The organism is Bacillus paranthracis (assembly GCF_024296885.1).
Taxonomy (GTDB): Bacteria; Bacillota; Bacilli; order Bacillales; family Bacillaceae_G; genus Bacillus_A; species Bacillus_A paranthracis.
On sequence record NZ_CP101135.1, the window covers coordinates 2,565,923 to 2,681,265 of the forward strand.

131 protein-coding genes and 6 pseudogenes (2 of these 137 running past the window's edge) are annotated in these 115,343 nt (G+C 33.3%); 36 read left to right on the forward strand and 101 right to left on the reverse strand.

Translation table 11 applies throughout. The features are described 5' to 3' along the window. Together NLJ82_RS13185 and NLJ82_RS13190 are read left to right on the forward strand one after the other, a co-directional pair. On the forward strand, window positions 1-374 hold the final stretch of the coding sequence (locus NLJ82_RS13185) for an S-layer homology domain-containing protein (RefSeq protein WP_000714656.1). Its footprint begins 1,012 nt before the window's first position; only the last 374 of its 1,386 coding nucleotides appear in the window; its start codon lies beyond the left edge, outside the window; its stop codon occupies window positions 372-374. 2 nt (window positions 375-376) lie between these two features. Continuing rightward, the gene (locus NLJ82_RS13190; protein WP_000820166.1) at window positions 377-589 is read left to right on the forward strand and encodes a DUF3006 domain-containing protein; all 213 of its coding nucleotides are present in this window, start codon (window positions 377-379) and stop codon (window positions 587-589) included. A 141-nt stretch (window positions 590-730) separates the two neighbouring features. Here NLJ82_RS13190 and NLJ82_RS13195 read toward each other — a convergent pair whose 3' ends face one another. The 8 genes and pseudogenes from NLJ82_RS13195 to NLJ82_RS13225 form a co-directional block, all read right to left on the reverse strand. Further along, the gene (locus NLJ82_RS13195; protein ID WP_000680408.1) at window positions 731-1,147 is read right to left on the reverse strand and encodes a GNAT family N-acetyltransferase; all 417 of its coding nucleotides are present in this window, start codon (window positions 1,145-1,147) and stop codon (window positions 731-733) included. 26 nt (window positions 1,148-1,173) lie between these two features. Next, the gene (locus NLJ82_RS13200; RefSeq protein WP_000828005.1) at window positions 1,174-1,551 is read right to left on the reverse strand and encodes a hypothetical protein; all 378 of its coding nucleotides are present in this window, start codon (window positions 1,549-1,551) and stop codon (window positions 1,174-1,176) included. Beyond that, window positions 1,548-1,703: pseudogene (locus tag NLJ82_RS28900) on the reverse strand (serine hydrolase); the annotation flags it as partial. The pseudogene NLJ82_RS28900 and the gene NLJ82_RS13200, both read right to left, overlap by 4 nt. Window positions 1,704-1,927: 224 nt before the next feature. Next, a complete protein-coding gene (locus tag NLJ82_RS13205) occupies window positions 1,928-2,440 on the reverse strand; it encodes a GNAT family N-acetyltransferase (RefSeq protein WP_000617501.1) in 513 nt (170 codons plus the stop codon). A 34-nt stretch (window positions 2,441-2,474) separates the two neighbouring features. Then, window positions 2,475-3,485: an HAAS signaling domain-containing protein gene (locus NLJ82_RS13210; protein ID WP_001049123.1), complete on the reverse strand. Its 1,011-nt coding sequence runs from the start codon at window positions 3,483-3,485 to the stop codon at window positions 2,475-2,477. Then, on the reverse strand, window positions 3,472-3,819 hold the full coding sequence (locus tag NLJ82_RS13215) for a PadR family transcriptional regulator (protein ID WP_000339349.1): 348 nt from the start codon (window positions 3,817-3,819) through the stop codon (window positions 3,472-3,474). The genes NLJ82_RS13210 and NLJ82_RS13215 overlap by 14 nt, the downstream gene beginning before the upstream one ends. 181 nt (window positions 3,820-4,000) lie before the next feature. Continuing rightward, window positions 4,001-4,321, reverse strand: coding sequence for a DUF952 domain-containing protein (locus NLJ82_RS13220; RefSeq protein WP_000629062.1), 321 nt, complete (start codon window positions 4,319-4,321; stop codon window positions 4,001-4,003). Window positions 4,322-4,392: 71 nt separating this feature from the next. Next, window positions 4,393-6,462 (reverse strand): HelD family protein, encoded by a 2,070-nt coding sequence (locus tag NLJ82_RS13225; protein WP_001059520.1) that lies wholly within the window; start codon window positions 6,460-6,462, stop codon window positions 4,393-4,395. Window positions 6,463-6,827: 365 nt separating this feature from the next. Between NLJ82_RS13225 and NLJ82_RS13230 the strand changes: the two genes are divergently transcribed. Next, window positions 6,828-7,682, forward strand: a complete 855-nt coding sequence (locus NLJ82_RS13230) for a CPBP family glutamic-type intramembrane protease (protein WP_000127499.1) — start codon at window positions 6,828-6,830, stop codon at window positions 7,680-7,682. A 39-nt stretch (window positions 7,683-7,721) separates the two neighbouring features. Here the strand turns inward: NLJ82_RS13230 and NLJ82_RS13235 are convergent, their stop codons facing one another. The 3 genes from NLJ82_RS13235 to recQ form a co-directional block, all read right to left on the reverse strand. Continuing rightward, entirely contained in the window at window positions 7,722-8,459 is a 738-nt protein-coding gene (locus NLJ82_RS13235) for a class I SAM-dependent methyltransferase (protein WP_001004310.1), read from the reverse strand. Between the two features lie 184 nt (window positions 8,460-8,643). Continuing rightward, a complete protein-coding gene (locus tag NLJ82_RS13240) occupies window positions 8,644-9,027 on the reverse strand; it encodes a gamma-glutamylcyclotransferase family protein (protein ID WP_000546574.1) in 384 nt (127 codons plus the stop codon). 25 nt (window positions 9,028-9,052) lie between these two features. After that, complete coding sequence (gene recQ / locus NLJ82_RS13245; protein WP_000494287.1) at window positions 9,053-11,170, reverse strand: DNA helicase RecQ; 2,118 nt, start codon at window positions 11,168-11,170, stop codon at window positions 9,053-9,055. A 1,056-nt stretch (window positions 11,171-12,226) separates the two neighbouring features. Between recQ and NLJ82_RS13250 the strand changes: the two genes are divergently transcribed. From NLJ82_RS13250 to NLJ82_RS13260, 3 genes are all read left to right on the forward strand, one after another. Then, a complete protein-coding gene (locus tag NLJ82_RS13250; RefSeq protein ID WP_000283732.1) occupies window positions 12,227-12,850 on the forward strand; it encodes a hypothetical protein in 624 nt (207 codons plus the stop codon). 128 nt (window positions 12,851-12,978) lie between these two features. Then, complete coding sequence (locus NLJ82_RS13255) at window positions 12,979-13,335, forward strand: hypothetical protein (protein WP_000606237.1); 357 nt, start codon at window positions 12,979-12,981, stop codon at window positions 13,333-13,335. Window positions 13,336-13,468: 133 nt separating this feature from the next. Continuing rightward, window positions 13,469-13,921: a hypothetical protein gene (locus NLJ82_RS13260; RefSeq protein WP_000877602.1), complete on the forward strand. Its 453-nt coding sequence runs from the start codon at window positions 13,469-13,471 to the stop codon at window positions 13,919-13,921. A gap of 152 nt (window positions 13,922-14,073) precedes the next feature. Here the strand turns inward: NLJ82_RS13260 and NLJ82_RS13265 are convergent, their stop codons facing one another. The 3 genes from NLJ82_RS13265 to NLJ82_RS13275 all read right to left on the reverse strand — a co-directional run bounded on the left by NLJ82_RS13265 (window position 14,074) and on the right by NLJ82_RS13275 (window position 16,732). Continuing rightward, the gene (locus NLJ82_RS13265; protein WP_000540609.1) at window positions 14,074-14,904 is read right to left on the reverse strand and encodes a GH25 family lysozyme; all 831 of its coding nucleotides are present in this window, start codon (window positions 14,902-14,904) and stop codon (window positions 14,074-14,076) included. Window positions 14,905-15,308: 404 nt separating this feature from the next. Next, on the reverse strand, window positions 15,309-16,043 hold the full coding sequence (locus NLJ82_RS13270; RefSeq protein WP_000135297.1) for an N-acetylmuramoyl-L-alanine amidase: 735 nt from the start codon (window positions 16,041-16,043) through the stop codon (window positions 15,309-15,311). A gap of 239 nt (window positions 16,044-16,282) precedes the next feature. Beyond that, window positions 16,283-16,732 carry a DUF6884 domain-containing protein gene (locus tag NLJ82_RS13275; RefSeq protein WP_001253260.1) on the reverse strand — a complete coding sequence of 150 codons (450 nt, stop codon included), beginning with the start codon at window positions 16,730-16,732 and terminating at the stop codon, window positions 16,283-16,285. A 293-nt stretch (window positions 16,733-17,025) separates the two neighbouring features. Here NLJ82_RS13275 and NLJ82_RS13280 point away from each other — a divergent pair, with 293 nt between their 5' ends. Continuing rightward, window positions 17,026-17,223 (forward strand): DUF4017 family protein, encoded by a 198-nt coding sequence (locus NLJ82_RS13280; RefSeq protein WP_000789869.1) that lies wholly within the window; start codon window positions 17,026-17,028, stop codon window positions 17,221-17,223. Window positions 17,224-17,241: 18 nt separating this feature from the next. On the opposite strand, the gene NLJ82_RS13285 is transcribed toward NLJ82_RS13280, so the two are convergent. From NLJ82_RS13285 to NLJ82_RS13300, 4 genes are all read right to left on the reverse strand, one after another. After that, entirely contained in the window at window positions 17,242-18,888 is a 1,647-nt protein-coding gene (locus NLJ82_RS13285) for a M3 family oligoendopeptidase (RefSeq protein ID WP_000481355.1), read from the reverse strand. A gap of 105 nt (window positions 18,889-18,993) precedes the next feature. Continuing rightward, window positions 18,994-19,923, reverse strand: coding sequence for a manganese-dependent inorganic pyrophosphatase (gene ppaC / locus NLJ82_RS13290; protein ID WP_000416855.1), 930 nt, complete (start codon window positions 19,921-19,923; stop codon window positions 18,994-18,996). A 161-nt stretch (window positions 19,924-20,084) separates the two neighbouring features. Further along, complete coding sequence (locus NLJ82_RS13295; protein WP_000850065.1) at window positions 20,085-20,750, reverse strand: lytic polysaccharide monooxygenase; 666 nt, start codon at window positions 20,748-20,750, stop codon at window positions 20,085-20,087. A gap of 224 nt (window positions 20,751-20,974) precedes the next feature. Beyond that, window positions 20,975-21,478: a GNAT family N-acetyltransferase gene (locus NLJ82_RS13300; protein ID WP_001180578.1), complete on the reverse strand. Its 504-nt coding sequence runs from the start codon at window positions 21,476-21,478 to the stop codon at window positions 20,975-20,977. Window positions 21,479-21,583: 105 nt separating this feature from the next. Here NLJ82_RS13300 and NLJ82_RS13305 point away from each other — a divergent pair, with 105 nt between their 5' ends. Next, window positions 21,584-22,225: an HD domain-containing protein gene (locus NLJ82_RS13305; protein WP_000875264.1), complete on the forward strand. Its 642-nt coding sequence runs from the start codon at window positions 21,584-21,586 to the stop codon at window positions 22,223-22,225. A gap of 67 nt (window positions 22,226-22,292) precedes the next feature. Here the strand turns inward: NLJ82_RS13305 and NLJ82_RS13310 are convergent, their stop codons facing one another. From NLJ82_RS13310 to NLJ82_RS13340, 7 genes are all read right to left on the reverse strand, one after another. Next, window positions 22,293-22,733 carry a carboxymuconolactone decarboxylase gene (locus NLJ82_RS13310; protein WP_162837244.1) on the reverse strand — a complete coding sequence of 147 codons (441 nt, stop codon included), beginning with the start codon at window positions 22,731-22,733 and terminating at the stop codon, window positions 22,293-22,295. A gap of 30 nt (window positions 22,734-22,763) precedes the next feature. Continuing rightward, a complete protein-coding gene (locus tag NLJ82_RS13315; protein WP_000437012.1) occupies window positions 22,764-24,254 on the reverse strand; it encodes an alanine/glycine:cation symporter family protein in 1,491 nt (496 codons plus the stop codon). Between the two features lie 107 nt (window positions 24,255-24,361). After that, window positions 24,362-25,846 (reverse strand): aldehyde dehydrogenase family protein, encoded by a 1,485-nt coding sequence (locus NLJ82_RS13320; RefSeq protein ID WP_000956376.1) that lies wholly within the window; start codon window positions 25,844-25,846, stop codon window positions 24,362-24,364. An 18-nt stretch (window positions 25,847-25,864) separates the two neighbouring features. Then, complete coding sequence (gene dapA / locus NLJ82_RS13325; RefSeq protein WP_000789616.1) at window positions 25,865-26,761, reverse strand: 4-hydroxy-tetrahydrodipicolinate synthase; 897 nt, start codon at window positions 26,759-26,761, stop codon at window positions 25,865-25,867. 22 nt (window positions 26,762-26,783) lie between these two features. Beyond that, window positions 26,784-27,725, reverse strand: a complete 942-nt coding sequence (locus NLJ82_RS13330; RefSeq protein WP_001025541.1) for a proline racemase family protein — start codon at window positions 27,723-27,725, stop codon at window positions 26,784-26,786. Further along, the gene (locus NLJ82_RS13335; RefSeq protein ID WP_001257550.1) at window positions 27,722-28,759 is read right to left on the reverse strand and encodes a proline racemase family protein; all 1,038 of its coding nucleotides are present in this window, start codon (window positions 28,757-28,759) and stop codon (window positions 27,722-27,724) included. The genes NLJ82_RS13330 and NLJ82_RS13335 overlap by 4 nt, the downstream gene beginning before the upstream one ends. Then, window positions 28,756-29,931 (reverse strand): NAD(P)/FAD-dependent oxidoreductase, encoded by a 1,176-nt coding sequence (locus NLJ82_RS13340; protein WP_001215253.1) that lies wholly within the window; start codon window positions 29,929-29,931, stop codon window positions 28,756-28,758. The genes NLJ82_RS13335 and NLJ82_RS13340 overlap by 4 nt, the downstream gene beginning before the upstream one ends. A gap of 180 nt (window positions 29,932-30,111) precedes the next feature. Between NLJ82_RS13340 and NLJ82_RS13345 the strand changes: the two genes are divergently transcribed. From NLJ82_RS13345 to NLJ82_RS13360, 4 genes are all read left to right on the forward strand, one after another. Continuing rightward, entirely contained in the window at window positions 30,112-31,773 is a 1,662-nt protein-coding gene (locus NLJ82_RS13345) for a sigma-54 interaction domain-containing protein (RefSeq protein ID WP_000885707.1), read from the forward strand. A gap of 74 nt (window positions 31,774-31,847) precedes the next feature. Beyond that, window positions 31,848-32,120 (forward strand): (2Fe-2S)-binding protein, encoded by a 273-nt coding sequence (locus NLJ82_RS13350; protein ID WP_000182238.1) that lies wholly within the window; start codon window positions 31,848-31,850, stop codon window positions 32,118-32,120. Beyond that, window positions 32,117-32,449 carry a (2Fe-2S)-binding protein gene (locus tag NLJ82_RS13355; RefSeq protein ID WP_000087061.1) on the forward strand — a complete coding sequence of 111 codons (333 nt, stop codon included), beginning with the start codon at window positions 32,117-32,119 and terminating at the stop codon, window positions 32,447-32,449. The genes NLJ82_RS13350 and NLJ82_RS13355 overlap by 4 nt, the downstream gene beginning before the upstream one ends. After that, window positions 32,446-33,681, forward strand: a complete 1,236-nt coding sequence (locus tag NLJ82_RS13360; protein WP_001000596.1) for an NAD(P)/FAD-dependent oxidoreductase — start codon at window positions 32,446-32,448, stop codon at window positions 33,679-33,681. Before NLJ82_RS13355 ends, NLJ82_RS13360 begins: the two co-directional genes overlap by 4 nt. Window positions 33,682-33,705: 24 nt before the next feature. Here NLJ82_RS13360 and NLJ82_RS13365 read toward each other — a convergent pair whose 3' ends face one another. After that, the gene (locus NLJ82_RS13365) at window positions 33,706-34,014 is read right to left on the reverse strand and encodes a YxcD family protein (protein WP_000447759.1); all 309 of its coding nucleotides are present in this window, start codon (window positions 34,012-34,014) and stop codon (window positions 33,706-33,708) included. Further along, window positions 34,002-34,451 carry a hypothetical protein gene (locus NLJ82_RS13370; RefSeq protein WP_000914485.1) on the reverse strand — a complete coding sequence of 150 codons (450 nt, stop codon included), beginning with the start codon at window positions 34,449-34,451 and terminating at the stop codon, window positions 34,002-34,004. The genes NLJ82_RS13365 and NLJ82_RS13370 overlap by 13 nt, the downstream gene beginning before the upstream one ends. Before the next feature lie 259 nt (window positions 34,452-34,710). Here NLJ82_RS13370 and NLJ82_RS13375 point away from each other — a divergent pair, with 259 nt between their 5' ends. Both NLJ82_RS13375 and uptA read left to right on the forward strand, forming a co-directional pair. Continuing rightward, window positions 34,711-35,475 carry a DUF1836 domain-containing protein gene (locus tag NLJ82_RS13375; RefSeq protein ID WP_000447224.1) on the forward strand — a complete coding sequence of 255 codons (765 nt, stop codon included), beginning with the start codon at window positions 34,711-34,713 and terminating at the stop codon, window positions 35,473-35,475. A 233-nt stretch (window positions 35,476-35,708) separates the two neighbouring features. Further along, on the forward strand, window positions 35,709-36,314 hold the full coding sequence (gene uptA, locus NLJ82_RS13380) for an undecaprenyl phosphate transporter UptA (protein ID WP_000254822.1): 606 nt from the start codon (window positions 35,709-35,711) through the stop codon (window positions 36,312-36,314). A 65-nt stretch (window positions 36,315-36,379) separates the two neighbouring features. Here uptA and dltD read toward each other — a convergent pair whose 3' ends face one another. From dltD to NLJ82_RS13425, 9 genes and pseudogenes are all read right to left on the reverse strand, one after another. Further along, window positions 36,380-37,561 carry a D-alanyl-lipoteichoic acid biosynthesis protein DltD gene (gene dltD, locus NLJ82_RS13385; protein WP_000782319.1) on the reverse strand — a complete coding sequence of 394 codons (1,182 nt, stop codon included), beginning with the start codon at window positions 37,559-37,561 and terminating at the stop codon, window positions 36,380-36,382. Between the two features lie 266 nt (window positions 37,562-37,827). Next, window positions 37,828-38,355 (reverse strand): GNAT family N-acetyltransferase, encoded by a 528-nt coding sequence (locus NLJ82_RS13390; protein ID WP_000461338.1) that lies wholly within the window; start codon window positions 38,353-38,355, stop codon window positions 37,828-37,830. 116 nt (window positions 38,356-38,471) lie between these two features. Continuing rightward, window positions 38,472-40,094, reverse strand: a complete 1,623-nt coding sequence (locus NLJ82_RS13395) for a peptide ABC transporter substrate-binding protein (RefSeq protein WP_000758242.1) — start codon at window positions 40,092-40,094, stop codon at window positions 38,472-38,474. A 20-nt stretch (window positions 40,095-40,114) separates the two neighbouring features. Further along, window positions 40,115-41,116, reverse strand: coding sequence for a C40 family peptidase (locus tag NLJ82_RS13400; RefSeq protein ID WP_000755454.1), 1,002 nt, complete (start codon window positions 41,114-41,116; stop codon window positions 40,115-40,117). A gap of 39 nt (window positions 41,117-41,155) precedes the next feature. After that, on the reverse strand, window positions 41,156-42,217 hold the full coding sequence (locus NLJ82_RS13405; protein ID WP_002021647.1) for a dipeptide epimerase: 1,062 nt from the start codon (window positions 42,215-42,217) through the stop codon (window positions 41,156-41,158). A gap of 142 nt (window positions 42,218-42,359) precedes the next feature. Next, on the reverse strand, window positions 42,360-42,686 hold the full coding sequence (locus NLJ82_RS13410) for a DUF3870 domain-containing protein (protein WP_000271328.1): 327 nt from the start codon (window positions 42,684-42,686) through the stop codon (window positions 42,360-42,362). Window positions 42,687-42,945: 259 nt separating this feature from the next. After that, on the reverse strand, window positions 42,946-43,302 hold the full coding sequence (locus NLJ82_RS13415) for an FtsB family cell division protein (protein WP_001228720.1): 357 nt from the start codon (window positions 43,300-43,302) through the stop codon (window positions 42,946-42,948). A 387-nt stretch (window positions 43,303-43,689) separates the two neighbouring features. After that, window positions 43,690-44,286, reverse strand: coding sequence for a DJ-1/PfpI family protein (locus NLJ82_RS13420; protein WP_000981417.1), 597 nt, complete (start codon window positions 44,284-44,286; stop codon window positions 43,690-43,692). Further along, window positions 44,283-44,369 (reverse strand): annotated as a pseudogene (locus NLJ82_RS13425) (ankyrin repeat domain-containing protein); the annotation flags it as partial. The pseudogene NLJ82_RS13425 and the gene NLJ82_RS13420, both read right to left, overlap by 4 nt. Before the next feature lie 152 nt (window positions 44,370-44,521). On the opposite strand from NLJ82_RS13425, the gene NLJ82_RS13430 reads away from it, so the two are divergent. Continuing rightward, window positions 44,522-44,953, forward strand: a complete 432-nt coding sequence (locus NLJ82_RS13430; RefSeq protein ID WP_000903440.1) for a cytidine deaminase — start codon at window positions 44,522-44,524, stop codon at window positions 44,951-44,953. 256 nt (window positions 44,954-45,209) lie between these two features. Here NLJ82_RS13430 and NLJ82_RS13435 read toward each other — a convergent pair whose 3' ends face one another. From NLJ82_RS13435 to NLJ82_RS13445, 3 genes are all read right to left on the reverse strand, one after another. Beyond that, window positions 45,210-45,440 carry a hypothetical protein gene (locus NLJ82_RS13435; RefSeq protein WP_000789031.1) on the reverse strand — a complete coding sequence of 77 codons (231 nt, stop codon included), beginning with the start codon at window positions 45,438-45,440 and terminating at the stop codon, window positions 45,210-45,212. 312 nt (window positions 45,441-45,752) lie between these two features. Continuing rightward, window positions 45,753-46,016: a hypothetical protein gene (locus tag NLJ82_RS13440; protein ID WP_001262613.1), complete on the reverse strand. Its 264-nt coding sequence runs from the start codon at window positions 46,014-46,016 to the stop codon at window positions 45,753-45,755. A 201-nt stretch (window positions 46,017-46,217) separates the two neighbouring features. Then, window positions 46,218-46,982, reverse strand: coding sequence for a class I SAM-dependent methyltransferase (locus NLJ82_RS13445; RefSeq protein ID WP_000490899.1), 765 nt, complete (start codon window positions 46,980-46,982; stop codon window positions 46,218-46,220). A 205-nt stretch (window positions 46,983-47,187) separates the two neighbouring features. Between NLJ82_RS13445 and NLJ82_RS13450 the strand changes: the two genes are divergently transcribed. Beyond that, window positions 47,188-47,469, forward strand: coding sequence for a hypothetical protein (locus NLJ82_RS13450; RefSeq protein WP_001083943.1), 282 nt, complete (start codon window positions 47,188-47,190; stop codon window positions 47,467-47,469). 169 nt (window positions 47,470-47,638) lie between these two features. On the opposite strand, the gene NLJ82_RS13455 is transcribed toward NLJ82_RS13450, so the two are convergent. The 3 genes from NLJ82_RS13455 to NLJ82_RS13465 all read right to left on the reverse strand — a co-directional run bounded on the left by NLJ82_RS13455 (window position 47,639) and on the right by NLJ82_RS13465 (window position 51,650). Then, the gene (locus tag NLJ82_RS13455) at window positions 47,639-49,432 is read right to left on the reverse strand and encodes a Xaa-Pro dipeptidyl-peptidase (RefSeq protein WP_000516716.1); all 1,794 of its coding nucleotides are present in this window, start codon (window positions 49,430-49,432) and stop codon (window positions 47,639-47,641) included. Window positions 49,433-49,633: 201 nt separating this feature from the next. Beyond that, window positions 49,634-51,010 (reverse strand): sensor histidine kinase, encoded by a 1,377-nt coding sequence (locus NLJ82_RS13460; RefSeq protein WP_001037247.1) that lies wholly within the window; start codon window positions 51,008-51,010, stop codon window positions 49,634-49,636. After that, window positions 51,003-51,650: a response regulator transcription factor gene (locus tag NLJ82_RS13465; protein WP_000865964.1), complete on the reverse strand. Its 648-nt coding sequence runs from the start codon at window positions 51,648-51,650 to the stop codon at window positions 51,003-51,005. Before NLJ82_RS13465 ends, NLJ82_RS13460 begins: the two co-directional genes overlap by 8 nt. A 121-nt stretch (window positions 51,651-51,771) precedes the next feature. On the opposite strand from NLJ82_RS13465, the gene NLJ82_RS13470 reads away from it, so the two are divergent. Next, entirely contained in the window at window positions 51,772-52,191 is a 420-nt protein-coding gene (locus tag NLJ82_RS13470; protein ID WP_000976094.1) for a hypothetical protein, read from the forward strand. A 55-nt stretch (window positions 52,192-52,246) separates the two neighbouring features. Here NLJ82_RS13470 and NLJ82_RS13475 read toward each other — a convergent pair whose 3' ends face one another. From NLJ82_RS13475 to NLJ82_RS13525, 10 genes and pseudogenes are all read right to left on the reverse strand, one after another. Next, window positions 52,247-52,696 carry a GNAT family N-acetyltransferase gene (locus tag NLJ82_RS13475; protein ID WP_000651662.1) on the reverse strand — a complete coding sequence of 150 codons (450 nt, stop codon included), beginning with the start codon at window positions 52,694-52,696 and terminating at the stop codon, window positions 52,247-52,249. A 268-nt stretch (window positions 52,697-52,964) separates the two neighbouring features. After that, complete coding sequence (locus NLJ82_RS13480) at window positions 52,965-53,669, reverse strand: alpha/beta hydrolase (RefSeq protein ID WP_000910323.1); 705 nt, start codon at window positions 53,667-53,669, stop codon at window positions 52,965-52,967. Between the two features lie 281 nt (window positions 53,670-53,950). Then, a pseudogene (locus NLJ82_RS28775) lies at window positions 53,951-55,331 on the reverse strand (5'-methylthioadenosine/adenosylhomocysteine nucleosidase). 17 nt (window positions 55,332-55,348) lie between these two features. Further along, window positions 55,349-56,098 carry a WecB/TagA/CpsF family glycosyltransferase gene (locus tag NLJ82_RS13495; protein WP_001016403.1) on the reverse strand — a complete coding sequence of 250 codons (750 nt, stop codon included), beginning with the start codon at window positions 56,096-56,098 and terminating at the stop codon, window positions 55,349-55,351. A 12-nt stretch (window positions 56,099-56,110) separates the two neighbouring features. Further along, window positions 56,111-57,694: a M3 family metallopeptidase gene (locus NLJ82_RS13500; protein ID WP_000544328.1), complete on the reverse strand. Its 1,584-nt coding sequence runs from the start codon at window positions 57,692-57,694 to the stop codon at window positions 56,111-56,113. A gap of 211 nt (window positions 57,695-57,905) precedes the next feature. Beyond that, window positions 57,906-58,010, reverse strand: a pseudogene (locus NLJ82_RS13505) (SHOCT domain-containing protein); the annotation flags it as partial. Between the two features lie 47 nt (window positions 58,011-58,057). Then, entirely contained in the window at window positions 58,058-58,918 is an 861-nt protein-coding gene (locus NLJ82_RS13510) for a DegV family protein (protein WP_000538272.1), read from the reverse strand. A gap of 474 nt (window positions 58,919-59,392) precedes the next feature. After that, complete coding sequence (locus tag NLJ82_RS13515; RefSeq protein ID WP_000415812.1) at window positions 59,393-59,845, reverse strand: spore coat protein; 453 nt, start codon at window positions 59,843-59,845, stop codon at window positions 59,393-59,395. Window positions 59,846-59,859: 14 nt separating this feature from the next. Further along, the gene (locus tag NLJ82_RS13520) at window positions 59,860-60,060 is read right to left on the reverse strand and encodes a spore coat protein W (RefSeq protein ID WP_000342253.1); all 201 of its coding nucleotides are present in this window, start codon (window positions 60,058-60,060) and stop codon (window positions 59,860-59,862) included. A 370-nt stretch (window positions 60,061-60,430) separates the two neighbouring features. Beyond that, entirely contained in the window at window positions 60,431-61,063 is a 633-nt protein-coding gene (locus NLJ82_RS13525; protein ID WP_000333020.1) for a spore coat protein, read from the reverse strand. A gap of 847 nt (window positions 61,064-61,910) precedes the next feature. Here NLJ82_RS13525 and NLJ82_RS13530 point away from each other — a divergent pair. Further along, entirely contained in the window at window positions 61,911-62,342 is a 432-nt protein-coding gene (locus NLJ82_RS13530) for a GNAT family N-acetyltransferase (RefSeq protein ID WP_000027224.1), read from the forward strand. Between the two features lie 502 nt (window positions 62,343-62,844). Here NLJ82_RS13530 and NLJ82_RS13535 read toward each other — a convergent pair. Both NLJ82_RS13535 and NLJ82_RS13540 read right to left on the reverse strand, forming a co-directional pair. Further along, window positions 62,845-63,642, reverse strand: coding sequence for a GNAT family N-acetyltransferase (locus NLJ82_RS13535; protein ID WP_000638718.1), 798 nt, complete (start codon window positions 63,640-63,642; stop codon window positions 62,845-62,847). A 242-nt stretch (window positions 63,643-63,884) separates the two neighbouring features. After that, window positions 63,885-64,664, reverse strand: a complete 780-nt coding sequence (locus NLJ82_RS13540; RefSeq protein WP_000501716.1) for a BC_2878 family exosporium-associated protein — start codon at window positions 64,662-64,664, stop codon at window positions 63,885-63,887. Window positions 64,665-64,901: 237 nt separating this feature from the next. On the opposite strand from NLJ82_RS13540, the gene NLJ82_RS13545 reads away from it, so the two are divergent. Continuing rightward, on the forward strand, window positions 64,902-65,222 hold the full coding sequence (locus NLJ82_RS13545; RefSeq protein WP_001062738.1) for a hypothetical protein: 321 nt from the start codon (window positions 64,902-64,904) through the stop codon (window positions 65,220-65,222). Between the two features lie 54 nt (window positions 65,223-65,276). Here NLJ82_RS13545 and NLJ82_RS13550 read toward each other — a convergent pair whose 3' ends face one another. From NLJ82_RS13550 to NLJ82_RS13570, 5 genes are all read right to left on the reverse strand, one after another. Further along, the gene (locus NLJ82_RS13550; RefSeq protein ID WP_000229602.1) at window positions 65,277-66,812 is read right to left on the reverse strand and encodes an MDR family MFS transporter; all 1,536 of its coding nucleotides are present in this window, start codon (window positions 66,810-66,812) and stop codon (window positions 65,277-65,279) included. Between the two features lie 23 nt (window positions 66,813-66,835). Then, window positions 66,836-67,543 (reverse strand): hypothetical protein, encoded by a 708-nt coding sequence (locus NLJ82_RS13555; RefSeq protein ID WP_000400894.1) that lies wholly within the window; start codon window positions 67,541-67,543, stop codon window positions 66,836-66,838. 18 nt (window positions 67,544-67,561) lie between these two features. Continuing rightward, window positions 67,562-68,272 (reverse strand): bactofilin family protein, encoded by a 711-nt coding sequence (locus tag NLJ82_RS13560; protein ID WP_001258369.1) that lies wholly within the window; start codon window positions 68,270-68,272, stop codon window positions 67,562-67,564. A gap of 13 nt (window positions 68,273-68,285) precedes the next feature. Beyond that, window positions 68,286-68,909: a YhbD family protein gene (locus tag NLJ82_RS13565; protein WP_000102250.1), complete on the reverse strand. Its 624-nt coding sequence runs from the start codon at window positions 68,907-68,909 to the stop codon at window positions 68,286-68,288. Window positions 68,910-69,067: 158 nt separating this feature from the next. Beyond that, window positions 69,068-70,804 carry an ABC transporter substrate-binding protein gene (locus tag NLJ82_RS13570; RefSeq protein ID WP_000470164.1) on the reverse strand — a complete coding sequence of 579 codons (1,737 nt, stop codon included), beginning with the start codon at window positions 70,802-70,804 and terminating at the stop codon, window positions 69,068-69,070. A gap of 101 nt (window positions 70,805-70,905) precedes the next feature. Here NLJ82_RS13570 and NLJ82_RS13575 point away from each other — a divergent pair, with 101 nt between their 5' ends. Next, window positions 70,906-72,144, forward strand: a complete 1,239-nt coding sequence (locus NLJ82_RS13575; RefSeq protein ID WP_001016152.1) for an MDR family MFS transporter — start codon at window positions 70,906-70,908, stop codon at window positions 72,142-72,144. An 81-nt stretch (window positions 72,145-72,225) separates the two neighbouring features. Here the strand turns inward: NLJ82_RS13575 and NLJ82_RS13580 are convergent, their stop codons facing one another. From NLJ82_RS13580 to NLJ82_RS13620, 9 genes are all read right to left on the reverse strand, one after another. Continuing rightward, on the reverse strand, window positions 72,226-72,894 hold the full coding sequence (locus NLJ82_RS13580) for a YjgB family protein (RefSeq protein ID WP_001267133.1): 669 nt from the start codon (window positions 72,892-72,894) through the stop codon (window positions 72,226-72,228). A 28-nt stretch (window positions 72,895-72,922) separates the two neighbouring features. Then, on the reverse strand, window positions 72,923-73,768 hold the full coding sequence (locus NLJ82_RS13585) for a DUF5700 domain-containing putative Zn-dependent protease (RefSeq protein WP_000609538.1): 846 nt from the start codon (window positions 73,766-73,768) through the stop codon (window positions 72,923-72,925). A 108-nt stretch (window positions 73,769-73,876) separates the two neighbouring features. Then, window positions 73,877-74,374 (reverse strand): hypothetical protein, encoded by a 498-nt coding sequence (locus NLJ82_RS13590; protein ID WP_000494145.1) that lies wholly within the window; start codon window positions 74,372-74,374, stop codon window positions 73,877-73,879. 123 nt (window positions 74,375-74,497) lie between these two features. Then, on the reverse strand, window positions 74,498-74,893 hold the full coding sequence (locus tag NLJ82_RS13595; protein WP_000847587.1) for a hypothetical protein: 396 nt from the start codon (window positions 74,891-74,893) through the stop codon (window positions 74,498-74,500). Between the two features lie 77 nt (window positions 74,894-74,970). Continuing rightward, window positions 74,971-75,213 carry a GlsB/YeaQ/YmgE family stress response membrane protein gene (locus NLJ82_RS13600; protein WP_000638307.1) on the reverse strand — a complete coding sequence of 81 codons (243 nt, stop codon included), beginning with the start codon at window positions 75,211-75,213 and terminating at the stop codon, window positions 74,971-74,973. Window positions 75,214-75,392: 179 nt separating this feature from the next. Next, window positions 75,393-76,358: a nucleoside hydrolase gene (locus NLJ82_RS13605; protein ID WP_000029504.1), complete on the reverse strand. Its 966-nt coding sequence runs from the start codon at window positions 76,356-76,358 to the stop codon at window positions 75,393-75,395. Between the two features lie 77 nt (window positions 76,359-76,435). Beyond that, window positions 76,436-76,624: a YvzF family protein gene (locus NLJ82_RS13610; RefSeq protein ID WP_000621882.1), complete on the reverse strand. Its 189-nt coding sequence runs from the start codon at window positions 76,622-76,624 to the stop codon at window positions 76,436-76,438. A gap of 70 nt (window positions 76,625-76,694) precedes the next feature. Continuing rightward, entirely contained in the window at window positions 76,695-77,480 is a 786-nt protein-coding gene (locus NLJ82_RS13615; protein WP_000031332.1) for a class I SAM-dependent methyltransferase, read from the reverse strand. A gap of 196 nt (window positions 77,481-77,676) precedes the next feature. Further along, on the reverse strand, window positions 77,677-78,045 hold the full coding sequence (locus tag NLJ82_RS13620; protein WP_000067099.1) for a hypothetical protein: 369 nt from the start codon (window positions 78,043-78,045) through the stop codon (window positions 77,677-77,679). 478 nt (window positions 78,046-78,523) lie between these two features. Between NLJ82_RS13620 and NLJ82_RS13625 the strand changes: the two genes are divergently transcribed. The 7 genes from NLJ82_RS13625 to coaW all read left to right on the forward strand — a co-directional run bounded on the left by NLJ82_RS13625 (window position 78,524) and on the right by coaW (window position 83,918). Further along, window positions 78,524-78,676 (forward strand): YqbF domain-containing protein, encoded by a 153-nt coding sequence (locus NLJ82_RS13625; RefSeq protein WP_073541767.1) that lies wholly within the window; start codon window positions 78,524-78,526, stop codon window positions 78,674-78,676. Between the two features lie 288 nt (window positions 78,677-78,964). After that, the gene (locus tag NLJ82_RS13630; RefSeq protein WP_000269242.1) at window positions 78,965-80,167 is read left to right on the forward strand and encodes an MFS transporter; all 1,203 of its coding nucleotides are present in this window, start codon (window positions 78,965-78,967) and stop codon (window positions 80,165-80,167) included. A gap of 161 nt (window positions 80,168-80,328) precedes the next feature. Then, window positions 80,329-80,628, forward strand: coding sequence for a hypothetical protein (locus NLJ82_RS13635; RefSeq protein WP_001279504.1), 300 nt, complete (start codon window positions 80,329-80,331; stop codon window positions 80,626-80,628). Between the two features lie 169 nt (window positions 80,629-80,797). After that, the gene (locus NLJ82_RS13640; protein ID WP_000756891.1) at window positions 80,798-81,160 is read left to right on the forward strand and encodes a hypothetical protein; all 363 of its coding nucleotides are present in this window, start codon (window positions 80,798-80,800) and stop codon (window positions 81,158-81,160) included. A gap of 180 nt (window positions 81,161-81,340) precedes the next feature. Beyond that, window positions 81,341-82,540 carry an LL-diaminopimelate aminotransferase gene (locus tag NLJ82_RS13645; protein ID WP_000222664.1) on the forward strand — a complete coding sequence of 400 codons (1,200 nt, stop codon included), beginning with the start codon at window positions 81,341-81,343 and terminating at the stop codon, window positions 82,538-82,540. 56 nt (window positions 82,541-82,596) lie between these two features. After that, on the forward strand, window positions 82,597-82,995 hold the full coding sequence (locus NLJ82_RS13650; RefSeq protein ID WP_000547653.1) for a 3-hydroxyacyl-ACP dehydratase FabZ family protein: 399 nt from the start codon (window positions 82,597-82,599) through the stop codon (window positions 82,993-82,995). Between the two features lie 92 nt (window positions 82,996-83,087). Continuing rightward, complete coding sequence (coaW, locus tag NLJ82_RS13655) at window positions 83,088-83,918, forward strand: type II pantothenate kinase (RefSeq protein WP_000446259.1); 831 nt, start codon at window positions 83,088-83,090, stop codon at window positions 83,916-83,918. A 6-nt stretch (window positions 83,919-83,924) separates the two neighbouring features. Here coaW and NLJ82_RS13660 read toward each other — a convergent pair whose 3' ends face one another. The 5 genes and pseudogenes from NLJ82_RS13660 to NLJ82_RS13680 form a co-directional block, all read right to left on the reverse strand. Next, entirely contained in the window at window positions 83,925-84,434 is a 510-nt protein-coding gene (locus tag NLJ82_RS13660; RefSeq protein ID WP_000556930.1) for a 2'-5' RNA ligase family protein, read from the reverse strand. Window positions 84,435-84,551: 117 nt separating this feature from the next. Further along, window positions 84,552-85,031, reverse strand: a complete 480-nt coding sequence (locus NLJ82_RS13665; protein WP_000502986.1) for a CcdC family protein — start codon at window positions 85,029-85,031, stop codon at window positions 84,552-84,554. 36 nt (window positions 85,032-85,067) lie between these two features. Further along, on the reverse strand, window positions 85,068-85,739 hold the full coding sequence (locus NLJ82_RS13670) for a DUF4052 family protein (protein WP_000972990.1): 672 nt from the start codon (window positions 85,737-85,739) through the stop codon (window positions 85,068-85,070). Further along, window positions 85,736-85,885, reverse strand: a pseudogene (locus tag NLJ82_RS13675) (ABC transporter ATP-binding protein); the annotation flags it as partial. The pseudogene NLJ82_RS13675 and the gene NLJ82_RS13670, both read right to left, overlap by 4 nt. A gap of 99 nt (window positions 85,886-85,984) precedes the next feature. Continuing rightward, a complete protein-coding gene (locus tag NLJ82_RS13680; protein ID WP_000876553.1) occupies window positions 85,985-86,578 on the reverse strand; it encodes a DUF4825 domain-containing protein in 594 nt (197 codons plus the stop codon). A gap of 440 nt (window positions 86,579-87,018) precedes the next feature. On the opposite strand from NLJ82_RS13680, the gene NLJ82_RS13685 reads away from it, so the two are divergent. The 6 genes and pseudogenes from NLJ82_RS13685 to NLJ82_RS13710 all read left to right on the forward strand — a co-directional run bounded on the left by NLJ82_RS13685 (window position 87,019) and on the right by NLJ82_RS13710 (window position 88,002). Next, window positions 87,019-87,159 carry a YrzI family small protein gene (locus tag NLJ82_RS13685; RefSeq protein ID WP_000156199.1) on the forward strand — a complete coding sequence of 47 codons (141 nt, stop codon included), beginning with the start codon at window positions 87,019-87,021 and terminating at the stop codon, window positions 87,157-87,159. A 27-nt stretch (window positions 87,160-87,186) separates the two neighbouring features. Beyond that, window positions 87,187-87,330 (forward strand): YrzI family small protein, encoded by a 144-nt coding sequence (locus NLJ82_RS13690; RefSeq protein WP_000142724.1) that lies wholly within the window; start codon window positions 87,187-87,189, stop codon window positions 87,328-87,330. A gap of 28 nt (window positions 87,331-87,358) precedes the next feature. Next, window positions 87,359-87,501, forward strand: a pseudogene (locus NLJ82_RS13695) (YrzI family small protein). A 25-nt stretch (window positions 87,502-87,526) separates the two neighbouring features. Then, complete coding sequence (locus NLJ82_RS13700; protein ID WP_000668966.1) at window positions 87,527-87,670, forward strand: YrzI family small protein; 144 nt, start codon at window positions 87,527-87,529, stop codon at window positions 87,668-87,670. A 25-nt stretch (window positions 87,671-87,695) separates the two neighbouring features. Further along, window positions 87,696-87,836: a YrzI family small protein gene (locus NLJ82_RS13705; protein ID WP_000669812.1), complete on the forward strand. Its 141-nt coding sequence runs from the start codon at window positions 87,696-87,698 to the stop codon at window positions 87,834-87,836. 25 nt (window positions 87,837-87,861) lie between these two features. Further along, window positions 87,862-88,002, forward strand: a complete 141-nt coding sequence (locus tag NLJ82_RS13710; RefSeq protein WP_000668487.1) for a YrzI family small protein — start codon at window positions 87,862-87,864, stop codon at window positions 88,000-88,002. Window positions 88,003-88,243: 241 nt separating this feature from the next. On the opposite strand, the gene NLJ82_RS13715 is transcribed toward NLJ82_RS13710, so the two are convergent. Beyond that, on the reverse strand, window positions 88,244-89,329 hold the full coding sequence (locus NLJ82_RS13715; protein WP_000837884.1) for an AI-2E family transporter: 1,086 nt from the start codon (window positions 89,327-89,329) through the stop codon (window positions 88,244-88,246). Between the two features lie 149 nt (window positions 89,330-89,478). Between NLJ82_RS13715 and NLJ82_RS13720 the strand changes: the two genes are divergently transcribed. Then, complete coding sequence (locus tag NLJ82_RS13720) at window positions 89,479-90,300, forward strand: HNH endonuclease (RefSeq protein ID WP_000189703.1); 822 nt, start codon at window positions 89,479-89,481, stop codon at window positions 90,298-90,300. A gap of 228 nt (window positions 90,301-90,528) precedes the next feature. Here the strand turns inward: NLJ82_RS13720 and NLJ82_RS13725 are convergent, their stop codons facing one another. The 22 genes from NLJ82_RS13725 to NLJ82_RS13830 form a co-directional block, all read right to left on the reverse strand. After that, a complete protein-coding gene (locus NLJ82_RS13725) occupies window positions 90,529-90,621 on the reverse strand; it encodes a putative holin-like toxin (RefSeq protein WP_001289320.1) in 93 nt (30 codons plus the stop codon). A gap of 139 nt (window positions 90,622-90,760) precedes the next feature. Then, on the reverse strand, window positions 90,761-91,873 hold the full coding sequence (ssuD, locus tag NLJ82_RS13730) for an FMNH2-dependent alkanesulfonate monooxygenase (RefSeq protein ID WP_088296474.1): 1,113 nt from the start codon (window positions 91,871-91,873) through the stop codon (window positions 90,761-90,763). Between the two features lie 76 nt (window positions 91,874-91,949). Continuing rightward, complete coding sequence (locus NLJ82_RS13735; RefSeq protein ID WP_000432115.1) at window positions 91,950-92,798, reverse strand: ABC transporter permease; 849 nt, start codon at window positions 92,796-92,798, stop codon at window positions 91,950-91,952. 16 nt (window positions 92,799-92,814) lie between these two features. Beyond that, entirely contained in the window at window positions 92,815-93,801 is a 987-nt protein-coding gene (locus NLJ82_RS13740; protein WP_000276921.1) for an aliphatic sulfonate ABC transporter substrate-binding protein, read from the reverse strand. Window positions 93,802-93,818: 17 nt separating this feature from the next. After that, window positions 93,819-94,574 (reverse strand): ABC transporter ATP-binding protein, encoded by a 756-nt coding sequence (locus NLJ82_RS13745; protein WP_000218625.1) that lies wholly within the window; start codon window positions 94,572-94,574, stop codon window positions 93,819-93,821. 227 nt (window positions 94,575-94,801) lie between these two features. Continuing rightward, the gene (locus tag NLJ82_RS13750; protein ID WP_000699947.1) at window positions 94,802-95,530 is read right to left on the reverse strand and encodes a hypothetical protein; all 729 of its coding nucleotides are present in this window, start codon (window positions 95,528-95,530) and stop codon (window positions 94,802-94,804) included. Next, window positions 95,527-96,117, reverse strand: a complete 591-nt coding sequence (locus tag NLJ82_RS13755; RefSeq protein WP_000822635.1) for a TetR/AcrR family transcriptional regulator — start codon at window positions 96,115-96,117, stop codon at window positions 95,527-95,529. Before NLJ82_RS13755 ends, NLJ82_RS13750 begins: the two co-directional genes overlap by 4 nt. A 203-nt stretch (window positions 96,118-96,320) precedes the next feature. Beyond that, complete coding sequence (locus tag NLJ82_RS13760) at window positions 96,321-96,830, reverse strand: ribonuclease FAU-1 family protein (RefSeq protein ID WP_001037864.1); 510 nt, start codon at window positions 96,828-96,830, stop codon at window positions 96,321-96,323. A gap of 102 nt (window positions 96,831-96,932) precedes the next feature. Next, a complete protein-coding gene (locus NLJ82_RS13765; RefSeq protein WP_000525962.1) occupies window positions 96,933-97,427 on the reverse strand; it encodes an NUDIX hydrolase in 495 nt (164 codons plus the stop codon). After that, window positions 97,420-98,469, reverse strand: coding sequence for a hypothetical protein (locus tag NLJ82_RS13770; protein ID WP_000117467.1), 1,050 nt, complete (start codon window positions 98,467-98,469; stop codon window positions 97,420-97,422). The genes NLJ82_RS13765 and NLJ82_RS13770 overlap by 8 nt, the downstream gene beginning before the upstream one ends. 12 nt (window positions 98,470-98,481) lie before the next feature. Further along, window positions 98,482-98,955, reverse strand: a complete 474-nt coding sequence (locus NLJ82_RS13775; RefSeq protein ID WP_000400626.1) for a tetratricopeptide repeat protein — start codon at window positions 98,953-98,955, stop codon at window positions 98,482-98,484. 123 nt (window positions 98,956-99,078) lie between these two features. Continuing rightward, window positions 99,079-99,768 (reverse strand): phosphopantothenoylcysteine decarboxylase domain-containing protein, encoded by a 690-nt coding sequence (locus NLJ82_RS13780; protein WP_000676715.1) that lies wholly within the window; start codon window positions 99,766-99,768, stop codon window positions 99,079-99,081. A 15-nt stretch (window positions 99,769-99,783) separates the two neighbouring features. Continuing rightward, entirely contained in the window at window positions 99,784-100,581 is a 798-nt protein-coding gene (gene aacC / locus NLJ82_RS13785) for a BA2930 family N-acetyltransferase (protein ID WP_012644449.1), read from the reverse strand. 176 nt (window positions 100,582-100,757) lie between these two features. Further along, window positions 100,758-102,005 (reverse strand): glutathionylspermidine synthase family protein, encoded by a 1,248-nt coding sequence (locus NLJ82_RS13790; protein ID WP_000287868.1) that lies wholly within the window; start codon window positions 102,003-102,005, stop codon window positions 100,758-100,760. A gap of 20 nt (window positions 102,006-102,025) precedes the next feature. After that, complete coding sequence (locus NLJ82_RS13795; protein WP_001242159.1) at window positions 102,026-102,637, reverse strand: hypothetical protein; 612 nt, start codon at window positions 102,635-102,637, stop codon at window positions 102,026-102,028. A gap of 110 nt (window positions 102,638-102,747) precedes the next feature. Continuing rightward, window positions 102,748-103,149, reverse strand: coding sequence for a GNAT family N-acetyltransferase (locus NLJ82_RS13800; protein ID WP_001053117.1), 402 nt, complete (start codon window positions 103,147-103,149; stop codon window positions 102,748-102,750). 56 nt (window positions 103,150-103,205) lie between these two features. Beyond that, entirely contained in the window at window positions 103,206-104,144 is a 939-nt protein-coding gene (locus NLJ82_RS13805) for a DMT family transporter (RefSeq protein WP_000643664.1), read from the reverse strand. A 54-nt stretch (window positions 104,145-104,198) separates the two neighbouring features. After that, window positions 104,199-104,735 carry a DinB family protein gene (locus NLJ82_RS13810; RefSeq protein ID WP_000653991.1) on the reverse strand — a complete coding sequence of 179 codons (537 nt, stop codon included), beginning with the start codon at window positions 104,733-104,735 and terminating at the stop codon, window positions 104,199-104,201. Between the two features lie 14 nt (window positions 104,736-104,749). Continuing rightward, a complete protein-coding gene (locus NLJ82_RS13815; RefSeq protein ID WP_000620338.1) occupies window positions 104,750-105,250 on the reverse strand; it encodes a GNAT family N-acetyltransferase in 501 nt (166 codons plus the stop codon). A gap of 34 nt (window positions 105,251-105,284) precedes the next feature. After that, window positions 105,285-105,830 (reverse strand): GNAT family N-acetyltransferase, encoded by a 546-nt coding sequence (locus NLJ82_RS13820; RefSeq protein WP_001025001.1) that lies wholly within the window; start codon window positions 105,828-105,830, stop codon window positions 105,285-105,287. A 15-nt stretch (window positions 105,831-105,845) separates the two neighbouring features. Further along, a complete protein-coding gene (locus NLJ82_RS13825; protein WP_000646303.1) occupies window positions 105,846-106,547 on the reverse strand; it encodes a nucleotidyltransferase domain-containing protein in 702 nt (233 codons plus the stop codon). 16 nt (window positions 106,548-106,563) lie between these two features. Further along, window positions 106,564-107,247 (reverse strand): DNA alkylation repair protein, encoded by a 684-nt coding sequence (locus NLJ82_RS13830; protein ID WP_000923432.1) that lies wholly within the window; start codon window positions 107,245-107,247, stop codon window positions 106,564-106,566. Between the two features lie 370 nt (window positions 107,248-107,617). Here NLJ82_RS13830 and NLJ82_RS13835 point away from each other — a divergent pair, with 370 nt between their 5' ends. Beyond that, window positions 107,618-108,445 carry a peptidoglycan-N-acetylglucosamine deacetylase gene (locus NLJ82_RS13835; RefSeq protein ID WP_000551433.1) on the forward strand — a complete coding sequence of 276 codons (828 nt, stop codon included), beginning with the start codon at window positions 107,618-107,620 and terminating at the stop codon, window positions 108,443-108,445. Between the two features lie 39 nt (window positions 108,446-108,484). Here NLJ82_RS13835 and NLJ82_RS13840 read toward each other — a convergent pair whose 3' ends face one another. The 4 genes from NLJ82_RS13840 to NLJ82_RS13855 form a co-directional block, all read right to left on the reverse strand. Further along, entirely contained in the window at window positions 108,485-108,910 is a 426-nt protein-coding gene (locus tag NLJ82_RS13840; RefSeq protein ID WP_000577200.1) for a WapI family immunity protein, read from the reverse strand. Window positions 108,911-109,080: 170 nt separating this feature from the next. Then, a complete protein-coding gene (gene ulaA / locus NLJ82_RS13845) occupies window positions 109,081-110,352 on the reverse strand; it encodes a PTS ascorbate transporter subunit IIC (RefSeq protein WP_000459662.1) in 1,272 nt (423 codons plus the stop codon). Between the two features lie 24 nt (window positions 110,353-110,376). Then, the gene (locus NLJ82_RS13850; protein ID WP_000757315.1) at window positions 110,377-110,646 is read right to left on the reverse strand and encodes a PTS sugar transporter subunit IIB; all 270 of its coding nucleotides are present in this window, start codon (window positions 110,644-110,646) and stop codon (window positions 110,377-110,379) included. 13 nt (window positions 110,647-110,659) lie between these two features. Beyond that, complete coding sequence (locus tag NLJ82_RS13855) at window positions 110,660-112,765, reverse strand: BglG family transcription antiterminator (RefSeq protein ID WP_000599625.1); 2,106 nt, start codon at window positions 112,763-112,765, stop codon at window positions 110,660-110,662. Between the two features lie 306 nt (window positions 112,766-113,071). On the opposite strand from NLJ82_RS13855, the gene NLJ82_RS13860 reads away from it, so the two are divergent. Next, entirely contained in the window at window positions 113,072-113,743 is a 672-nt protein-coding gene (locus tag NLJ82_RS13860) for a TerC family protein (RefSeq protein ID WP_000346939.1), read from the forward strand. 58 nt (window positions 113,744-113,801) lie between these two features. On the opposite strand, the gene ltaS is transcribed toward NLJ82_RS13860, so the two are convergent. Further along, window positions 113,802-115,343, reverse strand: the 3' portion of a protein-coding gene (gene ltaS, locus NLJ82_RS13865; protein WP_000808747.1) for a lipoteichoic acid synthase. 432 nt of this gene lie beyond the right edge of the window; only the last 1,542 of its 1,974 coding nucleotides appear in the window; its start codon lies beyond the right edge, outside the window; its stop codon occupies window positions 113,802-113,804.

Here is a 115,343-nt window from a genome sequence, read left to right on the forward strand (position 1 = left end):
ACGGTAACGATCTAAATGAGTGGAGTGCTGTATTAAAAGTAACACATGGCAGCAAATCTTTCTTATTTACTGGTGATGCTGAATCTAAAAGTGAAAAAGATATGCTTGCAACGTACGGTTCCGGCCTAAAATCCGATGTATTAAAACCTGGCCACCATGGAAGTAAGACATCTTCTTCTCAGCCATTTTTAGATGCAGTGAAACCAAGTATCGCTGTGATCAGTGCAGGTGCAGGTAACCGCTATGGTCATCCTACACAGGAAACTTTAGCAAAGTTAAATGCAATGTCTGTTAAAGTATATAGAACTGATTTAAATGGAACTGTAATTATTACGAGTGATGGTTCTAACATTTCTGTAAGAACGGAGAGATAATTGTGAAAAGAGGTATTATTGACCGTTTTGAAGGCGAACTAGCAGTTATTGAAGTGAATAACGTAACAATGGATGTACCTAAATCAAAACTCCCTTCCACTGCAAAAGAGGGTGATGTTCTTATAATAGAGGATGATACGTATACAATTGATAAGGATGAAACAGATAAAAGAAGACGTGAAATACAAGATTTAATGAATAAGCTATTTGAATAGTAAAAAAAGAAAATCCTTGTAATACGAATCGAAATATTTCTTCGCATAATTGCATCAGATTGATTAATTTCTATAAACTAAAAAAAGCATCGCCTTATTGGCGATGCTTTTAAAATCCACTTTTCTTGCAAAACACGAATACTATAACCTCTTCTCTAAAAAGTGTTGACTATGCCCTTTAGGATGATCTTCAACAACACCATATTCTCGGTAGCCATGCTTTTTATAAAACTCTGGCGCTTGAAAACTAAATGAATCTAATAATATTAATCTACAACCTTTTTCCTTCGCAATATCTTCAATTTTATGTAATAGTTGACTACCATAACCATCATGACGAACTGAATCATCAACCCATAAAAAATCTATATGAAGATGATAAAAATACATCGTTCCTGTTACCCCGCCAAAGATTTTTCCAGCCTCATCTTTCAGAACAAAACTTACTTGTTCCATCGGCTGTTTTGCTTCATCTGTTAAAATAGACATGTTATATTGAATGACTTTATTCTTTATATATTCTCCTTCTATGCGAGTACCATTCTCTATATGTTTCATATATTTCTTCCTTTCAGCTTAGTAAGCTACCTCTCATTTTTACTTTTCCTTTTTAAAATACTAATAAATACGAAACCACCATAAGTAACAAAGCATGAAAAACCAATTATGCCTGGTACAGAGACATAACCTGTTCTTATATAACTAATAACCGCAAAGCAAGCGATAGACAATAAAATAGATGGCCAAAATATAAGAGCTGTTTTTCTTCGTCTCTCTTTCGATGTACTTTCTTTCTCTTCAGAAACACGTGTGCCAAAAAGCAATACAATACAAATAAGGATTGCTGCAAAGTAAATCGTATCTAATGACAGAGTATGATCGTAAATTGTGATTCCAACTTCCAAGGCAATAATTATTACTATTAATATAATGATTGTTGATGTCTTTAAGTTTCTTTTCAATTACTCACTCCTAGCGTACTTTCACTATATTCTTTGTATATGTACTTCAAAGCTACTACAAAAGCTTCATCTACCTCTTTATTTTCACGTCGATTCGGTAAATCTTTTCCCCCAATAACATAAAGAAACGGGAATTCGTTAAATATTCCTAACGATTATTTTTTGTAGAATAAATAGCTATCCCAACATGATCAGAATGTATCTCTTTCATTTTTTGAATGACAGTTTCCATTTCCCAGCCTCTTTTCCAAACGTTATATTATTTTTTAATAATTCAATATATAATATAAAATCCCTTTTTTAGAAAAGCATTCTTATGATTACAATAAGAAAAAGGTAGCATGAATAACTCCATGCTACCTAAGATACTAAATTTCTATTCTTCTAAAGGATTTTTAGGACCACAAAGCTCCAATTGATAAAAAGCTAAATCTAGCCACTTATTAAACTTATAACCAGCTTTTTTTATTGTCCCTGCATGAACAAATCCATAGTTTTCATGTAAGGCAATACTTTTCTCATTTTCTGCGTCAATTCCAGCAATTAAAGTCATATATTCTCTTTCTTTTGCAATTGTGATCAATGCTCTCATCAAAGAAGTTCCAATCCCACATTTTCTATATTCCTTATCAACATACACAGAATGCTCAATTGAATATTTGTAGGCAGGCCAAGCTCTAAACGGACCGAATGTCGCAAATCCTACTACTTTATTATCTAGTTCGTATACAAAAATCGGATAACCATCAGCCTTTTTTTGTTCATACCAATCTATTCTATTTTCAAGGGTTACGGGTTTATACGTATATACAGCAGTTGTATTCAGTATCGCATCATTATAAATATCTAAAATGTATATTACATCTTTTTCCGTTGCTTCCCTTATCATCCTTTTCTTCCTTTCATATACGTTCTCTTTTTAACTACCTATTTGTTACACGAACACTAGCTTTTCGAAAGCCATCATAAATGTTTAATGCAGCAGATAAAACGTAAATGAGAATACCCCCACCAATTAGCCACTTTTTAAGTTCTTCCGGAGAAATAGTGAACACATTTGCCACAAACGTAATAAATCCATCGGTAAATATGTGCGGATTTACTACAATTATAATGAATACTATCGTTCCAGCTATTTGGAGAATAGTATTCCCGATTGCCAATCTTTTCGTCCATTGTCCCTGTACTAACTTATAAAGAGATATCGCTATTTCAAAAACAATTATCATCACAACGATTGGCCAATACTGAAGTAACACATCTTGATTAAACGTTGGCGCGACAAACTTCAATCCACTTCCCGTACCACTGTATACACCAACGAGATGATTCGCATAAAAATAAAGTGTAGCCCATATTGCCGTCCACATTAACCCTCCAAAAACTTCAAACTTGGAGATTGCTTTTTTCTTCGGAATATACGAAATGTTTTTCAAATCATCTGGCGTCCACTTTTTTAAACTTGTCGTCAACGGCTCGGTATCTTTGTTTTTATCCGTTCTTTCTAAAATAGCAAATACGAGTGTTAACCAGAAAAATACATGGAGGGCTACTTCAAAAATTTCTCCAATGCCTTTACCTATTACTTGTAAAATAACATTTAATACTGCTTGATCACCAGTATAACTTAAAAAATTTTCTGCAACCATTGCAATGAGTGCAATAACAACTGCAATTGGAATGATCATTTTTAATAATGTCGTATATACATCAAAATAACGTGGTCCAATTAAATGCATCGGTCTATCCAAATATCCATTAGCTAATGAAACCGGACTCCCCAATTTTTCAAGAACCCTTTTTTCATCATCTTCATTATAATCATCAGGCAACATATCCTCAATTGTTGACCGTAGCTCAAGAATAATATCTTCACGATTTTTTTCAGGTAATCTCTTCGCTACTTCCTCGACATAAATATTAATCAAATTCATTCTTGTCCTCCTCCTTTAATAAGTTATAAAGTTCTTTCGAATCCTTTATCCATTCCTTTCTCAACTGCTGGAATATCTCTAATCCGTATTCAGTTAAAACATAATATTTACGAGGTCTACTCTCTGTTTTATCCCAACTACTCGTCACTAGCTCTTGCTTTTCTAACCGGCGAAGTAGTGGATATAAAGTACTTTGATCGATTACGATTCCTGATTTCTCTAATAATTGGACAAGTGAATATCCATACTGCGGCGTTCTTAATTGGCTTAAAACTGCTAATGTTAATGTACCTCTTCTTAGCTCAGTAATTAATGAATTTAATAAAGCATCCATATATTCACCTCATTTTCATTACTATATGTCATACAGTATATGTTTTATACTATGTATCGTACAGTATTATGGTGACAAAAACAATAATTATTTACTAAAAAATGGATAATAAAAAGCACAAACTATATGATTTGTGCTTTTCTAGCTAAATTATAAGTTTATAACATTCTTATCTTTGTACCTATAGTAAGATAAACTCTCCGTTTTCTTTAGGTAATGTAACAACATCTACAATCGCATCAACATTAATTACTCCATATACGTGCGGATATTCTTGACCGTTAGAAGCAGGTTCATATTTTGTTTCTGCTGTTAACAGAGTTGGATCAATTGTTAGTAATAAAACATCTTCTTCATAAACGAAATGTTTTTGAGCAACGTTTAAAGCTTGTTCTAAAGATGAACAGTGTATAAACCCCTCTTCTTTTAGTGAAACTTCATTAATCTCTCCATTTATCTTTGCGATTTCCCAATTTCTCTTTGTTATGACTTTTGTAATCATTATCATTTCTCCTATTTCTTTATAAAAACAAGAGGCTCTTCTATTCATTATTAGAAAAGCCTCTTGAATTTTTATTTCTTAATTAACGGAGATGCTTCCCCACTATGGAAAATCCATAAATCATGAAGTGATCTCGTACATCCGACATATAGTAACTTTGCATCGTGTTTTGTATTTTTGTAATGTTCTTCATCAACATCAATTAGTAGAACAGCGTCAAATTCTAGCCCTTTTGCCAAGTATACAGGTACAACTGAAATACCACCTTCATATTTACTTTGATCTGCTTCAATGACGTTTACAGCTACTCCTGCCTTTGTTAATTTCTCATATATATCGCGACATTCATCGTCTGTTCTTCCTATTACCGCAATTGTTTTCACATCATCATTTTGTAAATGTTTTAACGTCTTCATAATCTCATTAAATTGATCTTCTGCTTGAATTACTTTGACCTCTTCACCACTACGAAAAACTGGTGTCGCAAGCCCTACTGGAATCTCGGCATTTTTAATTATTTCGTTCGCAAATTCAATAATTTCTTTTGTAGAACGATAGCTTCTCGTCAGTTCATAATAGCCTGTTTCTTGGAATACTTCCTTAAAAGCACTCCAATCTTCAATCCCTTGGTAATCATAAATCGCTTGAGATAAATCACCTAATATAGTGAAAGAATTACCTAATGTAATTTCTTTTAATACATAAACTTGGAATGGTGAGAAATCTTGCGCTTCATCAATAACGACGTGATGAAACTTTTGTCCAATTTCAATACCTGTGATGCGATGATGTATGTATATTAAAGCGGGTAAATCTTCTACATACACTTCTTTTTTACGACAACTCTTTTCGGTTTCTTTCACAAGTTCTTCAGGTAATACTTCGAGTATTTCTTTACTTTTCAATATTGAACTATATATTGAAAGTGAGCTCATTTTCGGCCAAAACTTCATATAACTGTTCAATCTCTTTGTCGCTTCTTTTTTTAATAATTTCTTCTCGTTTGTTTCTCCATACTTTTTCAGTTCAATTTCAATCCAGCGTTTCATACGGCCAACTAAACGTTCTCTTCTTTTCTTTAATGGATAATGTTTATACTCAACTTGCATCCATTTTTTTATCTCTTCCAATGGAATAACAGCGTTATCCCATGCCTCAAAATTACTTGTTGGTACTAGTTCTTTTTCGAATTGAACCATTTGCTCTTCAATAAAGGACTTAAATTTTAGCGTACCTTTCAATTTACCAAGCATAACCTTTCTTTCATCACGATTAATAGAAAAGGCTTCTTTCAATTTTTCATCTGTCTGCTTTAGTTTCACCGAATCATCTAACGTACGTAATGCCCAGTCCGGAAATGTTGTTTGACTAATATTCCCGACACCTAATTCAGGAAGCACACTCGAAATATAGTCTAAAAACAGACTATTCGGAGCGAATACAATCATTCTTTCAGCTTCTAGCTGCTCACGATATTCATAAATTAAAAAAGCAAGGCGATGTAAAGCGATCGTTGTCTTTCCGCTCCCTGCAACCCCTTGAATTAATAATGGCAAGTTTCTTTCCGCACGAATAATATCATTTTGCTCCGATTGAATCGTCGAAACAATATCCTTTAGTTTATTATCTTTATTCTCACCTAATCGATATAGAAGAAAATCATCGGCATGCGAGACATCTTCATTTCCTTTTACATATGTATCAACAACACGTTCTAATTCTCTTTTTCGAATAGAGATATTTCGCTTTAAATAAACATCACCTTCTACTAATCCATCCGGTGATTGATAAAACGCTAATTCTTCACCGCCGGTAAATGAATAAAACATACTTGCGACAGGTGCCCGCCAATCAATTACAATTGGCTTCATCGTATCTTTATGTGAAACACCAACTTTACCGATGTAAATCGGCATAACTTCTTCCTTGCCATCCTCTTGAAAATCTAATCTACCAAAGTACGGTTCTTGTACCCCAATACGTAAGTTTTGTCTATTAGACTCCCTCATACTTTCAAGAATTTGCTCTTTAAAATCATCGCCGTAATAAACTGGAATTTTTTCAAGCTGTTCTAATTGATCATCCATCGTACGTAATGTATCTTTCATTTTTTGTAACTCTTCTTCAAAAATGTTGTTCATTTGATGATTCCCTCCTGTCCGTTCTAATTTTTCAGTCGAAATATAATTGTATTAAAAATCCAATTATAAAGTCAAGGACTTAGTTTGTTTTTTCTGAAAAAACTTACTTTTCACCTTTCTAATATTGAAATTCCAATGAGATTTTTACATGATAAGAATAGATAACATCTAAATCATACAACTACACATATAATAAAGTGATTTATACAAAAGCCGCTATTTTCTATTGATTAAAAGGACTTTATACTATCTAACTAAGTTTCCCTTACATACTCTCCAGCTTCTTTTCTAGTTATCTATTATTTCATTGATAAAATACCCAAGGTCACAAAAGTCAAAAATAAGAGTAAAGGAGTCTATTGAAAATGACTGCTACCAAAAGAAAAACCCTTAAGTTACATTTACTTATTTTTGTGTTCATTGTATTGGCAAGTGGCTGGATTGGCGTAATTCTAGATTCTTTTCTAACAGATCAGCCTGAAGGAAACTCTTTAGGCATGGGACTGTGGCTAATATTACCTTTCCTCTCATGTATTTTCCTTAGAGTTATTAGCCGAGATTGGAATGATTTTGGTATAAAACTAAATTTGAAGGCAAACTTTAAATGGTACTTCGTTGCGATACTAATTTACCCGTTCGTTACAGTAATAACGATAAGTTTAGCACTTATTTTTGGAGTAGCAAACATAACTAGTTTTGAAATATATTCGTTATTGTCACTCATATTCATGTCTACTATTGGTAACTTTATTAAAAATATTTTTGAAGAGTTTTCATGGCGCGGTTATTTAACTCCTAAGCTCATTGAACTAAAGTTAAACGATTGGTTTATTTATATTATTTCTGGTTTAGTTTGGTCTCTTTGGCATGCCGCTTATTATTTAGTTTTTTTACCAAATGAATATTTCGAATCTATTTCAAGGTTAAATATGCTTTTATCCGGCTGTCTACTTATGGTTTCTTGGTCTATTATGTATGTTGAAATATATAGACTTACAAAGTCAGTATGGCCATGCGTTATCATGCATGCAATTGAAGATGCCGTTCCTACTGTTTTAGTTACAATAACAGGGATCATTACACTTACTAACAGCAGTGATTTTTGGTTAAACCCTATTAGCGGAGTCGTTGCTACTATTATATTTCTTGGAATTGGGATTGTACTAAGATCTATAAGAATTAAAAAAGAACGACAATTAAATACGAAAAACAGTCAATGATTCACACTATAAAAGCACAAAAGAGTAAGGAATTAATCCCTACTCTTTTTTTATTTTTATTCGATATGATAAACATTCATTTAAAGACGCTTGCTCTTTATATTTCCTCTCTTCAAAGTCATACGCTCCTCCTGGGAAAATCCCAACTATACTGAAACCAGCCTCTGCACATAAATTACTAATCTCATCTATCGTATAGCAACGTAAAGATTGTGTCACGATATCATTTGAAGAATCTGTTTCCCACCAGTGGTCCAGCATCCTAGCATTTTCACTATCATATTCATATTTTCGCATTGCAGAATAAATCGGCATTTCTTGTCCATTTGCTTTTTCCCAATATAATGGTTGATAAATATCAATAAGTGCACACCCATCATCTTTCAACCAATTATGGATTCGTTTTAATAAAACCAATTGTTCTTCATCTGTCCCTACACCAAATCCATCTAAATAACTAACAACATCAAACTTTTCTTCAAAGTTAATTTTATAAAAATCAGCGCAATGAATCTCAATATCACTAGTAGAATGTTCTTTAGCAAACATAACTAACTCTGGTACAAGCTCAACAGTAGTCATTTTTACATCCAAATTAGACATCGCTCTTGCAAAACCACCATTTCCAGCTCCTAGTTCTAACATCGTTTGAAATGGATATCCAATTTGTTCTTGGACTTCTTTCGCAACTTCCTGCAACCAATTTTCATTTTTTATATTATAGCTTAGTAATTCAAATTGTTTTTTATAAAATTCTTTTACATTTAATTCGTTCATTATTATTCTCCTCCTGTACGTTATTTTTCTACTACAGGTGAGAAACTAAATTTCTGATACCCATGAAAAATCCTCCTTTTGATTTCCCTATATTTACATTTTATCTAAATAATAAGAATTTTTAAAGTGCCAAAAATAAAAGAGCAGATAATGGACAATTCCACTATCTGCTCTATGGCTGCTATTATTTCCCTTGTTGATACTTCAACCAATCACCAGAAATGATAACTTTCTTTAGCATATTTTTATCTTGAGCGAGATACACATATGCCTCTATTTCCCTATCAGCAACATATACTGTTTGCGTGATTCTATCATATAAATCAGTCTCCGCATTACCTGTATATTCTTCTAGTTCATCTAACTTACTCAATATGTCATCATTTACTTCATAAACTTCACCATAAACCTTTTCTTCACTCGAATAAGTCATGGCTGGATAGCCTTCGTTTGTATCAAATAATTTGCCATACGTCCATGCTTTGTCTGCAATGCATATTGCACTTTGCATATAATGAGCATTCGTTTGCTCTTTTCTTAGCGTGCCATACACAAAAACGTGATGCATAAATCCCTATCTCCTTTACATGTCACTACTTTCTAATTTGTAAATAAGCACGAATCATAAAGTAACTCACTTCATTCGGAAGTTGTTCCTTAATCGATTTCAGACCACCATCAGCATTTTGCACAGCAGTTTCAATCAGTTGTTCGTATTCTGCAGGAACAAAACTGTTCCAGTCTACTTCCATTCCATCTTCAAAACAACGAATTAAATGATTTTCAATCGTTTGTCTTGATAATCCACGTTCTTTCGCAATTTCATCTAGATTAATACCTTGTTTATACATTTCATACGTTTCCAAATGAGAATTTGCTGAAGCTTTCCCTGATTTCTTCCGTTCTGTCACCACTTCTGTTTTAATAGTTTCAGCATAGTTTGGGTTTTCCTCAATAAAGTGCTGAACTGCTTGTAAGAAGTGCGAACCATACTTCACAAGCTTGTGTTCACCAATCCCTTTCACAGTTAAAAGTTCAGAATCGCTTTGCGGCATTTTTGCGCACATATCTTTCAACGTTTGGTCAGAGAAAATAACGAATGGAGGTACCCCTTCTCCTTGCGCAATTTCTTTACGTACTTCGCGAAGTACTTCAAATAAAGGATGATCTTGAACGATTTGTCTTGTCTCTACTCGTTCTTTACGTAAAACATTCTCTTTACCAAGTAACACCTCTTTCCCTTTTTCCGTTACTTTTAGTGTCGGGTAAGTACCATGTTCAACTGCAATTAGCTCGTCTGAAATTAAAAACTCAATAAATTCACTCACTTCTTTTACACTACGATTTGATAAAAGTCCGTAAGTTGGCAAAGTATGAAAATTAAATTCAATGACTTTCTTATTTTTAGATCCAGTTAGCACTTGTGCAATCATTTGTTTACCAAATCGTTGGTTCGTCCTAATCATACAAGATAAAACCATTTGCGATTCTCTCGTCACATCGATACTTTCTCGGTCGTCTGTACAATTACCGCAGCGGCCACAATCTTCTTTCGGTTCTTCTCCAAAGTATTGCAAAATAAATGATTGTAAACATTGTTCTGTATGACAGTAGTCAGTCATATTTTGCAGTTTTTCAAGTTCATTTGAAAAACGAGACTCTCCTGTCGATTGATCAATTAAAAAGCGTTGTACTTGTACATCTTGAGAAGAATAAAGCAATATACATGCACTATCTAATCCGTCACGGCCAGCACGTCCTGCTTCTTGGTAATAACTTTCCATATTTTTTGGAAGTTGATAATGGATAACGTAACGAATATTCGATTTATCAATACCCATCCCAAACGCAGATGTGGCTACCATTACACTTACTTCATCACGTAAAAAGAGTTCTTGTTGCTCATTTCGATCGTTATCACTCATACCGGCATGATATTTTGATACAGAAACTCCCGCTTTCATTAAATCCTCATACAACTGATCAACTACTTTTCTAGTAGCTGCATATATAATCCCAGATTCCTTTTGATTTTGACGAATATAATCCGCTAAATATGCATTACGATCTTGTCCTTTAATAACAGAAAATGATAAGTTCTCGCGCTCAAACGTTGTCATAATCGTGTTTTCTTGATTAATTCCAAGCGTGTTGCAAATATCATCACGAACTTGTGGTGTTGCCGTAGCAGTTAATGCTAATACAAGCGGCTTTTCTGGAAGATAATCTAATATACGGTGTATATGTAAATAACTCGGACGGAAATCATGTCCCCACTGCGAAATACAGTGCGCCTCATCAATGGCAATCATCGGGATTTTCATATCGATCAGTTGGTCAACAAACTCCATTGAATCAAGTCGCTCTGGCGCTACATAAAGTAACTTATAATGGCCCTGTTTCGCTAATTGAATTCGTTGATTCGCTTCTGTAATCGAAATAGAACTATTAATATATGTAGCTGAAATACCATTTTGTACTAATGTATCTACTTGGTCTTTCATAAGTGATATTAAAGGCGATATAACTAACGTTGTTCCTTCAAATACTAATGCGGGAATTTGATAACAAATTGACTTACCACCACCTGTAGGCATAATACAGACAGTATCTTTCCCATCTAATACATTTTTAATTGTTTCATCTTGTCCTCTTCGGAATGACGAATAACCGAAATAAGACGCTAAAAGTTCTTGTGCTTTTGTAAACAAAAAAGAGTCACCTGCTTTTCTTTATCTTTCATCTACTCCTATTATATCATCTCTTATGCATCATGAAAGTGATGAATACATGACTATCAGCCTGCTTTTTCATTATTTATGCTTCTTTACGTTTTTGAGAATGATTAGCAATTATAACGAATTTCAAAATAAATACACATTTTATTAATTCTCCTTGAATACTACTAATCTTATACATATGAATTCAGGAGGTTACTATATGAAGCACCATAATATTAGTTTCATCAAACAGAAAAGCGTATCGAACCAACCCCAATTCTCAAATAATGAAGCATGGAAATATGAATCATACTATAAGTACCAACCATTATTTTCTTATAGAAAGCTTTTTCATTTTCTTTCTCAACTTTTTAAACGTTAATACACGTGCGAAATAAATCGTTCATAATCATTTTCTCAATATGAACCTTATAGACTTAATACAATACAGTTGTTAACATATGAAATATTCTGTTTGATAACCCCCTTAAGTTGACCTGCTTATATAAGTGGGTCTTTTATTATTATTATATATTTCATAACACTACTAGATGTAATTATAAATCTTATCGCCATTTTATAATCTTAATCCACTCACTACAAATGGTGATAATCACAAAAGGTAAAATATAAATGCTTAACATTTAATTATCTAATTCTTTTTTCTCAATACACAAAACGAATTTCACTTGTTACTATAAAGGTACTCCAGATGAGTTTTTGCTCATCGACATTATCTAGTGAAAGGGATCTGCCGCGGGAAGCAGGTCCCTTTCACTTTATTAAAGACTCACTTTCATTTGGACACATTTACCAGGTTTTTTTAAGCGAATTTTATGATAATATTACGTAGTCGAGTCCGACATCTCGGCAATACCCTTTTGATGCTCTGCAACTTCCCTTGCAGAGCATCTTTTACTTTATATTCGTTTTATCTGTATATCACAATTAAAACACTCTTTTTTTAAAAATAAGCGAGGACACGTAACTAAATATAAAATCCCATCATACTTTGAGTTATACATGTTCAAAGGAGTGTTACCGTTTATGTATCCTTATTGGCAATCGTATTACTCCCCCTATCATAACCCTTATGTACAGTTTGATACATCTGTACGTAATTACCGAATTAGTAAAAACGAGAATTTTTTAAAAGGTTATATGCGTTCCTTATGGGAACAACACGTTGCTTGGACGAGATTAGCTATTATAAGTATTGTTTTTAATTTACCTGACGTAAACATTACAGTTGGGCGGCTTCTTCAAAATGCAACACATATGGGACTGTCACTTGAACCATTCTATGGTGAGGATGCAGTGAAAAAATATAGTACACTAATTAAAGACCACTTAGTAATTGCAGCGGATCTTGTTAAAGCAGCAAAAGCTGGTGATCAAAATTCAGCTACTGCTATCGAGAAAAAATGGTACGCTAACGGAGATGAAATTGTTGCGTTTCTTACTAGCATTAACCCCTATATTGATAAAGAAGCATTTAGAAACATGTTTTATGAACATTTAGCACTAACTAAGGCAGAAGCACTGGCATTCCTAAATAAAGATTATGAAGCAGGCGTAAAACTGTACGATAAAATTGAAAAAGAAGCTTTAGAAATGGCCGACATGATAACAAAGGCAATCGTACAGCAATTCCCGCAAGTATTTCAATAACAATAAGCCGATTTGAAAACCAAATCGGCTTATCGAACTTTCTAGCAATGATATTTCACCTGTCCTCTTTACATTTAACGTATATCGATATATTTTATTAATATCCGTTTTTTATAGGAGGAAATAGTTTGATTAACGCCATTGGTCTCGTATTTATACTTACAAATAAACATGAGAAAAAGAAGAAAGTTTATCTAAATGAAAAATTCGCATTAATAGACATTATTGATTCTAAAGAAGTAATTGATGATGAAGGAAACTCACTAGTAGAACTAACATGTAAATACAGTATATATTTAGATGAAAAATACTACTGTAAATCTCTTGATGATTATACTGGACAAGTCTTTCCTTTCTTAAGTGCTAAAATAGGAAAAGGAATTCTCAGAAACTTAAATTATTATTTTTCTTACGTTGATGTATACGATAAAAAACCACCGGTTAAAGAAATTAGACCACTTATGAAACAAGTAACGAACAGATAGCAAAAAATACAAAAAAGAAAGCATCTAACTCTGGATGTTTTCTTTTTTATTGAAAACTCATCAAATTTCATCCTCTTCTAAAAGTATGTATCCAAGCATATTTTAAATTAAAAACATTGGAGGATTAGACTGAATGAAATACTCAGAAACTATTGTAAGTAAACGACTACGAACGCTTAAAATGACGGGTATATTTTTCATGCTAGTATTAATAGCATGGATTGGATATACAAAATTACTTTATGAAAACGGATTTCTTCAAGAAAAAAAGAGTTCAGTAGAAGTAATGAATACTAGCATTACAGGAGAAATAGAGCAGCTTTTTCATATCAACTTACAAGGCTATCGAAAAACAAGCCTTGATGCTGTTATAGAAGCAAGTAAAACAGATCCAAGCGAACTCTCCCTAATTGAACTAGTCAACAAATCCTGCTCGCGAGATTGCATAGGCGAACCAGTCACATATGTAAACTCAAACAATGGATATATCTTTTATAAGGAATCTAATGGAACTAATGTAGCTATAACGATTAAAAAGAAAGACACATGGTTAGTTGTAAAGCAATCTGTTCAAGATGGAATATAATCACCCAAAAAAAGAGTACGTATCGTACTCCTTTTTATTATTAATACCTTTCCTCTTCATGCCTACAATGGCATTTCGCTTTTGTTTTACATAGAGTTAAAAGATTACATAAAAATAAAAAACCGTCACATGACGGCTTTTTATTTAGCAAACTACTCTTTTGTATAAAAATATTTAAGTCCTTTAGCATCTAACCACGCTGTCGCTCGATCTAATTCATTCCCTTGGCGATATGCTGTTTCAAATCTAACTAATCCTTGTTTATCTCCATATGAGATAATACGAGATTCATACCCCAGAGCATCCATCATTCCTAACATTTCTACTACTAACGCTGTACCAAATTCATACGTAACAACTTTACTAAATTTATTCACTATAATTCCAACTCCTTCTTGTTTTGTCGATTGTTCAATAGTTTGATTAGTAAACCAAACTAACGGCTTATTTCCCATTAACTTATTTAAATCACATTTTCCTATGCCAGCTACATTCCCTGTTTCTGTGTATTGCCAAATATCACATGGGTAGGCTGGTTTGTTACCACCATAACGAGGAATCCATACAAAATCACAATTGACATTTGCCATTCCAAATGGATCATACATATGATGAGCAATATATAAACCAACCTTCTTAGCTCCTAATCTGCGTAATTCATCAATAAAAGCTTGTGCACCCGCTCTCATATCGTTCATTGTTTTTACTTCTACGTCAGCTACCCAAACTGTTGCATTTTTATCACCACGGTTCCAAAAGTCTCTCGCCTCTATCCGTGCATCCTCTACTGAAACGAAACGACAGAACGCATAATTACCAAACGGAATATTTCTTGCTTTCATTGCTTGCACATAATTTTTATATAAAGGATCTACATAATTTGAACCATCTTGCACACGTGCAATTACAAAATCTAATTGTGGTGCTGCGATATCCCAGTTAATGTCGCCATTCCATTTCGAAATATCTACAATATAACCCATTATTTCACATCTCCTTTTTCATTATTATATTCAAAGCTTGTTTTTTTGCTATTATCAACTAATAAATAGTATGAAAGGTAGTGTATTATTGCGTAATATTTTAAAATTCGGCTTATGTATTGAGAAAATAAAATATTATTACAGGTTTAATAAGTAAAGACTTACAAAGCTCTAAACTATAATCAGTAGGAGGCCACAAGCAGTGCAATTCCCAGCTAATTTCTTAACTTCATCCGAATTTTGAGGTATGAATTTTACTCCCATTAAAGCGTGATACACAAAACCACCTTTCTGACAGGTGGTTTTGTGTACTAATTTACATATACATTGTTCATATTTTTATAGTTACATAATTATTAGTTACTTAATATACTTGTTAACTAAAAATAAGACAATTTTTCGTTTTATCTCACGTACTCATAGTACCATTTACGTGCATCTAACCAAGCTGTAAATTTATCGATATTTCCGGACGGATAGCCATTCGTTATAGCATAACCAATGCCATCTTTCTGAACGACAATTTGTCCATCAATACCCGCATCTACCATAGCTTGAGCCAAATCTTGTAAATTACTAAATGCTACACCGCCAGTTTTTACTTTGAGCAAGTCCGTTGCACCTCCTCCAGTTTGTCCTGTAAGAGCAAATACAATAGAATTAGCGATTTTATCAACATTCCATTTTGCCATGTCGGATTCATTATCAATAAATCCTAATTCAATAAGAATAGCCGGTGCTTTCGTTCCATTTAATACTGCTAAATCTGTACGTTGTTTCGCACCTCGATCACGCCATCCAATATCTTTTGCTAGTTGAGCTGAGATTTTAGCCGCCAAATCTTTCTGATCATAATACAAAACCTCAACACCCTGTCCATTTCCATCACTTGCATTAAGATGAAAAGAAATAACTAAATCCACAGCATGGGAATTGCTATTCCGAATGATATTATTTAAATTTTGTGATTGAGTTGTCCCTACCTCGTCCGTATCGTCATAAACCGTGTGTCCTAGGGACCTTAACTTAGTCGCCACAGCATCTTTAACTTGCCTATCTAGAACATGTTCTTTCCGATTCCCGAAATTAGCACCTTGAACAATACTATTGTGTCCTCCGTGCAAACTATATCTGGCCATTATTTATCAACATCTCCTTTCTTAATATCATATTCAAAACTTGTCTTATTGCTATTCCCACTTACAATCTTAACTGTACCCATACATCCTACATTTTCTAAAAGTGAAGGCAATTCGTTTTCGTTATAAAAAGTGGTGACACGAACAAAAAGCATCACCTTTTTGGCGATGCTTAAAAACTCTATTTTACGTTTTAATTCCCTAAAAACAGTTTAAGCTCATAGTGACCGAAACTATACTTATATTTCCTCCTCTTCCTTCACTGCCTCTTTCAACCTCTGCAACATATATCCAATTCCTTTACATCCTTCTAACGGATATGTAATCATTTCTTCTGGATATAGCTTTGTTACTACTTTTTTATGCTTTTTCCCTGCAAGTAAGACGATTTCGTCAAACTGTAGTAAACTTTTATCTACCATCTGTTTTTGTAATTGCTCTATACTTATTACCTTATCGCTCTTTGAATCAAACGCAAGATCATAGTTTTCTAGTACAATATCATTTGGCCTTAAAAATCCATGCTTCGCTGATAATATAACCCAATTCTCGAAAAACATAGTTGCATACGATTGACATGCTTTTCCGAACGGGCTAATATATACATCTTTTGCTTCCATTGGTCCATAACCTGGATACTTATCCCAAATTTTCTTCTTTCCGCATGGAATTATGCATAACCTTCTCATATATTTCTTACCTCTTCTCCTGCATAAGTAAAGTTAATTATTTTATACATTTTGCCCTCAACATGCTATATAATGATATTAAATATAAAAATTACATCTTTTACCATATAGCCATCTTTTTTACTAATAATTCACTTTTTTAAGATTTGAACCCCCATTACCCTATTTAAACATAGTACCCCTTGTAAATATTATAATACTATAAACAATAGTATATTTACTTTTCAAAGCCCTTAATAATAATTAAAGTATATAAATAACCAAATAGGATATCTTTAGAAGGAGGTGAACAAATGAAAAATATACTCCCTGCACTAGTACTCTATATTATTGTTTGCGTAATCGCTATGATTGCTCCAGCATCTCAAAGTTATAATCATGCGGGCTGGAAGTTGTTTGTTGGGCAAGCGTATGCTATACCTATTTTTCTCATTACAGCTATTATTACATTTTATATAAACAAGAAAAAATCTACGAATAAACAGTTATAAGGATAGCGAATGCTATCCTTATTTTAATTCATTGATCACATCCAAAATAACACTTGCAGTACTTTCTATCCTTTCTTCCGAAAAATCAAACGTGACACCTGTTTTTTCATATATTTCTTGTATAGATAAATTCCAATCTGCACTCGCACCTTCTTTAAAGAAAGCAATCGCTTTTTCTGGGTCTTCCCAGTAAATTTGAAACAATTGCATTGCTCCTATTTGTGCAATTGCATATTCAATTTTGTAAAAAGGAAACTGAACATAGTGAAAGGACTCTATCCAACTTGCACCGATTTCATCCTCTAATCCTGCAAGGTCGACTGTTGAATATTGATATCTTTTGCATAGTTCGGCGTATTTCTTATCACGTTCTTCTGGTGTATGGTTTGGATTCGCATAGATCCAGTGCTGGAATACATCTCCTGCAATTGACGACATTAATAAAGACAAAGCACGATATATTTGTACGCGTTGCACTTCTTTATATTCATCCTCTTGCTTATAAAAAACATTCAGCTTATCCATTACTAATAACTCAAGACTGAGGGAATAAAGTTCAGCCACCTCTTCGCGCAGATATCTTTCCTGCATACTACTATCGTTTTTAAATTGTTTATAAAAATGAAATGCATGCCCCACTTCATGTATAAGTGCATTAATTGCATAAAATGAAGGACTAAAATTAGAATACACAAAAACCTCTTTACTATGAGGCAAGGTAAAACAAATAGCTCCTGGTGCTTTATTTTCACGTTCTTCTACGTCAATGCATCCAGCTTTCCTTATATGAATAAATTTCTCATAAAAATATAAATCTGTCTTTCGAAATATTTCTTCCACACCATTTAATAAATCAATCACATTTTGGAATGGGACTTTTGGTAAATTACATGGAGAAAGATCCCAAGGGCGATACGTTTTTACACCGAGATTCTTTTTAGAAATACTTCCTAACTGTTTCCAAATTGGTACAACATACTTTTCTATAGATTCATGGAGCTTATAGCAATCATCAATACTGTAATCTCTGTTTTTTTGTTTAAAGGCATATTCACTATAATTATGAAATCCTGCATTTAAAGCGATCTCATTCCGCAATTGTATAAGTTCATTCATAATACGATCCACTTCTGGTTTCACTGCACTCCTTGCTTCACATAAAGCGTACCAAGCTTTTTCGCGAATAGCTCTATTTGGGTTATCTAGCTTTGCTTTAACGTGTGCATACGTCTTTTGCTCGCCTTCCCAATTAATTGTTATGTTAGACATTATTTCTCTATACTTCGTAATGCACTCTTGCTCTTTAATAGAAAGAGCAATGTTTTTTTCATTAAACATTTTACTCTTTACAAATCTTGCTTTTTTCATAAATGCATATTTTCGCTCGTCTAATAAGTTAGAAAACGGACACTCTATAAATTTTTGGTCAAACTTTGCATTGTATCTTTTTAAAAGTGGTTGAATTGTATTTTGATTATACATATGTAAATTACGTTTATTTCTGTCATTTGTATCTCTATACGTGGCGATTAAACTACTTGTTATCTTCTCTTCTATTTCAGCGTTTACACGCAATTCATCGAAAAGCCAATTTTCTAATTCTAAAACAGAAGTAATATTTCGCTCTAAAAGTGACTGTAATTTACTCTCCAAATCATTAAACATACACAACTCTCCTTTTAAAAATCTAATTTTCTGTTTTTTAGAGAAAGAAAAAGACAAGTAGCCAATCTGACTACTTGTCTTTTTGTTAAATCATACTCAATAATATTACGCTTGGAATGCTTCTGTTAATACTGGTACGATTTGTTTTTTACGAGATACTACACCTTTTAATGTAGCAGTATTGTTTTCTAGGGATACGTTGTATGCTTTCTCAACAACGTTTGCTGCTTTACCGATCGCAAGACCGACAGAATCGTTAGTTAAGATATCAGTTACAACGAATAAGAATAGGTCTAAACCTTTTTCTTCTACTACTGCAGAGATAACTTTTTCAAGTTCAGCTTGGTGTACAAGAACGTCATTTGTATCAACAGCGTTTACTTGTGCGATTTCAACTTTCGCATTACCCATTTGGAATTCTTTAGCGTCAAGAGAGATTAATTGCTCCATTGTTTTTCCGCTTAAGTCAGCACCAGCTTTTAACATTTCTAAGCCGTATTTATCAGCATCTACACCAGCGATTTCCGCTAATTCACGAGCTGCTGCTACGTCTTGCTCTGTGCAAGTTGGAGATTTGAATAGTAAAGAATCTGAAATGATTGCAGATAACATTAAACCTGCAACTTCTTTACGAATTGTAATGCCGTTTTCTTTGTACATTTTGTTTAAAATTGTAGCTGTACAACCAACTGGCTCACAACGGTAGTAAATAGGATCGCTTGTTTCAAAGTTAGCAATACGGTGATGGTCAATAACTTCTAACACACGAACTGATTCGATATCGTTAGCACTTTGTTGACGCTCGTTATGGTCAACTAAAATAACGTTGTCCACTTCGCTTGCAACTGTTTCAACAAAACGCGGTCCTTCTACTTTAAAATAGTCTAACGCAAATTGAGTTTCACCGCTGATTTCGCCTAAACGTACAGGCTCAGCATTCATTCCTAATTCTTTTTTCAATTCTGCATAAGCAATTGCAGAACAAATTGCATCTGTATCTGGGTTTTTATGCCCGAAAACTAGTACTTTTTCCATGTTTTCCACCTCTTCATGAAAAGGATATCTTAAAGAAGCAAATATGACAATATTTAAAGCATAATTTTTTATAAATAATTGCACTTTCTTCTATATTTTTCATCGTTTTTCGTAAAAAAGATCATCTAAAATGAATTAGATGATCGAAATGTATACTTTATTTAAAATAAAGTAGGAACTTGCGCTACATGATTTAGCACGTTATTTGATGGTAAACCGTTATTTACAAGGTTAACATCTATAACTTGATAAAATGCATTTCCAGTATCTGCGATTTCCCACACAGCTAAAATAAGGTGATATCCATTTCTATCAGTTGGCACATTTGCTTCATGTGTTACGGAAGTTCCAGGTCTAGCTCCTCCATCATTTTTTACATAGAAAGGCACTAAATCTAAATCAGACCTCGTTAAAGGCTTATTTGGATTCCAATCTTTCTTCGTAATATAATATTTCCACTCTTTCGTACTATGAGGAGCCGTTAGTTTCCACTTAAATGTATTCGTCCCACCGTTTAACGTAACTTTCTTCCACCTATCTACAGTCTGTACATCTAAAGCAGGGAAATGGCCAGCTCCTGCGATTTGACCATCCGAAGGTCCTAATTGCGGGAATCCACCTATTCCTTCTACACTTTGCGGCTCATATTGAATTGGACCGCAATTTACATTTACCCCTTGCTTACATAAATAAGAACGGCTCGCTGGTGATTCTACGTATCCATGAGCTGAAGCTTTTTCTGAAAAACCGAAAGTTAACAATCCTGTAAGTAATATCCCACCACTTAATATAACTTTCTTCACCTTCTGTAAACCTTTCGTTTTCATCTCGTCATCCCCTTTCCCATAATAAAGCGAAAATAACTATAGTTGCCTAGTCATCTTCTCTACATCCATTATAAGTCGAGGAACATTACGAAAAGAACCCTCTAAAAACTTTCTCAAATTCAATTAGCACATTAATTAAATTCAAATAACACCGCTAGAGAAATATAGACGGTGTTAAAAATCAAACTTTATTATTTTAAGCATGACAGCATTTTAATCATCACTTATAAAAATTTATAATAAATAACTGTTGCATCTAAATTACCATTTGGAGAAATTGCGTATTCTGGTATTTTTCCAGCTTCTTGATAATCTAATGATTTATATAATTTATTCGAAGGATCTCCTTCTCTAGTATCTAGCACTAAAAGAGTCCTGTTTTCTTGCTTCGCTCGTTCCTCTGCTTTGTGCATAAGTGAACGTCCAATGCCATTACGTCTAAAGTTTGGATGAGTCATTAACTTACAAATTTCAGCTCTATGAATCCCATTAGGCTTTGTAACTAAATGTAATTGAATACTCCCTGCCACTTCATTATTTATTTTAGCAACATATAAGATCACTTCTGGTGCTAAAACAGTTTCCCAATATTTCGCTGATTCTTTTTGATCCAGTGAAGGTAAAAAACCAATTGACGCCCCATCATTTACAACCGTTTTCAAAAGTTCAGAAAGCTCTTCCATATCATCATTTATTTTCTTAATCTCTTCAATTACTAAATTTTGCATTACTAATCCCCCTTTTGTTTCATTGTACCAATTTTTAAAGCAGGAATAATGATATACTAAGATGAAATTCTTTAAAACATGATTTTTTAGGGAAAGGATAACGATATGAAATATATAGTAGATAGAACATATGCAAAAGAATTACTCGAATGGGCATATGAACAAAACCCCGGTCCTTGGTTTGAACATTCAATAAATGTTGCTCAGGCAACTGAAAACATAATTATAGAACTTATTAAAAATGGGTATAACCTAGATGCTGATATAGCATATAATGCTGCCCTTTTGCATGATATCGGAAGATACAAATGTTTTACCAAATCGGTCATTCATTCCTATGATGGTTATATGTATATGAATGATTTAGGGTATACAGGAAACGCTGTTATTTGTGTTACACACTCCTTCCCATGCAAAAATGAACATATAGATATCGCAGCGGAGTGGAGTCTCGTTCCTGATCATATGAGAATCCAGTTAGTTGAAATATTGAATGAACATTGTAAATACGATTTATACAATAAAGTAATTACTCTTTGTGATGCTCTTGCTGACGCGGATGGTTTTACTACGCTGGAAAGAAGATTGATTTCCGTTGGTTTACGTCACGGTACAACGTCTCATACATCATTACATTGGAAAGGGTTTTATGCAATTAAGAAAGAATTAGAAGCTTTAATCGGTAAAAGCATATACACAGTTCTTCCTGATGTAGAGAATTCGATTTATGAAGATATAAAATATTAAAGTGAATACAAATTTAATTTCACATAAAAAACGTTTTAAACATAAAGTTTAAAACGTTTTTTTCTATTCAATGCTTATGATTTTTCAGTTCTGTTAAACACTCTTGCACTAAAGTTACTGCTTGACTCATGGCAGCTCCGCCAGCAAATGCGGCTGATACACCACACGCTTCCAGAATCTCTTTATCTGAACACCCTTGATCAAGACAACCCTTTGTATGATAAACGGTACAATATTCATCTTGCGTTGCTAGACTAATTCCTAATGCGATAAGTTGTTTTTCCCTTTTTGTTAAAGAACCCTCTTGAAAACAAGCTTGCGTGAATGCATTATATGTCTCAGCAATTTCAGGAATTTGGTTTGTAAAACTACCGATTCCTTCTTTATAATGATGTAGAACGTCATTTACTGAACTATGATGTTGTTCGTGTTCCATCTTATTATTACCCCCATTCAAATTATCTGTACCTACTGTAGTATGTGATGAAAAGAAGGCAATATACCTCATTTAATAGAACGAATATTCAGTTTATTTAAACTACAGTTTCAGACTATCATCCACTACCGCTTGTTCTTTAGAGTTTTTTCTTTGAACCTCTTTACTTCTCTCTTCCCAAAATGTTAAACCTTCAATCCCTACATTTTTAGGATCAAATACTGGATCTTTCCCTACTTTTTTCTGCGCTTCATAATCTTTTAACACTTTTAATGCGATTTTACTTAATAATAGAATCGCGATTAAGTTTAACCATGCCATACTACCAATTCCTAAATCTCCAAGATTCCATAAAAGCGACGCTGATTCTACGCTACCGATATAAACCATAATTAAAAACCCAATTTTTAATACTGATTTTAACCAGCTATATTTAACCTCACGATCTAAATAAGTAAGTGTCGTTTCAGCGATATAGTAGTAAGCGAGTAAAGTTGTAAATGCGAAGAAGAAAATTGCGATTGAAATGAATAATGGACCAAACCCAGTCATAACAGTTTCAACAGCTTGTTGTGTATAGATTGGACCAGCATCTACATTCCCCATATTCTTTACAATAGCGCTTTTCCCTTCAGGTATAACATTGTACATACCTGTTATTAAAATCATAAGAGCTGTCGCTGTACATACGACAATTGTATCAATGTATACGGAAAACGCTTGAACTAACCCTTGTTTTGCTGGGTGAGATACTTCAGCCGCAGCGGAACTATACGTCGCTTCTCCAACGCCAGCAACATTTGAAAATACAGCCCGCTTCACGCCCCATGCAATTGCTGCACCAACGATTCCGCCAAACATTTCATTTACACCGAAAGCACTTGAGAAAATTAAAGCAAACATACTTGGAATTTCCGTTACATTCGCAATTAATACGATACATGTAACAATTACATATCCAATTGCCATAAATGGAACGAGCATTTGAGAAACGCCGGCAATTCTCTTTACGCCACCAAAAATGATTGCTGCTAATAATACAACTAACAATATACCAGTTATATACTTGCTAATCCCATTAGAGTTTTCGAATCCAACTGCGATACTACTAGATTGAATACCTGGTAATAAAACACCATATGAAAGTGTTACAACGACTGCTACAATGATTGCAAACCATTTCATGTTTAAGCCTTTTTCAATGAAATACGGTGTACCACCGCGATATTCATTTCCAACTTTACTTTTATATACTTGAGATAATGTTGATTCAACAAATGCACTAGCTGCTCCTAATAGAGCCATTACCCACATCCAAAATACAGCTCCCGGCCCGCCAAAAGCGATAGCTGTCGCGACCCCTGCAATATTACCTATTCCAACCCTACCTGATAAAGCTAAACAAAATGCTTGAAAGGATGATATTCCCGTTTCTGAGCTCTTCCCTTCAAATAATAGTTTAATCATCTCTTTAAAATAACGAATTTGAAGAAAACGAGTTGCAATTGTAAAATACACACCTGCTCCTAACGCGAAAACAACTAAACCAATACTCCACACTTGCCCTACTAACCACTCTACTAATTGCTCCATCCAAATCCCCCTTATCATTCTTTAGAAAACTATTTTATATATAAGAAAACGGACAACTATTATGAAAACTTCCAGTTGTCCGTCTATCTCATTATTTCATCTCTCTATTACTTTATATTTACCCAAACACTTTTCACTTCTGTGTAATTATCAAGCGCATATGAACCTAACTCACGACCGATTCCAGATTGTTTAAATCCACCAAATGGTGCCGCTGCATTTTCTAAGTTATAATCATTAATCCATACCGTTCCTGCCTTTAATTTATTGGCAACTTGATGTCCTGTTTTAATATTTTGTGTCCATACGCCTGCAGCGAGTCCGTAAGAAGAGCGATTTGCTCTTTCGATTACTTCTTCCGTTGAATCAAATGGAAGTACAACGACAACTGGACCGAAGATTTCTTCCTTAACTATCGTCATATCGTCAGTAACATCTATGAATACGGTTGGCTGTACAAAATAACCTTTTTTAAATGCACGTTCACCACCAGCAGCAACAGTCGCGCCTTCAGCTTTTCCTTGTTCAATGTAATGTAGTACACGCTCTTGTTGCTTTTTAGATACGAGAGGACCCATTTCCGTTTCCTTCTCCATACCTGCTCCAAGTTTCACGTTATTCGCCATTTTTACTAGTTCATTTACGACTGTTTCGTAATGTTTTCGGTGAACGAACACGCGAGATCCAGCACTACAATTTTGGCCGTGATTATACATAATACCTTGGAATGCACCGTTAATCGCTTCTTCTAAATCAGCATCTTCTAAAATGATATTTGGTGATTTACCACCAAGTTCTAACGTTACATGTTTAATTGTTTCTGCAGATTGACGCATAATATATTTTCCTGTAACTGTTGAACCTGTGAAGGCTACTTTATCAATATCATGATGGTTTACAATTGCAGCTCCCGCTTCAGGGCCGAAACCTGGCACAAAGTTTACAACACCATCTGGAAAACCTGCTTCTTTAAAAAGTTTCGCTGTATATAATAACGATAAAGGAGTTTGCTCTGCTGGTTTTAATACGATCGTACAACCTGTTGCTAGTGCAGCTCCCATTTTCCAAGAAGACATAACGAGCGGAAAATTCCAAGGAATAATTTGACCTACAACGCCAACAGGTTCATGGCGTGTGTAATTTAAGTAATCTTTTGAAATCGGAATGGTTTGTCCGATAATTTTCGTAGCCCATCCCGCATAATAGCGATAATTTTCTACAGTCGCTGCAATATCATCATCCAGTGCTACTTGATATGGTTTCCCGTTATCTAAAGCTTCTAACTGCGCCAATTCTTCTCCATGCTCTTCAATTAAGTCTGCTAATTTATAAATAAGATGTGCTCTTTCAGCAGTAGTCATTTCTGCCCAAGGTCCTGATTCAAATGCAGATCTTGCCGCTTTTACTGCGACATCGATATCCTCTTCTTGTGCTTCGCATACGACCGCTAAAATATCTTCTGTTGCTGGATTGTATGTTTCAAACGTCTTCCCGCTAATTGAAGGAACAAATTCACCATTAATAAACATTTTAATTTCTTCATTTAAAAACGCTTTCACTTTTGGTTTTAGTTCAATGTTTTTCGTTAACATTTATGCTCTCCTCCTTATTTAAACAGCTGCATGAGCTGCAATTTTTGAAATAATCGTTTGAAGTTTTTGATCTTCTTCTTCAGTTAATCCGAGTCTCGGATAACGTGAAGGTCCTCCAGCTTGCCCGTGTAATTCCATTGATCGTTTCACAATTTGCACATACTTTCCTGATCCTTCAAGAAACTCGCAAAGAGGTAAAATAGCGTCGTTTATTTCCCAAGCTTTTTCTAATTCACCATTATGAAAATGCTCATACATTTTCGTAACAAGTCCCGGTACGATATTACCTGCTACTGAAACCCAGCCCGTCGCACCAACTAAATAAGATTCCATAACTAAATCTTCAGATCCACAGAATACTTGAAACGCACCTTCGCCTTGTCTTACTAAATCTCTCGCTTTTCGAATATCTCCGCTAGATTCTTTAATATGTGTAACATTTTCACACTCTTTTCCAATACGTAGCATGAGTTCTGTACTCATATCAACACCAGATGTAAACGGGTTATTGTATAACATAATTGGAATATTTACAGCGTTTGAGATTTCTTTAAAATGAAAATATATTTCCTCTTCTTTCGGTTTACAATAATACGAATTTATAATTAATGCACAATCCGCTCCATGCGCTTCTGCATGTTTCGTATATTCAATCGTCTCTTTCGTCGTCTCCGCAGCAGTTCCAACAATAACTGGTATACGACCATCAACTTCTTTTAATACTGTTTCTACCATTTTAAATCGTTCTTCTTTTGATAAACTCACAAACTCTCCTGTGCTTCCATTAATAATAATGCCAGCCACTTTTTGCTCAATAAAGTAGTTTACGTTTTGTTTTACACCGTTCCAATTAATCCCTTGCAACTCATCCATCGGTGTGATTAATACTGGAAATGCCCCTTTAATATTTTTCATATTTATCTCTCCCTTTACTATTTTATTTTAATAAAAATCCTGTCGGAAACGGATCTGTAGGATCTAATAGAAACGTCTGCATCCCTGTAATAAATCCTCTACTTTCAAAACGGAAAATGTAACCTATTTCTTCCTTCTTCACTTTTTCAACAGTTATAAAGCTATTACATATACTTTCATTTATAAAAGGTTTATCCGCTATATAATTATTTTTAAATAACGCGTGAACATAAGACACAATAGTAGAAATAAAACCTGGCGATCGTACGATAAAGTTATCTTCCTGAAAGGTAATCGACTTTATATGGTTCTTTTCTTTTTGCGAAGAATCTACTAAAATAAGCCTTTGTATTAACGACTGTTTTTGTATAGCTTGTAGTGTACTTTCTCCCCATTTTTTCAATTCAGAAATGTTTTCAATATGAATTTCTGGTGAATACGCATCTTTTTCTACAACTGCATATACTTTATCTGCCTGTATGAGAGAGTAACTTATATGTTCAACTTGTAAATTTTTCTCAATCATATAACATACTTTACTTTCAAACGAAACAGATACAACTTCATCATTCTCTACATACGCATGAACTAAAAATATGCCAGATAACGTTTCGATTTTGTATTGATTCGTCTCTCTCTTTTTTAAATATCCGCTTTCTAGTAACATCGTTATGACTGCGACAATACCTCCGTAATGAAGAGGTATTGACCCTTCGTGATTAAAAAATAATACAGCTGCATCAACTTCCGGATGAATAGAAGGAACGACGATACATCCGTTTAAACCGATAAAACCACGCGGTTCATTTAATAAAAGTTGCATTTCTTCTGCTAATTCACCTGAAAATTGTTCGTTTAATTGCTCTAAATTGTAGTAGTACTTGCATGGTACATCTTTTATTACACGGAATGCCTCGCCATTTACGTGTACGTCTACTGCTGTATACATTTTTTGAATGTTCATTTTACATCCTCCGTTTCATGTTCCATCGGCGGAATTAGCAAAAATCCTTCTTTCAGTGGATCCTTTTCATTGTAAAAAAATCTATGCATCCCCATAAGCCAAGCTGAACCTGTAATTTTCGTTACGACAGCTTCCATATTTGCAACATTTGTCGTATTTATAACGCACCCTTTAAATAAAGAACCAACAATACTCTCATGAACAAACTCTTCATTCATTTCAATTTTTTGGTTTGCGTATAATACAGCTAACTTCGCTGATGTTCCTGTACCACATGGAGATCGATCAATTCCTCCAGGCGGAACGACAACTGTGTTTTTCACATGCGCACTTTCATGGGTAGGATCTGTATAAAACTCCACGTGGGTTAATCCTCTAATAAACGAATGCTCTGGATGAATGATTTCAAATTTCTCATTAATGATATTTCTTATATGAATTGCCTTATCTATGATTGTAGATGCGTTTTCTGGTACTAACTCTAACCCTACTGATTTCGCATCGATAATGGCATAAAAATTCCCTCCATACGCAATATCCGCCTCTACAGTTCCAATGTCTTCGACGTCTACAGTAATGTGTTTCAGTAAAAAAGCTGGTATGTTACAAAAGGAGACTTCTTTCGCTTTTCCATCTTGAACAAAGATATCCACTTCAACTAAGCCGGCTGGCGTGTCTAACTTTAACGAGGTAATCGGTTCAACTACCGGAATTAAACCTGATTCAATTAAAGCTGTACATACACCAATTGTATCGTGACCACACATCGGTAAATATCCACCTGTCTCTATGTAAATAACACCAATATCTGCTTCAGGATGACACGGATCTGTTAATAGTGCTCCTGACATTACATCATGACCACGCGGTTCATTCATTAACAATTTGCGAATCCAGTCATACTCCTTTTTCATATATAACATCTTCTCTGCCATCGTCTCGCCTATTAACTTAGGCAGGCCGCTAATCAATGTTCTCGTTGGATTCCCACCCGTATGTGTATCAATCGTCGTAAAGACTCTTTGTGACCTCATCCGTTTAACACCCTTTCTGTAAAACGACTCAAACGAAGTGGTTCAATAGGAATGATTGTTTCTTTTTCATTTAATAACTCTTCAATCACTTTTCCTGTAACTGCGGCAAGACTAATGCCATCCCCCTCATGCCCTGCTGCTATAAAGTAATTTGGGATATGTTCCACACGTGAAATAATCGGCAAATGATCCTCTGTCCACGGGCGTAATCCAGCATAGGAACGAATCACCATCATATCCGCCATTTTCGGATAAAAACGTATTGCTCTGTTCGCAATACATTTAATAACCTCGTTATTTATCTTCGTATGAAACCCTACAAACTCTCTACTACTACCAATTAAAAAATTTTGGCTTTCTGTCGGCTCAAACACAAGAGCTACCCCATATTTTTCAGTTAAAGCATCCACTTTTCGTTGTCCGCCAAATTTAGAAATTAAATAACCAAATTCCATTACTTTACGGCAACCAACGTGTTGTTGCCTTGAAGCTACAATAATATGCCCTTTTCTCGGTTCAATTGGGATATTTACATCCAACATTTGTCCGATTTTCGGAGCCCACACACCCGCTGCGTTCACCACTTGCTTCGCAGTAAACGTCCCATTTGTCGTTTCTACAATAAAGGAACCTTCTTTATCTCTTCTCATTTCTTTTACTTCCGTATGATTAAAAGCCTTCGTACCATATTTCTTCGATTCTGCAAGAAGTGAAAAAGCAAGAAGATATGGATTTACAGTCGAATCTGTTGCGCATTCTAACCCGCCTAATAAATCATCTGCAAAAAATGGCGATTCTGCTCTTATATCTTGCCTATCAAGCATTCGAAACGGTAAACCCGCTTCTTTTTGACGATTCACCCATTGCTGCGCTGCTTCCATCTCTTCATCCGACTCACATACGAGAATACTTCCTGGTGCCCTATATTCAAATGAGTGCTCTAACTCTTCACTTAAATCCGTTACTAATTTTTGACTTACTAACGACATTTGACTATCAAATCCTGGGTCTTTATCAATAGCCAAAATATTTCCGTCACACCGTGAAGACGTCCCGCTGACAAATTCTCCTTTTTCAATGATTGTTACGTCTCTTCCGTATTTTGAAGTGTAATAAGCGATCGAGCAGCCAATAATACCGCCGCCAATTATTAAAACGTCGCAGTGCCTCACAAAATACTCCTCCTTCCCCTAAAGCTCTCACTTTCTTTTATGCAATTGACGTGCCAACTGTACATATATACAATTTTTATAAATAATATTTTTATTTGTAAAAATATTTTAAATTTATCGCAAATAAGTGTATTATTTTTTTATCACTGTCAAAATTTTTATACATAATAGGAGGACAATATGGCATTCTCATTTCCCACAATAAAAGAATTTCTAAAAATTTTATCCATTGATCATACATACTGCTTGCAACATATTGAGCAAATTAACGGAAAGTATTATTACCGCCCTTCTACTACAGAAAAATATAACTGCGCAGTAATATATAAAGATGAATCATTCACCGCTTTAATTGACGCGTTTTCCAATGAAATAGTCGTTATCATAATGAACGAAAATAAAGAGCCTATATGCTGTATAACAGCTCAGCAAATCATTCCGTTTCTTGTTAAGTCATACAATGAACTCCATTCTTTTTATAACACCGTAATACAAACAACGGATTCTTCCGTTACAGTCATCGATGATAAAGAACGCGTTTGCACCTGGACAGATGGCGCCGAGAAGATCTTTTCAGTCAAGCATAATGAGATTATTGGGCAACCTATCACTCGTTTTTTTGACTATAAAGATTTGGAAATTTTGCAATCATTACATGACGGAAAAAGTATAATCGCTCAGTTCCATCAACCTCGTCCAGATTTGTTCGTATTAATTAACTCAAATCCAGTTTATTGTAACGGTGAAATTATAGGAGCAGTCGTTTCAGAAACTGACGTTACAAATCAAGTCGCATTAAATGAAAAACTATTCAATATGTCACATGAAATGCACCGTTTAGAACAAGAAGTAGCAAAGTATAAAGATGAATCAGATCCTTTTCTTGCGATGAATGGAAAGAGCCCTGTTATACAAAGAACAATACAATTAGCTAGAAAAGTTTGTTCGGTGAAATCAACTGTTTTAATACTCGGTGAAAGTGGTGTTGGAAAAGAAGTATTTGCGAAAGCAATTCATGAAGCTAGTGAGGCAGCGAAGGCACCTTTTATTTCGATTAACTGTGGTGCCATTCCAGAGGCGTTATTTGAAAGCGAATTATTCGGGTATGAGCGCGGGGCGTTTTCTGGTGCAAATAGTAAAGGTAAGAAAGGTAAAATAGAGCTCGCCCAAGGCGGCACATTATTTCTTGATGAAATAGGAGAAATGCCGCTCGATATGCAAGTGAAGCTTTTGCGCGTACTACAAGAACGAAAATATTACCGAGTTGGTGGAGAAAAAGAGATTCATATTGACTTCCGTATTATCGCTGCTACCAATCGTGATTTACAAGAAGAAATGAGAAAAGGCACGTTCCGAGAAGATTTATACTATCGCCTAAATGTAGTTAGTTTGCATATTCCACCGCTGCGCGAAAGACGCGAAGATATTATTGAATTAACCTATTCTTTCCTAAACGATTTTTCAATCAACTATAACAGACCCATTCGCGACTTACCTTCAAGCATTATGCATGAACTGCTTCATTACAATTGGCCAGGTAATATTCGCGAGCTCCGTAACGTTATTGAAAGACTTGTCGTATTTGCGACTGACGGTATTATAAAGCAAGAATATTTACCATTTCATACAACCGAAACTTTAGATAATCATGCGGCTCATTCCTTATTACTCAGCAACAATAATACAATCCTCTCTTTACAAGAAGAGATGGAGGAACATGAGAAAAAGGTCATTGAGAGGGCTTTACGCATTTTGAATGGAAATAAATTAGAATGTGCGAAACAACTTGGTGTTACGAGAGCCACTTTATATAACCGTTTAAAAAAGCTCGGGTTACAATAAACCTTACCTCCTCTATATTGGCATAGTTTTTGCATTATATAATTTGTGCAAACCGAACTAGAGGAGGAATACATATGACGAATAAAGACCACTTAATTGTTTGTCGATGTGAAGAAGTTACATACGGTCAACTTCAATCGACAATTGCTGAATATAAATGCTCGGCAAGAGAATTAAAACTAAGAACACGTGCTGGCATGGGATTTTGCGGTGGCCGCACATGTAGAATGATGATAGATCGAATGATTGAACATGCTAATCCAGGCGTAACTACAAATGATATTCCATTGAAATATCAACCACCGGTACGAGCAGTTACTTTTGGATCGGTAGGTGAAAGTAAATGAGTAGAATTACACATCACCCTATTTTAGGAAGTTTAAATAATAGTAATCGCATTACTTTTCAATTTAATGGTCAACAATATGAAGCATATGAACATGAAACAATTGCGGCCGCTTTACTTGCAAACGGAATAAGAACATTAAGAGTGCACGAAGATAACGGGACACCGCGAGGTATTTACTGTAATATCGGACATTGTTCTGAATGCCGCGTCACAGTAAATAATCAAACGAACGTACGAGCATGCTTAACTGTTGTTGAAAAAGATATGGTTGTTGCTAGTGGTAAACAGCATCCAAATATCGTTAGAGAGATGGTGAAAAAGCGATGAATGATGTCATAATTATCGGAGCTGGCCCAGCGGGTTTATCAGCCTCTATCTCTTGCGCTCGATTTGGACTGAATGTACTTGTTATTGATGAATTTATGAAGCCTGGCGGAAGATTGTTAGGACAATTACATCAAGAACCTACTGGAGAATGGTGGAACGGGATAAAAGAATCAAAACGCCTTCACGAAGAAGCACAATCTCTTTCAGTTAATATTCAATGTGGTATTTCCGTCTATAATTTAGATAAAGATGAAAGTTCTTGGTTCGTCCATACGAATATCGGTACGTTAGAAGCACCTTTCGTTTTACTTGCTACTGGCGCTGCTGAGTACTCTATCCCTCTTCCTGGTTGGACACTCCCTGGGGTGATGTCAATTGGCGCTGCTCAAGTTATGACGAATGTACATCGTGTTCAAGTTGGGAAAAAAGGAATCATTATTGGTGCTAACATATTGTCATTTGCTATTTTGAATGAATTACAATTGGCAGGAATTAAAGTGGAACATATCGTCCTTCCTGAAAAAAGTGAATTAAGTCAACCGGCTGGTGAACCAGAAGAAGTTTTAAATTCTCTTTTAAATGCGGCTCATCTCGCTCCTTCTGCTTTTCTACGCATAGGTAGCCATTTTATGAAATATGACTGGATTCGAAAAGCCGGATTAACCTTCTATCCAAACAGCGGAATGAAAATAAACGGTACACCTCTTCACCTTCGAAAAGCAGCTCTTGAAATTATCGGAACAAATCAAGTTGAAGGTGTACGCGTTGCTAATATTGATACGAAAGGAAATATCGTAACCGGATCGGAACAAATATATGAAGCAGACTTCGTTTGTATTGCCGGTGGCTTATATCCTCTCGCTGAACTAGCCGCTGTAGCTGGCTGTCCGTTCCGTTACATTCCGGAATTAGGCGGGCATGTTCCTCTCCATTCCGAAACAATGGAAACCCCTCTTGCTGGTTTATTTGTAGCCGGGAATATAACTGGCATTGAAAGCGGGAAAATCGCCATGGCACAAGGAACTGTTGCTGGATATTCAATTGTAAAACAAGCAAATAAAAAATCCCATTCGGTGGAACAACAATTGCAACAAGCAATCCAACATGTACATGCGGTACGTCAACAAGCTGCCATTCAATTTAACCAAGGTGTTGATGTCGGTAGACGGAAAATGAATGAAATTTGGCGTGATTATTCCCTTGCATTTGCACATGCTAAAAAGAGCTGCTGAGAATACTCTCAACAGCTCTTTTTCCTACTCATCTGAGTTATTAAATTTCGCTAACGCGTAAATACCTTCTTCATCATCTAATTCAAGTTGTAATCTCGCCGCAAATGAATTGACATTATATTCTCTGTCAAGTAATAAGCGTAGTGCTTCGATTAAGTTCGCTTGAATTAAAATTTGTTGGCGACCATTTACCTCTACTTCAGCAGAAAAACCATAGTCATCGTCGTACATAAGTTCAACTAAAACTTCTTCTGGACCAACTTGTCTTTTTTCAGCGATATATACGCAAAGGGCATTGATCAGTTCTTGTTCAGAAATTTTTATCGTTTCCATGCTACTTCATCTTCCTTTTTCTTACGTTGATCTTTGAAGTATTTAAATGCACGAATTGCTAACATTACGATACCAGCCATTACTAACATATTTACCATAAACGCTAATACAGAACCAAGAGCTCCCATATTTGCAAATAAGCTACCCATTAGTAAACCACCAAGACCACCTAGTAATAAACCTTTCATAAAGCTTCCTTTATTACTTTTTGGTGCTGTGTTCGTTGCTTTTGTTTTTGAATCTGTTGTTGTTTTTTGTGAATTCACGTTACTATCTTTTTTGTTCAAATCAACTTTTGACTTTTGACCAGAACTTGGTGTGTATGATTTTTTACCAGATTTGTAACTCTTCGCTGCTGCGTGATCTACAAACATGAAGCTACTAGCTCCAAAGATAACCATGAATGCTGTCATGACTGCTACAAGTTTTTTCAACATATTATATCCATTCTCCTTTTATATAGATATATGTGAAATCTACCTTTCTAGTAAATTCAGAATGATAGATTTGTTTTTAAAAACATTTTAAAGGTTCTTATGAACTTATTATATGAACTTTTGTCGAAATATGCAAGCATTATTTACTTCCGACAGTTTGGTGACAAAGGAAAAATTAAGCAAAACAGAATTGACTTTAAATGAAACAAAACATATTATAGGTTCATAAGAACTTTTTATTATTTATGGAGGTGAAAAGATGGAAACATTTCATCTCACACGAAACGAAATGGCTACCCTTCTTCTATCATTAAGAGGATGGAATACGAAAAAGCCTCTCGGTATTTTACAAGAAGCTTGGGCAAAGTCACATAAAAAAGATATTGAAAGCGGACAAAGCGTAACTGCTTTTATTACTACCGCACTTTCACCTATTTTTGAAAAACTGATAAAAATTGACGATACAGACGTCGGTTTCTCTTTAAATGAAATAGTCGCGCTTGGCAATCAGATCGAAAACACAAGTTTCTCTGTAACTGCCATGCAAAACTGGGTGAAACGAGATATAAAAGAAATGATTGGCTCTCCTCAAAAAGGAAAAAAATATTCAATTGAACAAGCAGCCTTACTATTCATTGTTGAAGATTTAAAAACAGCACTTGATTTTGAATCCATTCGTAAGCTATTACGCCTTATCGTAAATGACCCAGCCGATCGAAGTGATGACTTAATCAATCCTGTTCATTTATATGGAGCATACTCTTCTCTATTTGAAGAACTCAATCAAGGGAATTGCTTACAATTAAATGCAACAGATACAATCCATACAATTGAAAACATCGTAAAAGAAAGAGCTGATAAAATTGCAAGCAAGTTCGATCAGGTTAATAACGAACAACGTGAAGCAATCCGTAACGCCATTATTATCGCCACACTTTCTGTACATACCGCTTATGTACAAATGTTAGCGAAACGTTACGTAACAGCAACTTTATTTTTACAGAACTTAGATGTGAAGCCGTAAAAAATAGGAGCAGAAATGCTCCTATTTTTTATGAGAAATTTTTAATAATCTTTTCATTCTCTCTTCATGAAAATTGAACTTATATACTTTACTATAATCCTTATAAAGGACATAAAAGAATTGAAATAGCAATCCCCTATACAAATAAGGTATAATCTACACATAGTGAATCTTTTATGTTATTAAGTATAAGGTTCACCTATTCAAAAATACATAAACTAGAAGGTGCAACAATGGTAAGTAGTTTTATTCATTCAGTATTAACGTTTTTTGAAGGATTAGGTTATTGGGGCATTATGCTTGGACTTATGATTGAGATTATCCCAAGTGAGATTGTCCTTGCTTATGCGGGATACTTAGTATTCAATGGTAGTATCTCATTTTTAGGCGCAGTTGTATTTGGTACAATTGGCGGTGTTATTGCTCAAATTTTTATTTATTGGCTTGGACGATACGGTGGACGACCTATATTAGAACGATACGGAAAATATATTTTCATTCATAAAAAACAAATAGACGCTGCTGAAGATTGGTTTAATCGTTACGGAACTGGCGTCATTTTTACAGCACGCTTCATTCCAGTAGTGCGTCATGCGATTTCAATTCCTGCTGGTATTACAAAAATGTCATTCCTACGTTTCACTACGTTAACAGCACTTGCAATCATCCCTTGGTCTATCATTTTCATTTATTTAGGTGAAAAACTAGGTGAGAATTGGGAAAATATTAACGATGTTGCAGGACCATATGTGAAATCATTCGCAATTGGTGGCGTCATACTTATTCTTTTATACTTCGTTATAAAAAAATGGGCAAAAAAGCGTAAAAATCTTGCGTAAAAATATAAATAAAAACCGCTATACTAAAAAAGGAACAGCTTATAGCCGTTCCTTTTTCTCCACACTTATTTCTCAGTATAAAAGTTTTGCACTGCTTCATCAAAGTAAATCCAGCCTTTCCAACCTAAATGAATTGTATCTTTTAAGAAATACTTATCATATTCATGGCCAGAGAAATCGACTACTGGATACCCAGCTTTCTCAACTTGTTCCCTAACTTTTTTATAATACACTTCACGGCGCTCTTTAGGGAAACCAGCGTAATCATACCACGGTCCATTTACAGGTACAGAAATAAAGAGCGGCTTGACATTTTTCTCTTTAAAAATATTTAAAACAATTTGTAAGTCATCATATTCTGGTGATTCTTCATACGATTCATTTGCTCTAAAGTTTTTTAAACCTTTTAACTTTTTCTTCAAATTATGTTTATAGTAATATGGATTTTCAATTCCGAATGTGTTTGTAGTAGATTCCGCTTTCCCTTCTTCTTCCGCATGTTTACGTGCATCTACCCAAGAAATTGAACGTAGTCCCACATTTGTTTTTTCTTTCATCGGCTCAATCTTAAATATGGAGTTAAATAAATCTCTATGATCTAAAATATTTCGATGCATATAAGCAAGTGGTTTAACTAAACCCGCTTTTACGTTATGTTTCGTATCATTAAATACAATACCTTCTAAGGAATTTTTTAATATATCATCTTCTTGAACAACTTTATAATCTAAAAGTCGTTTCGCAATTTGCTTCTTCATTTCTACATTTATTTTATCATTAAAAATAAAATGATATGCTTGTTGTTTAGAGAAATTGTTCGTAAAATCCCCCTGCGATACACCAGTCTTTGTAAACCATTGTGGTGATAAAACAAAGACTACTTTTTTACCTTCTAACTCATCCATTGTAGATGTCATATTTAATATATGAGCTAAACTTTGTGTACCGCCAATCCCAATTAAATATGGCGTAAAACCAGCGGGATTTACTTTGAAATAATTAGACGGATGATATGCATCCATTCGTAAAAATTCAGATGAACCGTACATCGGTAAATACTGCGAATTCTCTAACATTTTCTGTTGCAAGAATACACTTTGTAATTTTTCTTTTTGTAAGGAAGTTGCCGCATCTTCTACCTTCTTATCACTAATCAGTGATACTAAACTTTTCGATGGGATGAGTATGATAATAAAAAAAAGCACACACGCTAAAATTATGGGACCAAAGGCATGCTTCATTTTCATTTTTTATTCCTCTTCCTATCGCAATTAAATTGTAACCCTTGTCTTTGACACGTCATCATTTCTCTCCTTTTTCTCTATACATGTTCCATTCTATTTATCTATTATATACATGTATGTATTTCTTTCCTTGTTCTATTAAGACCTATATATAGCGCAAGAAAATGTTTCCATAGAAACACGTTAATTATACAAGATTCTACATACATTTCACACTGAAATTTTAGTAATAATTTTATTTTTTAACAATGAAAAAACATATGAAATGTCTAGAATTCTTCGGATGATGTATTGAGTTCAAAATATGATAATAAGCGCCCGCTATAATCAACTTCATGAGTATATATAAACCCTAGATTTCGTAAAAGTTTTTTCGAGTTCTCATTTGCTACTTTTACTCTAGCAATTATTCTTTTTACATTCATCATCTCTTTTGCATATTGAATGGAAGCCTTTGCTGCTTCTGACGCATATCCATTTCCCCAATATTCCGGATCAAGTAAATACATAATTTCTATTTCACCTGTTGCATCTATTTTTCTTAAACCACAATGTCCTAAAAGCTCTCCTGTATTTCTATTAACTAACAACCATACCCCGAAACCATACTGTTCCCAATGTGATATTAGTTGCATAATATAGTCCTTTGCTTCTTCCTTTGACATTCCCTTTGATTTAGCAAGCCATTTGCCAACAGCCTCTTCTTTTACTATGCTATAAAATTGATCAACATCTTCTATAATGGGCTTTCTCATGAATAACCTTTTTGTATGTATTACTTTCTTTTCTTCAAACATAAAACTTCATTCCCCTCCAAAATTTTATACATAATGGTAAATTATACCATGTACTATTTACCCGACTTTAACTAAAAAACAGACTACCACAAACGTGGAGTCTGTTTTCTCATCCTTTATTTTTGTACATCTGCCCACTTTAAACTTGTTGCTGGTCCAAATTGATGTACGTATAAATCTTTCACATACGGCTTTTGTAAGTAAGATAATCCGCGCTGGAATACTGGAGCAATTACCGCATCATCCAGCAACATCTTCTCAGCATCTTGCAATGCTTTCCAACGGTTTTTTTCATCATTACCTAATTCTGTTTTAATCTTCTTAATTAACGCATCATATTCTGGATTTGCATATTCAGTATTGTTTACACTGCTTCCAGAAAGGAATACTTCTAAGTAAGTCATTGGATCTGGATAATCTGGTAACCAGCGTGATAACGACATTTCATATTCTTTCTTCTTCTCTAGCGCTAATTTTTGCGTGTGTGGTTGTAATTTCACATTTACCTTTAAGCCAGGTAAGTTTTTCTCAAGCTGCTCTTTAATATATTCTCCTACTTTTTTGAAGTTTTCTAAATCATAGTTTAATAACTCAAGCGTTACTTCATTTGTACCTGTTTCTTGCTTCGCCTTTTCCCAATATTCTTTCGCCTGTTTTACATCCGTTTTATTAAACTCACCTGCTGTACTTCTAAAATCTTTTTTATCTGGACCTTTTAAAAATCCTTTTGGCACGTAATAGTTTGCAGCAACCGATCCATCATTTAAAAATGAAGTCGCAAGTCCTTTCTTATCAAACACTGTACTTAGTGCAAGACGTGCATTTTTATTTTTAAGAATCGGCACATTTTCATTAAATCGGAAGAAGTACATAACTGGATCTGTATATTGTTTTAGCTCTTTATTATTTTTATATTTATCTACGAATTCTGTAGAAATGACAGCTCTATCAACTTTATCTGTTTCATATAAATTTACCGCAGTTGAAATTTCTTTAACAATTTGATAGTTTACTTCATCTAGCTTCACTTCTTTTTTATCCCAATACTTATCGTTTTTCTTCATCGTAAAACTAGCTTCATGCTTCCAATCAGATAATGTAAATGGCCCATTATATACCGTTTTATTTGCTTCTAATCCATATTTATCGCCTTGCTCTTTCGCATATTTCTCGTTAATTGGATAGAAGGACGGTAAAATAAGTAGTTTCGTAAAATACGGTACAGGATGTTCCAACTCTACAACGAACGTTTTATCATCCTTCGCTTTTACTCCTAATTCCTCTAACCCTAGTTGTTTCTTATTTATTTTCTCCGCATTTTTCACATCGTACGCAATGTATGCATATTGAGAAGCAGTATCCGGATTAATAAGCTGCTTCCAAGCATATACGTAATCTTGCGCTGTTACTGGATCTCCGTTAGACCACTTCGCATCACGCAAGTGGAATGTATATGTTTTCCCATCTTTACTCACTTCATATTTTTGTGCTCCAGCCTCAATCACTTCATCGTTTTTCGATAAGCGGAATAATCCTTCCATGACGTTATTTAAAACGTTAAATGATACTGCATCTGTTACTTTCCCTGAATTTAATGACGGAATTTCACCCGTTTCTAGTAACTGTAATACTTTCTTCTCATCTTTCGGCTTTGTCGTTGTTTTTTCTTTTGCGCAGCCAACTAAAATTGAAGAAACGAATAGAGTACTAACTAATGAGTAACGAACAACTTTTTTCATTTGAAAACCCCCTCTATTTTTTAAGGTAAGTAACGACGGGCGCCAGCGTATTCTTCTATATATCCTGGTGTATTTAGCGGTATAATCTCTACCGATCTTTCAGCTCTCGGTGAGTGAATCATATTTCCATCACCAATGTACATCCCCACATGATGAACACTGCCTTTCCCTTGATCATGTGCAAAGAAGATTAAATCTCCTTTTTGTAAATGTTCTTTATCAACTGCAACTCCATTTCTCGATTGCGGACCAGAATCTCGTGGAATTGTAATACCGTGCGATTTATAAATCGTATGTGTAAATCCAGAGCAATCAAATCCGAAGCCACTTGTACCAGCCCAAATGTACGGTAATCCTAAAAACATTTTCCCTGTGTTTATTAGATCATCGGCCGTCGGGGTTGGAATATCATTTTGAGAACGGTAAACCGTTCCATCATTTTTTCGTAGCCAAGCTTTCTGCCCATTTGGTAGCAACACGCGGTATGAAATCGTATCTTCACTAAGTAGCGGCAGTCGCGTATTATAGCTCACTTCAAGCGATTTATGTTTTTCAGAAGGATTTATATATAAAATGGCTGTCGGTTTCGTTACTAATACGAAAGGTTTATTTGTTTTATCTGCAAATTCTTGATTATATGTTAACTGTTTTTCAGGCATCCATCCTGGGTAGCCTTCTTCATTTCGAGGTGTTGGCTGACCATGGACTAACACTTTCACCCAATCCCCTTTTTTATCTACAACTGTTACTTCTTGGCCTAATAACGCTTGCGTTTCTAATTTATTTGCACTTGTTAACCAAAGTTTCTCATCAAGCGTCATCGATTTCGTCCACTTCCACAAATCAACTGGATTTGTAGCACTTGGTGCATCAATTGGCCGTAATGAATCAGGCGTGGTCCAAAGTGTTGCAGCAGATACATCGATAAACGCCTTACTATCTTTCTTTTCCTCAGCATTTGCTGATGTAAACGATGAAAATATAAATAAAGTTGTTAAAAATGCAGTTCCTACTTTTTTCATACATATCCCCCTTAAAAGATAATTTACTAGTCTCTTCTCCTAAGATTTACTATTCACTGTCGATTGAAGGTTTACCTTTGATCCAGAATAAGTCATTCCTTCCGGTTCTTCCATTAACCAAAGCGGTGCATCAAGATCGAAGTAATGAATATTAGGATGTGCAGCAGCTAAATGTGCAACAGCGCTAACAGAAAGAGAAGATTCCATCATGCTTCCTACCATACATTTCACACCAGCTGCTTCTGCAATATCGGCAATACGCCACGCTTCACGTATGCCTCCACATTTCATTAATTTAATATTGATTAAGTCTGCATATCTTCCTTGCACAATTTTTAATGCATCACTCGCTGAAAATATGCTTTCATCTGCCATAATAGGTGTTTGTACATGATCTTTGACGTACTTTAATCCATCCCAATCTTTCGCATGAACAGGTTGTTCAATAAATTCAATATTTAAATTGCGATTTTCCATCTCTTTAATGATAGAAACTGCCTCTTTTGGATTCCACCCTTGATTTGCATCTAATCGTAACGTCGTATTTTTTGGTACGCTATTTCGAATCGCTTCAATACGTTCTAAGTCTAAGTGTGCAGATTTCCCCACTTTAATTTTTAAAGTTTGAAATCCTTTTTCTACATGTTGCTTTGCCTCTTTCGCCATAATGAAAGGCTCATCTACACTCACCGTAATATCTGTATGGATTTCTTTCTTCCCGCCTAATAATGCGTAAAGTGGAATGTTATGATATTGACAATACACATCATATAATGCGATATCTACCGCGGCTTTCGCACTTGGATTTCCAATGCAACTCATTTGGATGTGCTGTAGTAACTGCTGAAATTGAATGATATCTTGACCAATTAAATTGGAACGCATCGGCCCTAAAATTGCTTCTTCAATCCCGTTAGCGAAATCCCCCGTAATAACCGGTGTTGCAGCTGCTGCACCCTTGCCAACAATTCCTTCATCTGTATGAATATATACATCTATACTTTCTATTTCGGTTACGGTACGAAGCGCCGTTTTAAACGGTGTATGCAGATTCACACGCCTACGATTTACTTTTACATCGGTAATTTTCATATCGTTCATCCTTTCGTTGTTTGAAAAAGTGGAATCCTAATTTCAAATTTTTTAGAGCAATAAATCACCTCTTTTGCTTACTTTTCATATAGAAAGTTAATGTGAAATAAAAAAATCCAGCCATAAGAAGATTCTTACGGCTGGATTTTGTCTATGAATGGGTAGACAAAGCAGCAATTTGATTATATTTTTTCTGTGCATCTTTTAATGCTACAAGTAATGCTTTTTGAGACGAACCGAAATAACGATCTTTTATTTCCATTACTAATTCTGGGTCATTAATATTTTTATGTAGAAATAAATATTTAACGAATTGAGATGTTAATGCAATTGTCGCTGAGCAATCTGCATCTACAATTTCCCCAGTCTCCTTAACAAGTACAAACGCTACAAAATAGCTTTTAAACTTTTCGGTAATGGGATTATTTTGAGGTGCTTTCGCATCCCCTACGACATAAATTGTATTTGAAGCGTACACAGCTCTCTTCCTTTCTAATACGGGATAACGGTTTTCTTAATAGTCGTATGAGTGATAAACTCAACATGGATTAAAAAATGTATCCGCTTACCTTGTATTATAATACAATTGACAGAATTTTAACAACATTTATTTTCGTATATATTCCATAAGTATAAAAACAGCTCCAGCTCTTCATTTTTACAATATGTAATTGTTTCTTGTACCATGACATTCCTACATGAAAAAACAGCTAGCTATTGCTAACTGTTCTATTACACTACTTTGGCAACACAAATATAGTTTCATTTGACTTAGAAAATTGATATTCTTTTCTCGCAAACTTCAAAATTTCTTCATCATCATCTGTTAAATTTTCTATGTTAGTCTTTAAAGAAGCCTCATCTTTCTTTAAAGAAACCAATTGTTTTTTTTGATTCGTAATTGTATCTTTTTTTTCTACAATTATTTCTTGTTGTTTCGTTAAAATAAATTGAACGTACAAAGTAGCCGCCGCAATAAATATAAACATGAATATAAATCGCCTTAGTTTTTTCTTATTAATTGCTCGATTTTCATTAGACTGTGATAGTTGTTCTTGTATATTAGGAACATTTATTCGCTTGAGTTTCCTCATTATGAAATCCCCCTAACACATATATTTTCACTACCATCGGCATGATTTCTTATTAACTTTAATTCTATTCTTATAAAATAAGCTCCTTCACAAAAATATCTCACTAATTAACCAATTAAAGATAGCATTCGACGACATTTCCATATTTACATTGCATTTTTTTATGTATGCTGGCATAAAATAGTAGTTTCTGTTATTCTTTTTCTACTATTGTAGAAAAGTTTTTTACATACAAAGTTCTCCTTGTTTTAACATGGTTACAAGGAGAAAAGAGATGCATTTTCGTACATTCGATAAAACTAGAATGACTGTTTAAGAGCTTAAGTTTAGAGCATAGATCATACCTATATACACTCAAAATAAGAAAAAAGCCCAATTTGGGCTTTTTTAATTTTGTAAATCAATATCATATTCCATATTTTTGGCCGTTTCTTCAGCGATCTCCACACCTAGCAAATTTTTCACAATATGAAATGACATGTTAATACCAGCTGAAATACCTGCCGATGTAATAATATGTCCTTCATCTACAAATTTCACATTCTCCATTACTTCTACATTCGGAAAATCTTTTTTGAAAGTTTGAATACTAGCCCAATGTGTTGTTGCTTTTAACCCTTCCAGTAAACCAGCTTTCGCGAGTAATAACGCTCCGGTACAAACTGAAGTCATTAGCTTTACTTCTTTCATTTGCTGACGAACCCAATTTATTACAATATCATTTTTCACTTCATTTTCCCGTGCGCCTTTACCACCTGGAATGATTAATATATCAACTGGTGGTAAATCTTCAATACTATAATCAGGCTTTACCTTTAATCCGTTCCTTGCTGTAATCATTTCTCCATTTTGGCTAACTGTATAAACAGTAAATGGTTTCTCTTCATGTACTTTAGTGATAGAAAAAACTTCAAATGGCCCTGCAAAATCTAACACTTCCACCTCATTAAATAAAAATATCCCTACACTCCATTTATTCATCACACGTTCACTCCCTGTTGCAAATAATGTAAAAGGTGAGTATGACCTTTTTCTAAGGCTATATCATAGGCTGTTTTCTCATCATCACACTCTTCTATATGTTCTGTTGATTATTATATATTCCTTTTTTAATTATAGTTTACATAATAATATTATCTATTTAACATTTATCTTTTATTTTAAATATTAAAATTTTCTACTAAATAATACTAATCATGTTTAGTATGGAGGAGAAATTATGTTACACGTAATACCTTTAAATAGTGAAGACTATGATTTAATTAAAGCGGCTGAAAAAGTAATCGAAAAAAACTATAAATATGGCCGTCATCATATCGGTTCAGCAGTACGCACTAAAACAGGTAATATTTATGCAGCAGTACATGTTGAAGCGAATGTTGGAAGAATAACAGTATGTGGTGAAGCTATGGCAATTGGAAAATCTATTTCAGAAGGTGATCATGAATTTGATACCATTGTAGCAGTTGCTCACCCACACCCTCATGAAGATATAGAAAAATGTTGGGTTGTTGCTCCATGTGGTATGTGTCGAGAATTAATAAGTGATTACGGAAAAAATACGAACGTTATACTTTCTTATAATGGTGAACTTGTAAAATGTAACGTAATGGAATTATTACCTGAAAAGTATACAAGTGAAGTAGAATAATTATTCCTGTGTTCCATTCATCTTATAATATTATTCCAATAAAAAAAACAATCCGTTTTTAAAACGGATTGTTTTTTTATTTCTGTTTTATGCAGTTTATTTTATTTTTCTATTTTTTAAAATAATTAAATTATCATTAACAAAAATGAAATTAAAAACATTTAAGTTTATTACATTTTTCATTTAAAAACAAAAATGCGTTTTCCCCTTACATTCGATAAATATTAATATAAAATCTCTAAAATCAGCAGTCTTATCATACCAATCTATAACAATTCTGTCTTCTTCCCTTACCTGTTTCCTTTAGCACATATGATTTTAATACAAGCGCCGTTAATGAATCTGTTAATGTTTTATATGATAAATTAGATAATGCCAATAGATCGTTCGTATATAACATTCTATGCTTCTCTAATAATAATAGTACTAATCGTTCAGACGGTTTTAATGCCTCATCACTTTCTAGTATAAAGTCTATATTTTTCATTTCTCTAATTATTACTCCTTATATAAAAAAATACTTACGCAACTAATTTAATATAAAAAATAATACATAACAAAATTTGAAATATATTAAAATAACATTGTTTCAAAACACTATTATACTATAACATAGAAAAAGCACTTCCCGAAATAGGAAATGCTTTTTTATTGCTTATAGAATTCTTCAAACCATACATTATATTTCAAATATTGATCCGTACAATTCCCTACAAACTTCTCTGATCATTCAAAAGTATTTGTAGTACATCAAGTTCTACTAAAATGAGTTAACCATTTTCCGGCATTTTGTTCTACCTTAAATATTTCTTGCGATGTGCGGCTTACTGTAATGACTTGTTCCACCACCGCCTACTACTACTTTACCGCCTTGTTCGAAAATTAATAATTTACTTGAACCATCTGCAAGAAGTACTATTACTTCAGCATTATTACTTGTTGCTACATAAATTATATAACCACTTTTTGATATACAAGTTTCCCAATTCGCATCAAATTCTGATCTTACTACACGATTTGAATACACTTGATTTTCAATTCTATCTTGTTCTTCGTTTGCCAAATTTATCCCCTACCTCTCTAAAATATCATTTATAGAAACATTACAGTTCTATTTAAAATAGTGACTGTCTTTAATATAAATAGTATATGTAGTTAGTAGAAGGATGCTTGGAGAATGAAAACGTAATAGCATGTAAATAATATACAATTAAAACAAGACAATCGATATTGTATCAATTGCCTTGTTTTCTTACATACTTCTTTATTTTTCTTTTCGCACGGCTTCAAAAGTAAACATTTGATTAGCATTTGACGGTTCTTTTTCATAAACATAATCAGCAGAGCAAGTAATATTAGAGAAACCAATACTTTCTAAAAGAAGTTTAAACTCTTCTATTCCATACCAACACACCGCAAAGCGTTGCAATTCCGTTTGTACTAACTGCCCTTTACTCCATTTTTCATATTTTAAATAGGATAGAGTAACTTGGTTCAGCCAATCTATTTTAATTGATTTATTTTCTAATGTAATTCCGTCACCATTTGGTAAAGAAAAAGTCGATGTATGAATCTCCCCCGTCTTCCAGTCATACGGAAGCATAATATCTACGATTAATCGTCCGCCTGGATTAAGGTGTTCATAAAAACATTTCAATGCATGTATAGAATCCTCTCGATTTTCAATTAAGCAAAAAGAACCAGTAGGAATAATAATTGCCTCATATTTATGCGGAAGTGAAAATTGTTGTAAGCTTCCTTCATATAAATTAGGGTGTAAGCCTCTCTCTTTACATCTTATACGGCACGATTCTAGCATCTCAGGTGAATAGTCAATCCCATCTACTGTAAAACCAGCCTCAAGAAGCGGGATGATGACACGCCCTGATCCTACTGCTGCTTCGAGAATTCTACCTCTACAATTTTTCAAACGTTTTTCGTAATACTCAATATCACCATTTAAAGAATAACCGACAGGCTTTGTGTAATCATAAAGTTCCGTGCAAAGTGTACTATAAAAACTAAACATTTATTTTCTCCCCCGTTTTTTACGTACGGAAGATTTAAATTCAATTAATCTCCCTGTACCTGTATTTTTAATGAAAATTCGAAAGAGCTGACTGTCATAATATATCACTCACTTTCCATAGAATATAATCATATTGTATAATATTTCCTTTGAAATACCAATGTAAATAATGAAAATTCAAACTCTTTACCAAAAGGAGGATATGATGAATTCATTCATTATATTTCTTTTACTTCTTATTGCTTTTAATGCTCTAATTTTCTTTATAGCAAAGAAATATAGGGGAATATGGAAAATTACCAGTGGCATTTTCATTCTTTCTTCCCCCATCGTTTTCTTCGCCACTTTGCATGTAATTGGTGAAAAAGTAGGAGATGGATTCGCTGGAGGTTTTGCTGGGCTTACATTTAGTGGCCTATTGATCATAAATGCAATTTTTTTATTTATTGTAAGCCTTTTTGTATCTACCAATAAACATTCACATTAAACTCTCCCTTTCAAAATGTAAAGAGGTTGTCTCATAAGTCTCTTTCGAAGTAAAATCACATGAAATTGAAAAGGAAGAAACGTTATTAAATCAACGTTTCTTCCTTTCACTTTCTATTCGGTTTTGGCTAAAAAGCACCTTTTAGGACAGCCTCTTTATCCATAACTATTTATTTCACAATTGGCAATGTCACTTCACTTAATTTCACTGTAAGCTTCGTGCCCGCTTTCGGTCTAATTGTATAATCATAGTCGCTAGCAATTAAAACGACTCCTATTTGATGCCCAGCTTTAAAGACATAATCATCTGGCTGCATGTCCCATGTAAATGTATAATCTTTGCCCGGTTGAATCGCTGTTGAATTTTCTATACTTTTTACGTTTTGTGGATCCATCCAGCCTCGTGTTACGATTTCCGGCTTCGTTCCTCCATAATCAACAAGTAATGCTGTTAAATTTGATACAGATCGATCAATATTACCTGTAATTGAAATCTTTGGTGTACCACTTATACGCGTATCTTTTTGCAGTACAGGCATTGTATACACTAATCGATTGGCTACTTCTAATTCTGGGTTTGCTACTAATTCGTTTGATTTCATTTTTGCATCATCTACGAATGAAAACACCTTATTAACAGAACCCATACTGAATGGTAAATTAACTGCTTTGTTACTTAAATACATACGGATTTTTGACGGCACAGCTGCTGGATCCGGCCAATTTTTTATTTTATCCCAAGCCTTATTCTCACGTTGTACATCGACCATTGGTTCATTCATAATTCCATTTTCAATTCCATACAACCAATAATCGAACCATTTGTTTTGTGTTCTTTGCCAGTCATTCGTTGATGTTCCACCGTGTCCACCTTGATGTAACCACATTTTACGAGGGACATCATTCTCTCCAAGCGCTTCCCACCATTGCGCGAACTGCTTCGTCTTTACATTCCAATCATTTAAACCATGAACAACAAATACACTCGCTTTTACATTTTTAGCATCTTTTACATAATTACGTTTGTCCCAAAAATCATTATAATTACCAGTTTTTCGGTCCTGTCCTGCTGTTAACTCTTTTATTACTTGTCCACAAACTTCAGGATTTTCTCTTGTTAGTACTGCTTCTGCCATATTATCTGTATCTTCTCCTTGGTATCCACCTGGTGCAATGACTGCACCATTTGCACGATAATAATCATACCAACTACTAATAGCTGCGATTGGAATAATTGTTTTTAATCCTTCAACACCAGTCGTCGCAACCGCATTCGGTAACGTACCATTATAAGAAACTCCTGTCATACCTACATTTCCTGTAGACCAATCAGCCTTAACCTCCTCACCATTTTCTGTATATGCTTTCGCACGTCCATTCACCCAATCAATGACAGATTTCGTTCCTAATATTTCTTGTTCGTCTCCAGTAGTCGGACATCCATCTGATTTTCCAGTTCCAATACTTTCACCTAAAATAACTGCATAGCCTCTTGGTACATAGTAATTTCCGTATGAACCAAGATTAACAGCTCCATACGGTTTGCCTTCATACGCATACAATTCTTCATCTACGTTATATACAGGAACATCTTTTAAACCAGCTCGATATGGGCTCATTTCATATATAACAGGAACTTTCACATTTGGATCAGTTTTTGGACGCATAACTTTTACTGATACTCGATCTTTTTTTCCATCTCGATCACTATCTACTTCCGTTTCTACAAATAGATTTTCAACAATCGCTTCATCAAGCGAGTAAATCGGTTTTGTCATCCCGTTTTCTAATTCAATTTTCGTACTTGAACGTAACGCATCTGAAACAATTCCATTTAACTTCACGTCATGCTCATTTATGTAGTTTGTTTCTTTATTGTCTGCATACGCAGTCATACTAGAAACTCCTGACGTAATTGATAAAGATAATATTGCTGATAATGTTGCTATTTTCTTTTTCCCCATATCCTTCCCTCCCCATTTATGTCTCCTTTTACTATACAATATAATTACTGAAAATTCAGTTTATATTTTATACAGCAACTTGAGAAATTTGTAGAACACTCTTCCAACGGGCTTTCAAGGTTATATATTCTGATTTACTGCTCTCATATAATCAATAAAAAACATCACCTATTAATAGACGATGCTTCTAATTGTATTGAATTAGTCATTCTTCATAGTAATATAAAACCGTATTTCTCCCTCTTTAGTAGATACGCCATAGTCAAAACCATGCCTTTCTAAAATACTTTTCACTATCGCTAGTCCTAATCCTGTGCCTGATTTTTCTTTACTTCGCGAAGAGTCTAAGACATAAAAAGGTTCCCAAATTTTATCGACATCTTTAATTTGTTCTGCATTAATCCCATTTTTAATTTGAAAATATACACTATTATTTCTCTCTTCTAAAGTGATTATTATGTTTTGATTTGTTGTATATTTTATTGCGTTTGAAATTAAATTTTGAAACACCATTCCCATTTTATTTAAATCCGCATAAATGACCTGATTTTTAATATTACTGTTCGTCTGCAACTGTATTTCTTTCGACTCCAGTTCAATTTTATGCTTATCTATTATACTTCGGACTAATGGTTCAATAGGGAATTCTTCTTTTTGTAAAACATCTCTTTCTAACTTCGAAAATCGTAATAGTTCTTCAATTAAGTTTGATATTTGATCTGTTTGTTTAATAATTGTATCTACGTATGTCCCATCATCCAATCCATCCTTAATTCCCATAGAATATGCTTTTACTAATGCAATTGGTGTCTTTAATTCATGCGTCACATCACCCATAAATCGTTTTAAATGTTCATTACGATCTGTTAAATCTTGATGTGCTTCATGTAGTTTTTCACTCATAATATTAATGCTATTGGCTAATTCTCCTATTTCATCATTCGTTTTCACTTTCGTTCTTTTAAACTTCAAATGTGAAATATCCTGAGCTACATCGCTTAGATCTTTCAATGGAGTCGTTATTATTTTTGAAAGTATCCACACAAGTAAAATAATAAGAAGGAGTGAGAAACAAAGAATGTATAAATAAAATGTATTTAACGTTTTTATAATTTCGTTAGAATGTGCAATAGAAGTTCCCATTAAAATTATTGTATTATCTTTTGCAATATATTTAGCGAAAAAACTTGCTTTTAACTTCTCTTGATCATACAGTTTATTCGATTGCCCTTCCGCTTTCACCTTCATGACTGCGTCTTTCGTAATCCACAGTTTATTTAAAACTACTTTCTTTTTCGTAAGTTGCATGCGTAACGCTTCGTTCATATCATCTTCTGACTGATTGATTGACGTATATGCAAACGTAACGTTATTTTCGCTTTCAATTGTACGAATTACATCTTCTAACTCATTTACAGATGTATTTTGTATTTGCACTGTAAATTCATTCAAGTTCTCTCTCGTTTTGTAAATATTATATTTCGGTAAAAGATAGTTAATTATTAATAAAGAGATCGTAAAAATAAGAATAACAGTTAAAGAAATGCTGAGAAATAGCTTTTTTCCAAGTTTATTCACTCTGCTCCTCCAAACTATACCCTAAACCACGATGCGTCTTTATAATATTTTCTCCTACTTTTTTACGTAACCTTCTTACATGTGTATCAACAGTTCGCTCTTCTCCAAAATAGTCAAATCCCCATACGATATCTAACAATTTTTTACGAGTTAAAATCATGCCTTTATGATTTAAAAAACACTTTATTAATTCTAGCTCTGTTTTTGTAATATCTAACTCTTTGTCATTTTTATAAACTTTATTTTTCGTAAAATCTATTTTCAAATCTTGAACTTGAATGACATCATCATGCTGTATAAGCTTTTTCGCTCTAGTGATTAATACGCCTGGATGAAATGGTTTTTTTACATACTCATCTGCCCCGCTTTGAAGCGCTGCTAATTCATCTTCGCTTTCACTTTTCGCCGTAAGCATTAATACTTTTACGCTTGAATTCTTTTTTATTTCCTGACAGACAGTAATGCCACTATATTTCGGCATCATCCAATCTAAAATAGCTAAATCAATTTTCTCATCATAAAATATTTGAAGTGCTTCCTCTCCATCTTTCGCTAATAACACTTCGAAATCTTCTTTTTCAAAATAAGCTTTTAAAATCCTTAGCATATCTTGTTCATCATCTGCGATTAATACTTTCATACATTATCCTCCATTGCTTTTAAACAAAAATTAATTGTATCATACAACTTCTTTGTTACATGTATGTGACAGAAAAATATTTGAACTAGTTAAGGGTATAGTAAAAACGAGGTGTTGTACTATGATGAAAAAAATCGGGGTCATTACTCTTCTTTTCTTTTTATTATCAACAAATGCGTTCGCAAATACAAATCAACAAATTGAAGTATTTGATTGTCAAAAAGAAATGGTCGTTCAAAAACAATCTTTAGATCCAGCTATTCAAAAAAAAGCTGTTCAATATGCTAAATCCATTACTGGCCCCTTCAAAAACTTAAATGTCGTTCCAAAAGATGGTCACATGATAAAAATCCCTTTATCTAAACCAGTTTCTATTACAAATCAATGGCTACAAACAACAATTGATGAAGTACTTATTCTTCTCCCTCTTAATCAAAAACCTTATATTATGCTTTACGACGATGAAAATAATCCACATTTTTATTATGTAAAAGGTGATCCGAAGGGACTATTGAAAGAAATGAATGTTAAACATAATTGACTAGAAAAAAGAGACTTCATAAGCTTATTTTTCGAAGCAGAGGTCTCTTTTTTTACTAACATAATACTTTATAGTGACTATATCCTTTATATACCTGCCCCTTCACAAATCCATTTGCACTATAAAATGCATCACCTTGTTTTGTATCTGTATGTAAAACAACTACTTTAAAATTCTTTTCCGCATGAGATAATAGTCGCTTTAATAACAAGTTCCCTAGCCCTATACGACGATAGTCCTTTGAAATATAAAATCGCCTTAATCGGCCAATCTTATTATTTTCTGTATATGGATCCTCATTTAACCCTCCTATTCCGATTAACTTTTCCCCATGAAAAATCCCATATAAGCATTCACCAGTTTTATTAAATGTGTTTATTTTATTTTCATATTCACTTATTAATTTTATTAGGAAATAAAATCCTTCGTCTTTGCTTTCCTGAACAAGATATTCGTGTTCGTATATCATTAAATCTTCAATTTGTTGAATATGTATATCTTTCAAGTAAATCCCCCCTTAATATAGAAACACATAAAAATGCTCTAAAATCATTTATTCTGAGCATTTTTATGATTGTTATCTTATTCAATTCGTAGTATGTGTATTCTTCACTTCAGTTTTAAATCGATAATATAGTTGTTTAAGTCTTATTGAACTAAAGTAGCTGTTTGCTTAAATGAATAGATTTACATTTATAATGTCTCTCAAATATAATATCAGTTTATAAATTCATCATTCTACTCTAACATTGTTCAAGTTAAGTTATAATTTGTTAATCTATAAGCTTGTGTAACCACAGTTCAAATATCTTTAACTGTTCTTCAGTATGAAAATAATGTTCACCTGTCTCCATGACTTCTAATGCACAACGATGTTTTTTTGTAAAATCGTTAATAATTTCAAATTCACACAGTTCATCCTTAGCTCCGTACATAATATATGTATCTATATTCCATGTATTAATAGGATGTTCTTTTACATAGCATAAATAATCCCAATATAACTTTTGACCAATCGGTGTCTCTATAATCATTTCTTTTTGCAAAAGTTCTGGTGTTACATTAAACCATTTCATCATATTTTCGATAATTCGTTCCATATTAACTACTGGTGATAAAAATAATGCCTTTTCAATCACATCATTTTGATAGGCTAAAAGGCTAAAATAAGCTCCTATACTACATGCAAACACACTTACTTCTTTCCAATGCTCTTTTGCGTAATTCATAATTATAGATAATTCACTAACACAAAACTGTACTTTGCAAGGAGTATTATCATTTGTTCTTTCTCCATGCTCAGGTAAATCAAAGCTTAATACTTGATAACCTTTTTGATTAGCTTCTTCAGCTAATATTTGAATAACTGCATCTTCCTTATTTGACATATTTCCATGTACTGCAATAAAAACTTTTTCACTTTTATCTCCCCACAAAACCGTGGGAATATTATTAATGTTAAAATTATCTTTAAGCATATTTCCTCCATAGAATAAGTCATATAGTACTTGGCAAAAAACGCACACACTTTATAATCCAAATCAAACCATTACTAATCCATCACAAATGAATACCACTATCTCTACCTCTGTATAACAGAGTCTACTTTGTATTTAACATCTTTCTTTTTCCATTTCTTCAGAAGCCACAAGTACTTATTTTAATTCCCCACTAAGCAATTTACTCCGTTAATGGAAGAAAGATTTTTAAACGACTTTATTATTTTTAGAATGATTATATTGTAATTTAAACAACTTTATTATCTCTGTATAGCAGGCAATATCCCCTTCAACTCCAGTAAATCATCTATTACTATATCAGCTTGGGCAAGTTCATCTTCTTGTGCAAAATCAAAATTACATCCAATCGCAATCAAGCCATTATCTTTAGCTGCGCTTATATCAGATAAACGATCCCCGACTACAGCTGCTTCTTTTATATCATATTTGTTCAAAATACTTTTTACTAAGTCGCTTTTATTAAGTGAGTTTATTTGTTCAATACTAAACGTTTCAGTAACCCATTGGTCTAAATCATAATAAGATACAATTGCTCGTAGATATTCAGTTAAACCATTACTTGCAATATGTATTGAGCAATTATTTTCTTTTATATATGTAAAAATCTCTTTTACATTCGGATATAAAGCACCTTTTCCGCTCTTAATGTTTTCAATTAATCTTTCTAAAAAATATGCATCTGTTTGTTCTCTTATTTCAAGAGAATGATCCGGTAATAAAGCTTCCCAAACTTTCGGTAACGGCACGCCCATAATTTCACGGTACTTATCAATAGGTGTTACCGTATCCCATAATTGTAATGAACGTAAATGATTAAAAGTATCATCTAACGATAATTCTAAAATTTTATCTGTTTGAAATAACGTTCCGTCCATATCAAAAATTAATGCTTGTAACATTTCATTCTCTCCTTTTGAATTATAATACAGTTTTACTTGATATATTTTTCAGCATCTCAACGATAATTTCTGAACAATAGTTTGCGGCCGTTTTCGCGAAGTCATCATAAGAAATTTGTGCTTCATCGTCTGCACTGTCAGAAATACATCGCATTACGAGAAACGGTACTTCATTTATGTAGGCAACATGTCCAATTGCTGCACCTTCCATTTCTGTACAATGCGGTGCATATTCGTCTATTAATTTCGCTTTTAGTTTTGAATCTTCAACAAAACATTCACCGCTTACAATTCTTCCTTCATGAACCTCTATGTGTAAATTACTACTATTGCATGCAATACGCGCTAACTCTACTAATTCCTTACTTGCGATAAATTCTTCTTGAAACGGGAATAAGTTTTTCATTTGAGTCTTACTTACATCATGATGGGTAACATTCGTTGAAATAATGATATCACCAACTTTTACATCTAGGTGTAACCCACCAGCAACACCTGTATTGATGATAGCATCTACATCAAATTTATGAATTAATGTTTGCGTACATGCGGCTGCATTTACTTTCCCTACACCACATCTTGTAACAATTACTTCAGTTCCCATGAATTCTCCAACGTAAAAAGGCATTCCCGCAATTATTTGTTCTTCTTGTACAACTAATTTTTCTAAAAGTAAGTCTATTTCAATTTGCATTGCTCCGATAATTCCGATTCTGTTCATGAATGTACTCTCCTTTATTAATTACTCCCTTTAATTCTTTCAGACATAACCGACAATAAAAATTTCGGAAGTACGATTTGTCTCTTTAATCTTTTCGGCTGTGAGAGTAATCTATATAACCATTCAGTTCCTGTATCCCTCATAATTTTCGGTGCTCTTTTTACAGTACCAGATAATATATCGATCATACCTCCAATACCAATAGATAGTGGAACGTTTAATGTTTGTATGTTTTCATAGATGAATTCTTCTTGTTTCGGTGAACCTAGTCCTACTAACAGTAAGTGCGGCTTGAATTGCTTTATTTTCATTTTTACTTCTTCTATTTCTTCACCATTTACAAATCCATGCTGTCCTTTAAACTGTGCTCCTGGGAACTGCTCATTTAATTTTTCTAATGCCTTTTTATTACTTTCTGGAGCAGCTCCAAAAAGAAAGACGCGGTATCTATTATCGTTACAATATTTTATTAAATCGTGAGTGATATCTGCCCCTGTGACACGTTCTTTCAGCGTTCCTTTTAATATTTTCGAGCCAATTATGACACCAATTCCATCCGCTGTTATTAAATCCGCAGATAGTAACATCTTTTTAAACTGTTTAGATTTAGCCGTGCTTTCCTTTGCAGACATAACAATTTCAGGATTTGCAGTTACTACAAATCTTGGTTTCTCTTGTTTTTCATGTAGCCAACCTTTTAATAAACTTATAACTTGTGCATATTCTAAAGTTGAAAAAGGTATTCCCTTTATAAGTTGGTGATTCACTTTACTCTCCCCTTACATAAGTTGCAAATATTCATCAATATCTTTAGAAATTTGTTTAAAAGCTTTATCCCAAAATTCATATCTTGTTATATTTATTTCAAAATGTTTTTTCATCAGTTCTTCCACTGGAGCTTTTCCTGTTTCTCGTAAAAACTCTTTATATTTCAAGTGAAAAGTACTTTTACTTTCTTTAGCTATTTCTAATAAACTAAAACTAGCTAAATACCCAAATGTGTATGGATAATTATAAAAAGGAACATCTGCTATATAAAATTGAATATATTTCATCCACACGAACGGCTGATATTCTGATAATGAATTTCCATATGCTTTTTCTTGCGCTACTATAGATAATTTCTCGATTTGATCAGCACTTAAAGGACTTTCTTTACATTTCTCGTAAAAGTTCTTCTCAAATTCGTACGATGCTCGAATTGCCATTACATAATTAAAACAGTTTCTTATTTTCCAGCTAAGCAATGACTTTTTTATATCTATACTATCTGTTGTTTGAATTAGATAATTTATAAGCACCGTTTCAAAGAAAATAGATGCTGATTCAGCTGTACTCATTGGCAAATAATCATCTAAAAAAGAAGAGGATTGTTCAAAACTCATATTATAAAAATGCCAAGCATGTCCTAGTTCGTGGGCAAGTATTCTTACACTATCGATACTTCCGTCATAACGCATAGAGATTCGAGATTCTTTTTCACTGAAAAAAGGAGCACAAAATCCACCTGGGGGTTTATTCTCTCTCGGTTCTGCATCTACCCAACCACTTTCTATCGCATGACGTGCAAATTCTGCTAATTCTTCATCTATATTTTTAAATGCACCGTATATGTTTTGTACTGCTACTGAAAAAGGAATAATAACCTCATTATTCTCCTTTACTGTCATAAGTTCATGCCATGTAATCGAAGCTCTGCCTTTCTTATACACATTTAAAGCACTAACTAATTTATCTAGATTTTCTTCTGTCGCATTCCATATTTGTAATAATACAGTTTCTGAAACACCATTCGCATGAAGGGACCTTGCTAAAATCTCTCTATCTTCTAATTCATTACCCTTCGTATTACGCAATCTTCCTATTTGATTTAATACAGTAGCAAAAATTTCTTTCTCCTTATGTAAAGCACATGTTAATAACTCGAATACTTCTAGTCTTTCCTTTTCATTATCACTATTCATTGCAACATGATTTGCTTGTCCAAATGATAATTGCTTATTATTGTGCTCTATTTCTATCCTATTCCTTAATTGTATGTACATATTTTCCCACGCATGTAGTTCATCTTTTATTAGCCTAGTATTATCAGTAATTTCCACTTCACTTTGCTGTATGACTTGCTGCACTTCACTTTTTAATTCCTTTACTTTCACAGTCAATCTAGTAATGTCAGATGAAACACTTTCTTCAGTCAATCGACAGTACAAATAGTATTCTGCTTTTTCAATAGCTTGAATAAGTTTTGAAAGGATTTCTACGTCCTTTGTCACAATATATTGCTCTTTTAACTCCAATATTGGAAATATAATGTCTCCACACGTATATAATCGATCTAAATCCCATCTAGCAATTTCATGCATTTTATAGCCGCCCCCTATTTTTACAAATAGTTACAGATATTTCTCCCTACACAATTATATATGAAATAAATAAATTTTAATATCTTGAAATATTTAGATTTTTATAAACAAAATACTTCAATACATAAAAAAGATGATTCTGTCCACAACAGAATCATCTTTTTTATATCTTATATTTAGCTTTTTCATACTAATTTCATAAAAAACTAATTTATATATTTAGTAACTCCTTTTTCTTCGCATTAAATTCATCTTCTGTAATAACACCCATATGTAATAATCCCTTAAATTTTTTCAGCTCATCTGCTACAGAAATAGTAACATTACCTTGAAGAAAAAAAGATTGATCAAAAGATCAATCCTTTACTCTACTTCATTTAAGAAAAACAACGTTATAACTCCAGGTCCTGTATGTGCTCCGATTGCTGCACCAATTGTATTTACGATAAATACTTCACAGCCAAATCTTTCTGTAATTAATGCTTTTAACGCTTCAGCTGTTTCTAAATCGTCACCGTGAGTTATACCAATTGTTTGACCTTTAAGTTCTTTTCCACGCTCTTCCATTATATCGACAATTCGGCCAAGTACTTTCTTTTTCCCTCTTACCTTTTCAAGTGGTACAAGTTTTCCTTCTTCCACGTTTAAAATCGGCTTAATGTTTAGTAAACCACCGATAAATCCTGCGACTTTACTTAAACGTCCACCTCTCACTAAGTACTGTAAGTCAGCTACAGTGAAAATATGTTCCATATGGTTCATTAGAAAATCAACACGCTTTAAAATATCTTCTTTTGATGCACCGTCTTTTGCCATTTTAGCAGCTTCTAATACGACAAGCCCTTGACCAAGCGAAGCACATTTCGTATCAATAATTTCTAAATCTAAGTTAGCATATGTTTCTTTTACTTCCTCTTTAATGAGAACTGATGATTGATATGTACCAGACAGTTCAGATGAAAAAGCTAAATATATACAAGGATTACCTTCTTTTGCATAAGAAACAAATTTTTCTTGGAAAGTTTCAAGTGAAGGCAATGACGTTCTATAAACAGCGCCTTCTCTCATTTTTTGCAATAATGTAACTGACTCTAATGTTACTCCATCTAAATACTCTGTTTCTGCTTCATCATATACACGGAGTGGAATTAAATCAATATCATATGCTTGCAGCAATTCTACTGGTAAATCCGCCGCACTATCCGTAATGATTTTAACACCCATTTTTAAACCTCTATTCTGTTATAAATATAAAATAATAAAATAAAAATAGTACCTTTAAATTATATACGTAAAACTTAAAGGAAGAAAGGAAAACACTTTATATTGTATGCACTATTCTTCAAAACTTGAACTGTTAATACAAATGATTTTATTTTAAACACCTTTTTCTTATTATTTTTCTAAAACACGAATAATTTTATAAGTATTTTGTATCATTATATTTTAATTCTTTATCTTAATATAATCTTTTCAAATTCATACTGTTTAAAATTTAAAAGCCAAATCCAATAAAGGAAATGGCTTTTAAATTTTCATAAAATAACCAAACTTCATTTTCCATCACATTGCTCTCATTATTATTTTAGCGATGTTAAATATTAGTCCAGTTATGATTAATATTTATAGCCTGTACTATAATTAAAACAGTAAATATTCACCTGTAAGAATCACTGGATAAAAAACAAGTTAAACATTTTATAAAATATTTAATTTAACTAGTAACGCTAATAAAATTTGGAGAAGAATTTGAACATTTACTGCTATGTCTGTATCAGTAGTCGTAACTGTAACATTTCTAGAATTTCTAATAACAGTTTCTTGTTTATTAATTTGTTTAATAGATGATTTTTGAAACAATTCTTGTGCAACACGATCAGCTTTTTCACTATCTGCTATAGAAATACTTATTATAACCACGATAGCTGCTTGTAATGCCGCTTGAATAGATAACGCAGCTTTTGTATCTGTAGTAGTAACTTCTACATCTGCTGAATCGACAATTGTAATTGATTCTTCAGAAATTTGGTAAGTTTTACTTTCTTGCGCAGCTGCTTCTGAAACACTAGCATTTTTAAAAGATGGATGAGGATTTGAGTAATCTAATGCACTCCATTTTTTATTTTCATCTGAATGACATGTTTTTTCCATACGTTCACCCCCTTTCAATCTAAATAATTATTAACTTGTGATTGTATTTCAGAAACAATACTTTTAATTTGCTGCTTTTTTTCTGGCGATAAATTTTTTAGTTTTTCTTCATTTATCCCATGCCTATTAAAAATATCTGAGAGTAAAAGGTCTATAATTATATTCTTTTGATCCTTATCAAACTTAAAGGAAGAAAATTTGTTTAAATCATCCATTTACAATATTCACTCCAATCAATTTTCTATAAAAATTTCAAATAACTAAGAGCATTATATGTAATTTAATAAAAATTGCTTGGACAAGTAACTTAATCTTCTATTTTCCACTTCTTTTTACTAATAACTTCAAAAAGCTGGCTTCTAATAAGAAGTCAGCTTTCTTTCCTTCACTTCACATAAATATAAGTTTCATTTACTGTTAAATAATGTATTTCAACTTTATTTGTAGTTTTCCACACTTGCTTTTTCATTTATCTTGAATATTAATTCAGTCATAATAAGAAGTCCAAGCTTGTACCATATGTTACAACAAAAAACGTTTACTTAAAGTGAAAACTTATAGCTAAATATCAATAGGATAGACACTTTATAAAATGTTTAGTTTAACTAATAAAGCTAATAAAATTTGAAGGAGAATTTGAATATTCACTGCAATATCTGTATCAGTCGTTGTTACGGTTACGTTTCTGGAATTTTTTATAAATGTTTTTTGTCTATTAATTTGTTTAATAGCTGATTTTTGAAATAATTCTTGTGTTATTTTATCTGCCTTTTCACTATCTGCTATAGAAATACTTACTACAACTACGATAGCTGCTTGTAATGCCGCTTGGATAGATAGCGCAGCTTTTGTATCTGTAGTAGTAACTTGTACATCTGCTGAATCAACTATTTCAATATATTCCTCAGAAATTTGATCGATTTTATCTGTTTGTATAGCTTCCTCTAAAAAATTTGTATTTTTACTAAACGAATAATAATTTACTGATTCGCAATCTTCTTTTTTTGGTTCACAATCCTCTTTTTTTGGCTCACAATCCTCTTTTTTTGGCTCACAATCCTCTTTTTTTGGTTCACAATCCTCTTTTTTTGGTTCACAATCCTCTTTTTTTGGTTCACAATCCTCTTTTTTTAGCTTAGGAGCTCGTTTTTTCGGCTCACAATCCCGATTTAATGGATCCCGGTTTTTCTTTCTTCTACAAACTTCACATTCACACATAAAATCACCCCTTTTAGTCTTAAAAGTTAGCAATATTAAAATATTGACTAACTATTAGCATTTTATGTATTTTTTAAAGATTTGTTTGGACAAGTAACTTAATCTTTTATTTTACTTCTACTTCTTTTTCTAATAAAAGAAAGCTACCTTCAAATAAGAAGACAGCTTTCTTTGCGACTACTCTAGAATAGATTTCATACAATATAATTGTTCCTTTCTTATAACCTGAATTCGTCACTTTAGTTATAAAAATGTGAGTATATCCTATAACCTTTTTTAGGGATCATCCATAATTTATTTCATAAAAAGTGCTTTATTTTACTGAAAGGTGGTTGCGGAAACAATCGCCTTTTTATTCGGAACAAAATAAAACTTTTATATAAAAGGCCCATAATTAAATACACTTAACTTCATATGATATATTGCATCCTTTCTTTTTAAAATGAGTAGTCGTTACTGAAGGGCACTTTTCGAAGTGCTCTTATTTTTAAATCCCTTTTCTTTTTCAGGAGGTTTTTTTGCTAAATCCTAATACGATTTTTATCACTCAGGCTGGGGATTATTATATTTCCTTACTAGTTCCAATAATATAGTAGCTACACCAATTAAAATAAGCCTATAAACTCTATACGCTTAAATAATAATGCGTTACCAAACACAAGAACTAGTTTTACACTAAATTCACAAGGTTCTTATCCTCTTTTAGTTGAAATTATCATTTCAATACCAGCAAATCTACAACTTCAACTAATAAATTTTGCAAATGTGCTATATTAAGGTTCTTTTGATATAGCATCTTATGTTTTATATAATAAAAATAGTGCTAGCATTCCGAAGGAGGATGTCTATGAGTATCCAAATGGCTACATCTAATGATTTAGAATGGATTAATAATCAATACGACTCAATAGGATTTGTACGAAGTGATTTAAAAAGAGATAAAGTTGCAATTATTACATACAACAATGAATATGCAGGTGTTGGACGATTAGTCCAAATAGATGAAGATACTTTAGAAATGGGTGGAATTTATATTCTTCCTCAATTTAGAGGGCTACAATTAGCTGGGGATCTTGTTTCATTTTTAGTAGAAACTGCGAAGAAATTACAAGTTCCAAATGTATATTGTCTTCCTTTTGAGGAATTAGAAAACTTTTATAAGAAATATGGCTATACTGAGGTCGATACTACGAAAGAAGTTGTTCATCCAATTATTCTAGAAAAATATAATTGGTGTTTGGATCATTATGAAAAGCATGTTTTATTATTTAAGTTGTAAAAGTACCTAAAGTGAGTATATATAAATATTAATTATACTTTTCCGCATAGATAATAACCCTAATTTATTTGGTCAACATCAGCTTCTACAAGATATACTATTACTTCTTACGCTGTCTTTTTTCTTAACCTTACTTTTGTATAAATGATTAGTTTGTTTAAAATTACCTTAAATCGTATTCAAATAAACTAATCGAAAGGCCAATTCCTATATAATACAATTAAGTAATTAAAAGGAGCGTTATTTATGATAGATGTAATAAGACTCGTTATCTTTACTGTAGTTGCAATTGGTGCCATTATTAACATATACATAGAATTTAAAAAACCTAAAAAAAGTATATTCTCAATCGTTTTTTTATCAGTACTCTTAATTGGATCCTCAGGGTTAATTAAAAATATTTTATCTCAACTTTTATAGAAGATTGATTAAAAATCAACCTCCCGTCAATAATGTAAATAACATGATTGTATCTCTCCATTCCCCCTTTGGAGAGGAGCAGTTAGCTTTGGCTAACTGCTCTTTTATTTGAACTATTATCCACAAAATAAGTATCATACGCCTTATCAAAAACATATCCTAGTTTTTCAGCTAGTTTTGCAGATGTAGTATTCGCTGCATCCCAGTTTGGATATATCCCTTTTTCTAAACAGTCCAAGATTAGTGCTGCACTAACTATAGTCGCCAATCCTTTTCTTCTATAATTGTGATCAGTCGCAACTTCAATTTCAATGCCATTATCATAAATGCTATATGATGATGCACCGCATACAACTTCTCCTTTATACAAAATACAATACCCTATACCTCGGTTTATATAATCTTCTACTGATTGAAATTGACTTGTAAAATCTTTAGAGACTTTATGTAATGTAGGGTTATTTACGATATTTTCATCTATTCTTCTTAACTCGTATCCTTTTGGAAGCGCTGATATAAGAGATTGTAATTTTGAACGATCAAAAACTTCTGCATTACATTTAAATTTATAGCGTAAAAACTTATCTATTTTTCTTTCGTAAAATGTTTCTAAACGCTTTTTCCATTCTACACTATTTACGATGACTAACATTCTATCAGGAATGTTTCGAAGCAATTCTTCTGTTTCTTTCACCTTTGAATCCCCAGCGTAAAATGTAAAGATCCCTACCGTAATTTGCGCTACTGTCGGATTTTCAAGATCATTTACCCAAGCGGTACCCATATGTCCTTGTAAATAAGAAAGTAAAACAACGTTATTGAAATCTTCGAACATAGTAACTAATTTTTCTCTTGTATGTATATTCGCTTCATATATCATTTACATTCCTGCTTTCTTTAGAATTAATGTACTTCTACTCTTTTCTACATATAAGCAAACGTCTACTACATTCCATATAATTATAAATTATTCATAAATATAAAATTATTATAACATCTAAAAATAAGTAAATGACTATCCTGTAAAAAGGTTTACAGATAATATACTTAATAATAATTCGCAATCTATATTATTATGTAAAACCCTTAACATTAGTTTAAGGGTTCATTTAAAAATATATGTTATAACTCCTTCTTATAAACAAATGATTCTGTTCCTCCGTTTTTATATACTTTAGTCACTTTAACAACTGATGTGTACGTATTATCGTCATTCGATATTATCTTTTTCATCTCTTCTATTTCAGCATTACCAGTTCCACTCTCTATCCTCAAACAATTCGAAATGTTGAGGTATCCACTCGATGCGAAAAGAATAATAAACGTAAGATCAGGGAAATTAATGAACAGTATTCCAAACTTTAAAGGATTCGTAGCCGTATCAGATAATACTAGTCGGAAACTTAATAATTCAGGCACTTGAACAAAATCTTTAGAAACAATTGCTTCACCTATTATAGTAATTTGTTTTACTACATTTCCCATCTCATCTATAAACCCAGTACAACTAGGCGCATCAATTGTTTTTGCTTGAAGTGATAAATTCAATTCTGAATTGTGAAAGTCAAAAAAGAGTGTGCTTCCCTCTGTTAAACATTGCGGACAAACGTTTCCAAGTAGACTGAAATCCTCTTCAATAAATTTGACTTTCGTTTTACAACTACAAACTTTTCCTATTCGAATTGCATCAATCTTAGAGCAATCTACAAAAATAACCTCATCGCCCTCTTGTACGAAGGATACGACACCATTCTTCTTATTAAATGAAAGAAAATAAGATACAACAATTTCATTTCCGGCAATTACAATACTCTCAACTTTTGTAAAAGGCTCTAGACTTCGCAAAAATTCACAAATACTATTTTGGCAACATCGATCATTTCGTTTCGGCTCACAACCCACTTACACTCCATCCCTTCTCTATATGTTTTATCTCATACACATAATATGAGGGGGATATGAGATAAGCTTGGACAATATAACTTTAACGTAGGAATATATTTGCCTACTTATCGCATTAAAAATGAGTACTAACACATAAATTTCCCTATAAATACATATAACAATTTCATCTTTCATGAAAAAAACGTTATAATGAAGTGTAGCCTCTACGATTACGTTATAAAGGAGATTAAAACAATGGCTAAAATTAAAGTATACCAAGCAAAAGAAGAAAATATGGAAGCAGTAAAAAACATCATTGATGTTGAAGAACAAAATCCAACTACTGAAAACTTACAAAATCTATACGCATGTGTATTAGATACTGAAGATATGGCATTGCCTGAATCATACATTGAAGAAGATATCTTAATTGATTCTATTGAAGTTATGGTTAACGCTTCCCAAAGCAAAATAAGAGACTTAGGTGCTTACGATGTAATCGAAGTTCAAAACAAAGGTAAGAAAACACAAATTTTATTATTAGCAGACGAAGAATACGAAATCATCGAAGGCTAATCTAAATCCGTACATACGAAAAAGCTCCTTTCCAATTGGAAGGGAGCTTTTTCATTACGCTTTTGATGTTTCGCTCTTTTTATTCTTTTGTTGTTTTTTAATTACCATGCGCTCATTTCCCATAAAGAAAATAAATATGAATGCTAAACCAGCTGGTACCAATGCCCACATAAATGTTTGGACAATTGAGCTAGAAAGAGCATCAATAATTTTATCTAATATTTGCGGTGGAATTTGAGATCTTGCCGATTCTGATAAAATAGCTCTTGAATCTCCTAAAGCGTTTGTATTCATTCCCCCGTTCATACCTTTAAATGCTTCTTCTAATTGATCTTGGAAACCTGTTCTTTGGATCATTCCGAAGATTGTAATACCAAGCGTCATGCCTAATGAACGAATGAAGTTACTCGTTGAAGTCGCAGACCCTCGCTGTTCCATACCAAAGTTGTGGATAGCCGCCATACTTAGTACAGAGAATGAGAAACCAACTCCAAATCCAATAATAATCATATACACTGTTAATAATACACGACTTGTTTCTGGCGTTAATGTGCTTAATAAAAATAGTCCAATTAGCATAATAACAGCAGAAATAATCATAATGTTTCGGTAGCTAAGCTTCGTCGTTAAAAACCCACCTAATTGCGCTGTTACAACTGATCCTAACATCATCGGTAATAGTAATAACCCTGAGTTTGTTGCGGTACCTCCGTATACACCTTGAATGAATAACGGAATGTATACAGTTGCTGACATAAACGCAGCACCATAACATAAAGCAATAATGGTACTCATTCCGAATAAGCGCTGCTTAAACATCTCAAATGATATGATTGGCTCTTCTACTTTTCGTTCAATAAAAATAAATGCAATAATTAAAATAGCGAATCCACCAAATAAACTTAAAATAAAGCTAGAATCCCAGTCATACTTTTGTCCACCAAGTTCTAAAGCAAACATTAAAGAAACTACTGCACCAACTAAAGTAATTGCGCCGAACCAATCAATTTTTTGTTTTCTATGAACTCGTGATTCTTTATAAAAGAATGTAATAAAAATAAGTGCTAAAATGCCAAGAGGTAAGTTAATGTAAAATACCCAGTGCCAACTAATATAATCTGTAATATATGCGCCAAGTAATGGCCCGAAAATACTTGATAATCCAAATACTGCTCCGAATAAACCACCCATTTTCCCGCGCTTTTCAGGAGGGAAAATATCAAAAACAATAGTAAATGCAATCGGTACTAATGCCCCGCCGCCAATACCTTGAATGGCACGATAAATGCCTAACTGTGTAATGTTTTCAGCAGTACCACAAAGTGCCGAACCAATCATAAAGACGATTAAACCAAAAATAAAGAATCTCTTTCTTCCATACATATCTGATAGTTTACCGAAAATCGGCATACCTGCCATTTCTGCGACCATATAGGCAGAAACGACCCATACAAAGTTTTCAAGACCTCCTAAGTCACCAACGATCGTTCCCATCGCTGTTACGACAATGGTATTATCCATTGATGCCATTAAAATACCTAGCAATAAGCCCGCCACAATAAAGCCGAGCTTATTATTCTTCTCAACCATAACCTTGCTCTCCCTCATACTACTTATATTTGTTTATGTTCTTTTACAACTGTATTACCCTTTTGATTAAAACTAGTATGATATTCTACAACACTAATTTCACACCCAGGGCCAATTGTAACGTTGTTTCCTCTCACTACGTCAGCAATCGTATGTTCTAAATAAATATCATCTCCTTCAACAATTGAAGTTTGGAGGTTTCCAACATGACTAATAAAAGGAAGAAATCTCGCTTTTTTACGAATCGTAATTTTTTTACCACCAATTTCTCTTACCTTACTTCCTTCATAACGAAGTGAGATTTGAATATTTTCAGCATTAAGTAATCCATCACTTTCAAGACCACCATTTAATGATAAATCTTCTACTTCAATATTTTCCCTCACATTTAAAGCACCTTTTACATCGACAAAATCACCTGAAAGTTTCCCAGCAATATCTATCATACCTCTAACTTTTGTTTTTTCAATATGTGCATCACCATGCATTTTTGTATTACCATATACTTTTACATATTCTGCATCTACATTTCCTTGTACTTCACTATCTCCATACACAACATAATTTTTTACTTTCATATTACCCCGTACATCACTCGTGCCGTACGTTTTAAATTCATTACAGCTCATATCATTAGAAATCGTTCCTTCGCCGCGTATCTTCACTTTATTATAATCTCCGCCTGCTGAATTACCGGAACCATTTACTGTGAGACTATGTGGATGTTCCATAGTGCTTTCTCCCTCCCATTAAACCTGCTTAATTTCTTTTACATTTGCGCTTTTATCAACAGTTAGAACACCTGTATATTCAATGAGTTCAATCTCACAGTTCGGTCCTACTGTAATATTGTTTCCTCTTACCGTTCTTATGTGAGCATAATCAATATCAATATTGTCACCTTCTAATAGTTCAGCTTCTAACCGCAAGCCAAATACTGTTTTAAATAGCCTACTTAATGTACCTGATCTATGTCTTACTTTAATCGTTTGACCACCAATTTCTTTCGCGCGACATGTACCGTGAATATTAATATTTATTTCATCAGCGCTTAATAATCCGCCAATTGTAAATTGTCCTTCTGAAGAAAAAGTATCCACTTCACAATTACCGTCAATTGTTGCTTGACCATTAACTTTAAATTCTTCACCTGTGACATTTCCACCTATCGTACCTTTTCCTGCAATTTTCAAACTGTTTGCCTTTACATTTTGCGTAATTGTAGCTTTTCCATCAATTCGCATCGTTTCAGCATGAACCGTGCCATCAACTTTACCAGATCCGCTAATTCGTGCACTGTTACTTTTCAAATCGCCAGTAACTGCTCCGTAACCGTTACATTCAAATTGCTCACATTCAACATCTCCATTCACAGTTCCTTTTCCGTTTAATTGCACTTTATGAAACTCGCCGCCATTCGATGAACCGTAACCATTTATAATCAAATTATCTGTACGCATACTTTCTCCTCCACTACAACAATTTAGTTTTTAATGCTTCGGTATATTTCATAATCGCTTCGCGTAAAACGATTTTGGTGCCTTTTTCAAAAATTAAGTCGTCCACGTTTGAAACTAAGAAACATGTAGAAATCCCTAACTTTCGGACAATGATTAAGTCACACGTTTTATGTTTCATTGCTTCATAATTTTCACTTAAAACTTGCAAGACCATTTTTCCTTCTTCTAAACTAATCTCTCCCGATTGTAGTAATTCTTCTAACATGTACACATAAAGAATATCTACAAATTGAAACTCTGCTGTTTTATTCGTTTGTTCTATGAAAAATTGTAAAACTGGTTCTGATGCAATCCCCTTACGTAAAATGTCTTCCTTCGTTAAAAGAATTTCTCTCACACTCGGTGAGAACATATTCGCTAGTTCATCAAGTGATAGATCCTCTTTCATCGTTTGGATTTTATCAATTCGCTCTAAAATCTTTTCTTTCGGAAAAAATGTCTCCTGACCCGTGAATGTAGACTTTCGTACAAACCAATCTTCCGGTATTAAATTTTTTCTTTTCCACCTATATAACTGTCCGTATGAAATACCAGTAAGTTCTAATAAATCTTTTTTTGAAATTAAATCTGTACTCAACTGTATAACACTCCCTCCTGATAACAATGTAACATAACACTGTTACGTTGTAAATGGACTTTTATCACAAGTAGCGTAACAATGTGTAAAACAATCCTATTTTACATACAAAAAGGCTCTTACACATCTTATAAAAAATGCATAAGAGCCTTTATCTATCAAGGTTTAAACCATATTCTATAAAAATCAATCCACCCTTGTGAATTAATCATTATATTTTGTACTTTTTCATGAGAAGTTACTTGTTGTTTGTTGCGATATAAAGGAATAACATGAATTTGACGTAACAATGTGTCCTCAATATCGCGTAACAGTGTAACTCTATTCTCTACTTGTTCTTGTTTGAAATAAGGAGATAACATTGCATGAAAGTCCATGCTGCTTTGCCCATGAATAAAACTATTTTTTGTAAGAAACATGTATAGTAGACTATCTTCTATTCGTTCGCTAATCGTTGCACTATCGTGCATCATATCAGCTTTTTGTATCGTATTTATTTCCAATAACTCTTCTATTTCAAGAAAATTATTTTCTACACGAATCCCGTACTTCGCACACTCTTTTTGTATCCATTGCGCATCTTCAACGTGATCTCGTCCTTTAAATGTGTATAGTTGTAGCACTTCACTATGATACGTACTCCTTTTAATTAAACTTTGAATATCTTCGTCAATATCTACTATACTTTCATTTGCTAATATTAGTTTCTTTGCCACTTCTCCACGTTCTCCGCCGAGTTCTTGAACGATTTTATCACCATGAATAATTTTGTATAGCGCTTTTCGAAACAGCTCATCTTGCATTGGCCCTTTTTTTACAAGATTACACGTTACATATGTCACATTCGATTCAAGCCGTGAAAGTTCTTTATTAAGATTTTCTTTATCTTTATACTGTGCCTTTATTAATACGTCATATGTATTTACATTTTTCTCTACATTCAATAGTTCAATTCGGTCAAGAAAAGGTCTTTCACGATAATATAAATCATGTACTTCTAATGCAAATAAATGTGTATTCTTCTCTCGTAATATAAAAGGCCCTGTACCTATGAAGTTTCCTGCTTCATCTTCAATTACGATAGAACACTGTTCTGCGCTTAGCATATGTAAAAACATCCTATTTACCGTATGTAATTGAATTTCAACAACAAATTCATCCACTGCACGGAAACTTTCAACATGTTGTAACATCCATGCGTGTGGGTTGTTTTCAGCTTTCATAAATCGATTCAATGAATGTATAACATGATGTACAGTAAGTCGTTTTCCATTATGAAGACGAACGCCTTTTCGTAAATAAAAAGTCCATACCTTTTCAGCATCATTATATTCCCATTGAAAAGCAAGTCTTGGTTCTATAGAATTTGTTTCCTCATTTACATATACGAGTGTATCAAAAATATGTTTAACCATATGACATTCCGATCGCATCGTAGCGTAAACCGGATCTAATGCAATATCTAAATTCATTTGAACCTGCAAACGAAGGACATCTCTTCTCCCTTCGGATGTCCTTTCTATTTGATGACCAAATATGGAATCTATCCAAACTTCATACTCTTTCTTTACTGACGGAAATTGCGAGCTGTAGCGCTCCACAAATGAGATTCCACTTTTCACATCTCCTTTTTTCGTTAATTCTTTTCCTCTTTCTAAAATTAGTGGAATTGGTTGCTTTTGAAATATTAATTTAGAACGATTCCCTCTCCCGCGCCCTGGAAACCAAGCAATCCAATTTAATTCATCTAACTTTTTGATAATTAATTTACTATTCCGTTCTGTACAAAATAATGTTTCTGCAATCATTTGTACTGTTACTTCAAATTGTTCGCCTTCTTGTCTCTCTTTACCATAGGCACACCATAATTCAATATATTGATCTAAAATAAACATCATAATCCCCCTAAAAGGTGAAAAATAACCCCTTTTGTTTCTACCCTTTTTCCATTTCTCCTTTCATCTTATCATTTCAATATAGAAAGGAGGAAACAATATTGAATCATCTCTTATTACGTTACAATAAACCAATCATTATTAGACTGGGCGGTGAATTATTAACTCGAACAACAGAATCCATGTTAGCACTCATTATGATTATTTATGTTAATAAAATGTTAAACGGTAATATAATGATTACTATGCTTATTTTCGGGCTACAACCACTTTCAGACATCGTATTTACACTAATTGCTGGTGGAATTACTGATAAATATGGACGAAAGAAAATTATGTTACTAGGATTGTTACTACAGGGCGTTGCAATCGGTAGTTTCATTTTCGCTCAATCCGTTTTTATCTTTGCATTATTATACGTTATAAATGGTATTGGCCGTTCCTTATATATTCCCGCCCAACGAGCACAAATTGCTGATTTAACAAAACAAGGGCAGCAAGCGGAAATTTTTGCCCTCCTGCAAACGATGGGAGCAATTGGTACCGTAATTGGCCCTTTAATTGGTGCAGTCTTTTATAACACTCATCCTGAATATTTATTTATGATGCAAAGTATTACACTTATGGTTTATGCAGTAGTTGTTTGGACTCAGCTCCCAGAAACCGCTCCGGCAATTACAATGCCCGAGCAAAAACTTGAAGTATCATCTCCAAAACAGTTTGTACGCAATCATTCCGCCGTAATTGGACTTATGGTTTCTACACTGCCTATTAGCTTTTTTTATGCACAAACTGAGACAAATTATCGTATTTTCGCAGAAGATGTATTTCCGAATTTCATTTTCATACTCGCTTTTATTTCAACATGCCGGGCTATTATGGAAATCATTCTACAAATTTTCCTCGTAAAGTGGTCTGAAAGATTTTCCATGGCCAAAATCATCATTATTTCTTATGCCTGTTATATAGTAGCTGCAATTGGCTACGGCCTTTCAGCAACAATCGTGTCACTATTTTTCACATTACTCTTTTTAGTCATTGGCGAAAGTATTGCTTTAAACCATTTACTTCGATTTGTTTCAGAAATCGCTCCTTCAGATAAACGTGGATTGTATTTTTCAATTTACGGCTTACACTGGGATGTATCTCGAACGTGCGGTCCTGTTATCGGTGCGGTTTTATTAAGTAAACTAAACGGTAGTATGCTATTTTATAGTTGTGCTTGTTTCTTAATGATTGGCGGCATTATCCAAGCTCTTTTTGTTCAAAATTTAGAGCGTAAGAAAAGAAGAAAAGATATTCAAAAAGATGTTTTAGAGCATCCCCATCATATTTTATAAAAGGAAGTTTCTTATTTACACCAAAAAAAGGATGTCACATAGTCATCGATTTCGACTTTTGTGACATCCTTTTTTATTATCCTACCCTGCCATTTTATTAATACTATCCTCAGGTGAAAATACCGAAATATGATTTACCTTACCAGTCGATTTTGGAATAATGAATTTTAACTCAAACTGATTGTTTACTTTATATACATATATTTTATCTTCACCATTTCCTTTAACTGAGTTTGGTTTTCCTAATGCCTTTTCAATTTCTTGTAATGTAATTGATTTTAGTTCTGCATGATAGGAGCGTACATCAAAAACTTGTGATCCTTTATTAAAACCGAAGGAAACATTTTTATTTGTAAAGGTAGCGTACATTCCGTTTCCTGCTTGTTCTGTTTTATCTGCTTTCCCCCACGCTTTTTCTATTTCTTCAATATCTCCTGTATGCGCTGCGAACGGAACATTAGGTACTTTTCCTTCTTTCGCTAGTTCAAATAATTCTTTAACGTGGTTAATTGATTTTTGATTGATTACTGTATCTTTCGTGCTTGGATCTATCTTTGGTTTTGTTGACCCTTCCTTATTTGATTTTTCATCAGGCTCTTTCTTTTCTTCAGAAGTATTATTCTGTTCATTTTTACTATTTTCCGTTGTTGGATCTGTTTCCTTTTTTTCGTCCGTTCCTTTACATGCTACTAATGCAAAAATACATGTAAAAGCGAGAAATAACATACCTATCTTTACATACACTCTCATACATTTCAGCCCCCTATCATAATCTGATTCATTTCGATAACCAATCCATTACACCTCTTTTCAAATTGTGTTTGTTCCAAAAAGTAAATACTTCACTCTCGCCCAATGCTTGTGCAACATATTCTACAAAAGCTGTTCCTAAAAAATAACCGAGTCGGTTGTATCCAAAATATTGTCCGCCAGATAACCGAAACCACTCTTTCTCTTTTTCAAACGTCCATCCTTCTATATAATCTTTCAAAAAACGTTTCTTTATTTGTTCTTCATTTTCTATACAATATTGTAACCAACGTTCACCATCATCGTCATATGAGTAATACACGGATTCATTTAAACCTTTCACAATTTGCTTTGATACGTATGTTGCAACACCTTCACGATACAAATTAACTGCCGCATCGGTCCACTCAGCTTTCTCCCAATCCATTCCATTATTTTGTAACATAACATTATGATATATATGTCCTATTTCGTGAGCGACAATAACACGAAGATGATTCAAATCTGGAGATAATTTTTCTACCGCAAAAAATATATCTCCAATGATCTCCCTCTCTACGAATGCATTAGATCCAAATCCTCCAACAAATAAATGAAATTTCATTTTTACATCAAAGTTAAATTTATTATGATATGCATTTGTTACCTCTTGGATAATGATTGGTAATGTTTTAGTAATGATATGAATGTCTTCTATTTTTGCGGGATATTGTTTTATGGCATTAGAAAGACGTTCATTCGTATTAGGACAATGATACTTAAAGTATTCTTCAAATATCTCTGGATGCGAAGTGAAGTATTGATTGAGGACTGCTAATTCTACGTCGGTGCTTTCCCATAATTTTAAAAAACTTGGAATTGTATTATTAATCATTTTCCCCCATCTCCTTATATATCCCTTCTCGCCATTTACACTACAATCCTGCCTTAAATATAGAAAAAGCAACAAAGAAAGAAGAGCTATCTTTGTTGCTTTTTCTGTTTAGTCAAACCATCTATCACCATCAGAAATCCATTTACCATTATGTAAATCATAACATTCATTATCATCATGAAAACTAACGTAAGAAGGTAATGTAACATTCATACCACCAGCTTTATTCCAGCAAGTCGCAAACCATTCTACTATAACTTTCGTTTCAAGTTCAGATAACTTCGCATCATTTTTTTCGTAAAAATCCCAAAATTCATCAGATTCTTCACTACTGAACGTAAAATATGTAATATCATCCATTACATCATAGCTACCAGAAAAAATTCCTTCTTCAGTTCCTTCATAAAAGACTTCATTCGCTTCTCCATCCATTGAAAACATAACGATTGACAGTTCAAATGACTGAACAAAAACAGTAAAATCTAATAAATCTATTTCTTTATAATAATTAAGGTGTGTTGTTGCTTTTAATCTTTCAATTAAATCAGATGATTTTGCTTCTAGTCCTTTTATTAAAGAATTTCTATAATTCTCAATAGTAAACAAATACTTCACTTCCCACTCATATAATATAGTCATCAAGATATATAAATTATAGCAAGAACTTTGTGTAGTATGCTTAAAAAATTGAAAAAAGCTGTCCAAAAAGGACAGCTTTACATATGTATTTTACACTTCGATTGACTTACCATCTTCAACAATATGATAAAGTAAGTGAGCTAAATGATGAATTGGACCATACTCTTCCTCTTCTTCATCAGTTTCACCTTGGAATTCAAGGTCATTTAAGTATAGTGCTAAAAATTGATAGTATAGTTTTAAATCAAATCCGTAGCACGCAGTTGGCTCTTCATGATCTCCTTCATATTGTAACATTAAGTATTGATCATTTCCTTCTGCATCTTCTGCATCAAAGAATACGAAGAATCCAACATTTGTATCTAAATCAAATAGATGACGAGTGCCTTTTTCTGTCGCTTTATTGAAGTCCTCTTCACTTAATTTATGTACTGTTGTCGCTTTAGCATTATCTTCTTGATGAAAATTTACTGTAAATGTTTTCAATGCTGACACCTCCTGATTGTATAATACTAGCATAACATATAAAAAGGACTGCTTACAAATGTAAACAGTCCTTACATTCATTTTCGCATTGCTCGCAATAAGAAACTTACGATGAAAATTAAAATAATCGCACCAATTAAAGCTGGAATAATTGCATATCCGCCGATTACTGGGCCGAAACTACCAAGTAATTTCCCACCAATCCAAGAACCAATAATACCAGCAATAATATTACCAATTACACCGCCTGGTACATCCCTACCAGTAATTAAGCTAGCAAGCCACCCTAATATACCACCAACGATTAAAGACCAAATCATATGATAACCTCCTTTATATTTCACCAATCAAAATATAATTAGAAACAATTGCTTACCATTAGTTATGTTACATTTTTCATAAGTTATTCATGGAGCATAACTGTATTTTTTTGTAAAAATAATACATGTTAATTAACTTTTTAGACTAACGATTTATGCAGCTTGAGATATTACACTTATCATGGACAATCGGGCTTCAATATTGTCCGCATAAACTCTTCTTTAAATGCAGGATAATTAAAACCAACCGCAATTCTTTGTATCGGCCGATCATCAAACCTCGTCGGCTCAGCTATTTTTCTAAAGTCTGCCACACTTTGTCCTCTTGTTACGTCATTTGTCGTACTAATCCAAACTGCAGATTTTTTATATTCAAAAATATCATCATTTATAAATGAAATGAACGGAAGCAAATCGTGAATCGGACTTCCAGCAATACCCGGGTATTCTTTTTTATAAAAGTTCTCATAATAAAAATCAATCATTGGTTTAATAAGCTTTGCCTGTCCTGTTCCTTCTTTATTAATAATATCCACCATTTCAGGCGTAATTAGGGCCTGTTGCGTTACATTTAATGGATAAATAGTCGCATTCTTTGCGTACTTCATTACAATATTTGCAGCAATTGGATCTCCATAAAAATTTGCCTCCGATACAGGAGTAACGTTACCAGGAAATAAAAACGCACCGCCCATAATATAATACGAACATATTTTATCCATTACATTTGGATATAATAAAAATAATGTTGCCAATGTTGTTAATCGTCCTGTCGCTACGATAATAATATCTTCTGGACAAGGCTCAATTAATTTAATTAATTCACAAAAATTTTCCCGTTTACAAATCCTCATTTCAGGTGGAATAATGGGACCTAGGCCGTGCTCTCCATGAATTTCAGGAAAAAACAAAGGTTCTTCAGCTGTCATCGGTCTTGCTGCACCCTCAATGATTTTTACTTCTGTAGCATAGTATCTTTCTAAAAAATACACATTTTCTGTTACGATTTCTCGCGATACATTCCCATATTCAGCAACAATACCTAAAATATCTAATTTACATGTTTTATTTGCATAAATTAACGCCACAGCATCATCAATACCAAAGTCTCCAAAAAAGATGATTTTCTTATTAACTATACTCACCCCTCTTCAGCATTATCTACTATTATTAGTATGTAAAAAAGACAAGGCTGTGAAACGGTGTAAACTAAAAAAGCCGCCTATTTATTGGCGACTTCAATCTTTTTATAAGATAAATATGCTAGCACATTTTTACTTGAATCATACTTTGGATTATTTCCTTTTCTTGGTTCTCTCGTATGTGTTTTTTCAAATCCAGGAATATCCGGCATTTTCTCCATAAATTCAAGCATTTCTTCTTCAGTTCCTTCAATACGTACGCGAATCATTATTACATTTCCTCAATTCTCATTTTCTCTGTTACTAAGTATAACGTACTTTGGAAAGACTGCAAGAAATTTATCTTTTTAATGTTAAACTTTTTTTACATACAAACAATGCCATTTCAGTATAAAACGATATAATTTTATTATTTTCATATTGAATGTTAAAGAATTCTTGCATTTCAACTGATGTTTTCATCATACATTCTGTTAACTTCACCCGCTTCTGCAAAGGTACATTCATCATATCGCACCACCAGTCAAAATCAAATTCCTTGTCAAAAGTAAGACATGACTGCATTTGCAAACCATTTTTCTCTAATAAGGTAATCCATTCTGTTTTTTTCAAAGCCCGTTCATGACTCGGATCCCGCTTTTTTTCTATAAAATTATAAAATGTATCGTATTCATTATTTTCCGGTGAAACATTATCTATTAAAATAAACAATCCATTATCTTCTAACGTACGATTTACTTCATAAATAAACTGAGCTGGATTTGTAAAGTGATGTGCTGCAATTCGGCACGTAATTGTATCAAAAGAACTATCAGAAAACGGTAAACTCTCAGCGTTTCCAGCAACAAAAGACACATTTTCATGGCCGTTACTTATAATAAATTTTTTTGCATTCTCTAACATTTTTTCTGTTAAGTCTAAAGCAACTACTTCGTTAAACAATGGCGCTAATACATTTGCAACATGTCCTCCGCCAGTAGCAATATCAAGAAGACGATTATTATGACGAGACTCAACTTGTTGAACTACATATTGTAAATCCGGTCCTTTAGCATGAATTTTACTTTTTACATACTTCTCCGCATTATTACCAAACTGTTGTTTCACAAGCTCTTCTTTACTCATTTTATCATCTTCTTTCTATTGTTATTTACATATAAAATTCATATAATAATTAAAGTTCTCTTTATGTATTTTCAAATCCTCTTTTCAGCTCACTTCTTATCATGCTGTCCTATCATCAACATAAAATCGATTTTCCGTTTACATATAAAACAAAAAAGGCTACGGGAACTTGTCCCCTAACCTGACCAAATATCAATTACATTTTTACTTTTTCATATACATCTATATAATATAAATCCTCTTTCAACTTCATAATAACGTCTACTTCGTTATAAGTAGCCTCACGAGCATGTAAACCAAATTGATCCATACCAATCCATATCCATCCAGGTGTATGATAGAGAACATCTATGTTAAAATACTCTAATTTAGTAAGCTCCGATTTAATAAATTTATCTTTATTAGCAATTTGTTTATCTATTAAACCATATTCTTTTCCATTTTCCAATAGCGATATAATTTTTCCTACAATCGGGTGTTCACGAACAATAAAGTGATATTCCTTTTCCTCCACATTCGCCACAATTAAACGAGAATCAGATAAATCAGCCTCTAAATTCGACATCTTTATTTATTCACCTCCTTTATGAGTTTCATAAACATAATAACAAATGAATATTCAAATAATATTAATATAATGTAAAAAATAAAAAAGCTGACTTCCCTTTAGAAATCAACCTTTATAGTTTAATCATCTGTATACTTTTACAAACTATTATAATGTTTCTTTTTCCTCATCCTTTCCAGAAACTAAATTCCCAATAGCATCTGCTGTTACTTCCACCACAAATTCACAAATTCCTGCTACAACTTCTCCAATCACTTCATCCATCATTTTTACCCCCTTATTTTATGTAACTTATTTGTAGTATAGAAGAGATTGGTTATTTTTAACTATCGGAAAACGTGACAACAACATTACAGTTTTGTAAGCTTTTTAATTTGTTTCGCTTCTATACTTTGAAACTTCAAGTATGATTCACAAGCATATAGGTCATCATAATATTAAGTGAATACTAATTTTGCTAGAGGAGGCGTGTAAAATTTACTACGTAAAATTAATTAAAGGTCAATCCTTCTATGCTTTTAATCATCGTTTCTTAATGTCTGAAGAAGAAGAGGTTTCCGAGAAAGTTTATAATTACTTACGTCGTAATGAATTTTTCGAAGTACGCAAAGAAGAATATTCGGCCTAAGTACAAAAGCACCAAGAAAAATATCATTTACTTGTGATAATTTCTTGATGCTTTTATTTTATTTCTCCTTACCTTCAATGAATTTTTAATCATAAGTTTTGTACATTTGGACTTACTTGTTTCATCTATTAACACATCAAATTTTTGACAAATCAAAAAGATTGAATTCCATTCATGAAACACGTAATATAGACTCTGACTCTAAAAAATTTCGTTAAAAATAATACATAAAATAAGGAGGTTTTATATACGAGTTTTTCATTTTAAAAGACGGCGAGGTTTTATATTATGTGGCGTAATAAAAATGTTTGGATTGTTTTAATTGGGGAGTTTATTGCTGGTTTAGGGTTATGGCTTGGAATTCTTGGCAACCTTGAATTTATGCAAAAATATGTCCCTTCTGATTTCATGAAATCAGTTATATTATTTATCGGACTGTTAGCAGGTGTTCTCGTAGGACCTATGGCTGGTCGCATTATTGATCAGTATGAAAAGAAAAAAGTTCTTCTTTACGCCGGATTTGGTCGTGTTATAAGTGTTATTTTTATGTTTTTCGCTATCCAATTTGAAAGTATCGCCTTTATGATTGCATTTATGGTTGCTCTTCAAATTTCGGCAGCATTTTATTTCCCTGCCTTACAATCAGTAATCCCACTTATCGTACGTGAGCATGAGTTATTACAAATGAACGGTGTACATATGAATGTAGGTACAATCGCTCGTATTGCAGGTACTTCGCTAGGTGGAATTCTTTTAGTTGTAATGAGTTTACAGTATATGTATGCTTTCTCAATGGCAGCGTACGCTTTATTATTCCTCTCAACTTTCTTCCTACAATTCGAGGATAAGAAATCAACAACACCAAGTAAACAAGCTGCAAAAGATAATAGCTTTATGGAAGTATTTCGTATTTTAAAAGGGATTCCGATTGCTTTTACAGCACTTATATTAAGTATTATCCCTCTATTATTTATAGCTGGATTTAATTTAATGGTAATTAATATTAGCGAAATGCAACATGATCCAACGATTAAAGGCTTTATATATACGATTGAAGGTATCGCATTTATGTTAGGTGCCTTCGTTATTAAACGTTTATCTGACCATTTCAAACCTGAAAAGTTACTATATTTCTTCGCAATTTGTACCGCTTTTGCACATCTATCATTGTTCTTTAGCGATATAAAATGGATGTCTCTTACATCATTTGGTTTGTTTGGTTTTAGTGTCGGTTGCTTTTTCCCTATTATGTCGACAATTTTCCAAACGAAAGTGGAAAAAAGCTATCACGGCCGTCTCTTCTCATTCCGTAATATGTTTGAGAGAGTGATGTTCCAAATTGTCTTACTTGGCACAGGCTTCTTCTTAGATACGATTGGATTGCAATATATGGTTCTTATTTTCGGTGTTATTTCATTATTCATTACCTTCATATCGCTATCTAAACAGAAACAGTATGAAAAACAACCTTCGCAATCTGCGAATTTATAACATAATTAAAGAAGCATGGATTTAGTAGTATTAAACTAATCCATGCTTCTTTGTTGTATATAATCTTATTTATTACGTTTATTGAAATTATTAAAAGGAGTAAACACTCTTACCTTCGAATACATTATATAAACTATTATCTAAAACAAGGCGGTGTAGGAATGTCTGATGGTATGCAATTATTTATTATCTTTATTTTTGTAATAGTTATGTTTAGCATCCTAAACTTTTTAGCCATTTCCCTTTCTCAGCATAACTTTAAAAGAAGAATTGTCGCAGGTTTTATATTTTCACTACTGACTCCCCTTGTCTTTTTGACTACTACAGCATTCGCTTCTATATTTGATAAAGCTGGATTTGGCGCAGGTACATTAGCCTTTATTGTTGCAATTGTATATATTTCAAATGGAATTGTGATCCTACTTTCTTCTTTATTTTTCCTCAAAAGAGACATAACATAAGCTACAGTACTCAGCATGAATCTGACTATACACTTGATTCATGCTTTTTCAATTCCCCTAAATTTTTATATGAAATTAAATAATTCTTTATAAAAATTTAAACTTTATTTATTACAATATTCCTATCGCATTCGCACGTTTATCGAAAATGAAAAGAAAGGAGTACAAAATGAAAAAGGTTCTATTACTTATTCCACTATTCATTATACTACTCAGTGGATGTAGCAATAATGACATATACGGTACTTGGGAAGTCGTTGACAACAAAAACGGTCTTTGTCCTGTATCTTATAAATTTGAAACAGTTGTAAAAGAAGAAAAGAAAGAAAAAATCATTCAATATTTAGTAGAGATGCAAACAACGAAGAAAAAAGACGATTTATACAAAGGCTCATTTGTTAAGGATTCTAATGTATATCACATTGATTATGGTAACTCATTTACATCAGATCAAACTTTAAAAGTTGTCGATGGCAAATTAAACGTATACTTTTATGCAGTGGAAAAATTATGTACATATAAAAAGAAATAATTACACTTCATATCAAACGCAGAAAATGTTTTCTGCGTTATTTTGTATTCCATCTCTTTATCCTCCCTCTAAATTTGTCAATCATTTTAATTTTCACAAAAAAGTGATAAAATGTAACCATGTGTTTTCAGAATAATTAAAAACGCAGAAAGAAAACACTGTTTTTTAGGAGGGGTTTTGATGACTTACACGTTAGCAACTAGAATGAAAGCATTCCAATCTTCTATATTTAGTGAATTAGGGGCCTATAAAAAAGAAAAAATTGCAGCAGGTCACAAAATGATTGATTTAAGTATCGGGAATCCTGATATGCCACCTGCTGATTTCGTAAGAGAAGAAATGGTACATACAGCAAATCAAAAAGAAAACTATGGATACACATTAAGTGGTATTCAAGAATTTCACGAAGCTGTAACTGAATATTACAACAACACTCATAATGTTATATTAAATGCCGATAAAGAAGTTTTATTATTAATGGGGTCACAGGACGGACTCGTTCATTTACCTATGGTTTATGCGAATCCGGGAGATATTATATTAGTTCCTGATCCAGGATATACAGCTTATGAAACAGGAATTCAAATGGCTGGAGCAACATCTTACTACATGCCTTTAAAGAAAGATAATGATTTCTTACCTAACTTAGAGCTAATTCCTGAAGAAATTGCGGATCAAGCGAAGATGATGATTTTAAACTTCCCAGGGAATCCCGTCCCAGCAATGGCTCATGCAGATTTCTTTAAAGAGGTAATTGCATTCGCGAAAAAGCATAACATTATTGTTGTCCATGATTTTGCTTATGCTGAATTTTATTTTGATGGTAATAAACCAATTAGCTTCCTCTCTGTACCTGGTGCTAAAGAAGTTGGCGTAGAAATCAACTCTTTGTCAAAAAGTTATAGTTTAGCAGGTAGCCGTATTGGTTATATGATTGGTAATGAAGAAATTGTCGGGGCACTTACACAATTTAAATCTAATACAGATTACGGAGTATTTTTACCTATTCAAAAAGCAGCATCCGCTGCACTAAGAAATGGCGCTGCTTTTTGTGAGAAAAACCGGGCTATTTATCAAGAACGTAGAGATACTTTAGTTGATGGGTTCCGAACATTTGGCTGGAATGTCGATAAACCAGCTGGTAGTATGTTCGTCTGGGCCGAAATTCCGAAAGGCTGGACTTCTATAGACTTCGCTTATGCATTAATGGATCGTGCGAATGTCGTTGTTACGCCAGGTCATGCATTTGGACCTCACGGAGAAGGCTTTGTACGTATTGCACTCGTTCAAGATAAAGAAGTGTTACAACAAGTTGTTGAAAACATTAGAAATAGCGGTATTTTTTCTCTTGAAAAAGTAGATGAATTAGTTAAAAATTAATTCCCACTCCCCTGCTTAACTTTAGCAGGGGTATTATTCATTGGAGGTACTTTCATATGCATATTAAAGACACGCTTCCCCATCGTTATCCATTTTTAATGATTGATAAAGTAACAAATGTAAAACAAGGTGAATCCGTTACAGGATATAAACTCATTACAAATAACGAATGGTTTATAAATGATAGTCAAAAACATATGCCTCATATGTTAATTGTAGAAGCACTTGCTCAGCTTAGCGCATTTGTACATATAAGTGACTCTGACCGACTAGGCTTCCTTTCCTCTTTAGATGGGGTTGAATTCCATGAAAAAGCATACCCCGGTGATAAACTTAATTTACATTATGAGTTAACTCGCAATCGCCGAGGTTTTGTTCTTGGTAAAGGTACTGCAACTGTTAATAATCAGCCGATTGTAACGATAGAAAAGCTATTAATATACCAAGCAGAATAGAGACGTTTTCATTCACTAGGGTATCTATCTCCTACAAATTCGTCTCATCAACATGAACAGAGTAAACAAATTACTTAGTTAGGGGCAGAAAAATGGAAAGTACGATCGGTATCGATGCTGGAGGAACATTAACAAAAATTGCTTATTTGAACGAAAAAATGCAATTAGCTTTTGAAAAAGTTTATTCAAATGAACAAAATAAAATAATAGATTGGCTTAAGAACCAAACTGGTATAAAACAAATATGTATTACTGGTGGTAAAGCGAAACAATTACAACAACTACTTTCAGCCTCATATAAAATAGTGGAACTAAATGAATTTGAAGCTACTCTTGTAGGTGTCCGTTACATATTAAAAAAAGAAAAATATAATATAAACAACTTTGTTTTAACAAATATCGGCACAGGTACTTCCATTCATTACGTTTATAATGACCAATATATTCGAGCTGGCGGAACTGGTGTTGGCGGTGGTACTATTATGGGGCTTTCAAAATTATTAACAAATATAGACCATTTTGAAGATGTGATTCCTTTAACAAAAGTAGGTTCTAGAAAAGAATTAGATATTACGGTTGGAGATATTTATGGTGGGATTCTCTCACCTATTGATAATAGTTTAACTGCAAGCAATTTTGGTAAAGCCGCTACTATAGAATCAAATTATAATAGCTCAGATATACTTGCTACTGTACAAGGACTTGTCGGTGAAGTCGTTACTGCATTAAGCCTTCAATTCGCCGAAACAAAAAACATTGACCATATTATTTATATTGGTTCGACTCTATGTAATAACATACATCTTCAAAATATTATTAGTAGTTACACAAAATACCAAAATAAAACACCCATCTTTTTACGAGATGGTGGTAATAGCGGTGCGATTGGTGCTTTACTTTATGCTACGAATAAAAAAAGCTGACTTTTGTCAGCTTTTTTGCAACGGTACTTCAAATTCAATAATTGATTCCCCGTTCTCTCCAATTCGCTCTACACTAATTCTATCAATTACACATTGTAACTTTTGAGGGAAACTATGAATATCCTTGGCTACTTCAGCAGCTAACTCCGCACTTTCTTTTCTCCCGACTGTTACATGCGGTATGTACGGAATATCTTCTTTCAAAAATTGTCTCAAAGGTTCTGTATACAGCATATCATGTAGTTTGGCTATTTGTTCTTTCCCCCTCTCAACTTCTAAAAACAAATAGTTTCCTACACTAGTAATACGATTTGCAAATTCAATTTCAATTTTCCCTATCCCTCTTGATAAATTCAAAATATGAGATTTTAATTCGCCATTTGAAATATTACTCTTAAATGGAAATACAATTGTTATATGCGGTGGAATTAATTCAAATAAAGGATCATGTTTTTGTCTAATGTTCTCTATTTTATCGATGGACATATTATTAAGAAAAACTAAAATTGTATGCATTTTTATCCCCTCTACTTTCCCTTATTTTAATATGTATCATATTCTATAACAATCTTGCACTTCAACAAATTATTTTACTTACCTATAAAAATAAAAAACTTCTCAAATGAGAAGTTTTCATATAGTATGATTACTATTTTCCCGCCAAACTTTCCTAAACTTTATATAACAAGCAATTCTCCACGGAATGATATACGATACCGCAACTACGTAAAATAATAAACCAACCGTTTGTTGATCTAAATCCACAATAAATTGTCTTGATCCATACCTTAAAACGACAAGTGCAATAAAAGTAATTAAAAAGACAGCACTTTTTTTCGTATAAATATTCCCATCATCTCTTCGTTCATAATTTGTTAATACTATAAGCGGCATAGAGAAAAGTACCCCAATGAATACCGCTATAACTACTTGTAATATAGCTGGATGTACTGGACCAAAAAACCATACAACACCTGGTGTTAAAAATAATAACGGCCATAAAATACGTTTTCCTGATCCCTTTATTGGCTTATGCATGGAGCGATAACGACGCCAGAATATTAATAGTGCAATGCCTAAAAAGACTGTAATGAGTGAAGATGTGTCTCCCATTTGCTACCCTTCTCTCTATAGTAATCTAATAATATTTCAAATCGTTTTTTCGAATGATACTTTACGAATAAATATACTACTAGTTATGATATAAAGGACAGTTAATCCCATTGAAATAACAGTAAAATACGGTATATTTACTAAAGATCCATCACTCGTAAATAATAAACTGGTTACCCCTGCTTCTCCATAAAGTACACTATTTGTTGATAAGAAAAGGGTCCCACCAATCATAAGACCGATCCACTGAAATCGTTGTTTAAAAACTACTACCACTTGAAAGAAACATGCTGTTGTAACATAAAATAAAAATTGCAAAATAAATTGTTGCACCGATTGCTCCCCAAAACTAACATTTACTAAATTATATTTTATATCTTGTAAAAGCATTATTTGAAGAAACGAAAACATTGCGGATTGCAAGATGATATAACAAATTGCTCCGATGAAATATTGAATTCTCGTTACACCAAATGAAACAGCTAAACGAAATAGCTCATCTTGAATGATGAAAACACTCCCTACTATAAACAACATAATTGTTATTGACGGATTATTTATAATTTTGGGTAAATAACCAATGTTCACTCCATTTAAATGCGCAGCATTTAAAGCCCCTTTTATTAATAAGGCTACAATCCAAAATATTAAAATGGCTTTATAATGAAAATTAATATGTAACTTTAACTGTTTTATTAATATCATCATTCCACTTCACCACCAGTTATGTGAATAAATAATTTTTGTAATGTAATTCTATCAATTGCTAAACCTTCTTTTTCAAGAGAGTAATAATCTTCATTAGAAAGTTCTTCCCATATAACAGCAATCCCTTTGTTTCCATAAATCTTCTTCACTAACGAAGCTAATTGCCTGTATTAACTTAGGTAAATAATGATCTTGCATTCGATGATAAGTAATTTTATATACTAACTCCACCTATTTTCCTCCCATCATTTCAACTGCTGTACTGGATACTTTACAAATAAAGCATTCCTAAACTCTTTATCATTCATAAGCATTGTAATTTCTTCGTTATTTTCGTTAAGAAACTTTACTACTTTCTTTTTATCCCATATATCATTTTCTTTTGGGAAATTATCAAACTTTTCATACAGGATTGATAGTATTTCTTCTCTTTTTATCGTGAAATTTTTATTTTCTACTTGAAACTCGTAGCTTTTCGCATTTGGTACTAAAATCGCTAAATAAATAACGTTAAAGAGAAAATTCTTCTCCATCGTATCCTTACCATTAAACCAATACGTCTCAACCATGTCTTCTGTCAAAGTTCCATTTCCTTTTGCACCATAGTACACCTTTATACTTTCATTCTCTAAACTAATACTTTGAAATGTATCACCACCGGATAAATGATTAACAATTGCAACTACATCTGAGTTATTCCCAACGTATGTCCCCGCATATTTCTTAAAATCACCAGGTTCAACATCGGATATTTCTTTTATTCTTTCTCCTCTAGAACAAGCAGTAATACATAAAAAAATTGTTAGCATAACAACTACATTACGATGCATATATTTCATTTAGCATCCCCCATTTTTATCGATATTTCGTTAATTACAATACATCTTCTCAAAACCCTTTAAAATATACGCATTTTAATCAAAATTAAAAATTTTCATTTTTTATGTTTACAATTATCCATTAATTGTATATACTTACTAACGTAAGAAAAATATTCTAAAAGGAGGTCGAAGGAAATGATGAAATTACAATTACATGCTTTAACTTTAGCGTTAACTGCACCTATGTTTTCTGGACAATTAAATATGAATTCGACCACCCTAATGGAGAATTGAAAATCGTACATTATTTCGATTAATTCATAAATTCGCCACAGGAGGTCGTATACTTTCCTGTGGCTTTTTCACGCCCTGCCATAGGAGAACTATATCTTCCTGTGGCTTTTTTGTGCGATTTTTTAGTCTCTTACATTATTTTTTAAAGAAAGGAGCAACATTCGATGACTATTAGCGTATTGTTTTTAAGTATTACGATTCAAAGAAATACAATTTCCAAACATGAAATGTTTCATAATGAGCAAATTGAAAAAGCTATGAATGATGTTAAGGAGCGCCAAGCACTTTATTGTGATCACATGTAATTCCTTTTCGAAAGGAGGAATTCATTTATGACTTTTCATATTTTCTTTTTTACGACTGTACTTCAGAAAAATACTTTATCTGAAGGTGAAATCATTCGTAAACAACAAATAAAACAACTGACTGATAAAATGACTGACATTAAAAGTTCATATTATATGCATATGTATTAAAAATATATTTTTAAGGAGAACTACCTTCATGAAATTTAAAGCATTCTTTTAACAATCACCATTCAAAAACGTAAACTTTCTCACAACGAAATTTTACGTGAGCAACACATTCAATCCATTATGGACGAAGTAAAAGAGCGTCAAGCTTCTTATTACAGCCGTCTTTTCTAATAAACTTATAAAGGGGTTTTATCTAATGAAATTTAAAGCATTCTTTTTAACTATCACTATTCAAAAACGTAAACTTTCACAGAAAGAGATTTTACGTGAGCAACACATTCAAACTATTATGGACGAAGTAAAAGAGCGTCAAGCTTCTTATTACAGCCGTCTTTTCTAAATCAATTATAAAGGGGTTTTATCTAATGAAATTTAAAGTATTCTTTTTAACGATTACCATTCAAAAAACTAAGTTCTCGGACAGTGAGATATTGCATGACCATCAAATTAATAAAGCTATGGAAGATGTAAAAGAACGTCAAAGTCACTACTGTAGCCATCTATAATTCCTTTCGAAAGGAGGAATGTATCATGAAGTTTCATCTTTTCTTCTTAACAATTACAATCCAGAAAGAAATCTTTTCTGAAGATGAATTAAAACAAGAGCAACAATACAAAAAGATTATGGACGAAATTCGAGATCGTAGAAGCAAATACTACAATCACCTATAATCCTTTAAAAATATAAAACTTGAAAGGAGTCGATTATGATGTTGATAGCACGTTGTAAGGAAATGATTTGGATAGTTCAGAGGGATTCCACATAGTTTTATTGGAGCTATATCATACAACTTTAACGTTATATTTGATATGTAATAAATATACAATAAAATTGCATTTGTACACTTTTTAACTTTGGTTAATAAACAAAAGATACACCACTTAAAAAGCGGTGTATCTTTCTAAACATATACTATTTTCGATTACTTCTCTTCGTCTTAAACAATCTCACTAAGTTCGATACAACTGTTTTCGTTACTGCATACACTGGCACCGCCAAGATCATTCCGATAATTCCCGCAAAGTTACCTACTCCTAAAATTAAAATAATAATTGTTAACGGATGGATATTTAATTTTGAACTCATAATACGCGGTGAAATGATGTTACTTTCAAACTGTTGTACAATTGTTACGATAATAATTACGTACAACGCTTGCATCGGAGATACGAACAGACCTACGATAACAGCTGGTGCTGCACCGATAAACGGACCTAAGTTAGGAATGATATTTGTAAATGCTGCTATAATTCCTAAAACAAAAGCGTACGGTAAATCGATAATTAAATAACCGATAAAAGTAAAAGCACCTACAAATATACAAACGAGAGCTTGACCTTGAATATATGCAGATAATGTTTCGTTCGTTTCCTTAATGATACGAAGTCCTTCTTCACGGTAAGATTCAGGTAATAGACTAACTGCTTTCCCTGGAAACGCATGTCCATCTTTAAACATATAAAATAAAATGAACGGTACTGTAAAGATAACTAATGCGACATTCGTTATAATACCAAATAAAGCCGTTGCACTCGACGTAATGGTGTTTGGTATATCCTTTAAGTATTCAATTGCATTTTTTTCAATTGTTTCAATGGAAACATAATTTTGTGTAGATAACCATTCAAACAATCTATGATGGGATAAATCTTGTATGTATAGTTTTCCCTCTTTTATATAGCCTGGCATATTTTTCACTAAATCCATTAGCTGTTGTGAGATCGTTGGAACAACTACCCCAACGCCAACCGCAGTTAATGTTATGATAAAAAGATATAACAGTAAAATCGCTAAATTTCTAGGTACTTTTTTATCCTCCAAAAAGACTAACACCGGATTAAATATGAAGTATAAAAATAACGCGATTAAGATTGGGAAAAACAGCGTTGATATGAAGATACCAATCGGTTGAAATAGAAACGATATTTTTGTGCAAATAAATATGATCGCTACAACCATTAGCACTTCTAATGTCCAAAAGTGCACTTTCGATTTCAAAAAAACGTCCTCCTTTAAACTAGCACTTCTCTTCATTGTACCAAAATAAGTAACAATTTCACATAATATTTTCCTTTACAATATTCCAAAATACCAATAAATACACTACAATGAGATTACATACAAATTTGCAGGTAAAGGTGATAAAAATGACACAATGCATCATTTGCAGAAAAGATACGAAAGAACTTAGTGAACAATATGTCATCCCAGAAATATTATGTGGATATTATTTCACAAACTCCATTTGTGATACTTGTCATGAACAAATGACAACAAATATTGATCGCCCCTTAATTCGGCATAAATTAAGTCAATTTAAGATTGAGCAAATGAAAAAACAGATTGACTCCCCTCTCTATACAAATGAGCATGGTGAGGAACTTGCGGCCGCTGAGACAGATGTTGTTGAAGTAAGTGACGAAATACTTTATTCCAATGCTTTAATTATGAAACTATGTAAAAAGCACGATATTTCACTACATAACGAAATCTGGAAAGAAGAACGTGTAACGAAAGTAGCTAGCTCTATTCAACGTGAATTACTTTTAGATAACCGTAAGTATAAAATGAGTGTATTAAAAATGGCTTATACTTTCGCTGTACAAGCAGTCGATGGCTATTTTGAAGATCCAGATGCGATGGATATTTCTAGCATCCTATCGAATGCCGACTTCATGGAATTAAAAGAAAAGAGCATTGTTCGTGATTTAAGCAAAAGTTCTTTATGGAATACATTAAATACAAATAGCGAAAACCACTACTTTATTTTATTGAGTGATAAAGATGGACTGTTCTGTTTCATTCGTCTATTTGATATTTTTGATGTTGTCGTTCATTTATCAGAAAAAAGATATGAACTTCCTTCACCAATTGTCGGCGTTAATGATGTAAATAAGCAAGAATTTTACGTTCAAACTTTAAAACAGTATATGGACGGGCTCTTTAAAGAAAAGTCACCTTCTATTTAATTAGAAACAGAACATACGGTCTCCTTTCTTGATGAAAAGACACTGTGTTATAATAAGTATGAAAAGAACAATACAATCACATAAACCAATTATAAATTGTATATAAATAAAAAAGACTAGTGTGCGGCTACACACTAGTCCACGTAACTTAGCAGATTGGATTGTTCATTTATCCTATTTGTTTCTTACAAACAAAACAACCCACATTCTATTGGCATAGGTGGGTTGTTATTTTTTGAGCTTGTCTATTAAAACGACGACGAATGTTAACAATGCAACGAGAAATAGTCCACCTTGCAGTAACAACGCTATTTCACTCACTTATTATCACCCCCCTCCTTAATTGGAGAAGTGATAATTGAACAACCAACCGTACCTTAAGTTACTATTTAATTTTACCATATTTTCTGATAGTTTACGATGAAAACCCGCAAGTGATTTACTTGCGGGTTTTTTCTCACTATTTTTTTAATGCATATGCATCAGCTATCATTTCACCAACAATTTTATTTTCTTGTTTCTTATCTTCTTTCAATAAAGGAAATAACAGTTCTGCCACTTCATATGCCTCTTCTAAATGAGGATATCCCGATAATACAAACGTATCAATTCCTAACGCTTCATATTCTTTTATTCTATCTGCTACTGTATGTGGATCTCCAACAAGCGCAATACCCGCACCACCTCTTACAAGCCCAATGCCAGCCCATAAGTTAGGACTTATCTCTAGCGACTCTCTTGTTCCTTTATTTAAATGTGTCATTCGTTTTTGCCCCACTGAATCATATCTTGCAAATGTCTTTTGAGCAAGCTCAATTGTCTCATTATCTACATATTGAATTAAACGTTCTGCCTCTTCCCACGCTTCTTCTTCTGTTTCTCTTACAATTACGTGTAACCTGATGCCAAATCGCACTGAACGTCCCTTCTCTTCTGCCAGCTTTCTTACTTCCTCTATTTTCTCCTTCACTTGCTCTGGTGGCTCGCCCCACGTTAAATATACATCACTATGTTCTGCTGCAACTTCCTTTCCAGCAGCGGATGATCCTCCAAAATATATAGGAGGGTATGGCGTTTGCACTGGCGGGAACACAACTTTACTTTCCGTAACTTTAATATGTTTTCCTTCTAAAGAAAATGTTTCACCTTGCAATGTCGATTTCCAAACTTTTAAAAACTCATCAGCTGCTTCATATCTTTCATCATGCTCAAGATACAATCCATCTCCTTGTAATTCAACTGGATCTCCTCCAGCGACTACATTAATAAGTAACCTCCCGTCTGAAATTCTATCAAATGTAGATGCCATCCTTGCTGCAACTGTCGGTGACATTAGTCCCGGTCTAACTGCTACTAAAAATTTTAGCTTTTCTGTCTCAGCTGCAAGTGCCGATGCTAATACCCATGGATCTTCACAACCTTGGCCAGTTGGAAGTAACACACCTGTATATCCTAAATAATCAGCTGCCTGTGCAACTTGTTTATAATAACCATACTCAGCTGCTCTTCCTCGTTTTGTCGTTCCTAAATATCGTCCATCTCCATACGCCGGAATAAACCATAATAATTCCATACCTTTACACACCCCTTATTTATTTTGAAACGTACACTAAACTACTCTATATAAATTACCCCTAATAATTTATATGTTAATTTCCTATCTCGCCTTTAAAATTATCTCGCCATCTTAAAAACTTCACTTCTAGTAAACGTGCGAGTGAATCCGAAAACTTCCCAACGAATGCAAAGATAATAATACCGACAAATACAATATCTGTATTTGAAAATTGCCTTGCATCCATAATCATATAGCCAATGCCTTCTGTAGATCCCATAAGTTCTGCTACTACTAAACTCACCCATGCTACTCCTAATGATAATCTTGCCCCAAGTAATAGGTTCGGCAATGCTGCCGGTAAAATTAGTTGTGTAATTAATTTTCTTTTACTAAACTCTAACACTCTCGCAACATCAAATAACTTTGAATCTACACCTCGTATTCCTAGAAACGCGTTTACGTATAAAGGAAAAAATGCACCATCTGCAATTAATAACACTTTTGATGTTTCCCCAAAACCGAACCATAATACGAAAAGCGGTGCAACAGCTAAGTGAGGCACAGTTCTTAACATTTGTACTGACGGATCTAAATATTGCTCACTTCTCGTTGAAAATCCAACAATTGTTCCTAAAATAATTCCTAAACTCCCGCCAATAAAGAAACCAGCCGCAGCCCTGAATACACTAATACTTACATGACCGAATAACTCTCCTGTTTTTATAAGTTCTTGAAAAGCTAAAAATATATCTAGCGGCGTTGGTAAAACTGTTTTAGAAACTAGACCGAATACGCCGGCCAATTGCCAAATTATTAATATAATAATCGGTATAGTAATTGCCCTTATCAAAAATTTGATATTCGTCTTCTGTACTTTCTTTACATTGTTTTTCTCAATCGTTATACTCGCCCTTTTAATAACCGCTTTCGTATTCTCCAATTTATACAACCTCTTTTCACTTCGCCTTTAACGCTTTTTCTACGAAAGAATTATCTACAACTTTATCTGTCTTAATTTCTTTCTTTATAGAACCAAGCTTATATTGAAAATCTGCTGTCTGTTGCTGTTCTGCAACTATTTCTTTCGTTACTGGAACTAAGATGGGTTTGTCGTGATTAAACACTTCTTTTACAATATCTGCATCTATTTTCTTTGCAGAAGTGTATATTTTTATTGCTTCATCCAAGTTTTCATCTTGCCATACACGTGCTTTTTCATATACTTTAAGGAATTTCTCCACTAATTCTGGATGCTCTTTCGCAAATTTTGTTCTCGCAATTAAAAACCCTGGAGAAGATACATTTAATTGTTCACCATCTGTAATCACCTTCGCTCCTTTATTTACCGTATGTAACGATATGAAAGGATCCCAAATTGCCCATGCATCTACTGATCCTGATTCAAATGCTGGCTGCGCTTCATCTGGTTGCAGTTGAATAACATTTACATCTTTCGCATTGATACCTTCTTTATCAAGCGCTCGATACAATAAATTAAATGCGCTACTTCCTTTTGCTACTGCGATTTTTTTACCTTTTAAATCTTTTACACTCGTAATCTTGCTATCTTTTTGTACAAGAATCCCTGTTCCTTTTCTCGCATAACTTGTATTAGCAATTTCGGTAAATTCAATACCTGCTGCTTGCGCGGAAATAACTGGAGAATTGCCAACTTCACCAAAGTCTAATCGATTTGATGCGATTGCCTCAAAATAAGGAGGTCCGCTTTGGAACTCTGTCCATTTCACCTTAACTCCTTCTTTTTTAAACTCCTCTTCAAACCATCCCTTTTTCTGCGCGAGTAATAGTGGACTTAATCCTTGCTGAATACCAATTTGTACTGTTACATCTTCCTTCTTACTACTTGCTGTACTTTTCTCACATCCGAATAAAAATAAAGAAATAGCTAATGCAAAAGAAAGAACTTTAAATTTTTTATACATAAATATTCACCCTCTCCCTATAAACTTGTTTGAATCAATCCTCCATACTCAAACTGCTGTAATACTTTCTTTCGAATTTCTTGGAATGACTCCGAAGTTTTACTACGCGGATAAGGTAAATTATTTTCAATTACTTTATGTATTTTTCCAGGCTTTGCACTCATGATGACAATTCTGTTTGAAAGATATATTGCTTCGTCTATATCATGTGTAACGAATATCATTGTCGTCTTTTTTTGTTCCCAAATGTTGAGCAGTACTTCTTGCAAATGACTTCGGGTAAATGCATCCAATGCTCCAAATGGTTCATCAAGTAATAATACATTAGGATCTCTTAGCAACGCTCTTGCAATCGCAACACGTTGTGACATCCCGCCTGATATTTCTTTCGGATATGATTTTTCAAAACCGTCTAACCGAACAATTTTAACCCATTCCTTTACCTTATCCTTCACATACTTATCTTTTAATGACAAATCAGCTGCAATGTTTTCTTCAACTGTTAACCACGGAAACAGACGATGCTCTTGAAATATAAATCCTTGCTTCTTACTCGGTTTTGTTATACGCTCCCCATCAATAATGATTTCACCTTCAAAATCGTTGTCTAAACCTGCAATAATTTTTAATAATGTACTTTTTCCACAACCACTCGGACCAATTACTGTAACAAAATCCCCTTTTTCTAATTGAAAATTAATATTCTCTAATACTTGAACAGTACCAGTTTGCTTAGAAAAATATTTTGATACCTCATTAATTGAAACAGTCACTTCTTCCCCTCCTTGAAATGATTCATCTAAATGAATAGATTCAGTATTTATGTAATAAAAAAACCAAAGGCATTTTATCAATAGATAAAATGCCTTTGGTTTCTCCAATCAGCAATACGTAATAGAATTAAGTACATATTATACAAATATTTCCGATAAGTCAACTAGGTTTTATTAAAAAATACATATGATTCGTTTAAATACCCTTATTGTTATTTATATAAAAATTATTTTTTATGTTCCTTAATCCACTGTAACCAATAAGAAAACTCACATGCCAAATGCATTTGATGCGATTCAATAAGACTATTAGGACAAAGTGCCGGAAACTCTACAACTAGACTTACTTCTATACCAGTATCTGTATCTTTGAATTGATGTCGAACTCCACCAATAGTAGTACCGTCTTTCATACGTGCAACACCTGTTGATTGGTATTGATAAGACTTATCTCTAGGTGTCTTTAATCCTGTTTCGTCACCAAAAACAATAAAAAATTGAACTGGAAATGGAGAATTACCAGTAGTTTCGATAACCTCCAATTCATTTTCCCCAAAGGGTCTTAGTACGTAGTGATCTGGACAGGCTGATAAATTCACTTGATTATTTTCATCTGATTGTTCAAGCATAAAACTATCAATTCCATTTATCGCCTCTTCTGCTGTAATCCCATCTAAATAAATATTTGTTTTTGAAAATTTTCGTCTATCACCAGATAAAGCAGTACAAATACGCATACCCATTTCACTTAATTTAAGTTTAGATTTTAACTTATCATACATTTCATTGTATGAATAATTTAATTTTAGTTCTGTTAGTTTTTTTATCATAACGTCTGTATCATTTAATTCTGGCTCTTTATGTCCTAATGTATTGAAAACTTTTTTCATACGTTCTTTTTTCCACTTTGTAAGTTGTTCATTCGAAATATTGTTTCCATCAATCATGATCTTCATATACATTCTCCTTCTCTTTGATCATATCGTAGTGTATTTAATACTAAATTAACCATTTCTCGCTTCATGTCTAGATTCAAATTCACCTCTGAATGAGCAATACTGCTAAGACCGTATAAAATAAATCCTGATGCTAATAATGAGTTATCAATATTAAAAATCCCAGTTTTCACCCCTTCTTCGATTACTTGTCGAATTAATGGCTGCATTCGCGTAAATAATTTCTGTTCCAGTTGAAAATGTTGTTCCGTCTGAAACGAACTCACATTTTTATAAGGCGCTAATTTTTCGATAAATGTCCAAAATATATTTAGAGAATCTTTCAGCTTTTGCATGACAGACCGTTCATTAGAAACAAGTATTTCTTCAATTAACTCCATATTTTTCACAATAAAATCATTTAATACTTCATCAACAAAATTCTCTTTAGACTTGAAGTAATAATAAAATAAGCCCGTTGCTACACCAGCATGATTCACAACATCTTTTATGCCAAATCCTTTCATACCATTTTTCATATATAGTTCAAAACCAATATCCATCAACTCTTGCCTTCTAACATCTGGTTCTTTCGATATTCTTTTCATAGGTCATCTCCTACTATGTTTTACCCTCGACTGAATCTGATTCAATCATAAACGACTGAACTATATTCAGTCAATATTAGTTTCCACAAAAAAAGAGTAATCTCAAGAAATATACATCTAACCTTAGACTTATCAAAAAAGTTAGATCATATAACTTAAGACTACTCAATTTCATTAAACACATATTTTCTTTTCAAATCGCTTTAGTTTAACCACACCATTTCTGTCTCTACAATCATTTGAGGAAGCGTCTTTTGAATTATTTCCTCTAATACATTAAGAGCTTCATTCACATAACCATCCTCAAACTCCTCTAAAGACTCAGGCAACTCATCCTCATCTAAAATAAAATATTCTCCACTTGGAAGTACCAAAATATCAATAATTAAGTCTTCAAATGACACTAGTTCATCTGTTATTTGCGTATTTTTTACAACATTAAAATAAGAGCCTAAATACGTTCCATTCTTATCTCTCCATATGTATAAATTGTACGGACGATCTTCCCAATAGTATGCAATGGTGTAACTTCCTTTTGGGATTGTTAAACTCGCAAGATGTGCAGTCATTGTAAATGAATACTGAACCTCATGAAATAGCACGATACTTTGCAACTGCTTTTCAAGTAATAAACAAGTGTGTTCTACTGTTGTCGAGTCATATCTTATTTTTCTTTCTATAATTTCACTTTTTGGTGTTAGTAATTTATTCATTCTTTGTTTCCCCTTATGCTATTTCTAGCTTTATTATATCCATTTATATAGTGATAAAGAAGTGTTTGGTCTCCAAATACACAATAAAAACTCCCTCTTATTTTAGAAGGAGTTTTTCACTGTCCATGTTTCATATTTTTTTACTTCTAATGGAAGCTCATTTGTTTTCAGCCACTCTACTGCACTACATACAAGCGGAGATGAATTGTCTTCTGTAATGCTTTCTATAGAAACCCATCTCGCTCCTAAAGAATCTTGACCTTCAAATTGTTTTGGTACTATGATTTTCCCTGCACTCTTTTCAACTTCATACAAAACTGCAATATGGTGTACATGTGTATAATCTTTAAACTTTGAAGGGTATTGAAAATCAACCGTTCCTACTTGCTTTATAACCTTTACTTCTAATCCAGTTTCTTCTTTACATTCCCTATGGAGTGCCGCTAACAGCGACTCCTCTTCATATAAGCTCCCACCAGGTAGATCATATCTATTCTTATATGGACCTTTTGATTTATCGATTACTAATATATTATTATTTTCGATACAAATACCGTACACACCAAACGCACGATGAAAATTAATAGCATTACCCATGTTTTAATTTCTCGGTAACTGCATCATAAAATTTCCGTTCCTCATCAACATTTAAGTGAACACGACTTACTGTTTTAGAAAATCCATATAACAATTGTGCTTTTATTGGCTCTTTAAGTATTATTTCAAATGTTGGAGGTTCCTTTATAAATTCCATCACCGTTGCGTCAAGAAGCTCTTTCTCTTTTTTTAAAAGTTCTCCTTTATAAAACGTAATCTTATCAATTTGTGTAAACGGTATAATGATTTTCTTCCCTAATCCAATTTGAATAATTACCTGTTCTTCCGTAACAATAATTGGATTTTTACGCATTGCTTGTATTTCAGCTAAAAAATAAAACATTGCATATACGTTTAAAATAAGTAACACCCATGCTACAACTGGATTCCATTGATGAAACAAATAATGAAAACCGATACTTTCTATTAAGGTCGCATGGATGATCATAATATATACACCTATTGCACCAGTCTTTTTGTGATATGAGTATACGGATTCACCTTCTGGCACTTTTTCACGCCACGATAAAAATGCATAATAGATTAACTTACACTCTGTTACAATGATATCTATTAATTTATTTCTTTTCATAGTGTCGTCAAACGCAGCATCAATTGCATAAGAAAATGAAGAATACTCACTTTTATATTCTTTACATTTTTTTATTATGTTAGGAAGCTTTCTAATAATTTTATATAGAAGGAATAACTCAAAACATACAAAAGCAATTTCCCCTGCAACTATAATATAAGAAACGTATGAAAAAGCTTGTAAATAGTCGCTTGGAATAATAAATCTTGCAAATATATAACCAGCTATTACAACAGGAAATATATACGTTAACGAGTACCTTTTTCGAATAATAAAGAAATACGTAATGATTGGAATTACAAACATACAATCTAATATTGATCCAAGGACAACTTCTTTCGGAGCAGCTGGTACAATCGGAAGAGCATATAATAAATAGTTTGATAACAAGATTAAAGATACGAGTCCAATCCATATACCTTTTCGCCTTCGCGAAAGTGTGACACTCATATGTTCACTCCTCTATTTAAAAACCTCATTTAAATGATCTTTATAAAATGAAATAGCACGTTCAAATTCTTTCACTTCTTCTACTTTTACGACTGTTTCAAGTAATAATTTCATCGCGGATTCATGATCGTTTACGTTATATTTCGCTAATGACAAAAATACTTTCATCACATCATTATCTGGAAACTGCTGTAATCCTGTTTCTAAAACAGTAATTGCTTTGTCATACTCACCTATACAACGATATGTACTACCAAGGCCGATATAAGCTCCGCAAAGTGACTCACCTTCAAGACCGTTTGCAATTGCCTGTTCATAATACGGCATAGCTTCTGTTTCCAGCCCCATTACATCATGTATCCAAGCACATTGATAAAGTACTTCTGCATCCCTCGTAAAATTCGTTAATCCAATGAGTATCTCTTTAGACTGCGCATATTTCTTTTCTTTCCGGAGTTTAATAGCTTGCTTTAATAAATGTTCCATAGAATTCACTCCTCACCAATTATTCTATGTATCCATATTGAATGGTTAACGTTTGTATCAAAGCAAAAAGTTTCGCTTACCAATATATACTATGCGGATTCACTCTTATCCAAATACTTGAAATTATGAAGCAGTAACGCGATTACATAGTACCTCTAACCTTTTGACAATTTCTTTCGCTGTTTCATCTTTTCCATTACATAACTGCCCTTTACCGTCTTGTCCAATTACGTAGTGCATTGCTCCGCGCGAATATAAAGAATGTGGTGAATTTGCAATCATTACACTCGCCTTCGCTTCTTCCATTCTATTTTTCGCTCTTTCAAACAATTCTTCTTTATTTACGTCACTTTCAAGTTTAAAGCCAACGAGTACTGTTTCTGGATCCCACTCTTTTATTTGTTTTAATACTTTCGGTGCCTTTTGAAAATGTATAATTGGTGCTATATCACTTGAGATTTTTCCATTCATATCAAGAACATTACCCTCTTGATCACAAATCTTGTCCACAATCCAATCAGATCCAGCCGCTGCCATAATAACCACATCGACTTTTTCATGCGTAATGATACTTTTCATTTTATCTTGTAAATCAACAATTCCTTCAAATGGATGTAATTCTAATTGATTGTTTATATCATTCGGTTTCTCCGCAAAATAACCATGTAAATATATAACATGGGCCCCTTTACTTATAAGCTCTTCGGCGATTATTCTTCCAATTGTTCCTTTTGCCATATTTGTATGGCCGCGTACTTGATCCCATTTTTCTAAACAACCACCGCTTGTAATTAATACCTTTTTCCCCTTCATCGTAACCATCCCTTACTAATTTTTCTTACGAAACCATTCTGTTCCAAAGTCAACTATATCACGTTGTTTCATAAGACGGCACTTTGCGTTTCCTATTTTCCCCATTGTTACGGTTCCTTTTTGCTCAAACTCTACACCAATTTCTACAAATTTGTCAGAATCGTAATCCATATCAACAAATTCTTTCCATACTCTTTCACCATTTTCTATAATAGGTGCCCCTACTTTTATTAACTCACATACACCAGAACGTACTTCTGATAAATGTACAGAAGTATTCGAATCATATCCAACACCAATTAATAATATGTATCCGTCTAGATCGTATATTTTTCTTAATGGAGATTCTTCTCCTAAACTCATCGATAGTGACTGATTTACTGTTATTTCTTCTGCATGTCTTCCCCATGCAGCAAAGCTTCCTAATGGATGGTTACTACGTACTACATTCGGATATGTACGAAAACATTCAACTACTTTTCCCATTGCCCTTGTTGGTGTTATATGTGGCTCAAATGCTGGAACGTTATCCCGAATAATTTGCCACCATTCTTCAGGTACAGGTGGTCTTGACCAATGTTTCGGATCAGATAAATCCGAAGACTGAGTTGGCATAATAATCGTTCCCTCTTCTGTAATAACCTCCATTAACGCCTCTACTACTGCAACTGCTCCGCCTGATACCCAGCCAATGGAACTTAACGAAGAATGTACAATAACTGTCATTCCTTTTTCTAATCCTAATTTTCTTAAATCATTTGTAATTGTTTTGATTGTATTTGGCAATTGCGTACTTGCCACTATGTCATTCATTTTCACGATTGTTCCCCCATTTGTTTTAAACTACTACATACATATATTATCATATTTTTCTTAATTTTTAACTTAATCATTTTATCTATGCAAAAAATAAAGGCGTTACATCAAAAACATAAAAACACTATATACAAACAAAGAGCTCACCAAAAATGATAAGCTCTTTGTTTCATTTATCCTTCAATTGTAACTCCAGTAAACATCGATAAATTTCCTGTTATTTTCTCACCTACACGTAAAAATAAACCAGCAGCTCTCCCGCTAATACAGTGTGAACCAATTAATAGTTTACCAGTATACGGACCGTCCCACGTGTCAATTGTATAGTCTGGCATTTCTATGTATTGCTGATATATTTTCCGCTGTTCAAAGTAATACTCTGTTTTATCTTCAGCTAATAGTTCATTATTTTCGTATATAGATACTCCTCCGCCTTCACGGCCGTATAAAGGTTTAGAAACATAGGATTCATTTCTTTCTATAAACGGTTTATTTGTAAAATATGTTGGTAGGAAGTATTTCTGAATGATTCCTCGCTCCTCTTCCTTAAAGAAAACTTCTTCTTCGTAAAGTTGCCAAATTAATGCGAGTACACTTTTATTTTGCATAAGAAAAGCAGCTGGTGGATTAATGATTTTCACTCTGCCTTGCGCTATATGATCTAAAAACTGAAGTCCAATTCTTTTCCCGTTTTTATCAGTGTCTGAAACTAAATATTCAATTGGATATAGTCTATATAAATAATGAATTCTCTCACCATTTTGCGTATATATACCATCATCTGCAACGACGATATCTTGTATACCTATATAATCCGTTGACTGATCTAAACAATAGCTTCTTAAAAATTGAACTGTTTGATGGTCTTCATCATGCCAATCATAACTCGTAAAATAAATCGTTTCTCTAGGATCTATACTATAGTCATGTTTAATTTGTTCCCACGCCTGCACAATATGCTCTTCTATATGATTTGGATGATTTACATCGTGATAACGGCATAATACTTCATTTGCGACAGATGGCTCTAAATAACCTGTTGGTGTATCACAATTTACTTCTATTAACTTTATATCTTCACCATTTACGATAAAGTCAAACCTTGTAAAATATGAAAACAAACCAGTATGTTTCATTCTCGCAATTTCCCACGTTTCGGCTGGTAATCCTAGTGTTTGAAAATATCCTGTTGTATTTACAATATATTGATATGTTCTATATAATACGTACATAATTTCTTCTGTCGCTTTTGAAATAGCAGTATAAGTTTTTACTGGCATACGATACATACCTGTTGCCATATATTGATTCCATTCATCATTCTCTAATAGGCTCGGCCATGTAAAACCATTCCTACCAGCCTCTTCTGCAAGTGAAAACCATACTTTCATATACTCTTTCTGTTCTTGTTCTGTATACATGATTCTATTATCCTTTCGTGTTATGATCCGGCTGGCGCTTTTGCGTTCCCAATTCCACTTGAACCTGAATTCACTTTTGGCGTTTGTGTCGTAGATGATTTTGGCGTATTTGTATCTGGCGTCGCTTTATTTGAGGAATTTGGCTGTTGTTTATTTAAATCCACTTTATTAGAAGAATTATTGTTGTTGCTGTTAGTTCCACCGTAGTATCCTCCTCCACCGCTGCCACCAGTTCTACTTTGGTCTTTCTCACGATATGGAATAATATTATTTGCATACGGTTTCTTCATTATATTTGGTTTTGCTGTATAATTCATATTTGAAGTTCTGCTTGCTAATAAATATCCTGCTACGAATGGAAGTATCGGTAAATGTGAATTTTCATGATACGATGAAAATGATGGATTCATTTCCTTACATAACTCATCATTTTCTACATTTTCATTAGTAGGCGTTTTATCATCGCAATTTAATGTTTCTTGTTCATTTCCCTGTTTTGCACCATCTGTTTTAACAGCAGTACTTTCTTGTTGAGCAGTATCTTCTTCATAATCACCACATCCAGTTAATAAAAAAGATGATACCCCTATTGAAGTAGCAATTTTTATAAATTTACTTTTATCCATTCTCATGTGTTATACACCTAATTTCCATTATCTATATTTTTCCAGATACCTTTATTATATAATGTAAATGTTACTTTTTTCAAACTAAACACAATATATATTTGCATATTTTCGTACTATTTTTCCAAATAACAATGAAACCTTTCAATCCCCGGATATTTTTCTCCTAAACTTTGAATCTGAAAACCCATTTTCTTATAAAATTTTACTGCCTCAGCGTCTGTCTCTGCCTCTAGATACGTCAATTGATACATTCTTACTATTTCCTTTATCATTTGCACCGCTATTCCTTTATGACGATATTGCGGTACCACTGCTATGTGGCATATTCTCGCTTTATTTGCTCCGGTTATTTCAATACCTATGCAAGCCTTTTCCTCATATTTATGCAAAGTCCCTTTATTGCTTTCATAAAATAAAACTGCTTTCTTTTTGCTAGATTCACTTGGGCCGACTGCATACAGTAGTACATTTAATATGGGATCTTTCTCAACTTGTTTAACACATTGCAAATTCATATCATCATTCCTTTCTATGAAAAAAGATTAGCTCTTTATATAAAGAGCTAATCTCATCACGCAGTTATTTTTTCTTCTTTCTTCACAACGACCGCTACATAACTATGTAGTATCATTCCGATAATAACGAGGCTCATACCAATCCAAGATAAAGATGACGGAATTGGTGCAGATAACAAGATAAGTTCTCCTACTAGCGCAAATAAAACCTCACCGGACTGAGTCGCTTCCACTGTTGCTAGTTTTTGTGGATCATCTTTTACAAGATCTGTCGCAAAGAAGAATAATACCGTTGCGATTAAGCCAGAACTAACTGCTACAATAAAACATTGAAAAACTTGACTACTTGACGGTAGTCCGCCTGTTGATACTTCATAACCAGATAGTAAAAACCAAAATGGTAAACTGGCTAAAGTCATACCGAGAACTCGCTGGAATACATCTAACTCCCCTTTACAAACTTGCATCATTTTTCGATTTCCAAGAGGATACGCAAACGCTGCAATAAGTACAGGAACGACACATAAAACAGTTTCACGAATTCCTAATGAAGAAGCATGTTCTACTTGCATGAGTACAACACCGCATAAAATAATACCCGACATAACTAATTCCTTCATTGGGAGTTTTTTATGTAATGGATCTACCGCAAAAAATGGTGTTAATAAAATCCCTGCGACGATTGTAATTTGCCATGTTGATGCAACGAGCCAACCAGGTCCAAAAGCTCCGGCAAAACTAAGTGGTGCATAGAAGAGACCAAATCCAACGATACTCCAAACTAACCATTCTTTCGGATTGTTTTTCATATATTGAAAGAGTTGCTTTAAGTTTCCTCTATACATGACAATAAGTAAAAGCATCGGAACCATAAAGTAGTACCGTAATGATGCACTCCAAATCCAGCTTCCACCTTCTAAGTCCATCGCCCGGTTTAAAACGAAGGTAAAGGCAAAGAAAAATGATGCCAATATCCCTACTGCTATAGCTTTCATTATAAAACCCCTTGTTCAGTTTCTTCTTACTACTATACAACAATTTAAATATAATTAAAATTCGAATTTTTCATCTCGCGTGTATCTAGCTCTATATAGTTTTCTTAACTGACTAATATGAGCTTGATGGTACCGATTATGATCAGCTATGTGCCATATCCCCCACCTTATAGTCGCATTTTCTCCCTTTTCATAAAGAACTTCTCGTATTAAATCATTTTCTGTTAGTTTCATACATTCCTCATAAAACATATGTTGCACAACTTCATAATTTTGCATTAATTGTTGCAACGTCTGTTTTCTTAAACTTGGCAGCTCTCCTGCTTCATTTAACATAGGTCCATATATATTTTCAAGTACGAGCGGAATTGCTTCTCCTTTTAATCGGTACACCCAATGTAAATCGACAACTGCTAAATGTTGAAGTAGTTGTCCAATACTATTTTCATTATTTTCTGTCCCTTTAAATGACAGTTCTTTCTCATCAGTACCTTCTACTAACTTTTGCAGTCGTTTAAATGTATCCGTAACCGTCGCATACAAAATCGCAACTTGCGGGTTCATATTTCTTTGCAAAAGTAGATCTTTCATATGAAACTCCCCCCTTACAAGAACAACACCATATGTTCATCATCACTATACACACCATTCATCTTTATAGCTCTCTTTTCAATCCCATACGTTTTAAAGCCCATAGATTCATACAACTTTTTTGCTGGCTCATTTGTGGAAACAACACCTAATGTCAATTGTTCCAAGTCCATTTCTCTTGCTCTTTCAATTGCCTTACGTATTAACTCACGTGCAAGGCCACTTCTTCGATTGCTTGCATCTACATACATCGCAACGATATGCCCTTTATGTTTATACGCCTCTTTCTCTTCTGTTAGTAAGGTGACAACTCCAACTAATTGATTCTCTTCATTAAAAGCACCAAATGTACAACTAGTAGCAGCTGATAAATTACTTTCCACTCGCTTAATAGGATTTTCCTGACGAATCGCCTCTTCATAAGTTGTTACAAATGCCTCAGGGTTTACTTGTAATGCTTGTAAACGTAAGTCCCAATATTTTTTTGCATCTTCTTTCGTAAGTAATCGAATCATATTTCTCTATCCCCTTTTAATTAACATAATATTTTTATAAACTACTAATTAAAGATTGATATTCTTCTCTTAACATACTATAACGATAGCGATGAATGAACTGACCTCTACGTAATCGATCATTTCTCATTAACCCTTCGCATACAAAACTAGCCTTTTCATAGCTCTTTCTAGCTTGAAAATTATCTTCATCTACACGTAGCCATACTTTTTCTAATTCAAATTCAAAGAATGCTACATGTAACATACTATATAGGGCTGCTATTCCATACCCTTTCCCCCAGTATTCTTTATTACCAATCGCGATTCCCAATTCTGCATTTTTATTTGTTTTATCAAAGTTTTTAAGATCTACCCATCCAATATGTATGCCGTTCTCTGTAGTGATTGCTCTTTGTTCATAACCATTTTTTCGATTTATACATGCTTCAATCCATTTTTTTGTATCTTCACGAGTGAACGGTGGATATTGATCTGGTACAACTAAATGTTTTGTTACTTTTGTATCTAATGACCATTGATATCGGTCTTCTACATCATCTAGTGTCAGTTCTCTTAATTGAACGAATGGTATATTCATTGTATTATCCCCCTTTTACTTTCCTATAGAAAACCCTTCGAACATTCTTCCTCCATACTGTTCTAACGTTTTTTCTACAAAAGTAATTAATTTTCTTTTCTCTCCTGTTTTATAAAAATGATCGAATGCTGTTACAAATTGATCTGCGTATTGTTCATCATATCTTCTAAGTACCCTTATAAACCATTTTGAACTTCCAAGCCATTTACCATTTACTCTTAATACATATTCATGTAATAAATCAGCTAATAAATTCGCGATAAACAACTCTTCTTCTCTTTTTGATGCACCAATAAAATCATCCAAAGTATCTGTAATAAAATAACGCTTCTGCTCCATCATTTCTTCCGTCCATTTAGCTGGCCCTTTATTTAGTAACTCATTCGCTTCGCTTTTTAATTTCTCAACAATTTCATTTTCCCCTTTTAATACAATACCTTCTGCAACTAATTGTGGTAACGAAGGTCTTCCGCGGTCACAATCTATTTTAAAGAAGGTTTTTAACGTTTCAAAATTATGTACAAATACCTCAACTGGCCACCCATTACTATAGAAAGATTCTCGATAACAAGACGTTAAACTTTGATCAACTATTACAATGTCCAAATCAGATGTTTTTGTCGCTTCTTCTCTTGCAACACTTCCTCCAAGTAAAGCTACATCACAATCCGGAAATTGTGATGTAATGATGCTTTTTGCCGCTTCCATTGCTTTCATAACCGTTCCCCTTTTCTTATTTCACTTTCTTTTTTTCAGCTCTTTCTCTCGCTTTTTTTATATACGGCTCTGCGTCTGGTGTTTTGCATAACGTTGCCCCGTGATCAACGTGTACTTTTCCAATTTCACGTGCAATTTCAATCGCTGCTTGCTCTAAGTCTTCATTACGAATTCCTATCGCGATTAAAGCACGATTCATCGCTTCTTTTTTTCTATTTTTTTCATTATGTATATTTACTTTAATTTCTTCTAAATACGGAGAGAAGAAATCGTCTTGTAACGTTTTATTTTTCATCGCTATATTTGCTAATAAAGACCAGCCTGCTCTTCCAATCCATTCATCATCACACTTTGTCCATTCTTCCATTTTTTCTATCGCGATTGGCGACGTACAAATAGCCGTCATTAAAACATCCATTAAACAATAATAATCAACTTCCTGTACCCATTTATTTAGCAGTTCTGTCGTAACTTTCTTTGGATCTAAAATCATTGTTGCTAATGTCCTTGCATCCATATTTTTTGTTTCCCATAATAAAATTGCTAAATCATGATCTTTTTTTATTTTCTTTTTTAACAATTTTAAATTAGCAAAACTAACTCCGAATAGTGGCTCTTTCGCCCCATGGTTTTTATACGTTTTACGATTCTGTTCTGTTCCGTATTCCTCTAGCTGCTGCATTACTTCTTCAAGTAACATATGTCCACCTCTTTATCTTTTCTGTTGACTTCATATATGTATGTACGATATATTCTACATTACTTTTTGGTTTTCCTATATTTATTTTTCAAAATACGGTATGTGAAATTTTTTAGATGCGTTTTAATGCAACAGGCACACTCTTCGTCAGCATTCTCTGTATAACTCACTCATTGGGTTTATTATATATAGCAACAAACTACATGCATTTTCATTCCATCCTTGTTTCATTTTAGTAAACCAGCAAAATATTGAAATCTTGCATACTTTTGGACAAACTTTTTTGCTCTTGTAAAAAAGTTTTTTTGCAATTACCTCCCTATAATTGCTAATATAGTAGAGTAGAACTTTTATAGAGAGAAGGAAAATTATGCACAATGGAATTCGAATGACAACTTTAGTGAAAAGGGCTATGTTGATTTGCGCGGGGGTATTATTTACATACGAAGCGGCCTTAGGATCAGCACATACTGCTCTAGCGAGTACAGAGGATGAAGCAAAATCTGTTCAACTTGTAAGTGAAATTCAATCATCTCTTGCACCGAAAGAAGCTCCAAAACAATATAATGGGCAAGTTAGAAAAGTAGCTTACTTAACATTTGATGATGGTCCTGGAAAATACACAGCTGAGCTTTTAGATATGTTAAAGAGAGAAAATGCAAAAGCAACATTCTTCCTTATTGGTTCAAATGTAAAAGCTTTCCCTGATCTTGTAAAACGTGAAGATGCTGAAGGCCACTACGTTGGGATGCACAGTATGACTCATAACTACAAGAAACTTTACACAGAAGGTCATTATGTAGATGAGATGAAGGAAGATCAAGGCTTAATCGCTGGCGTTTTAGGCAAATCACCAGTATTAACTCGTCCGTCTTACGGATCAATGCCAGGATTAAATGAGGCTCTTCGCAACAAAGTTGTTGAGAATGGCTTAAAAGTTTGGGATTGGACAATCGATTCTTTAGACTGGAAGTATAACAAAATGCAGGTTGATGCTGCATCAGCAAAAATTGTAGAAAACGTTCTAAATGGCGCTAACAAGCCAACAGAAGTTATCCTTATGCACGATATTCATCCACAATCCGTAAAAGCAGTCCCTGGTATTATTAAAGGACTGAAAGAAAAAGGATATGAATTAGAAGCTTATAGTGAGAACGAACACTTCCCATTAAACTTCTGGCATGATAATCGTATGTAATGAAAAAGACTTGATTTCCTTTAGGATATCAAGTCTTTTTTATCGTTTTGGAAATTTTATATGTTGTTCTTCAATGAAACGAATAATATTTTTTCTATCTTCTTGCGTAATAGTAATACAAAATTCGTACTCTTCTTCTTTACACCATGAAGGATTTAGTTCTATAGATAAACGAACTATAATTTGAAATGTCTCTTCTTTTTCTCCTATAAATTCAAACGACAGATTAGGTTCTATGAAGTCTAGTCGGGTATATGTAGGATTCGGTAATGTTTGAAACCATTCTTTCATGTGTTGTAATTCGCTAGTTTGTAAAAAAGGATCCATCGTTTCAAAAACTTTATTTCCCTCTGAAAGTTTCACTTTTATTATTAGCCAATTACGATCAAATGTATCAAATGCATTGTTAAACTCGTATTTTACAGCTTCTAAATGTAATGATAAAATTTCATTTTGAAAAATCATAAATTACCTCCTTATTATTCAAGTAGCTTTATCTTCAAGTATAGAGACTATCCAATTAATATTTAATAATGCTTTTTAAATTATTTTATCATAATTTTTAAATGCATTAATGAAATAATAAAAAAGACTTGCATTCATTACAAGAATCCAAGTCTTTTTCATCTTATCTATTAAAAAATATATCCTACTAACTTCACAATTTCACTAATTAAAATACCTACAACTGCAAAATCAGAATCACCAAATGTTGTATTCTCAAATCCTAATCCGCCTAATATCGGTAATAATATTGCTGGTAGGAATGAAATTAGTAATCCATTTACAAAAGCTCCTAGTATTGCGCCTCGTCTTCCTCCTGTTGCATTACCGAATACGGCTGCTGTTGCTCCTGTGAAGAAGTGAGGAATTAACCCTGGCACTATTACACTCAAACCAATAAATGAAAGTATAAACATGGATAGTAATCCGGCAATAAAACTTGTTAAGAAGCCAATAATAACTGCATTTGGTGCAAACGGGAAGATTGTTGGGCAATCTAACGCTGGTTTTGCATTTGGTACAAGTTTATCTGCAATCCCTTTAAATGCAGGTATTATTTCTGCAATTAACATGCGGACACCCGCTAAAATAATATATACTCCTGCTGCAAATGTAATTGCTTGCATGAAAGAATACACAAGGTAATTTTGTCCGTTACTTAATTCCGTTTCGATAAACTCCTTACCCGCAAATGGTGCAACAATAAAGAATAATACAGCCATCGTTAATGACATAGAAACTGATGTATCACGTAAAAAACCTAGTGACTTAGGCACTTTAATTTGTTCTGTTGATTTATCCTTATTTCCAAATTTACTCCCAACAAACCCTGCCGCTAAGTATCCAACTGATCCAAAATGGCCGATTGCGATATCGTCCATTCCTGTAATTTTTCTAACGTATGGTTGTAATAATGCTGGAAAAATCACCATGAGTGCCCCTAAAATGATTGATCCAACAATCACTAATGTAGCACCTTTCATCCCGGTAGTTGAAAATACCGCTGAAATTAAACATGCCATGAATAAGGTATGATGACCAGTTAAAAACACATATTTAAATTTTGTAAAACGTGCAATTAGTAAATTCGCAATCATACCAAATACCATAATTAACGCTGTTTCTTTTCCTAATGTTTGCTGTGCTATTGCAACTACAGCTTCATTATTTGGTATAATCCCTTTAATATGGAATGCTTTATCAAATATTTTACCAAAAACATCTAAAGCTCCAATTAATATAGTGGCTCCACCTCCTAAAACGACGAAGCCCATAATTGTTTTTAAGGTTCCTGAAACCGTATCTGCAAAATTTTTCTTTTGCAGTAGTAAACCACACATAGCAAATAATCCGACTAATATTGCGGGTTGTCCTAAAATATCCTTCATAATTATATCAAACATAGCACTACTCCCCCTTCATTGTTACTACATTAGGTGTTTTTGTAATGCTTCTTTAATTTCATTTAAATCTAAAATATTCGTTAATCCAGCAACTGTTCGATTACCATCTTCAAGGTTACAAATAATATCTTTCGCACCTAAATATAAATCTGCTTGTTCTGATTTACTTGATGCTAAATCTGTGTGTGATACTTCTGCTTGTAATCCTAATTCATTTAAAATTTTCTTCACATTCATTTCTACAATAAAACTACTCCCTAATCCATTTCCACATACAACTAATACTTTTTTCATTTCAATCTCCCCTTTAATTAGAATATTTAGCTATCATTTTTAGCATTTCGTCTATTGAATTTGAATGAATTAACATTTCCACATTTTTCGGATCCGATAACATCTCACTTAATTGTGCTAATGCTTTCAAGTGTGTCTCATTATCAATCGCTGCCAATACAATAATTAAATTTGCGGCATGCTCTTGTTTTTCTGAAAATAGAACACTTTCTTTTAGTTGTAATAAACTCATCCCTAACTTTTTGACCCCCGCTTCTGGGCGAGCATGAGGTATTGCAATTTTAGGTGCAATAACAATATAAGGACCTAATTTTTCTACATTTACAATCATTTCATTGATATATTCTTCAAAGATGTATTGGTTTTGTAATAACGGATCAGCCGCTAGCCTGATCGCATCTTTCCAATTATCAACACGATCTTCAAGATGAATAAATTCTCTAGTTAAAAGTTCGTTTAACATTGGTTTATATTTCTCCTCCTTCTCAAAATACGCAGGACCACTCATAAATTCAATCAGTTCTCTTTTTAAAGATTTCTCATCCACTACGTCAGCATATTTTTGAATTATTCCCATCACTAAATCCACAGAATCTTTTTGGTTTTCTCCATACAATACTCCATTCACTTTTCTTAATAGAGCTGCTTTTTCAGAATCCGATAAAATTGGGTTAACCTTAAAAACCGGCACATTCCCTTTTTCAATTTCAGTAGTCGTAATTATACAATCTACATCAAATATATTTGATTCATATTCCCGTTTTGAAATTGCATTTAATATATCTATATTTGAAAATAACTTCTCTAATTGATACTGCAACATACGTGATGTACCAATACCATTTGGACAAACAAGTAATGCCGTTTTTCGTGGATTGGGAACGATTCCCTCTTTCCTCATCCAAGCTCCAAAATGCATAGTAACATACACAATTTCATCATCGGAAACAGATTTTTTCACATATTCTTCAAAATGATGAATTACCTTTTTCGTAAGAAAATATACCTCTTCATAGTTTTCTTGAATTGTATTTCGTAATGGGTTTTCAATTTCTATTCCATACTTCACACGATAAAATGCAGGTTTCATATGCAAATATAGATCAGTAAACAACCCATTAAAGTCTTGAAATAAAACACAAGCATAGTGTTGAAAATCTGTAATCATGCGGTCAACAATTGAATGTATTTCATCCATATTATTTTTCTCATAAATATTTTCCTGATAATTTACTTTTGCACCTAACAAATGAGTCGTAATATAATAGATTTCATCTATTGGAAATTTAACAATAAACGCTCGTTCAAACTGCTTTGCTATATATTTTGCAGCTTCAAATTGCTTTGAATCTTGCAGAACATTTTTTTCAGCTTCTTCCATCTCGACGCACTTACCTTTTAGAATACGTCTATGGAACAAATACATGTAAACGCTTAAATTTTCTAGTACCTCATCTGTATATTGGACACCTAAAAACTCTTCACAATTCGCAAGAATTTTTTTTATAGTGTATAATGTTTCTCGTGCAAGAGTATCTGTTTCACTTCCCATATCACACATAATATAATTTACTTGTGATATTAAATACTCCCAGCTATGTTGGCAAATAATTTGAGAGAGGCTTAAAATTAATAAATTTCGTTTACTCTGTTCATTTCCAACGATTTGATATCCTTCCTTACGACCAAAATGTAAAGATAAGTTATACTTATTTAACTCTACTTTTAGCTTTTTCAAATCTGCAAGTACAGTATTACGACTTACCTGCAAAAGGTTTATTAAGTCTTCCAATAAAATTCTTTTTTCCTGTATTAGCAAATATAATATTAACCATATTTTTCTTTCTTTCGGAGAATATTCATATTGATTAATCACACACTCATTTAATTTTTTTACTATCATTTGTTTCGTTTCTTTATTTAAGCAATAACCTAAGTGTCGTATATATTCAATAGAATGTAATCCTTCCTCTTGTAACCAATCGTCAATCTTCTTAATATCATAATAAAGCGTTCGTTTAGAAACTTGAATTACATCAATTAGTTGATTTATAGGCACATAACCTTCTGCTTGAATAATTTGTTGCAAAATATTTATACTTCGAGTATCTAATATCATATTTGGTGTACACCCTTTCTATACTTGTTCACTAATTGACTTGCAAGTATAGATACTAACTTTGCAAATTTAGATTTTTTGAAATCGCTTTCTATTAATATAATATCTATTATTGCTTCTAAATATAAGTCCAAATTTTTGTTTTTCTGCAGTGCAAAGATTGTGCTTTGAAAATTTCTTATGCCTGTGTTTAATGCTATTATTCCCCTTTCTGTTCCTTTTCAACAAAACATGAATATTACCCCTCAGAATTTTTAATACTGTATAGTAGCTTAGCACATATTACTCTTAAGGAGTGATATGTATATGGATTTTCTTTCAGCTGAATATTTGTCAGCCTTGCTTGCCATTATTGTAATTGATTTAGTTTTAGCGGGTGATAATGCCATTGTAATTGGATTAGCAGCAAGACGATTACCGAAAGATCAACAAAAGAAAGTAATTATATGGGGAACTATCGGGGCAATCGCGATTAGAGCTCTCGCTACTTTAGTTGTCGTTTGGTTGTTAAAAATACCAGGGCTACTTCTAATTGGTGGTGTACTTCTTATATGGATCGCTTACAAATTAATTGCTGAAGGTAAAGATCATGATATTAAAGCAGAAGAAGGTTTTTGGTCTGCTATTAAAACCATTATCATTGCTGATGCATTAATGGGCATTGATAATGTCCTCGCTGTTGCTGGAGCTGCGCATGGCAATTTTTCTTTAGTGATCATCGGGCTATTGGTTTCAATTCCAGTAGTAGTTTGGGGCAGTACATTAATTTTAAAATGGGTCGACCGTTATCCTATCATTATTACAATTGGAGCAGCTGTTTTAGCTTATACTGCCGCGAAAATGATTGTGGATGAAAAGTGGTTCACTGCATTTTTCGAAAGTAACCCTTTCATTAAATGGGCATTCATCATTATTGTCATTGCTGGTGTAGTGTTCTTTGGAAAGATGAAACAAAAGACTAAAGATGTTTCTATATAATAACAACGTTCTATTTATAAACAAAAGCGCCACTCATATGAGTAGCGCTTTTTAATATTTATTTCGTTTCCCCATCTTCAGTCGTCTTTACCTTCGTTTTATTTTTATCACGATGGTTATAGTTGTACTTCGAACGATCAACCGGTGTAAATCCTTCCGGTGTGTAGAATCGTAATAAGTCACCATTTACGACTTGGTCAGAGTATTTTAGTGATTTTTGAACCATTTGTTCATTTTGTTTTATTTCGTCTGTAAATTCTACTGGTTTTCCAGTCGTTGTATCATAGTATTTGCCGTTTAATGCAGTAACTGTTGGACTTACGTAGTTACCATTACGGAACGCAACGACTTGTTTATGATCTGGTGATAATAAATCTGAACCAAATTGAACATAATCTTTTGTATCTGTTCCAAGTAAGTGTAAAAGAGTTGGAAGAACATCAATTTCACCACCGTATTGATGTTGTACGCCACCTTTCACACCTGGTACACGAACGATTAAAGGTACACGCTGTAACTGTGCATTTTCAAACGAGTTAATTTCTTTACCCATTACTTTTGACATTGCTGCGTTATGATTATCTGAAATACCGTAATGGTCTCCGTACATAACGATAATAGAATTATCGTATAAACCAGATTGTTTCAAGTAATCGATGAAACCTTTTACAGATTCGTCTAAATAACGTGCTGTTTGGAAATACGTATCTACAGACGAGTCACCTGTGTTCGCTGGTTCAATTGTCGCTTCCTCTTTATCAATTGGATACGGGAAATGATTCGATAACGTAATAAACTTCGTATAGAACGGTTGTTTCAATGTCTCTAATAACGGAATGGATTCATTAAAGAATGGTTTATCTTTTAATCCATAGTTTACTACATCTTTTTCGTTCATATCATAGTATGAAGCATCAAAGAATTTATTAAAACCAAATGATTTATAAATATCATCACGGTTCCAGAATGTTTTATAGTTACCGTGGAATACTGCTGATGTGTATCCTTGTTGTCCTAAAATTGCTGGTGCTGATTGATATGTGTTATGAGATTTCGTTGTAAATACAGATCCTTGTGGTAAACCAAACATAGAATTCTCTAACATAAACTCCGCATCAGACGTTTTCCCTTGTCCTGTTTGATGGAAGAAGTTATCAAAGTAAAGTGTATTCGCATCTTTTGTAAATGAATTTAAGAACGGCGTTACTTCTTGACCATTTAATTTATAGTCAATTAAGAAGTTTTGGAATGACTCTAAATGAATATAGATTACGTTCATTCCCTTTCCTTTACCGAAATACTCAGGGTTTGGACTAGCGTAAGTTGATGTCAAATAATTTCTTACTTCTGTCATATTATCTCCATCAGCTAATGCTCGTTCTGTTGATGCTTTCGCACTTTGGATTCCATCATAAATTGTATAGTTATATGCCCCTAAATATTTCACAATATAATTACGATCGAATGTTCTTGTTAATAATTCAGGACGGTCAGATTCTGCAAGTCCTAAGTTAACACTGAATAATAAAATACCTGCTACAAATACTAAAGATAATTTATGTTTCGCAACACGAATTGGTTTTGGATTTGCAAATTTCGT

Bases quoted from the DNA above. Each gene is read 5' to 3' on its own strand.
- NLJ82_RS13195 (WP_000680408.1), bottom strand. From the start codon at position 1,147: ATGAAACATATAGAGAATGGTACTCGCATAGAAGGAGAATATATAAAG.
- NLJ82_RS13205 (WP_000617501.1), bottom strand. From the start codon at position 2,440: ATGATAAGGGAAGCAACGGAAAAAGATGTAATATACATTTTAGATATT.
- NLJ82_RS13210 (WP_001049123.1), bottom strand. From the start codon at position 3,485: ATGAATTTGATTAATATTTATGTCGAGGAAGTAGCGAAGAGATTACCT.
- NLJ82_RS13215 (WP_000339349.1), bottom strand. From the start codon at position 3,819: ATGGATGCTTTATTAAATTCATTAATTACTGAGCTAAGAAGAGGTACA.
- NLJ82_RS13220 (WP_000629062.1), bottom strand. From the start codon at position 4,321: ATGATTACAAAAGTCATAACAAAGAGAAATTGGGAAATCGCAAAGATA.
- NLJ82_RS13225 (WP_001059520.1), bottom strand. From the start codon at position 6,462: ATGAACAACATTTTTGAAGAAGAGTTACAAAAAATGAAAGATACATTA.
- NLJ82_RS13230 (WP_000127499.1), top strand. From the start codon at position 6,828: ATGACTGCTACCAAAAGAAAAACCCTTAAGTTACATTTACTTATTTTT.
- NLJ82_RS13235 (WP_001004310.1), bottom strand. From the start codon at position 8,459: ATGAACGAATTAAATGTAAAAGAATTTTATAAAAAACAATTTGAATTA.
- NLJ82_RS13240 (WP_000546574.1), bottom strand. From the start codon at position 9,027: ATGCATCACGTTTTTGTGTATGGCACGCTAAGAAAAGAGCAAACGAAT.
- NLJ82_RS13250 (WP_000283732.1), top strand. From the start codon at position 12,227: ATGTATCCTTATTGGCAATCGTATTACTCCCCCTATCATAACCCTTAT.
- NLJ82_RS13260 (WP_000877602.1), top strand. From the start codon at position 13,469: ATGAAATACTCAGAAACTATTGTAAGTAAACGACTACGAACGCTTAAA.
- NLJ82_RS13265 (WP_000540609.1), bottom strand. From the start codon at position 14,904: ATGGGTTATATTGTAGATATTTCGAAATGGAATGGCGACATTAACTGG.
- NLJ82_RS13270 (WP_000135297.1), bottom strand. From the start codon at position 16,043: ATGGCCAGATATAGTTTGCACGGAGGACACAATAGTATTGTTCAAGGT.
- NLJ82_RS13275 (WP_001253260.1), bottom strand. From the start codon at position 16,732: ATGAGAAGGTTATGCATAATTCCATGCGGAAAGAAGAAAATTTGGGAT.
- NLJ82_RS13280 (WP_000789869.1), top strand. From the start codon at position 17,026: ATGAAAAATATACTCCCTGCACTAGTACTCTATATTATTGTTTGCGTA.
- NLJ82_RS13285 (WP_000481355.1), bottom strand. From the start codon at position 18,888: ATGTTTAATGATTTGGAGAGTAAATTACAGTCACTTTTAGAGCGAAAT.
- ppaC (WP_000416855.1), bottom strand. From the start codon at position 19,923: ATGGAAAAAGTACTAGTTTTCGGGCATAAAAACCCAGATACAGATGCA.
- NLJ82_RS13295 (WP_000850065.1), bottom strand. From the start codon at position 20,750: ATGAAAACGAAAGGTTTACAGAAGGTGAAGAAAGTTATATTAAGTGGT.
- NLJ82_RS13300 (WP_001180578.1), bottom strand. From the start codon at position 21,478: ATGCAAAATTTAGTAATTGAAGAGATTAAGAAAATAAATGATGATATG.
- NLJ82_RS13305 (WP_000875264.1), top strand. From the start codon at position 21,584: ATGAAATATATAGTAGATAGAACATATGCAAAAGAATTACTCGAATGG.
- NLJ82_RS13310 (WP_162837244.1), bottom strand. From the start codon at position 22,733: ATGAGGTATATTGCCTTCTTTTCATCACATACTACAGTAGGTACAGAT.
- NLJ82_RS13315 (WP_000437012.1), bottom strand. From the start codon at position 24,254: ATGGAGCAATTAGTAGAGTGGTTAGTAGGGCAAGTGTGGAGTATTGGT.
- NLJ82_RS13320 (WP_000956376.1), bottom strand. From the start codon at position 25,846: ATGTTAACGAAAAACATTGAACTAAAACCAAAAGTGAAAGCGTTTTTA.
- dapA (WP_000789616.1), bottom strand. From the start codon at position 26,761: ATGAAAAATATTAAAGGGGCATTTCCAGTATTAATCACACCGATGGAT.
- NLJ82_RS13330 (WP_001025541.1), bottom strand. From the start codon at position 27,725: ATGAACATTCAAAAAATGTATACAGCAGTAGACGTACACGTAAATGGC.
- NLJ82_RS13335 (WP_001257550.1), bottom strand. From the start codon at position 28,759: ATGAGGTCACAAAGAGTCTTTACGACGATTGATACACATACGGGTGGG.
- NLJ82_RS13345 (WP_000885707.1), top strand. From the start codon at position 30,112: ATGGCATTCTCATTTCCCACAATAAAAGAATTTCTAAAAATTTTATCC.
- NLJ82_RS13350 (WP_000182238.1), top strand. From the start codon at position 31,848: ATGACGAATAAAGACCACTTAATTGTTTGTCGATGTGAAGAAGTTACA.
- NLJ82_RS13355 (WP_000087061.1), top strand. From the start codon at position 32,117: ATGAGTAGAATTACACATCACCCTATTTTAGGAAGTTTAAATAATAGT.
- NLJ82_RS13360 (WP_001000596.1), top strand. From the start codon at position 32,446: ATGAATGATGTCATAATTATCGGAGCTGGCCCAGCGGGTTTATCAGCC.
- NLJ82_RS13365 (WP_000447759.1), bottom strand. From the start codon at position 34,014: ATGGAAACGATAAAAATTTCTGAACAAGAACTGATCAATGCCCTTTGC.
- NLJ82_RS13370 (WP_000914485.1), bottom strand. From the start codon at position 34,451: ATGTTGAAAAAACTTGTAGCAGTCATGACAGCATTCATGGTTATCTTT.
- NLJ82_RS13375 (WP_000447224.1), top strand. From the start codon at position 34,711: ATGGAAACATTTCATCTCACACGAAACGAAATGGCTACCCTTCTTCTA.
- uptA (WP_000254822.1), top strand. From the start codon at position 35,709: ATGGTAAGTAGTTTTATTCATTCAGTATTAACGTTTTTTGAAGGATTA.
- dltD (WP_000782319.1), bottom strand. From the start codon at position 37,561: ATGAAAATGAAGCATGCCTTTGGTCCCATAATTTTAGCGTGTGTGCTT.
- NLJ82_RS13390 (WP_000461338.1), bottom strand. From the start codon at position 38,355: ATGTTTGAAGAAAAGAAAGTAATACATACAAAAAGGTTATTCATGAGA.
- NLJ82_RS13395 (WP_000758242.1), bottom strand. From the start codon at position 40,094: ATGAAAAAAGTTGTTCGTTACTCATTAGTTAGTACTCTATTCGTTTCT.
- NLJ82_RS13400 (WP_000755454.1), bottom strand. From the start codon at position 41,116: ATGAAAAAAGTAGGAACTGCATTTTTAACAACTTTATTTATATTTTCA.
- NLJ82_RS13405 (WP_002021647.1), bottom strand. From the start codon at position 42,217: ATGAACGATATGAAAATTACCGATGTAAAAGTAAATCGTAGGCGTGTG.
- NLJ82_RS13415 (WP_001228720.1), bottom strand. From the start codon at position 43,302: ATGAGGAAACTCAAGCGAATAAATGTTCCTAATATACAAGAACAACTA.
- NLJ82_RS13430 (WP_000903440.1), top strand. From the start codon at position 44,522: ATGTTACACGTAATACCTTTAAATAGTGAAGACTATGATTTAATTAAA.
- NLJ82_RS13435 (WP_000789031.1), bottom strand. From the start codon at position 45,440: ATGAAAAATATAGACTTTATACTAGAAAGTGATGAGGCATTAAAACCG.
- NLJ82_RS13445 (WP_000490899.1), bottom strand. From the start codon at position 46,982: ATGTTTAGTTTTTATAGTACACTTTGCACGGAACTTTATGATTACACA.
- NLJ82_RS13450 (WP_001083943.1), top strand. From the start codon at position 47,188: ATGAATTCATTCATTATATTTCTTTTACTTCTTATTGCTTTTAATGCT.
- NLJ82_RS13455 (WP_000516716.1), bottom strand. From the start codon at position 49,432: ATGGGGAAAAAGAAAATAGCAACATTATCAGCAATATTATCTTTATCA.
- NLJ82_RS13465 (WP_000865964.1), bottom strand. From the start codon at position 51,650: ATGAAAGTATTAATCGCAGATGATGAACAAGATATGCTAAGGATTTTA.
- NLJ82_RS13470 (WP_000976094.1), top strand. From the start codon at position 51,772: ATGATGAAAAAAATCGGGGTCATTACTCTTCTTTTCTTTTTATTATCA.
- NLJ82_RS13480 (WP_000910323.1), bottom strand. From the start codon at position 53,669: ATGCTTAAAGATAATTTTAACATTAATAATATTCCCACGGTTTTGTGG.
- NLJ82_RS13500 (WP_000544328.1), bottom strand. From the start codon at position 57,694: ATGCATGAAATTGCTAGATGGGATTTAGATCGATTATATACGTGTGGA.
- NLJ82_RS13510 (WP_000538272.1), bottom strand. From the start codon at position 58,918: ATGGGTGTTAAAATCATTACGGATAGTGCGGCGGATTTACCAGTAGAA.
- NLJ82_RS13515 (WP_000415812.1), bottom strand. From the start codon at position 59,845: ATGGAAAAAACATGTCATTCAGATGAAAATAAAAAATGGAGTGCATTA.
- NLJ82_RS13520 (WP_000342253.1), bottom strand. From the start codon at position 60,060: ATGGATGATTTAAACAAATTTTCTTCCTTTAAGTTTGATAAGGATCAA.
- NLJ82_RS13525 (WP_000333020.1), bottom strand. From the start codon at position 61,063: ATGTGTGAATGTGAAGTTTGTAGAAGAAAGAAAAACCGGGATCCATTA.
- NLJ82_RS13530 (WP_000027224.1), top strand. From the start codon at position 61,911: ATGAGTATCCAAATGGCTACATCTAATGATTTAGAATGGATTAATAAT.
- NLJ82_RS13535 (WP_000638718.1), bottom strand. From the start codon at position 63,642: ATGATATATGAAGCGAATATACATACAAGAGAAAAATTAGTTACTATG.
- NLJ82_RS13545 (WP_001062738.1), top strand. From the start codon at position 64,902: ATGGCTAAAATTAAAGTATACCAAGCAAAAGAAGAAAATATGGAAGCA.
- NLJ82_RS13550 (WP_000229602.1), bottom strand. From the start codon at position 66,812: ATGGTTGAGAAGAATAATAAGCTCGGCTTTATTGTGGCGGGCTTATTG.
- NLJ82_RS13555 (WP_000400894.1), bottom strand. From the start codon at position 67,543: ATGGAACATCCACATAGTCTCACAGTAAATGGTTCCGGTAATTCAGCA.
- NLJ82_RS13560 (WP_001258369.1), bottom strand. From the start codon at position 68,272: ATGCGTACAGATAATTTGATTATAAATGGTTACGGTTCATCGAATGGC.
- NLJ82_RS13570 (WP_000470164.1), bottom strand. From the start codon at position 70,804: ATGTTTATTTTAGATCAATATATTGAATTATGGTGTGCCTATGGTAAA.
- NLJ82_RS13580 (WP_001267133.1), bottom strand. From the start codon at position 72,894: ATGAGAGTGTATGTAAAGATAGGTATGTTATTTCTCGCTTTTACATGT.
- NLJ82_RS13585 (WP_000609538.1), bottom strand. From the start codon at position 73,768: ATGATTAATAATACAATTCCAAGTTTTTTAAAATTATGGGAAAGCACC.
- NLJ82_RS13600 (WP_000638307.1), bottom strand. From the start codon at position 75,213: ATGATTTGGTCTTTAATCGTTGGTGGTATATTAGGGTGGCTTGCTAGC.
- NLJ82_RS13610 (WP_000621882.1), bottom strand. From the start codon at position 76,624: ATGATTCGCGTACGTATTGAAGGAACTGAAGAAGAAATGCTTGAATTT.
- NLJ82_RS13615 (WP_000031332.1), bottom strand. From the start codon at position 77,480: ATGAGTAAAGAAGAGCTTGTGAAACAACAGTTTGGTAATAATGCGGAG.
- NLJ82_RS13620 (WP_000067099.1), bottom strand. From the start codon at position 78,045: ATGTCGAATTTAGAGGCTGATTTATCTGATTCTCGTTTAATTGTGGCG.
- NLJ82_RS13630 (WP_000269242.1), top strand. From the start codon at position 78,965: ATGTGGCGTAATAAAAATGTTTGGATTGTTTTAATTGGGGAGTTTATT.
- NLJ82_RS13635 (WP_001279504.1), top strand. From the start codon at position 80,329: ATGTCTGATGGTATGCAATTATTTATTATCTTTATTTTTGTAATAGTT.
- NLJ82_RS13640 (WP_000756891.1), top strand. From the start codon at position 80,798: ATGAAAAAGGTTCTATTACTTATTCCACTATTCATTATACTACTCAGT.
- NLJ82_RS13645 (WP_000222664.1), top strand. From the start codon at position 81,341: ATGACTTACACGTTAGCAACTAGAATGAAAGCATTCCAATCTTCTATA.
- NLJ82_RS13650 (WP_000547653.1), top strand. From the start codon at position 82,597: ATGCATATTAAAGACACGCTTCCCCATCGTTATCCATTTTTAATGATT.
- coaW (WP_000446259.1), top strand. From the start codon at position 83,088: ATGGAAAGTACGATCGGTATCGATGCTGGAGGAACATTAACAAAAATT.
- NLJ82_RS13660 (WP_000556930.1), bottom strand. From the start codon at position 84,434: ATGCATACAATTTTAGTTTTTCTTAATAATATGTCCATCGATAAAATA.
- NLJ82_RS13665 (WP_000502986.1), bottom strand. From the start codon at position 85,031: ATGGGAGACACATCTTCACTCATTACAGTCTTTTTAGGCATTGCACTA.
- NLJ82_RS13670 (WP_000972990.1), bottom strand. From the start codon at position 85,739: ATGATGATATTAATAAAACAGTTAAAGTTACATATTAATTTTCATTAT.
- NLJ82_RS13680 (WP_000876553.1), bottom strand. From the start codon at position 86,578: ATGAAATATATGCATCGTAATGTAGTTGTTATGCTAACAATTTTTTTA.
- NLJ82_RS13685 (WP_000156199.1), top strand. From the start codon at position 87,019: ATGACTATTAGCGTATTGTTTTTAAGTATTACGATTCAAAGAAATACA.
- NLJ82_RS13690 (WP_000142724.1), top strand. From the start codon at position 87,187: ATGACTTTTCATATTTTCTTTTTTACGACTGTACTTCAGAAAAATACT.
- NLJ82_RS13700 (WP_000668966.1), top strand. From the start codon at position 87,527: ATGAAATTTAAAGCATTCTTTTTAACTATCACTATTCAAAAACGTAAA.
- NLJ82_RS13705 (WP_000669812.1), top strand. From the start codon at position 87,696: ATGAAATTTAAAGTATTCTTTTTAACGATTACCATTCAAAAAACTAAG.
- NLJ82_RS13710 (WP_000668487.1), top strand. From the start codon at position 87,862: ATGAAGTTTCATCTTTTCTTCTTAACAATTACAATCCAGAAAGAAATC.
- NLJ82_RS13720 (WP_000189703.1), top strand. From the start codon at position 89,479: ATGACACAATGCATCATTTGCAGAAAAGATACGAAAGAACTTAGTGAA.
- ssuD (WP_088296474.1), bottom strand. From the start codon at position 91,873: ATGGAATTATTATGGTTTATTCCGGCGTATGGAGATGGACGATATTTA.
- NLJ82_RS13740 (WP_000276921.1), bottom strand. From the start codon at position 93,801: ATGTATAAAAAATTTAAAGTTCTTTCTTTTGCATTAGCTATTTCTTTA.
- NLJ82_RS13750 (WP_000699947.1), bottom strand. From the start codon at position 95,530: ATGAAGATCATGATTGATGGAAACAATATTTCGAATGAACAACTTACA.
- NLJ82_RS13755 (WP_000822635.1), bottom strand. From the start codon at position 96,117: ATGAAAAGAATATCGAAAGAACCAGATGTTAGAAGGCAAGAGTTGATG.
- NLJ82_RS13760 (WP_001037864.1), bottom strand. From the start codon at position 96,830: ATGAATAAATTACTAACACCAAAAAGTGAAATTATAGAAAGAAAAATA.
- NLJ82_RS13765 (WP_000525962.1), bottom strand. From the start codon at position 97,427: ATGGGTAATGCTATTAATTTTCATCGTGCGTTTGGTGTGTACGGTATT.
- NLJ82_RS13770 (WP_000117467.1), bottom strand. From the start codon at position 98,469: ATGAGTGTCACACTTTCGCGAAGGCGAAAAGGTATATGGATTGGACTC.
- NLJ82_RS13775 (WP_000400626.1), bottom strand. From the start codon at position 98,955: ATGGAACATTTATTAAAGCAAGCTATTAAACTCCGGAAAGAAAAGAAA.
- NLJ82_RS13780 (WP_000676715.1), bottom strand. From the start codon at position 99,768: ATGAAGGGGAAAAAGGTATTAATTACAAGCGGTGGTTGTTTAGAAAAA.
- aacC (WP_012644449.1), bottom strand. From the start codon at position 100,581: ATGAATGACATAGTGGCAAGTACGCAATTGCCAAATACAATCAAAACA.
- NLJ82_RS13790 (WP_000287868.1), bottom strand. From the start codon at position 102,005: ATGTATACAGAACAAGAACAGAAAGAGTATATGAAAGTATGGTTTTCA.
- NLJ82_RS13795 (WP_001242159.1), bottom strand. From the start codon at position 102,637: ATGAGAATGGATAAAAGTAAATTTATAAAAATTGCTACTTCAATAGGG.
- NLJ82_RS13800 (WP_001053117.1), bottom strand. From the start codon at position 103,149: ATGAATTTGCAATGTGTTAAACAAGTTGAGAAAGATCCCATATTAAAT.
- NLJ82_RS13805 (WP_000643664.1), bottom strand. From the start codon at position 104,144: ATGAAAGCTATAGCAGTAGGGATATTGGCATCATTTTTCTTTGCCTTT.
- NLJ82_RS13810 (WP_000653991.1), bottom strand. From the start codon at position 104,735: ATGAAAGATCTACTTTTGCAAAGAAATATGAACCCGCAAGTTGCGATT.
- NLJ82_RS13815 (WP_000620338.1), bottom strand. From the start codon at position 105,250: ATGATTCGATTACTTACGAAAGAAGATGCAAAAAAATATTGGGACTTA.
- NLJ82_RS13820 (WP_001025001.1), bottom strand. From the start codon at position 105,830: ATGAATATACCATTCGTTCAATTAAGAGAACTGACACTAGATGATGTA.
- NLJ82_RS13825 (WP_000646303.1), bottom strand. From the start codon at position 106,547: ATGAAAGCAATGGAAGCGGCAAAAAGCATCATTACATCACAATTTCCG.
- NLJ82_RS13830 (WP_000923432.1), bottom strand. From the start codon at position 107,247: ATGTTACTTGAAGAAGTAATGCAGCAGCTAGAGGAATACGGAACAGAA.
- NLJ82_RS13835 (WP_000551433.1), top strand. From the start codon at position 107,618: ATGCACAATGGAATTCGAATGACAACTTTAGTGAAAAGGGCTATGTTG.
- NLJ82_RS13840 (WP_000577200.1), bottom strand. From the start codon at position 108,910: ATGATTTTTCAAAATGAAATTTTATCATTACATTTAGAAGCTGTAAAA.
- ulaA (WP_000459662.1), bottom strand. From the start codon at position 110,352: ATGTTTGATATAATTATGAAGGATATTTTAGGACAACCCGCAATATTA.
- NLJ82_RS13850 (WP_000757315.1), bottom strand. From the start codon at position 110,646: ATGAAAAAAGTATTAGTTGTATGTGGAAATGGATTAGGGAGTAGTTTT.
- NLJ82_RS13855 (WP_000599625.1), bottom strand. From the start codon at position 112,765: ATGATATTAGATACTCGAAGTATAAATATTTTGCAACAAATTATTCAA.
- NLJ82_RS13860 (WP_000346939.1), top strand. From the start codon at position 113,072: ATGGATTTTCTTTCAGCTGAATATTTGTCAGCCTTGCTTGCCATTATT.